The sequence below is a fragment of the Pseudoduganella sp. OTU4001 genome, assembly GCF_038440195.1.
GTDB lineage: Bacteria > Pseudomonadota > Gammaproteobacteria > Burkholderiales > Burkholderiaceae_D > Rugamonas.
On the sequence record NZ_JASATG010000010.1, the window covers coordinates 1 to 112,006 of the forward strand.

At 63.3% G+C, this 112,006-nt stretch carries 107 protein-coding genes, 1 tRNA gene and 1 pseudogene (1 of these 109 cut by a window edge); 43 read left to right on the forward strand and 66 right to left on the reverse strand.

From position 1 onward, the window contains the following. The coding region (locus tag AAHE99_RS11195; RefSeq protein WP_342117523.1) for a hypothetical protein at positions 1–190 on the forward strand (190 nt) is incomplete at its 5' end. Positions 191–355: 165 nt separating this feature from the next. On the opposite strand, the pseudogene AAHE99_RS11200 reads toward AAHE99_RS11195, so the two are convergent. Further along, positions 356–436, reverse strand: a pseudogene (locus AAHE99_RS11200) (helix-turn-helix domain-containing protein); the annotation flags it as partial. A 21-nt stretch (positions 437–457) separates the two neighbouring features. Between AAHE99_RS11200 and tnpA the strand changes: the two are divergent. Further along, the gene (tnpA, locus tag AAHE99_RS11205) at positions 458–874 is read left to right on the forward strand and encodes an IS200/IS605 family transposase (RefSeq protein WP_342117271.1); all 417 of its coding nucleotides are present in this window, start codon (positions 458–460) and stop codon (positions 872–874) included. 71 nt (positions 875–945) lie between these two features. Here tnpA and AAHE99_RS11210 read toward each other — a convergent pair whose 3' ends face one another. The 4 genes from AAHE99_RS11210 to AAHE99_RS11225 form a co-directional block, all read right to left on the reverse strand. After that, positions 946–1,464: a hypothetical protein gene (locus tag AAHE99_RS11210; RefSeq protein WP_342117273.1), complete on the reverse strand. Its 519-nt coding sequence runs from the start codon at positions 1,462–1,464 to the stop codon at positions 946–948. A gap of 44 nt (positions 1,465–1,508) precedes the next feature. Beyond that, complete coding sequence (locus AAHE99_RS11215; RefSeq protein WP_342117518.1) at positions 1,509–2,963, reverse strand: Ppx/GppA phosphatase family protein; 1,455 nt, start codon at positions 2,961–2,963, stop codon at positions 1,509–1,511. 65 nt (positions 2,964–3,028) lie between these two features. Further along, positions 3,029–4,198: a GGDEF domain-containing protein gene (locus tag AAHE99_RS11220; protein WP_342117274.1), complete on the reverse strand. Its 1,170-nt coding sequence runs from the start codon at positions 4,196–4,198 to the stop codon at positions 3,029–3,031. 21 nt (positions 4,199–4,219) lie between these two features. Next, positions 4,220–4,495: a hypothetical protein gene (locus AAHE99_RS11225; protein WP_342117276.1), complete on the reverse strand. Its 276-nt coding sequence runs from the start codon at positions 4,493–4,495 to the stop codon at positions 4,220–4,222. 150 nt (positions 4,496–4,645) lie between these two features. Here AAHE99_RS11225 and AAHE99_RS11230 point away from each other — a divergent pair, with 150 nt between their 5' ends. The 3 genes from AAHE99_RS11230 to AAHE99_RS11240 all read left to right on the forward strand — a co-directional run bounded on the left by AAHE99_RS11230 (position 4,646) and on the right by AAHE99_RS11240 (position 8,550). Beyond that, positions 4,646–5,407 (forward strand): fused MFS/spermidine synthase, encoded by a 762-nt coding sequence (locus tag AAHE99_RS11230; RefSeq protein WP_342117277.1) that lies wholly within the window; start codon positions 4,646–4,648, stop codon positions 5,405–5,407. Positions 5,408–5,477: 70 nt separating this feature from the next. After that, positions 5,478–8,345 (forward strand): bifunctional diguanylate cyclase/phosphodiesterase, encoded by a 2,868-nt coding sequence (locus AAHE99_RS11235; RefSeq protein ID WP_342117279.1) that lies wholly within the window; start codon positions 5,478–5,480, stop codon positions 8,343–8,345. Positions 8,346–8,355: 10 nt separating this feature from the next. Then, positions 8,356–8,550 carry a hypothetical protein gene (locus AAHE99_RS11240; RefSeq protein WP_342117280.1) on the forward strand — a complete coding sequence of 65 codons (195 nt, stop codon included), beginning with the start codon at positions 8,356–8,358 and terminating at the stop codon, positions 8,548–8,550. Here AAHE99_RS11240 and AAHE99_RS11245 read toward each other — a convergent pair. Both AAHE99_RS11245 and AAHE99_RS11250 read right to left on the reverse strand, forming a co-directional pair. After that, positions 8,547–9,017: an acyl-CoA thioesterase gene (locus AAHE99_RS11245; RefSeq protein WP_342117282.1), complete on the reverse strand. Its 471-nt coding sequence runs from the start codon at positions 9,015–9,017 to the stop codon at positions 8,547–8,549. The two genes, AAHE99_RS11240 and AAHE99_RS11245, sit on opposite strands and share 4 nt — an antisense overlap. 38 nt (positions 9,018–9,055) lie before the next feature. Then, a complete protein-coding gene (locus tag AAHE99_RS11250; protein WP_342117283.1) occupies positions 9,056–11,806 on the reverse strand; it encodes a CheR family methyltransferase in 2,751 nt (916 codons plus the stop codon). Positions 11,807–11,909: 103 nt separating this feature from the next. On the opposite strand from AAHE99_RS11250, the gene AAHE99_RS11255 reads away from it, so the two are divergent. Both AAHE99_RS11255 and AAHE99_RS11260 read left to right on the forward strand, forming a co-directional pair. After that, on the forward strand, positions 11,910–13,226 hold the full coding sequence (locus AAHE99_RS11255; RefSeq protein WP_342117284.1) for a M16 family metallopeptidase: 1,317 nt from the start codon (positions 11,910–11,912) through the stop codon (positions 13,224–13,226). A 3-nt stretch (positions 13,227–13,229) separates the two neighbouring features. Continuing rightward, entirely contained in the window at positions 13,230–14,612 is a 1,383-nt protein-coding gene (locus AAHE99_RS11260; protein ID WP_342117285.1) for a M16 family metallopeptidase, read from the forward strand. 113 nt (positions 14,613–14,725) lie between these two features. Here the strand turns inward: AAHE99_RS11260 and AAHE99_RS11265 are convergent, their stop codons facing one another. From AAHE99_RS11265 to AAHE99_RS11315, 11 genes are all read right to left on the reverse strand, one after another. Next, complete coding sequence (locus AAHE99_RS11265; RefSeq protein ID WP_342117286.1) at positions 14,726–15,085, reverse strand: hypothetical protein; 360 nt, start codon at positions 15,083–15,085, stop codon at positions 14,726–14,728. A gap of 40 nt (positions 15,086–15,125) precedes the next feature. Further along, on the reverse strand, positions 15,126–15,263 hold the full coding sequence (locus AAHE99_RS11270; RefSeq protein WP_342117288.1) for a hypothetical protein: 138 nt from the start codon (positions 15,261–15,263) through the stop codon (positions 15,126–15,128). 301 nt (positions 15,264–15,564) lie between these two features. After that, on the reverse strand, positions 15,565–15,702 hold the full coding sequence (locus AAHE99_RS11275) for a hypothetical protein (RefSeq protein WP_342117289.1): 138 nt from the start codon (positions 15,700–15,702) through the stop codon (positions 15,565–15,567). 58 nt (positions 15,703–15,760) lie between these two features. Then, entirely contained in the window at positions 15,761–17,614 is a 1,854-nt protein-coding gene (locus AAHE99_RS11280) for a hybrid sensor histidine kinase/response regulator (RefSeq protein ID WP_342117290.1), read from the reverse strand. Between the two features lie 23 nt (positions 17,615–17,637). Continuing rightward, positions 17,638–18,129 (reverse strand): YfiR family protein, encoded by a 492-nt coding sequence (locus AAHE99_RS11285; protein WP_342117291.1) that lies wholly within the window; start codon positions 18,127–18,129, stop codon positions 17,638–17,640. 109 nt (positions 18,130–18,238) lie between these two features. Further along, on the reverse strand, positions 18,239–20,161 hold the full coding sequence (locus AAHE99_RS11290; protein ID WP_342117293.1) for a TonB-dependent receptor plug domain-containing protein: 1,923 nt from the start codon (positions 20,159–20,161) through the stop codon (positions 18,239–18,241). A 146-nt stretch (positions 20,162–20,307) separates the two neighbouring features. Further along, complete coding sequence (locus tag AAHE99_RS11295) at positions 20,308–21,399, reverse strand: SMP-30/gluconolactonase/LRE family protein (RefSeq protein ID WP_342117295.1); 1,092 nt, start codon at positions 21,397–21,399, stop codon at positions 20,308–20,310. 50 nt (positions 21,400–21,449) lie between these two features. Then, complete coding sequence (locus tag AAHE99_RS11300) at positions 21,450–23,165, reverse strand: DUF5060 domain-containing protein (RefSeq protein ID WP_342117296.1); 1,716 nt, start codon at positions 23,163–23,165, stop codon at positions 21,450–21,452. Continuing rightward, positions 23,162–24,988: a glycoside hydrolase family 28 protein gene (locus tag AAHE99_RS11305; RefSeq protein ID WP_342117297.1), complete on the reverse strand. Its 1,827-nt coding sequence runs from the start codon at positions 24,986–24,988 to the stop codon at positions 23,162–23,164. Before AAHE99_RS11305 ends, AAHE99_RS11300 begins: the two co-directional genes overlap by 4 nt. Then, positions 24,985–27,507: a pectinesterase family protein gene (locus AAHE99_RS11310; protein ID WP_342117298.1), complete on the reverse strand. Its 2,523-nt coding sequence runs from the start codon at positions 27,505–27,507 to the stop codon at positions 24,985–24,987. Before AAHE99_RS11310 ends, AAHE99_RS11305 begins: the two co-directional genes overlap by 4 nt. Before the next feature lies 1 nt (position 27,508). Then, positions 27,509–30,415, reverse strand: coding sequence for a TonB-dependent receptor domain-containing protein (locus AAHE99_RS11315; RefSeq protein WP_342117299.1), 2,907 nt, complete (start codon positions 30,413–30,415; stop codon positions 27,509–27,511). Positions 30,416–30,589: 174 nt separating this feature from the next. On the opposite strand from AAHE99_RS11315, the gene AAHE99_RS11320 reads away from it, so the two are divergent. From AAHE99_RS11320 to AAHE99_RS11330, 3 genes are read left to right on the forward strand one after another with little or no spacing between them, the layout of a single operon-like run. Then, positions 30,590–31,249 carry a FadR/GntR family transcriptional regulator gene (locus tag AAHE99_RS11320; RefSeq protein ID WP_342117300.1) on the forward strand — a complete coding sequence of 220 codons (660 nt, stop codon included), beginning with the start codon at positions 30,590–30,592 and terminating at the stop codon, positions 31,247–31,249. A gap of 10 nt (positions 31,250–31,259) precedes the next feature. After that, on the forward strand, positions 31,260–33,149 hold the full coding sequence (locus tag AAHE99_RS11325) for a glycoside hydrolase family 28 protein (RefSeq protein WP_342117301.1): 1,890 nt from the start codon (positions 31,260–31,262) through the stop codon (positions 33,147–33,149). Between the two features lie 25 nt (positions 33,150–33,174). Continuing rightward, positions 33,175–33,435, forward strand: coding sequence for a hypothetical protein (locus tag AAHE99_RS11330; protein WP_342117302.1), 261 nt, complete (start codon positions 33,175–33,177; stop codon positions 33,433–33,435). Here the strand turns inward: AAHE99_RS11330 and AAHE99_RS11335 are convergent. Beyond that, positions 33,432–33,962, reverse strand: coding sequence for a DUF4256 domain-containing protein (locus AAHE99_RS11335; RefSeq protein WP_342117304.1), 531 nt, complete (start codon positions 33,960–33,962; stop codon positions 33,432–33,434). The two genes, AAHE99_RS11330 and AAHE99_RS11335, sit on opposite strands and share 4 nt — an antisense overlap. 72 nt (positions 33,963–34,034) lie before the next feature. Here AAHE99_RS11335 and AAHE99_RS11340 point away from each other — a divergent pair, with 72 nt between their 5' ends. Together AAHE99_RS11340 and AAHE99_RS11345 are read left to right on the forward strand one after the other, a co-directional pair. Then, a complete protein-coding gene (locus tag AAHE99_RS11340) occupies positions 34,035–34,196 on the forward strand; it encodes a hypothetical protein (protein WP_342117305.1) in 162 nt (53 codons plus the stop codon). 3 nt (positions 34,197–34,199) lie between these two features. After that, entirely contained in the window at positions 34,200–36,350 is a 2,151-nt protein-coding gene (locus tag AAHE99_RS11345) for a hybrid sensor histidine kinase/response regulator (RefSeq protein ID WP_342117307.1), read from the forward strand. Here AAHE99_RS11345 and AAHE99_RS11350 read toward each other — a convergent pair. From AAHE99_RS11350 to AAHE99_RS11365, 4 genes are read right to left on the reverse strand one after another with little or no spacing between them, the layout of a single operon-like run. Next, positions 36,347–36,805 carry a thermonuclease family protein gene (locus AAHE99_RS11350; protein WP_342117309.1) on the reverse strand — a complete coding sequence of 153 codons (459 nt, stop codon included), beginning with the start codon at positions 36,803–36,805 and terminating at the stop codon, positions 36,347–36,349. The genes AAHE99_RS11345 and AAHE99_RS11350 overlap by 4 nt on opposite strands. Then, positions 36,802–38,265 carry a glucose-6-phosphate dehydrogenase gene (gene zwf / locus AAHE99_RS11355; protein ID WP_342117310.1) on the reverse strand — a complete coding sequence of 488 codons (1,464 nt, stop codon included), beginning with the start codon at positions 38,263–38,265 and terminating at the stop codon, positions 36,802–36,804. Before zwf ends, AAHE99_RS11350 begins: the two co-directional genes overlap by 4 nt. Before the next feature lie 56 nt (positions 38,266–38,321). Further along, a complete protein-coding gene (locus AAHE99_RS11360; protein WP_342117311.1) occupies positions 38,322–39,122 on the reverse strand; it encodes an alpha/beta fold hydrolase in 801 nt (266 codons plus the stop codon). Position 39,123: 1 nt separating this feature from the next. Then, on the reverse strand, positions 39,124–40,449 hold the full coding sequence (locus tag AAHE99_RS11365; protein ID WP_342117312.1) for an autotransporter outer membrane beta-barrel domain-containing protein: 1,326 nt from the start codon (positions 40,447–40,449) through the stop codon (positions 39,124–39,126). A 212-nt stretch (positions 40,450–40,661) separates the two neighbouring features. Between AAHE99_RS11365 and AAHE99_RS11370 the strand changes: the two genes are divergently transcribed. The 3 genes from AAHE99_RS11370 (at position 40,662) to AAHE99_RS11380 (ending at position 43,388) form a co-directional block, all read left to right on the forward strand. Then, positions 40,662–42,548: a caspase family protein gene (locus AAHE99_RS11370; protein ID WP_342117313.1), complete on the forward strand. Its 1,887-nt coding sequence runs from the start codon at positions 40,662–40,664 to the stop codon at positions 42,546–42,548. Between the two features lie 82 nt (positions 42,549–42,630). After that, entirely contained in the window at positions 42,631–43,065 is a 435-nt protein-coding gene (locus AAHE99_RS11375; RefSeq protein WP_342117315.1) for a hypothetical protein, read from the forward strand. A gap of 11 nt (positions 43,066–43,076) precedes the next feature. Continuing rightward, positions 43,077–43,388, forward strand: a complete 312-nt coding sequence (locus AAHE99_RS11380) for a hypothetical protein (protein ID WP_342117316.1) — start codon at positions 43,077–43,079, stop codon at positions 43,386–43,388. 63 nt (positions 43,389–43,451) lie between these two features. Here AAHE99_RS11380 and AAHE99_RS11385 read toward each other — a convergent pair whose 3' ends face one another. The 10 genes from AAHE99_RS11385 to AAHE99_RS11430 form a co-directional block, all read right to left on the reverse strand. Further along, on the reverse strand, positions 43,452–44,198 hold the full coding sequence (locus AAHE99_RS11385) for a lecithin retinol acyltransferase family protein (RefSeq protein ID WP_342117318.1): 747 nt from the start codon (positions 44,196–44,198) through the stop codon (positions 43,452–43,454). An 82-nt stretch (positions 44,199–44,280) separates the two neighbouring features. Beyond that, positions 44,281–44,371 (reverse strand) — tRNA-Ser (locus tag AAHE99_RS11390). Between the two features lie 83 nt (positions 44,372–44,454). Beyond that, positions 44,455–45,744, reverse strand: a complete 1,290-nt coding sequence (gene serS / locus AAHE99_RS11395) for a serine--tRNA ligase (protein ID WP_342117320.1) — start codon at positions 45,742–45,744, stop codon at positions 44,455–44,457. 95 nt (positions 45,745–45,839) lie between these two features. Further along, positions 45,840–46,037 (reverse strand): hypothetical protein, encoded by a 198-nt coding sequence (locus AAHE99_RS11400; RefSeq protein WP_342117321.1) that lies wholly within the window; start codon positions 46,035–46,037, stop codon positions 45,840–45,842. A gap of 123 nt (positions 46,038–46,160) precedes the next feature. After that, on the reverse strand, positions 46,161–46,889 hold the full coding sequence (locus AAHE99_RS11405; RefSeq protein ID WP_342117322.1) for an alpha/beta fold hydrolase: 729 nt from the start codon (positions 46,887–46,889) through the stop codon (positions 46,161–46,163). Positions 46,890–46,968: 79 nt separating this feature from the next. Next, positions 46,969–47,259: a YciI family protein gene (locus AAHE99_RS11410; protein WP_342117323.1), complete on the reverse strand. Its 291-nt coding sequence runs from the start codon at positions 47,257–47,259 to the stop codon at positions 46,969–46,971. Next, a complete protein-coding gene (locus tag AAHE99_RS11415) occupies positions 47,241–47,828 on the reverse strand; it encodes a TetR/AcrR family transcriptional regulator (RefSeq protein WP_342117325.1) in 588 nt (195 codons plus the stop codon). Before AAHE99_RS11415 ends, AAHE99_RS11410 begins: the two co-directional genes overlap by 19 nt. A gap of 40 nt (positions 47,829–47,868) precedes the next feature. After that, entirely contained in the window at positions 47,869–49,179 is a 1,311-nt protein-coding gene (locus AAHE99_RS11420) for a replication-associated recombination protein A (protein WP_342117326.1), read from the reverse strand. A 6-nt stretch (positions 49,180–49,185) separates the two neighbouring features. Further along, positions 49,186–49,806 (reverse strand): outer membrane lipoprotein chaperone LolA, encoded by a 621-nt coding sequence (lolA, locus tag AAHE99_RS11425; protein ID WP_342117328.1) that lies wholly within the window; start codon positions 49,804–49,806, stop codon positions 49,186–49,188. An 8-nt stretch (positions 49,807–49,814) separates the two neighbouring features. Then, the gene (locus tag AAHE99_RS11430; protein WP_342117330.1) at positions 49,815–52,199 is read right to left on the reverse strand and encodes a DNA translocase FtsK; all 2,385 of its coding nucleotides are present in this window, start codon (positions 52,197–52,199) and stop codon (positions 49,815–49,817) included. A 164-nt stretch (positions 52,200–52,363) separates the two neighbouring features. Between AAHE99_RS11430 and trxB the strand changes: the two genes are divergently transcribed. After that, positions 52,364–53,314, forward strand: a complete 951-nt coding sequence (trxB, locus tag AAHE99_RS11435; RefSeq protein WP_342117332.1) for a thioredoxin-disulfide reductase — start codon at positions 52,364–52,366, stop codon at positions 53,312–53,314. Continuing rightward, complete coding sequence (locus AAHE99_RS11440) at positions 53,311–53,997, forward strand: Smr/MutS family protein (protein WP_342117334.1); 687 nt, start codon at positions 53,311–53,313, stop codon at positions 53,995–53,997. Before trxB ends, AAHE99_RS11440 begins: the two co-directional genes overlap by 4 nt. Here the strand turns inward: AAHE99_RS11440 and AAHE99_RS11445 are convergent. Beyond that, positions 53,965–54,804: a hypothetical protein gene (locus AAHE99_RS11445; protein ID WP_342117336.1), complete on the reverse strand. Its 840-nt coding sequence runs from the start codon at positions 54,802–54,804 to the stop codon at positions 53,965–53,967. The two genes, AAHE99_RS11440 and AAHE99_RS11445, sit on opposite strands and share 33 nt — an antisense overlap. Positions 54,805–54,911: 107 nt before the next feature. Between AAHE99_RS11445 and AAHE99_RS11450 the strand changes: the two genes are divergently transcribed. The 3 genes from AAHE99_RS11450 (at position 54,912) to AAHE99_RS11460 (ending at position 58,064) form a co-directional block, all read left to right on the forward strand. Next, positions 54,912–55,538: a trimeric intracellular cation channel family protein gene (locus AAHE99_RS11450; protein ID WP_342117338.1), complete on the forward strand. Its 627-nt coding sequence runs from the start codon at positions 54,912–54,914 to the stop codon at positions 55,536–55,538. Positions 55,539–55,629: 91 nt separating this feature from the next. Then, positions 55,630–56,853, forward strand: a complete 1,224-nt coding sequence (locus AAHE99_RS11455; protein WP_342117340.1) for a GGDEF domain-containing protein — start codon at positions 55,630–55,632, stop codon at positions 56,851–56,853. Further along, a complete protein-coding gene (locus AAHE99_RS11460; protein WP_342117341.1) occupies positions 56,850–58,064 on the forward strand; it encodes a GGDEF domain-containing protein in 1,215 nt (404 codons plus the stop codon). The genes AAHE99_RS11455 and AAHE99_RS11460 overlap by 4 nt, the downstream gene beginning before the upstream one ends. Position 58,065: 1 nt before the next feature. On the opposite strand, the gene AAHE99_RS11465 is transcribed toward AAHE99_RS11460, so the two are convergent. Together AAHE99_RS11465 and AAHE99_RS11470 are read right to left on the reverse strand one after the other, a co-directional pair. Beyond that, positions 58,066–58,404, reverse strand: coding sequence for a P-II family nitrogen regulator (locus tag AAHE99_RS11465; RefSeq protein WP_028103924.1), 339 nt, complete (start codon positions 58,402–58,404; stop codon positions 58,066–58,068). A 19-nt stretch (positions 58,405–58,423) separates the two neighbouring features. Further along, complete coding sequence (locus AAHE99_RS11470; protein ID WP_342117343.1) at positions 58,424–60,478, reverse strand: NAD(+) synthase; 2,055 nt, start codon at positions 60,476–60,478, stop codon at positions 58,424–58,426. Positions 60,479–60,625: 147 nt separating this feature from the next. Here AAHE99_RS11470 and AAHE99_RS11475 point away from each other — a divergent pair, with 147 nt between their 5' ends. After that, positions 60,626–61,747 (forward strand): GNAT family N-acetyltransferase, encoded by a 1,122-nt coding sequence (locus AAHE99_RS11475; RefSeq protein ID WP_342117344.1) that lies wholly within the window; start codon positions 60,626–60,628, stop codon positions 61,745–61,747. Between the two features lie 66 nt (positions 61,748–61,813). Beyond that, complete coding sequence (locus AAHE99_RS11480; protein WP_342117346.1) at positions 61,814–62,269, forward strand: hypothetical protein; 456 nt, start codon at positions 61,814–61,816, stop codon at positions 62,267–62,269. 32 nt (positions 62,270–62,301) lie between these two features. On the opposite strand, the gene ppa is transcribed toward AAHE99_RS11480, so the two are convergent. The 5 genes from ppa to hemC all read right to left on the reverse strand — a co-directional run bounded on the left by ppa (position 62,302) and on the right by hemC (position 67,110). After that, positions 62,302–62,832: an inorganic diphosphatase gene (ppa, locus tag AAHE99_RS11485; protein WP_342117347.1), complete on the reverse strand. Its 531-nt coding sequence runs from the start codon at positions 62,830–62,832 to the stop codon at positions 62,302–62,304. A gap of 87 nt (positions 62,833–62,919) precedes the next feature. Next, the gene (locus AAHE99_RS11490) at positions 62,920–64,116 is read right to left on the reverse strand and encodes a heme biosynthesis protein HemY (RefSeq protein WP_342117349.1); all 1,197 of its coding nucleotides are present in this window, start codon (positions 64,114–64,116) and stop codon (positions 62,920–62,922) included. Beyond that, a complete protein-coding gene (locus AAHE99_RS11495; RefSeq protein ID WP_446728914.1) occupies positions 64,116–65,288 on the reverse strand; it encodes a uroporphyrinogen-III C-methyltransferase in 1,173 nt (390 codons plus the stop codon). The genes AAHE99_RS11490 and AAHE99_RS11495 overlap by 1 nt, the downstream gene beginning before the upstream one ends. Then, positions 65,285–66,049 (reverse strand): uroporphyrinogen-III synthase, encoded by a 765-nt coding sequence (locus tag AAHE99_RS11500; RefSeq protein ID WP_342117350.1) that lies wholly within the window; start codon positions 66,047–66,049, stop codon positions 65,285–65,287. Before AAHE99_RS11500 ends, AAHE99_RS11495 begins: the two co-directional genes overlap by 4 nt. A gap of 77 nt (positions 66,050–66,126) precedes the next feature. Then, the gene (hemC, locus tag AAHE99_RS11505) at positions 66,127–67,110 is read right to left on the reverse strand and encodes a hydroxymethylbilane synthase (RefSeq protein ID WP_342117352.1); all 984 of its coding nucleotides are present in this window, start codon (positions 67,108–67,110) and stop codon (positions 66,127–66,129) included. A 164-nt stretch (positions 67,111–67,274) separates the two neighbouring features. On the opposite strand from hemC, the gene ppc reads away from it, so the two are divergent. Together ppc and AAHE99_RS11515 are read left to right on the forward strand one after the other, a co-directional pair. Beyond that, the gene (gene ppc / locus AAHE99_RS11510; protein ID WP_342117354.1) at positions 67,275–70,094 is read left to right on the forward strand and encodes a phosphoenolpyruvate carboxylase; all 2,820 of its coding nucleotides are present in this window, start codon (positions 67,275–67,277) and stop codon (positions 70,092–70,094) included. A 56-nt stretch (positions 70,095–70,150) separates the two neighbouring features. Next, a complete protein-coding gene (locus AAHE99_RS11515) occupies positions 70,151–70,777 on the forward strand; it encodes a GIN domain-containing protein (RefSeq protein WP_342117356.1) in 627 nt (208 codons plus the stop codon). On the opposite strand, the gene AAHE99_RS11520 is transcribed toward AAHE99_RS11515, so the two are convergent. Further along, positions 70,761–71,444 (reverse strand): GNAT family N-acetyltransferase, encoded by a 684-nt coding sequence (locus tag AAHE99_RS11520; protein ID WP_342117358.1) that lies wholly within the window; start codon positions 71,442–71,444, stop codon positions 70,761–70,763. The genes AAHE99_RS11515 and AAHE99_RS11520 overlap by 17 nt on opposite strands. 10 nt (positions 71,445–71,454) lie before the next feature. Between AAHE99_RS11520 and AAHE99_RS11525 the strand changes: the two genes are divergently transcribed. From AAHE99_RS11525 to AAHE99_RS11540, 4 genes are all read left to right on the forward strand, one after another. Then, a complete protein-coding gene (locus tag AAHE99_RS11525) occupies positions 71,455–71,796 on the forward strand; it encodes a zinc ribbon domain-containing protein YjdM (RefSeq protein WP_342117359.1) in 342 nt (113 codons plus the stop codon). A gap of 92 nt (positions 71,797–71,888) precedes the next feature. Next, positions 71,889–72,995, forward strand: coding sequence for an HAF repeat-containing protein (locus AAHE99_RS11530; RefSeq protein ID WP_342117360.1), 1,107 nt, complete (start codon positions 71,889–71,891; stop codon positions 72,993–72,995). Then, a complete protein-coding gene (locus tag AAHE99_RS11535) occupies positions 72,992–74,098 on the forward strand; it encodes an HAF repeat-containing protein (RefSeq protein ID WP_342117361.1) in 1,107 nt (368 codons plus the stop codon). Before AAHE99_RS11530 ends, AAHE99_RS11535 begins: the two co-directional genes overlap by 4 nt. Positions 74,099–74,186: 88 nt before the next feature. Beyond that, positions 74,187–75,722 (forward strand): S10 family peptidase, encoded by a 1,536-nt coding sequence (locus AAHE99_RS11540; protein ID WP_342117362.1) that lies wholly within the window; start codon positions 74,187–74,189, stop codon positions 75,720–75,722. Between the two features lie 36 nt (positions 75,723–75,758). Here AAHE99_RS11540 and rpoD read toward each other — a convergent pair whose 3' ends face one another. Further along, a complete protein-coding gene (gene rpoD, locus AAHE99_RS11545) occupies positions 75,759–78,236 on the reverse strand; it encodes an RNA polymerase sigma factor RpoD (protein ID WP_342117363.1) in 2,478 nt (825 codons plus the stop codon). 352 nt (positions 78,237–78,588) lie between these two features. On the opposite strand from rpoD, the gene AAHE99_RS11550 reads away from it, so the two are divergent. Both AAHE99_RS11550 and AAHE99_RS11555 read left to right on the forward strand, forming a co-directional pair. Then, positions 78,589–79,059 carry a ProQ/FinO family protein gene (locus AAHE99_RS11550; RefSeq protein ID WP_342117364.1) on the forward strand — a complete coding sequence of 157 codons (471 nt, stop codon included), beginning with the start codon at positions 78,589–78,591 and terminating at the stop codon, positions 79,057–79,059. Next, the gene (locus AAHE99_RS11555) at positions 79,059–79,724 is read left to right on the forward strand and encodes a 3'-5' exonuclease (RefSeq protein ID WP_342117366.1); all 666 of its coding nucleotides are present in this window, start codon (positions 79,059–79,061) and stop codon (positions 79,722–79,724) included. The genes AAHE99_RS11550 and AAHE99_RS11555 overlap by 1 nt, the downstream gene beginning before the upstream one ends. On the opposite strand, the gene AAHE99_RS11560 is transcribed toward AAHE99_RS11555, so the two are convergent. Next, positions 79,690–81,102, reverse strand: coding sequence for an aminotransferase-like domain-containing protein (locus AAHE99_RS11560; protein ID WP_342117367.1), 1,413 nt, complete (start codon positions 81,100–81,102; stop codon positions 79,690–79,692). The two genes, AAHE99_RS11555 and AAHE99_RS11560, sit on opposite strands and share 35 nt — an antisense overlap. Before the next feature lie 91 nt (positions 81,103–81,193). On the opposite strand from AAHE99_RS11560, the gene AAHE99_RS11565 reads away from it, so the two are divergent. Beyond that, the gene (locus tag AAHE99_RS11565) at positions 81,194–81,877 is read left to right on the forward strand and encodes a c-type cytochrome (RefSeq protein ID WP_342117368.1); all 684 of its coding nucleotides are present in this window, start codon (positions 81,194–81,196) and stop codon (positions 81,875–81,877) included. A gap of 12 nt (positions 81,878–81,889) precedes the next feature. Continuing rightward, positions 81,890–83,173 (forward strand): c-type cytochrome, encoded by a 1,284-nt coding sequence (locus tag AAHE99_RS11570; protein WP_342117370.1) that lies wholly within the window; start codon positions 81,890–81,892, stop codon positions 83,171–83,173. A 121-nt stretch (positions 83,174–83,294) separates the two neighbouring features. Here the strand turns inward: AAHE99_RS11570 and AAHE99_RS11575 are convergent, their stop codons facing one another. Both AAHE99_RS11575 and AAHE99_RS11580 read right to left on the reverse strand, forming a co-directional pair. Then, the gene (locus tag AAHE99_RS11575) at positions 83,295–84,407 is read right to left on the reverse strand and encodes a type IV pilus twitching motility protein PilT (RefSeq protein ID WP_342117372.1); all 1,113 of its coding nucleotides are present in this window, start codon (positions 84,405–84,407) and stop codon (positions 83,295–83,297) included. A gap of 78 nt (positions 84,408–84,485) precedes the next feature. Then, positions 84,486–85,121 (reverse strand): SAM-dependent methyltransferase, encoded by a 636-nt coding sequence (locus AAHE99_RS11580; RefSeq protein WP_342117374.1) that lies wholly within the window; start codon positions 85,119–85,121, stop codon positions 84,486–84,488. Between the two features lie 147 nt (positions 85,122–85,268). Here AAHE99_RS11580 and AAHE99_RS11585 point away from each other — a divergent pair, with 147 nt between their 5' ends. Further along, a complete protein-coding gene (locus AAHE99_RS11585) occupies positions 85,269–86,036 on the forward strand; it encodes a head GIN domain-containing protein (protein WP_342117376.1) in 768 nt (255 codons plus the stop codon). 38 nt (positions 86,037–86,074) lie between these two features. Here AAHE99_RS11585 and AAHE99_RS11590 read toward each other — a convergent pair whose 3' ends face one another. The 8 genes from AAHE99_RS11590 to purU form a co-directional block, all read right to left on the reverse strand. Next, complete coding sequence (locus tag AAHE99_RS11590; protein ID WP_342117378.1) at positions 86,075–87,067, reverse strand: Rpn family recombination-promoting nuclease/putative transposase; 993 nt, start codon at positions 87,065–87,067, stop codon at positions 86,075–86,077. A gap of 87 nt (positions 87,068–87,154) precedes the next feature. Continuing rightward, complete coding sequence (locus tag AAHE99_RS11595; RefSeq protein ID WP_342117379.1) at positions 87,155–89,398, reverse strand: TonB-dependent receptor; 2,244 nt, start codon at positions 89,396–89,398, stop codon at positions 87,155–87,157. Positions 89,399–89,406: 8 nt separating this feature from the next. Beyond that, positions 89,407–89,793 carry a YcnI family protein gene (locus AAHE99_RS11600; RefSeq protein ID WP_342117380.1) on the reverse strand — a complete coding sequence of 129 codons (387 nt, stop codon included), beginning with the start codon at positions 89,791–89,793 and terminating at the stop codon, positions 89,407–89,409. A gap of 12 nt (positions 89,794–89,805) precedes the next feature. After that, positions 89,806–90,255 carry a copper chaperone PCu(A)C gene (locus AAHE99_RS11605; RefSeq protein ID WP_342117383.1) on the reverse strand — a complete coding sequence of 150 codons (450 nt, stop codon included), beginning with the start codon at positions 90,253–90,255 and terminating at the stop codon, positions 89,806–89,808. A 34-nt stretch (positions 90,256–90,289) separates the two neighbouring features. Next, a complete protein-coding gene (locus AAHE99_RS11610) occupies positions 90,290–90,691 on the reverse strand; it encodes a DUF2946 domain-containing protein (RefSeq protein ID WP_342117384.1) in 402 nt (133 codons plus the stop codon). 21 nt (positions 90,692–90,712) lie between these two features. Next, positions 90,713–91,465 carry a M48 family metalloprotease gene (locus tag AAHE99_RS11615; RefSeq protein ID WP_342117386.1) on the reverse strand — a complete coding sequence of 251 codons (753 nt, stop codon included), beginning with the start codon at positions 91,463–91,465 and terminating at the stop codon, positions 90,713–90,715. A 1-nt stretch (position 91,466) separates the two neighbouring features. Then, positions 91,467–92,003 carry a YaeQ family protein gene (locus AAHE99_RS11620; RefSeq protein ID WP_342117389.1) on the reverse strand — a complete coding sequence of 179 codons (537 nt, stop codon included), beginning with the start codon at positions 92,001–92,003 and terminating at the stop codon, positions 91,467–91,469. Positions 92,004–92,009: 6 nt separating this feature from the next. Further along, positions 92,010–92,879, reverse strand: a complete 870-nt coding sequence (purU, locus tag AAHE99_RS11625; protein ID WP_342117390.1) for a formyltetrahydrofolate deformylase — start codon at positions 92,877–92,879, stop codon at positions 92,010–92,012. Positions 92,880–92,982: 103 nt separating this feature from the next. Between purU and AAHE99_RS11630 the strand changes: the two genes are divergently transcribed. The 3 genes from AAHE99_RS11630 (at position 92,983) to AAHE99_RS11640 (ending at position 95,003) form a co-directional block, all read left to right on the forward strand. Continuing rightward, positions 92,983–93,993, forward strand: coding sequence for an NADP-dependent oxidoreductase (locus tag AAHE99_RS11630; protein WP_342117392.1), 1,011 nt, complete (start codon positions 92,983–92,985; stop codon positions 93,991–93,993). Positions 93,994–94,049: 56 nt separating this feature from the next. Continuing rightward, entirely contained in the window at positions 94,050–94,595 is a 546-nt protein-coding gene (locus tag AAHE99_RS11635) for a hemerythrin domain-containing protein (RefSeq protein WP_342117393.1), read from the forward strand. Positions 94,596–94,712: 117 nt separating this feature from the next. Further along, positions 94,713–95,003 carry a KGG domain-containing protein gene (locus AAHE99_RS11640; protein ID WP_342117394.1) on the forward strand — a complete coding sequence of 97 codons (291 nt, stop codon included), beginning with the start codon at positions 94,713–94,715 and terminating at the stop codon, positions 95,001–95,003. Between the two features lie 2 nt (positions 95,004–95,005). On the opposite strand, the gene AAHE99_RS11645 is transcribed toward AAHE99_RS11640, so the two are convergent. From AAHE99_RS11645 to modA, 4 genes are read right to left on the reverse strand one after another with little or no spacing between them, the layout of a single operon-like run. Next, positions 95,006–95,806 (reverse strand): TOBE domain-containing protein, encoded by an 801-nt coding sequence (locus tag AAHE99_RS11645; RefSeq protein ID WP_342117395.1) that lies wholly within the window; start codon positions 95,804–95,806, stop codon positions 95,006–95,008. Then, positions 95,803–96,480, reverse strand: coding sequence for an ATP-binding cassette domain-containing protein (locus tag AAHE99_RS11650; RefSeq protein WP_342117397.1), 678 nt, complete (start codon positions 96,478–96,480; stop codon positions 95,803–95,805). Before AAHE99_RS11650 ends, AAHE99_RS11645 begins: the two co-directional genes overlap by 4 nt. Further along, positions 96,477–97,148 carry a molybdate ABC transporter permease subunit gene (modB, locus tag AAHE99_RS11655; protein ID WP_342117398.1) on the reverse strand — a complete coding sequence of 224 codons (672 nt, stop codon included), beginning with the start codon at positions 97,146–97,148 and terminating at the stop codon, positions 96,477–96,479. The genes AAHE99_RS11650 and modB overlap by 4 nt, the downstream gene beginning before the upstream one ends. Before the next feature lie 11 nt (positions 97,149–97,159). After that, a complete protein-coding gene (modA, locus tag AAHE99_RS11660) occupies positions 97,160–97,897 on the reverse strand; it encodes a molybdate ABC transporter substrate-binding protein (protein ID WP_446728915.1) in 738 nt (245 codons plus the stop codon). Positions 97,898–98,013: 116 nt separating this feature from the next. Here modA and AAHE99_RS11665 point away from each other — a divergent pair, with 116 nt between their 5' ends. Genes AAHE99_RS11665 through cydX form a run of 5 tightly spaced genes read left to right on the forward strand, consistent with a single transcriptional unit; the run spans position 98,014 to position 101,654 of the window. Then, entirely contained in the window at positions 98,014–98,598 is a 585-nt protein-coding gene (locus AAHE99_RS11665) for a GbsR/MarR family transcriptional regulator (protein WP_342117403.1), read from the forward strand. After that, positions 98,595–98,810, forward strand: a complete 216-nt coding sequence (cydP, locus tag AAHE99_RS11670; protein ID WP_342117404.1) for a cytochrome oxidase putative small subunit CydP — start codon at positions 98,595–98,597, stop codon at positions 98,808–98,810. Before AAHE99_RS11665 ends, cydP begins: the two co-directional genes overlap by 4 nt. After that, positions 98,794–100,350 carry a cytochrome ubiquinol oxidase subunit I gene (locus AAHE99_RS11675; RefSeq protein WP_342117406.1) on the forward strand — a complete coding sequence of 519 codons (1,557 nt, stop codon included), beginning with the start codon at positions 98,794–98,796 and terminating at the stop codon, positions 100,348–100,350. The genes cydP and AAHE99_RS11675 overlap by 17 nt, the downstream gene beginning before the upstream one ends. Further along, entirely contained in the window at positions 100,347–101,489 is a 1,143-nt protein-coding gene (gene cydB / locus AAHE99_RS11680; RefSeq protein WP_342117408.1) for a cytochrome d ubiquinol oxidase subunit II, read from the forward strand. Before AAHE99_RS11675 ends, cydB begins: the two co-directional genes overlap by 4 nt. Positions 101,490–101,501: 12 nt before the next feature. Beyond that, positions 101,502–101,654, forward strand: a complete 153-nt coding sequence (cydX, locus tag AAHE99_RS11685) for a cytochrome bd-I oxidase subunit CydX (protein ID WP_342117409.1) — start codon at positions 101,502–101,504, stop codon at positions 101,652–101,654. A 15-nt stretch (positions 101,655–101,669) separates the two neighbouring features. Here the strand turns inward: cydX and AAHE99_RS11690 are convergent, their stop codons facing one another. After that, positions 101,670–102,734 (reverse strand): Kelch repeat-containing protein, encoded by a 1,065-nt coding sequence (locus AAHE99_RS11690; protein WP_342117410.1) that lies wholly within the window; start codon positions 102,732–102,734, stop codon positions 101,670–101,672. Between the two features lie 89 nt (positions 102,735–102,823). Continuing rightward, positions 102,824–103,702, reverse strand: a complete 879-nt coding sequence (locus AAHE99_RS11695; RefSeq protein ID WP_342117411.1) for an endonuclease — start codon at positions 103,700–103,702, stop codon at positions 102,824–102,826. 26 nt (positions 103,703–103,728) lie between these two features. On the opposite strand from AAHE99_RS11695, the gene AAHE99_RS11700 reads away from it, so the two are divergent. Further along, positions 103,729–104,226, forward strand: a complete 498-nt coding sequence (locus AAHE99_RS11700; RefSeq protein ID WP_342117413.1) for a YgjP-like metallopeptidase domain-containing protein — start codon at positions 103,729–103,731, stop codon at positions 104,224–104,226. On the opposite strand, the gene AAHE99_RS11705 is transcribed toward AAHE99_RS11700, so the two are convergent. The 5 genes from AAHE99_RS11705 to AAHE99_RS11725 are packed head-to-tail and all read right to left on the reverse strand — an operon-like array spanning position 104,182 to position 106,548. Continuing rightward, positions 104,182–104,574 (reverse strand): hypothetical protein, encoded by a 393-nt coding sequence (locus tag AAHE99_RS11705; RefSeq protein ID WP_342117414.1) that lies wholly within the window; start codon positions 104,572–104,574, stop codon positions 104,182–104,184. The two genes, AAHE99_RS11700 and AAHE99_RS11705, sit on opposite strands and share 45 nt — an antisense overlap. Then, a complete protein-coding gene (locus AAHE99_RS11710; protein WP_342117416.1) occupies positions 104,571–104,948 on the reverse strand; it encodes a hypothetical protein in 378 nt (125 codons plus the stop codon). The genes AAHE99_RS11705 and AAHE99_RS11710 overlap by 4 nt, the downstream gene beginning before the upstream one ends. After that, positions 104,945–105,478, reverse strand: coding sequence for an LOG family protein (locus tag AAHE99_RS11715; protein WP_342117417.1), 534 nt, complete (start codon positions 105,476–105,478; stop codon positions 104,945–104,947). The genes AAHE99_RS11710 and AAHE99_RS11715 overlap by 4 nt, the downstream gene beginning before the upstream one ends. Continuing rightward, a complete protein-coding gene (locus tag AAHE99_RS11720; protein WP_161025081.1) occupies positions 105,475–106,140 on the reverse strand; it encodes a TetR/AcrR family transcriptional regulator in 666 nt (221 codons plus the stop codon). Before AAHE99_RS11720 ends, AAHE99_RS11715 begins: the two co-directional genes overlap by 4 nt. A gap of 60 nt (positions 106,141–106,200) precedes the next feature. Continuing rightward, positions 106,201–106,548, reverse strand: coding sequence for a phasin family protein (locus AAHE99_RS11725; RefSeq protein WP_342117418.1), 348 nt, complete (start codon positions 106,546–106,548; stop codon positions 106,201–106,203). A gap of 83 nt (positions 106,549–106,631) precedes the next feature. Here AAHE99_RS11725 and AAHE99_RS11730 point away from each other — a divergent pair, with 83 nt between their 5' ends. Beyond that, entirely contained in the window at positions 106,632–108,521 is a 1,890-nt protein-coding gene (locus AAHE99_RS11730; protein ID WP_342117419.1) for a SagB/ThcOx family dehydrogenase, read from the forward strand. Here AAHE99_RS11730 and AAHE99_RS11735 read toward each other — a convergent pair. Continuing rightward, positions 108,518–112,006, reverse strand: the 3' portion of a protein-coding gene (locus AAHE99_RS11735) for an EAL domain-containing protein (RefSeq protein WP_342117420.1). Its footprint extends 132 nt past the window's final position; the window shows 3,489 of its 3,621 coding nt (coding positions 133–3,621); the start codon falls outside the window, past its right edge; the stop codon is at positions 108,518–108,520. The two genes, AAHE99_RS11730 and AAHE99_RS11735, sit on opposite strands and share 4 nt — an antisense overlap.

Sequence of the window (112,006 nt, forward strand, 5' to 3'; positions counted from 1 at the left end):
GCACAGTACGGCTTTTCCGGTAACGCATCCAACCAAGTTTTGGCAGGAAGATTCTGCAATTGCCCTGATCAAGCTTGATCTGCTTCGCATCCGGGAAACGGAATGCATCACTGCATCCTTTGCGCTTATATCGGGGATATGCGGTACGGCCTGCGAAGAAATTCTTGAATGCCTGGTCCAGATGCCTTAACGCATGCTGCAACGCGTGGCATGGTGCCTCCCGCAGCCAGGGGGTCTCCTGGCTATGACGCCATAGCGTCAAGTTCTTCGCCATCGCCTCATAGCGGATATAAGGCTTTCCAGCGGCATGATTCTCCTTGAGCAATGTCAAAGCTCGATTAAAAACGTGACGGCAAGCACCAGCAAAGCGACACATTGCGCGCTGTTGCCGGCCATCTGGAACCAGCTCGAATCGGAAGGCTTGAAGGCGTACCATACCTTCAGTATAGTTTGGTCCATGACCAGTTCAAGCGAGCTCCGCCATGGTAGACATTGCATCTTTATGATGCATGTCCATTTGGTCTTTGTCACCAAATACCGCCGCAATGTCTTCAACAGCGAAATGCTGGAGGATTTGCGCCAGGTCTTCGCGCGCGTCTGCATCGACTTCGAGGCGGAGCTGATTGAATTTAATGGGGAGGATGACCACGTTCACCTGCTGGTGAATTATCCGCCCAAGGTGGCCATTTCGCGTCTGGTGAATAGCTTGAAAGGCGCATCCAGCAGGGTAATCCGGAAGAAGAACTACCCAAGCATCAGGCAGAAACTGTGGGGTGGAGCATTGTGGTCGCCCTCCTATTTCGCAGGCAGTTGCGGCGGCGCTCCGATTGCCATGATCCGGCAGTACATTGAACAGCAGCAAGCGCCACATTAGGCAGTAAAAGACGGCTACGCCGTCCGCGCTCTTGACCCCGCCCTAAACGGCGGGGTTTGCCGCGCCCTCGATCAGGCTTTTTTCGGGCGGCCGGTCTTCAGTTGTGGCAGGGTCGCCAGCACTTGCTTCAGGGTCGCCATGTCCAGGCGGCTGATCAGGGCGACGCCGATGCGCAGCAGCTCGGATTTCTTCACTTCGATGCCGTTCTTCAGGCAGGCTTTCTTCACCTGGCCCAGCACGGCGTATTCGGTTTCGGGCATGGTGAAGCTGTCGCGCACCAGCTTTTCCTTATGTGGCTTGGCGGCCTTCTCGGCTTTGTCCACTTTTGCCGGCTTGGCTGCCGGGGCTGGGGCGGGCTTGGCGGCTGCGCTGCGCTTGACGGCGGGCTTGGAAGCGGGCTTTGCCGCAGCGGCCGCCTTGGCAGTGGCTGCGCGCTTGACGGCCGGCTTGGTGGCGGCTGCGGCGCGCGTGGCGGCGGCTGGCTTGGCGGGCGCTGCAGGCTTGGCGGCCTTGGCGGGGGCAGCACGCTTGGCAGCGGGTTTGGCCGCGCCAGGCTTGGCGGCGGTGGTTTTGGCTCTCGTTGCGCTCATGGATGCTCCATTACTGAATAATATAAACAGTATATACGATTTTCTTACGCAACAGTGCGAACGCTGAAGTCCACGCCAACCTCGTCCCAGAACTCCTGCTCCTTCTCCATCCAGTAGGACAAGGTCGGGTGGCTGGTGACGCAGTCGCGTTTCAACTCCAGGTCGATGCGGTTCTTCATGCGCAAGCGCACCGCGCGGTCATCGACCTCGATACGGCAATGCATGAACAGGATCGCCAGCCGCAGCGCCACCACAGCCTTGGCGAAGTCGCTGTCGGACAGATGTTCACTGACTTTGCGCAGATTGCCTTTCTGCGCCAGGATCAGGCGCCCCATCAGCTTCTGCTCACGGGTGGTAAAGCCCGGCAGGTCGGCATTTTCCACCATATAGGCAGCGTGCTTGTGGTAGCCGGTCTGCGACACCACCAGCCCCACTTCGTGCAGCTGCGCGCTCCACGCCAGGTGGCGCGGCAAGGTATCGCTGCCCGGCTTCATCTGCCCGAACAGGACATTGGCGGCATCGGCCACCTTGCCGCCGCGCGCCGCATCGATATGGAAACGCGCCAGGAAGCTGCGCACCGAATCATCACGCCGGTCGCGCCGCGTGGAGCGCAGGTACAAGTCCCACATCACGCCCATGCGCAAGCCGGCATCGATCGGCTCCAGGCGTTCGATGCCCAGCTCCTGCACCACCCCGATCAGGATGGCCAGGCCGCCGATCACCGTGCTGGCGCGGTCGGGGCGCAGGCCCGGCATATCGATCTTGCCGACCTGGCCGAGCTCGATGAAACGCTTGCGCACCGCATTCAAGGCCGCCAGCGTAATGCCGTCGCCCAGCTTGTTCTTCTCAATGATTTCGCCGATGGCGCGGATGGTGCCGGACGAGCCGTAAGCCCGCTTCCAGTACTCCGGATGGTAAGGCGGCGCCCCATCCTCAAAATGCGAACGCGCCGACAGCACGGCCGCTTCGAAAGAACGCGCATCAACCCGCCCGCCGACAAAGAACGACAGGCTTTGCTTGACGCTGCCCACGCTGAACGACTCGACCCGCTCAATGTCGAGACCGCGTCCCAGGATCAGCTCCGTCGAGCCGCCGCCGATATCGACCACCAGCCGGCTCTCATTCGGCTGGCCGAGCGCATTGGCCACGCCCATATAAATCAGGCGCCCCTCCTCCTCGCCGGAGATGATCTCGATCGGGTAGCCGATGGCCTGCTCCAGCTGCGGCAGGAAGTCGGCCGCATTGCGCGCCTGGCGCAGTATGGCGGTAGCGACCACGCGCACGCCATCGAACTGGTAGGCCGCCAGGGCAATACGGAAATTCTTCAGGCACAGCAGCGCACGCTGCAAGGCTTCGTCGGTGAGACTGCCGGCGGCATCCAGGCCGGCTGCGAGGCGGATCGGTTCGCGCATGCTGTTAAGCACGCGGATCGTCTCTCCATCGTGATGGCCGATGGAAAGTCTAAAACTATTGGAGCCCAGGTCCACTGCGGCGTACATCGAGGAATCCATTTATATCGTTTATAACGAAAATGGTAGCACAGTACGCCCACAGTGTTACGCTGTCATGACAAGGCCTCCATGGACATTGGCTCCGGCGGCTGCGCCACCTGGTTTTCGCCGCGCACCTTGGCCGCTTGCAACGCCTCGTCGGCGCGCTTGAACAGGCTGACCGTGCTGTCGTCGGCACGGATGGTCGTCACGCCCATGCTGGCGGTCAGCTTGATCACGGCGCGCTCGGTCTTGACCGGCATGGCCTCGATCGCGCAGCGGATACGCTCGGCCACCATCAGCGCGTCTTCCAGCGAAGTGCGCGGCAGCTGGATGGCGAATTCGGCGCCGCCCAGGCGGCCCATCAGGTCGGAATCGCGCAACTGCTTCTTGCAGGTCTCGACCATGGTTTTCAGGGCCGCATCGCCGGCCGCATGGCCGTAGCTGTCGTTGACGCGCTTGAACTGGTCCAGCGCCAGGATGATCATGGCGGTCGGCTGCCCCGGGCGGCGCGCCAGCGCCATCCACGGCGCCAGCGCCTGGTAGAAGCCGCGCCGGTTCGGCACATCGGTCAGGGGATCGCTGACTTCCAGGCGCGCCAGCTCGGACTGCAGCTTCTCACGCGACAGCAGCAGGTAGCCGAAGGCATTGGTCAGCATCATCAGGTAGAAGCCGCCGAAACCGAACAGCTGCATCAGGTTCGGGCTGACCCAGGACAGGCCGTCCGGGAAGGCCGCCGTCAGCAGGCCGCGCCCCACCACCACCAGCGTCAGCGCAAACATGGTCACCACCAGGAAGCGCCGCAGCATGCTGCCGTCGCGCCAGGCGCGCGCCAGCGCCATGACACCGGCCAGGAAGAAGAAGCCCACCATCAGCGAGCCGATGGCGATGCGCAGCGCAGGATCGGTATCGAGCACCTGCATCGCCAGCAGCACGCCGCCGGCCACCGCCAGCGCGGGATACAGGTATTTTTGCCAGGCCATGCGGCCATAGCCCTCCCACAGCGCGCCGGCGTCGAACGCCAGGCCGACCATGAGCAAGCCATTGGCGATCGGGCCGGACAGCAGCTCCGGCACCACGCCGCGGAAATACAACAGGAACCAGGCCACCGCCTGGCATTGCTTGGCAATGGCCCAGGTGGACAGGGTCAGCGACTTCTTGCTCTCGTACTCGAAGAAAAACAGCGCCGCGCACAAGCTGAGGTTGCCCAGTGCGAGGGCAAGAACCAGGGTCTTGATATCCATGTTTCAGCGGCAGGGCCGCGCTCAGACTTCGTGTTCTACGTTGCTGCTGCCGTCGCCGATCTTGCTGGCCCAGGCTTTACTGAAAAATTCTTTTTCATCTTCGGTCGGCATATCGTGCCAGAACACGATCAGGGTGCCTTTATGGTCATGCAGCTGGCTGACCTTTTCGATGAATTGCTGCTTGCCGGCGTGGTCCGCCAGTGCGGCAACATAACCATACACGCGGGTCAGGCGCTCGATACGGTCCGGTTCCGTGAAGCTGTTGGTCGCGGTGATGGTTGGATGGTCTAAGAACATATCTATCTTCTCCAAGCTGCCTATGTTGGCAATGTACCTATAAAAGTTGCCGATGTAAACGCGAGCGCCCCACAGCGCGGCTCATCCGGTACACTGGAACCGGAGCCCGGCAGCTTATCAGATGATCATGCTTCATAACAAGTTGACAAAATGACTTCCGTCCCTGACAACCGGCCTCTGGTGCGTCACCGGCGCGGCCGCCTGTCGCTGGAGTTCACTCCCGGTGAAATCCAGAGCCAGATGGACCCGGCCGACCCGGACGCACTGGTGCTGGCCTACGCCCGCGCCATGATGTGCTTTGTCCTGTTCAAACCCAGGCCGGAGCATATCGTCATGGTGGGACTGGGCGGCGGCTCGCTGGCCAAATTCTGCTACCGCTACCTGCCCCACACCCGCATCACGGTGTTGGAATTGCGCGCCGACGTGATCGCCCTGCGCGAGCGCTTTGCCATCCCCGCCGACAATGAGCGCTTCCGCGTGATCCACTGCGACGCCGCAGCCTACATGAAGGAGTTGAAGGACAGCGCCGACGTGCTGCTGGTGGACGGTTTCGACGCCAACGGCCTGCCCAACGCCCTGGCCACCGAGCACTTTTACGCCGACTGCCGGCGCGCCCTGCGCCCGGACGGCGTGATGGCGGCCAATGTGTTCAGCTACGACCCCAAATACCGCAGCGTGCTGGTGCGCCTGGCCAATGCCTTCCAGGACCGGATCTGCCAGTTCACCGGCATCGCCGGCAACAACCACATCCTGTTCGGCATCCGCCCCGACCGCACGCCTGGCGGGCCGGCCAGCATCATGCAGCGCAAGGTAGCGGCCTGGGGCAGCCCTACCCCGGGGCTGGGATTCGGCCTCGCCAATCGACTGTTGGCAATTTACACCGTTGCGCGCCTGCGCAAGGGTCTTTTGTGAAAAATCCAAGGGTTATTTCCCTAAGGCTAGGGGTTTTGTGACAAACTACATTTTTTAAGCAAAGGACACTATGGCAGGTCGGCGCAGGAGACTATCGCACTACGGTGCAGCCGCACTGACGCTGGGCGCAGGCCTGGCGGCGACCGCCGTCCTTTTCGTTTCCGTCAGTGCGCTGGAATTCAGCAAGATGGAGCTGAGCTTCCAGCAGCGCGCCACCGTCAGGGTTTCCGCCATCGAGCGCGGCCTGAACGATGCGGTGGAAGTTGTCAATGTGATCAACCAGCTGTTCCGCTCGGTGCAGCCGGTCAGCCGCGAGCAGTTCCACAGCTTCACCACGCCACTGCTGCAGCGCTACCCCTTCATCCAGGCTTTCAACTACCATCGCGTGTTGTCGCACGCCGAACGCAAGCCGTTCGAAACGGCGATGCAAGCGCGCTATCCCGGCTTCGTCATCAAGGAACTGACGCCTGAGGGCCTGGTGCCGGCGCCGGAGCGCCCGTACTACAACGTGGTCGAATACCTGGAGCCTTTGAAAGGCAACGAAGCCGCCCTGGGCCTGAACTCCGGCCGCAACGTGCAGGTGCGCGCCGCCATCGACCGCATCCTGCACACGGGACGCCCGGCCGCGACCGAGCAGCTGCAGCTGGCGCAGGACCCGGCCCAGCGCAATAGCTTCATCATGATCATGCCGCTGTACCAGCCCGGCATGCCGACCGGCACCCGCGCCGAGCGCCATGCGGTATGGGCCGGCGATACCGCCGCCGTGATCCGCACGCCGCACCTGGTGCACACCATCCTGCAGCAGCACGGCCTGCTGGACGACCAGAGCCTGAGCCTGAGCGTGTACGCCGGCGATCCTTCGGAGGCCGGCAGCCTGGCCTACCGGCGCAATGGCGTGCCGGGCGCCACGCACGAACACTGGCTGCACCGCTGGCTGGACTTCGATTACCACAGCAGCGACATGCGCAGCTTCAATGTGCTGGGCCGCACCTGGCATATCCGCAGCGACGACCTGCCGCGCCCTTTCCTGGCCGACCATCTGGGCTCGCTGGGCACCCTGCTCGGCGGCCTGCTGTTCAGCGCCCTGGCGGCGGCTTTCGTGCACACCCTGGTGCAGCGCTCGCGCCGCGTGCAGCTGCTGGTCGATGCGCGCACTTCCGACCTGCAGCGCTCCAACCAGCGCCTGGCCGAAGACGTGGCCTCGCGCAAGCGCACCGAACGCGCGCTGCAGGAATCCGAGCACCGCTTCCGCCGCCTGCTGGCCCTGTCGTCCGACTGGTACTGGGAGCAGGACACACAATTCCGCTTCACCCACATTACCGGCGGCTTCTTCGAAAAAGGCCATGTGGCGAAGGAGAACTTCCTCGGCCGCACGCGCTGGGAATGCACGCCAGAGCTGTACACCAGCAGCACGGGCCGCGACCATATCAACAAGGTGCAGGCGCGCCTGCCGTTCTCCAACTTTGAATACGCCATCGTCGGCCATGACGGCGTGACGCGCTGGTTCAACACCAGCGGTGAACCGGTCTACGACGCCCAGGGCGAATTCAAGGGCTACCGCGGCACCGGCAGCGAGATCACCGAGCGCAAGCTGGCCGAGCAGCGCATCCAGCACATCGCCCACCACGACGTGCTGACCGGCCTGCCCAACCGCGTGCTGCTGCAGGACCGCCTGCAGCAAGCCATCGCCTACGCCAACCGCAGCGGCCTGCCGATGTGGGTGGTGCTGATCGACCTGGACCGCTTCAAGTTCGTCAACGACAGCCTGGGCCACAAGGCCGGCGACCAGCTGCTGCAAACCGTGGCCGAACGCTTGCAGGCCAGCGTGCGCGAAAGCGATACCGTGGCGCGCCTGTCGGGCGACGAATTCGTGGCCATCCTGAGCCAGTACCCGGACGAGCAGCTGACCCCGGCTATCATCGAACGCGTGATGAAGGCGCTGGCGCAGCCGGTGCTGCTGGAGGGGAAGGAATTCTTCGTCACCTGCTCCATCGGCGTGGCCGTGTACGACGCCGACGGCACGCCGGCGCAGCACCTGATAGAACATGCCGACATCGCCATGTACTCGGCCAAGAAGCTGGGCCGCAACACCTTCCAGTTCTACCAGCCGGAAATGAACGACGAGGCGCAGGAACGCCTGCGCATCGAAAGCGCCCTGCGCAACGCGCTGGAGCGCGACGAATTCGTGCTGCACTACCAGCCGCAGGTGGACCTGGAGACGGGCCAGATCGTCGGTATGGAAGCGCTGCTGCGCTGGCAGCATCCGGAACTGGGCATGGTGCCGCCGGCGCGCTTCATCAGTCTGGCCGAGGAGACCGGCCTGATCGTCCCGATCGGCGCCTGGGTCCTGCACACCGCCTGCCAGCAGGCGCGCGCCTTGCACGATGCCGGCTTCACAGGGCTGCGCATGGCGGTCAACCTGTCGGCGCGCCAGTTCGCGCAGCCGGAACTGGTGTCCACCATCGCCGCCGTGCTGGCCGACAGCGGCCTGCCGCCTTCACTGCTGGAACTGGAACTGACCGAAAGCCTGTTCATGCACGACGTGGCGCAGGGCGTGAACCTGCTGCACGAACTGAAGTCGCTGGGCGTGGCGCTGTCGATCGATGATTTCGGCACCGGCTATTCCAGCCTGTCTTACCTGCGCAACTTCCCGATCGACGTATTGAAGATCGACCGCTCCTTCGTCAACGACATCGCCACCGATGCCGACGATGCGGCCATCGTGGTGTCGGTGATCGCCCTGGCCCATAACCTGGAGTTGCGCGTGATTGCGGAAGGGGTAGAATCGGAAGAGCAACTGGAGTTCCTGCGCCGCCATGGCTGCGACGAGATCCAGGGCTACTATTTCAGCCGCCCGGTGGATGCCGTGGCGCTTCGACAGATGTTGCATGAGGGAAAGCATTTAACCAGCGCGGCCCCACGCCGGCTGCGCGCCTGAGGAGAGCGAAATGAACAGCGTCGACCTGCATCGCCAGCAAGTGCGTAGCGACCACCGCACGCGCGACATCGTCAACCAGGCCATCGCCGCGCTGCCGGAAGTGGGCTTGCGCCGCGCCGCCGAATTCCTGTTCGCCATGGGCGTGCCGCACCCGATCGCGCTGCGCACCCTGGTCTACCCAGAGCAGCGCCGCCCTTATCCTTAACGCTTTTTAGCCGCTTCCGCCACCTGCTGGCGCGCGGCCTTGCGCAGCTTGGCCTGTTCCCAGCGCGCCACTTGCTCCGGGGTTTCCGGCACCAGGGCCGGCACCTTCTGCGGCTTGCGGTCCTTGTCCACCGCCACCATGGTGAAGTAGCAGCTGTTCGCGTGGCGCACCAGGCGCTGCTGGATATTCTCCGCCACCACCCGAATCCCCACTTCCATTGAACTGCTGCCGGTGTAGTTGACCGAGGCCAGGAAGGTCACCAGCTCGCCCACGTGGATAGGCTGCAGGAACATCACCTGGTCCACCGACAGCGTCACCACGTAGCTGCCCGAATAGCGGCTGGCGCAGGCATAGGCCACGCCGTCCAGCAGTTTCAGGATCGCGCCGCCGTGCACATTGCCGGAGAAATTGGCCATGTCGGGGGTCATCAGGACCGTCATGGTCAGCTCGTGGGCCGACCAGTGCATTGTGTTTTCCATCGCCGTGCCGCAAGTAGTTGCAATCGCTATATGCTACCCGATGCCAGCGGCGGCTGCTCGGCGCCGTCGATGATGCAGCCTGTCCATTTGAGGATATCGCCCTGCCCGTCGAAAGTGGGCGTGGCCAGCATGCTGGCCTGGCGCCAAACACCGGCCGCATTGCGCAGCCGGATCTGCTCATCGAGTTCGCCGCCGCTGCGCACGGCGCGGCGCCAGCTTTCCAGGATAGCCGCGCGGTCGTCCGGATACACGCTATCGAGCAGGTTGTCGGCCAACGGCTGGCCACTGGCGTCAGTTTCCCAATAGGCGCGGGCAAAGCCGCGCAGCAGGCCGCGCAGGCGGTTCTCGCTGGCCAGCAAGGATAGCTGGGCGCGGGCGCGCTCGAATTTGACACCGATGCACAGTGTCGCTGCGTCGAACAGCGCCACCTGCGCCAAAGTCCAGACGCGCTGCGCCGGCTGGCTGGCGATGAAAAAACCGCGCCAGTGCCGCCCCTGGCGATGCACCGCCGCCAGCATGGCGCCGCTGCCGGGCGCCAGCGCCCGCAGGCCGTCCATGGGTGCGGCTTCGTTCACGTCATAGACTGCCACATGGCCGGCGCGCCAGCTGGCCAGTACCGCCTCTCCGAGTGCCGCCAGCGGGCCTTCACCCGGCATATGCGCCGCGCCATCCGTGGTGCAGTCCTGCATGCAGTAGCGGCCATCGTCGATGCAGGCATAGGCCAGTTGCGGCACGCCCAGTTGCTCACCCAGCATGCGGCAGCCCAGCGCCAGCAATTGCGCCGGGTCGGTCAACAGGCGCAGGCTGTCGCTAAGCTTGAGCAGGAATGCCTGGTCGCTCGCCAGTTGCCGCTCCTGTACCTGGGCCACGCGCCGCTCGCTGATATCGAAAAAGGTCAGCACCGCGCCCAGAATCGCGTCGCCGCCTGTGCGGTATGGGCGCACGCGCACGATGTAATGACCGCCGGCGCTGGCCTCCACTTCGCGCTCCAGCGGCTGCAAGGTCTCGAAGGTCTGCGCCACATCGGCGGCCAGTTCGGGGTAGTCCAGCCGGTTGGTGATATCGAGCAGGTGGCGGCCGATATCGCGCGGCTTCAGGTTGAAGATGCGCGCCGCGTGCGGCGTGTAGCGCTTCAGGATCAGCGCCGGATCGACAAACACCGTGGCCAGATCGACCGACGCGATCAGGTTGGCCAGGTCGTCGCGGGCGGTGTCGGCGTCCTCCAGCCGTGCGGTGAGTTCGGCATTGTGCACGGACAGCTCGTCGTTATTCGATTGCAGTTCCTCGCGACCAAACTCGGATGCGGCGAGGCGCTCGCTCATTTCATCCATCGAGGCGGCTGGCCGCGCCGCCGTGGCCGAGCCGCTGCCTGGCAGTGCGCGGTAGATCCGGTGCGGCCGGCCAACCCGCTCAAACAGCTCGGGCTCAAATTCGGCCGACTCGGCGCTGCCGAGGAACAAATAGCCTGCTGGGCGCAAGCTGCCATGCAAGCGCTGCAGGACCAGACACTGCATGGCACGGTCCAGGTAGATCATGACATTGCGGCATGAGACCAGATCCAGTGCGCGGAAAGGCGGATCGTGCAGCAAGTCGTGATTGGCGAATGTCACCACGTCGCGCAGCGACTGCCGGACCCGGTACTGTTTGCCGGCCCGTACGAAATAGCGTTCCAGGCTGGCCTCGGGAATCTCATCGCGGATCGATTCTGGATAATGCCCGGCCCGCGCCACCGCCAGCGCCTGCTCGTCGATGTCGGAGGCGATGATGTGGATGCGCGGAGGCTGCGGCATGCGGCGCGCCAGGTCGACCAGCACCATGGCCAGGCTATAGGCTTCCTGGCCGGTCGAGCAGGCCGGCACCCAGACCCGCAGCTCAGCGCCGCTGCGCGCCTCCAGCAGTTCCGGCAGCACGGTCTGGCGCAATTGCGTGAAAGCGTCGCCATCGCGGAAAAAGCCGGTGACGCCGATCAGCAATTCCTTCAACAGGCGCGCCGGCTCGTCGCCATCGTGCGCCAGCATGCTGCGGTAATCCGCCACGCTGGCTGTGCCCCGCGACTGCATGCGGTTCTCCAGCCGGCGCCGGATGCCGGGACGCTTGTAATGCTGGAAGTCGTGGCCGGTGCAGGAATGCAGCAAGGCCAGCACTTCCTGCAAGCCTTGCGCGTCAAGCTGTTCGTCGCTCTCAGGCTGCGGCACGTCCAGCGGCGAACCGGCCAGCGCCAGCAGTTGCGCCGCGATCGCGTCCGCCGGCAGCACAAAGTCGGCCAGCCCGGCGTCGAGCGCAGACTGCGGCAGCACACCGAACTGCGCATCGAGCGGCGTTTGGGCAATGGCGCTGCCGCCCTGCTGGCGTATGGCGGCCAGCCCCTGGCAGCCATCGTCATTCATGCCCGACAGGAGCACGCCGATGGCCAGTTTGCCGTGGGATTCAGCCAGGGAATGAAAAAAGTGATCGATGGCGCCGTTGCTGCCTGCTGCCGCCTCGGGCACGAGGCGGCAGCCGTCGATCGTCAAAAAGGTGCCGGGCGCAATGACATAGATGTGGTTCGGCTGGATTTCGCTCGCTGCTTCCGTCACCTGGGTCACGGGCAGTTTGGTCCATTGCTGCAGCGTGCCGGCCATGAAGCTGGGCTGACCGGGCGCCAGGTGCAAAATCACCACCAGCGAAAAGCCCGGTTCGGGCGGCAATCCCGGCAGCAGCCGCTTGAGGGCGTCCAACGCGCCCGCAGACGCGCCGATGCCGACCAGGGGAAACCCGAGCTCTTTTATTGGATTCATTTTGCGCCTCTCAACCTCGCATTGTACGCGCCTGGCCGAAATTGGCCTTTTCGCCATGGATCAAGTATTCTTCATGCAACTTCTTTCATGGAAAGGAAAACCAATGAAGTTGAAAGTTCTGGCAGCGCTGCTGGCCTATACGGCCGCCACGTATGCCCAGGCCGCGCTGACGGCCGACCAGGTCAAGACCTTCACGCTAAACAACGGCATGAAGTTCATCGTGCTGGAAAGCACGGCCATCCCGAATGCGAACATGTACACCTTCTGGAAGGTCGGTTCGCGCAATGAGGCGCCGGGCACCACCGGCCTGTCGCACTTCTTCGAACACATGATGTTCAACGGCTCCAAAAACTACGGTCCGAAACAGTTCGACCGAACCATGGAAGCCAACGGCGGCGCCAACAACGCCTACACCAACAGCGACGTGACGGTGTACCAGGACTGGTTCCCGGCCTCCTCGCTGGAGACGGTGTTCAAGCTGGAAGGCGACCGCATCGCCCACCTGTCGATCGACCCGAAAATGGTACAGAGCGAGCGCGGTGTGGTGCTGTCCGAGCGCAGCACCGGCCTGGAAAACTCCAATGTGCGCATGCTGATGCAGGAGCTGAACAGCGTAGCCTTTGTGGCCCACCCTTACGCCATCCCGACCATTGGCTGGGAATCGGATATCAAGGCCTGGACCCAGCAGGACCTGGAAAACTACTTCCGCACCTATTACGCGCCGAACAACGCGGTGTCGGTGATCGTGGGCGACGTCAAGGTCGACGAGGTGAAGAAGCTGGCCACCAAGTATTTCGGCAGCATCCCGAAACGCGCCGCGCCGCCGGCCGTGCGCACCGTGGAGCCGGAACAGAAAGGCGAGCGCCGCCTGTTCGTGGCCAAGCCGTCCGCCACCGCCGCCAACCTGATGGTGGCGTACAAGGTGCCGCAAGCCGGTTCCGACGAATACTATGCGCTGGACGTGCTGCAGTCCCTGCTCACCGACGGCAAGACTTCGCGCCTGTACAAGGCCCTGGTCGAGCAGCAGCTGGCCACCAGCGTCGGCTCCTACAATACCGACGGTTTCGATCCGGGCCTGCTGTACATGTTCACCGTCGCCGCTGCCGGCGTGGAACCGGCCAAGGTCGAGAAAGCGATGATCGAGGCGATCGAGAAAGTGGCCAAGGATGGCGTCAGCGACGAGGAACTGCAGAAGGTGAAGAATGCCAAGCTGCTCGGCCTTTACCGCGCGCAGGAAACCATCAACGGCAAGGCGCAAATGCTGGGCAACTACGATGTGTTCTTCGGCGACTACAAGAAGGCTTTCGATGCGCCTGCCGCCTACGAGAAGCTGACCGGCGCCGAAATCCAGGCTGTCGCCGCCAAATACCTGAAGAAATCGCTGCGCACCGTGGGCGTGCTGGCGGCGAAGGAGGACTAATTAATGAAGAAACTGTTTGCTATCGCCATGACCGGCGCTGTCGCAGCCTCGGCGCAAGCGGCTGAATTCAAGCTGCCCGCCTTTGAAACCGCCAAGCTGCCGAACGGCCTGACCGTCTACATGATGGAGCGCCATGACGTGCCGCTGGTGGCGGTGCGCGCGGTGGTGAAAGCCGGCGCGGTCAATGACGGCGCGCAAGCCGGTCTGGCCAACCTGACCGGCGACGGCGTGCTGCTCGGCTCCGCCAAGCATAACAAGGCCCATATCGACCAGGCTTTCGACTTCCGCGGCGCCGTGCTGGCGGGCGGCGGCAGCGTGGAGCAATCGACCGTGGCGGCCAACTTCGCACGCAAGGATACCGACGTGCTGCTGCCGCTGTTCGCGGAGCTGGTGCAGGAACCGAGCTTCGATGCGGCGGAGCTGGATAAGCTGCGCACCCGCAAAGTCAATGGCCTGAAGCAGGCCAAGGAAAGCCCGCGCCAGGTCGTGAGCACCTATTACCGCGCCATGCTGTTCGGCAATGCGGCTTATGCCAACCCGCCAAGCGGCACCGTGAACAGCCTGTCGGGCCTGAAGCAGGACGACGTGAAGGCTTTCCACAAGCGCTACTTCCGTCCGGATAATGCGGCGCTGATCGTGGTCGGCGATTTCGATCCGGCCGAGATGCGTAAAAAAGTGGAAGCCCTGTTCGGCCAGTGGAAGGCGGAAGGTCCGGCGCCGCAGCGCGCCAATTACGGCAAGGTGCAGGCCGACAAGGCGCGCGTGTGGGTGGTGAACAAGTCCGACGCGATCGAGACCACCTTCCTGATTGGCGGTGCAGGTATTGCGCGCAACGATCCGGATTATGTGCCGCTGCAGGTGCTGAATACTGTGCTGGGCGGGCGTTTCACTTCGTGGCTGAACGATGAGCTGCGGGTGAATTCGGGCCTGACGTATGGCGCGAATTCGAGCTTCGGTACCTTGTCGCAGACGGGCACGTTCTCGATTTCGAGCTTTACCGCGCTGCCAAAAACGGAGGCTGCACTGGATCTGGCGCTGAAGACCTACGACCGCTTGTGGAGCAAGGGGATCGATAAGAAGACGCTCGATTCGGCCAAGGCTTATGTGAAGGGGCAGTTCCCGCCGCGCTATGAGACCAGCGAACAACTGGCTTCGCTGCTGGGGGATATGTATGCCAATGATGTCAGCCGCAGCCAGATCGACAACTTCATGAAGGATGTCGACAGCTTGACGCCGGAACGGGCCAAGCAGCTGGTGGAGAAGCATTTCCCGCGCAAGAATTTGCAGATGGTGCTGGTGGGGAAAGCTTCTGAAATTGAGAAGGTTGCTGCCAAGTATGGCGAGGTGACCAAGCTGGAGATTACGGCGGACGGGTTCCAGCCTTAAACCGGTAACCCGGTGTCTGACCCACAGGGTCAGACACCAGTCCGCGGCGGTCGCGGGCCAAGTGTCAGACCCTACGGGTCTGACGGGTACGGCCATCCGGCTGGTTTACGGTTTCAAATGCCGTGCGCCTCAATATCGGCCAGCGACTCGCGGCCTTTGTCAGTAATCGTCACCACCCCATCCACCTCAACGATGTGCGACTTCTTACCCAAAAACATCGCCACATCCGCCTCAATCGCAGCCCCAGGCTGATCCACCAGCGCCTTCAGCGCCAGCACGCAGCGGCGCAGGAACAAGCGCTCCTTGCCCGCATCCGTCAGGATGATGCGGCCAGTGCGTTCAAATTTGATCAGCTTGATGCCCGACAGGCGTTTGCTGTTGCGGCCGACGCAAGCGCTTGGCTTACCCTGAATGCCGCGGGCAATTTCCAGCAGCGCGTTAAATTCGTCCGTACTCAGTTTCTCGTTTTTCATTGCTTATTTTCCATGATGGGCCGTGCAACCCATCATGGTACTACTTGAGCACGCGTAGCGCCAGCCAGGCCAGGCCCACAACGGTCACGGCACTCGCGCACATCAGCGCCTGGATACGGCGGCTGTGCAGGTCGATACGGCGTCCGAGATAGATTTTGTTGTGCAGGGAATTGCCCATGATGGCCTCCGACTTAAAAAGCGTTTGTCGATGACCTATTATAAAAAGGCGCTAGTGACCGCCATGTGACAGCGAGCACAAAACACCACAAATATTTAGATTTAGCAACGCTGCTTGCCTTTTAGCAAGCAAGCGACGCCGTGCGCCCTGCGCTGGTAGGATCGTGCCGAAGGAGGATCCAGCATGGAACAGTACTTCTTGGATGAGCCGGATATCGGCAGTGGCGAGAAAACCGCTGGCGAGCTGGAAACGGAGGAGCAGATCCGCAAGATTCCGCCCCTGCCGGAACCGGCGCCCGACACTAAGCCTGCATCGGCGGCGGCTTCGGCACCGGCTCCTCGATAGGCGGCTCGCTTGGCAGCGGCGAATCGTCGGGCGGCGGATCTTTTTCCGGTTCGGGTGGCGGGACTTCAGGATCGGGGGTGATATGCGCTCGCATGGTGTTACTCCTCGAATAACATTGCCTATTCAAGCAGATCGGGCGCTTTCCCCAATTATCAAGCCCTGCCGCCAGCGAGAATTTCCTGGAACTGGTCAATGCTGACCGGCTTCACCAGGTGATGGTGGAAGCCGGCTTCGAACGCTTGCTGGCGGTCCTTCTGCTGGCCCCAGCCGGTGACCGCCACCAGCACCGTATGCCGCAGCGCCGGCAGGCGGAGCAGCGCCCGCGCCAGGTCGTAGCCGTTGAGCTGCGGCAGGCCGATATCAAGGAAAGCGAACTCGGGTGCGAATACTTCGGCCGCCGCCAGCGCCTGCTGGCCATCGTGGCAAATCTGCACCTGGTGCCCCAGCGAGCGCAGCAAACCGCCGATGCCGTTGACAAAGTCGACGTTGTCGTCCGCCAGCAAGATGCGGTGCAGGCGGCCATCGGCCGGCGCCGCCACCGGCTCGGCCACGCGGCTGCTGGCCGTCTCCAGCAACGGCAAGCTGACGATGAAGGTGCTGCCCTGCCCCGCGCCTGCGCTCACGGCGCGGATGCTGCCGCCATGCAGCTCGACCAGCTTGCGCGCCAGCGACAGGCCGACGCCCAGGCCCGCCGTGCTGCGCTCCAGCGAAGAATCGGCCTGGATGAACATTTCGAAAATCTCATCCAGCAGCGCCGGTGCGATGCCGATGCCGTTGTCGCGTACGCTCAGCTGCAGCTGCCCGCCTTCGGCCTGCGCCGTCAGCGTGATGAGGCCGCCGCGCGCCGTGTACTTGGCGGCATTGTGCAGCAGGTTGGACAGCACCTGCGCCAGCCGGGTGGTGTCGCCCAACAGGTATAGCGGCTGTTCCGGCACCTGCAGGTCCAGCTGGTGGCCCTGGGCGGCGATGAAGGGGCGCGACAATTCCAGAGCGTCGTTGACCACGTCCTGCAACCGCACCTGCTCGCGGCGGATGGTCAGCTTGCCGGTATTGATGCGGGACACATCGAGCAGGTCGTCCACCAGCCGCACCATCTGCTTCAGCTGGCGCTCCATGATGGCGCGCGCCCGCTCGCCGGCGGCCTGGTCGTTGGCGTTGACGCGCATGATGTCGAGCCCGGTGCGGATCGGCGCCAGCGGATTGCGCAGCTCGTGCGCCAGCGTGGCCAGGAATTCATCCTTGCGGCGGTCGGCCAGCAGCAAGGCGCGCTCGGCGCCCTGACGCACCGTCATCTCATGTTCCAGCGTGCGGTTGGCTTCCTGCAGCGCATTGGCGCGCCGCCCGATTTCGGCCAGCATATCGTTGAAGGCATCGATCAGGGTGCCGACCTCGCCGCTGGCGCGTTCTTCCACCCGCAGCGAATAATCGCGCCGCTGCATCACATTGCGCGCCACGTCGGTGACCGCCAGCAGCGGGCGCGTGATGCCGGCCTGCAGACGCTGCGCCACGAAAGCCGCCAGCAGCAGGCTGAACAGCATCACGCCCAGCAGGATCAGGGCATAGCTTTGCAGGCGGTCCAGCAGGCGGTAGGACGCGGCCAGGTAGACCGTGCCGACGCGCTCGCCCGCCTCGACAATGGGATGGTTTACTACCATTTGCCCGCCTTCGATCGCATAGCCGACCGCGCCGGGCTGACGCGGCAAGGCCGGCATATCGACCGGCGTATGCGCATAAGAAGCGAACAGCTGGCCATTGGCGGTGTAAATGGCGCCGGCCAGGATTTGCGGCCGCACGCGCAGCAAGCCCAGGTTCTGCCGCGCGGTGCGCGGGTCGTTGAAGGAGATGGCGGGCGCCGAGATGGTGGCAATCAGCTCGGCTTGCGTGGTCAGGTCGTCCACCCAGCCCTGCTGGAAACTTTTCAGGTCGTAATACAGCATGGCCACCGTGGTGACCACCAGCGCGACAAATGTGGTTGCCAGTGCCGTCAGGATCAGTTTGAACCGCACTGATCCTGCCGCCGTGCCTAACATCACTGCCCGCCTTTCTGCACATGGTAGGCGACGGACAGCAGCCGCGAACTCAGCCGCACGTTACAGCGCTCGGCGGCCGGCAGCGACACTTCGAATCGTACGCGCTGGTCGACCACCCGGAAATTGATGACGCTGCCCGTTTGCAGGCCATCGTCCTGCTCGGTGACGGTGACAGTGCCGTTCTTCTCCGCCGCACGCAGCGCTGAGCCTGGCTGAGCGGCGTCTGCGCCGACGAACAACACGTGCAGGCCGGCCAGCGAATCGCCGTCGCGCAGGTTGCGCACGCTGATCGCGCGGTTGCCGACGTTGCGGCCGCTGGTGATCTGGACCAGTTCCGCCGCCAGCTCGTCCGCGCCCAGCACACCCACCACCAGGGTCGGGCCGGGATCGGACGGAAACTCCATGTAACCGAGGAATTTATACAGGAAGGCCGCCTTGACGCTGCGCTCCAGCACGGGCGTTGGGCCGCCGAGCTGGGAGCCGGTCGCCATACAGCTAAGGGCGAACAGAAGCATCGCCAACAGCAGGAGGCGAGTCTTCCAGCCCTTGGCAAACCCTGGCACAAGGGCGAATGATGTAAGGCTGGCGCTTACCATCCTGTTAGTATCGCATGGTCAGCTTAAGGACCGCGCGCCGCTCGAATTCACTGCGCCCGGGCAGTGCGCCGTGCTCGGTGTGGCGCGCATGCAGCAGGTTCTGCCCGGCCAGCGCCACTTCGATATTGGGGCGCACTTTCCACACCCAGTTGACGTCCAGCTCATGGTAGGACGGCACATAGGGCTTGGGCAGGCTGCCGCTGTAGCGCAAGGTCCAGTCCAGCTGCATGCGGTCGCTCAGCTCGTGCGAGGAGCGCAGCTGCCAGTAGCTGCTGGGGTCGTTAATCACCAGGCCGCCGGAAGAGACATCCTTGCTGGCCGGGTCGCGCTTGATGTCGATATCCTGCACCACCAGGCCGGCGTTCAGGCGCCAACGCAGGGCCGGTTGCCAGCGCGCCCAGAATTCGATGCCGCGAGTGCGGCCCTCGGCCAGGTTGCGGAATTCAATGTTGCCGCGATACGGCCCCGCGATGGAATTCGGCTCCAGCGTGCGCAGCTTGTTGTAGTCGGCAAACCAGGCGGTGACGGAATAGGACCAGTTCTGCGCCGGCTGGGCGCGGTAACCCAGCTCCAGCACATTGGCCACCTCGGATTCGAAGTCCGGGCTGGTGCCGATGACGAAGCGCGGCACGCCGGCAATGACGATGGGCTTGGGCGGCGCCACGAAGTCGCGGTCGGTGCGCGCCGGTGCGCGAACCGTGCGCGACATCGCGCTCCACAGGGTTTGCCGGCTGTCCGGACTCCACGCCACACGCAGCGTTGGCAGCAGCTCGGACCCGGTGTAGGTATTGTGCTCGACCTTCAGGCCGCCGGTCGCGCGCAGCCCCGGCGCCAGCGTGATTTCATCCTGCGCGAACAGGCTGCCCCAATGCATATTGCGCCGGTAGGGCCAGAAGCCGAAGCTCGGGCCGGGCGTATTGTCGTCGCGCGAGTAGCGGTAGCCGCCGCCCCACGACAGCTTGTGGCTGCCAAGGCGGATGTCGTGCTGGCCTTCCAGTTCCACCGTGTCCAGGCGGTCCACGTAATTCATTGGCTGGTTGCGTTCGGTGTGGTCCAGGTTCAGCTGCAGGCGCAGGCCCATGTCGTCGGACAGCTGGCGCGTATAGCGCGTCACCAGGTTGGCGCCGGAGATGCGGATGTCGCGCGTATTGGTTTGTCCCATATCGCCCTGGTACACATCGCCCGATACGGTCAGGCCACCGCGCAGTGCGTCCCAGTCGGCACGGAAGCCGGCCTGGCGGCGCTGCATGCCGGTGAAGGTGTTGGCGCCGGAGGCGGCGTCGGTATCTTCCAAGGCCATGGCCTGGGCATACACACGGTAGGTGCCGCCCTGCGGCAGGCGGCCGCCGAAACGCACGCTGGCATCGCCCTCGCGGTGCGAGCCGGCTATCGACAGCAGCGTGCCCTGGCTGTCCTTGGCATGCCGCGTGATGATGTTGATCACGCCGTTCACCGCGTTCACGCCCCACAAGGTGGAACCGGGGCCGCTGATGACTTCGATGCGCTCGATATCTTCCATCACCACGCCCTGGGCGTCCCAGAACACGGCGGAGAAGAACGGCGAATAGACGCTGCGGCCGTCGATCAGCACCAGCAGCTTGTTGGCAAACGGGCTGTTGAAGCCGCGCGCGGTGATGGCGTAGTTGCGCGCATCGACGCGCGCAATTTCCAGGTTGGGCGCCAGGCGCAGCGCTTCGGGCAGGCTGCGCACGCCGCTGCGGCGGATATCGATGGCGCTGATGATGAAAACCGAGGCGGCGGCATTACTCAGTTTTTCCTCATGCCTTGAGACTGAGGTGATGACGATTTCGTTGAGCTGCTCCAGCGAGAGGTCGGCGATATCGCCGTCCGCCATAGCTGAAGCACGCGTGGCAGGCGCGAGTGACAGTGCGGCCAGCAACAACAAGGGCGAGGAGGTCTTGTTCATGGCTTGTAGGCGAATTGTCGTAGGGAATTATAAACACAACTCTTCCCTGTGCGGCTTACGGTTGTGTAATTTGGCAACGACATAGGAGTTGTCCTACACATCCCGCCCCGCGCCCCGCACTAGGCAATCGCCATGCAAGCTTCGCCTTAAGGCCGATTCATCCACCCGATGAAGCCTGCATGCAAACTCTGGATGTAAAGCCGGTCCGGGGTTTCCAGCACGGCCGTGGTTTCCGGGTAGGCGCCCGACGGGTCCTGCAGGTCGGCCACCACCTTGCCGTCTTCGCTGAAGGCAAATACGTGGCCGTAGGCTTTCGGCACCGGCCACAGTGCGCGCGGCAGGCGCAGGGTCAGCTTGCGCATGAAGGGCTTTTCCGCCAGCTTGTCGATGGTGGGATTGCGCGGCTTGACCAGGCCGACCCAGATCTTGCCATCGCGGCCGCGCATCAGGTTATCGGGATAGCCCGGCAGGTTGTCGAACAGGATTTCGCGCTTACCGCTGCGGGCATCGATCTTCCAGATGCGGTAGCGGCCAGTCTCGTTGACGAACAGCGTCTGGCCGTCGGACGATAGGGCGATGCCGTTGGCGAAAGACAGGCCGCTGGCCAGCACGCGCGTCTTGCCGCTGGCCGGGTCATAGGCCAGCACACGGCCAGTGGCCGACTGTTCCAGGATATCGAGCACGCTGGCTTCGAACGTGCCGCCCCATTGCGCGGGTGCGAAGCGGGTCGAGGCGTCGGTGAAGTAGATCGTGCCGTCCTGCGCTACCACCACACCGTCCGCGTACAGGATTGGATCGCCCTGCCCCACCTGTGCAGCGAGTACAGTGGTCTTGCCGTCCGGCGCGATGGCCAGCAGGCCTTTCATCGCATCGGCGGCGATCAGGCGTCCGCTGGCGTCGAAATCGAAGCCCAGTACACGGCCGCCGGTGCTGGCAAAGACTTCACGCTGGCTGCCATCTGGCGCCATGCGCAGGATCTTGCCACCGGTGACGGCGGCATACAGCTTGCCATCCGGGCCCATGGCCAGGTGCTCGGGACCATGCTCGGCGCCGATGTCGATCTTCTGCAAGCCGGCCAGCCGGGTGTTGGGCTGGTGGGGACCGACGTAGCCTGGTGCGGCTTGCGGCGTCCAAGCTACCGGTTCGGCCGGTACCGGCCATAAGAGCAGGTAGCCGACGACGGCGGCCAGGGTCAGGCCGAAACCTGCCGTCACTTTATATCCAATGGAACTGTCCAATCACACCTCCCGCAATGAAGACAGCCGCCATTTTTATTCAAAAGCCAACTTTAGTCGAGAACCTTTGTGATACGCAGGGCCATATAGGGGCGCGCGGGCAGCGCGATGCTGCGGCCATCCTTGTCGGCGAAGCTGTAGTTGTCGCGCTTGCGGATTTCGAAAACGCCATCGACCGGGGTGATGGTCATGTTCCAGGTGTCGATCGCTTCGGCCTTGAATTTCATGCCGTCGGCCAGGCCTGGCTTGGCGAGGACGAAAGGCCAGCTGGCGGGCGCCTGGCGGCCAAAGTAGCCGAGGTAGTAATGGCCCGGCTTGCCGGCGAAGGGATGCTCTTGCCATTTGTCGATCGGTTCCAATCCTTCTTGTGGGCTGGCTTGCAGGATCTTGCGGAAGAAGGCCAGGCGTGGCGGGCTGTCGCCGCGCAGGGTGCCGCCCTTGCCCAGCCAGGACATATCGCCGGGGTCCTTGAAGATTTCGCTGTGGCCGACATAGGTTCCGGCGATGGCGCCCATCCAGAAGCGCAGCACCATCTCCTGCCCTGACAGCTGGCCCCAGCGGCGCTCTATATTGCCTTCGTATTTCACTTCATCGTAGACCACGGGCTTCATATAGACGTCGCGGAACAGGACGGCGCGCTCGAAGTCTTCGGTGATGGCGCCGCTTTGTACGCTGACGTGGGTGACCCAGGGCTTGGTGTGGTTGTACAGCACCATGGCGTTGTGGATGGAGCGCAGGTGCTGGTAGGGGTCGCGCGCTTGCACAATCTCGAAGTAGCGGTCCCATTCGGGCATCTGCTTTTTCGTGAGGTAGTCGAATTCGTTGGCCATCGACCACCAGACGTTGCGGTAGGCGGCCAGGCGGGCGACCACGTAGCGCAGGTAGCGTTCGTTCACCATGGGCGGCATCTGGTCGAAGCCCCAGTAGCCTTTGTCGTAAGGGTGGAACAGGATCAGGTCAGCCTCGATGCCGAGCGCGCGCAGGTCTGCCACGCGCTGTTCGAGGTGGCGGAAGAATTCCGGGTTAAATCGGGTGAAGTCCCAGCCCTTGGGGGGCGTGCCCGCGAACGGGAAGCGCGGTGGCTGGTGCTTGACGTCCTGGTTGGGGAATACCAGCATGCGCAGCTTGTTGAATGGGCCGGCGGTCAGCGTGGCGAGTGTTTGGCGTTCGGTGGCTTCGGGCTGGTGGGTCCAGCCGTAGCTGGTGGTGCCGACTTGCCAGAACGGCGTGCCGTCGGCGTAGGCGAAGTGGTGGATGCCCTTTACTTGCACGGGGCCGTGGTTGCCTTCCCGCGCTGCCGTGACGGTGAACTTGCCGCGCTTGCCGTTCAACGCGGCGCGGTTGCTGCGGGTTTCGTATTCCCATTCGCCGATGGCGTCGGGCATGAAGCGTAACTTGTACTGGCCTTCGCCGTCGTAGAAGCCGTCCACCACAACCGCCCGCGCGCCCTGGCGGAAGGTGGCTGACAGCTCCACCTCCATGAAGGGATTGCCCCCGCGCGGCCCGGCCAGCGCCACCTCCATCGTACCCCAGCGCTCGACCACGCTGCCGCCCAGCGTCGCCGCCCCCGCCGCGCCCGCCGCCTGTTCCCCCGCCTGCGCCTGTGTCGGCGCGCCCGCCCGCGTCAGTGCTGGCAGTTGCGTCCATGGTGCCGCCTGGCCCGCTGAGGGCACCGTCGCTGCAGCCGCCGGCGTTTGGCCGTGTGCATCGGCCGCGAGGGCCAGCGTGGCTAACTGCGCTGCGAACAGTGCGGCCAGCGCGCGCATCATGCGTTGAGCTCCGTGTTGATCGTCTTCCCGGCGATGCGCACGTTAGTCAGCTTGAGGCGCTTCACGTTATAGACAAACCACGGCTCCTCCGCATTGCGCGGCGTGCCGAAATCCGCGTCCGTGATGGAGATATCGGACAAAGGCAGCACCGGCGTGCCGGCAACACCGTTGAAAGCCGCCGCCACCGGCCCCAAGACCACCATGATCTGGTTGCACGAAAACGCGCCATCCGGCCCATTGACATTACTGGCCCGCACACGCGAAATGTGCACATTCGACACCTCCGGCGGCCGCGTACGCACGCTATCATCCGACGGCGCATAGTCGCAGTCGATGGTCAGCACCGCACCGCCACCTGTCGATGGCGCCTTGGCCCCCGCCGGCATGGTGCCTGGCAGCGGCTTATAAGGCCGCGGCGTGGTCTGCACGCCATTCGGCAGCGTGATATCGCGCACATAAAGATGCCGCAAATAGCCGCCACGATTCATATTGCTCTTCAAGCGAATCGCCGTCCATAGCGGATCGCTGGCCCAGTGCGCATTACGGAACTCGATATTCTGCGCGTAGACATGTTCGATACCACCCGACATCTCGCTACCCAGCGTAATGCCGCCATGACCGCTGTTCATGACGCAGTTCTGGATCAGCATATCGCGGGTCGGACCGTATTGCGTGTCGCGGTTCTTGCCGGACTTGATGGCGATGCAGTCATCGCCGGTATTGAACTCGCAGCCATTCACCAGCACCATGTCGCAGGATTCCGGATCAACGCCATCCGAGTTCGGTCCAATGCTATCCATGCGCACTTTGTTGATATGCACATTGCGCGAATTGACCGGATGGTGGATCCACATCGGCGTGTTGATGACCAGGTAGCCCTGCATCAGCACATCGGTGCAGTCGACGAATTCCACCATGCATGGCCGCAGCGTGTGGCCCAGGCCGAAGATACGCTTCTCCGGCGGGATGCCCGCTTCGGACAGCGCTGGCAAGTAACGCTCGTCGCTGCGCCAGCGTTCGCCCTCACCCTGGATGCGTGCGCGCGTGGCGGCGTCCAGCTGCGGCGCCACTTCCGCCAGCGAAGCTGGATTGGCAGGGTTGGGCACGCCCTGGTGCACGGCGCCGGGCAAGGCGGCTTTCGGATTCATGCCCCACCAGCAGCTGCCGCCGCCGTCTTCAAACGGCACGCCGGCCTGGCCGTTCAGGATACTGGTCCAGTCCTCGCCGGTGATGGCGATGTTCTTCTGGCCGCGCGCATAGACCAGGGGGCTGAAGTTCAGGCAGTCGTTGCCCTGCCAGCGCGACAGCACCAGTTTGCCGCTCTTGCCGCAATCGTAATCGCCGTCGCGGGCGTAGTCGTTCGGGTTGGCGCTGAACAGGACCTGCGCGCCAGCCTGCAAATGCACATGGACGTTGGACAGCAGCGTGATCGGGCCTTTCAGGTACCAGTTACCGGCCGGGATGACGACGCGGCCGCCGCCGGCCTTGTGGGCGGCCTCGATCGCGGCGCGCAAGGCGGGATGGCTGTCGTGCGAGCCGGGGGCCTGCGTTTCCAGTTCACCTTTCTTGCGGATGGTCGGGTAGCCTTGCACTTTCACCAGCTTGCATGGCTTGGCGCCAAATGCGGTGATCGGGAAGTCGCGCTTCGGGAAGGCGAGCGGCGTAGCGAAGCGGCGCTGGATTTCCTGCGCGCGCGCCCAAGGGTCGGCTACGCCGGCGGCGGCCGCGAACGCGGGAGCGCCAGCGGCGGCCAATGCGCCCATGGAGGCGGCGCCTTTCAACAGCGTACGGCGGCGTGGGGAGTGCTTGAATTCTTTATTCATGGCTGCGGATTCCATCCTTTTCCATTGTCATACTGCGAGAATACTTTGGCGCGGCTATCGTAGCGCGCTGCTTCGGCGGCGGGAAGCACACGGCCGCCGCGCCGTGCGGACAGCTCAATGGGTTCGCCGGACAGGCCGGTGCTGCCCGCCTCCTCCCAGCCCTTGCCGCCGCGCGGCTGCTCGCTCCAGCCTTTGGGGTTGATGTGCGGGCCGATGCGGCAATTGATGTAGCGGACATTGTCCCAGGCCGTCACCACGCCGGGGCGCGCCAGGTAAGTCGCGCCGGCTGGGACGTCGTTGCCGGCCGGGCCGGGTCCGTGGGTCAGATGGCTGTTCAGGAACACAAAGCCGGGGTCGTCCTCCGCCACGGTGCGGGCCTGAACCAGGTAGCCGCCGCTGGCTGGATTGGCGCTGTCGCCGACGGAGCGGATTTCGGATTCCTCGAACAGGGCGGCGCGGTTGTAGCCCCAGATGAAGTCGACATTGCCTGCTACCAGGCTGCGATAGAACCAGGCGTAGCCTTTGACCTGGATGGTGTCCTGCTCGCTGAAGAAGTCGACCTGGCTGGCGATCAGGCGTCCTTCGCTGTTGAAGTACAGCGCTTCGGCCTGGGCGCCGATGGTCTTGCTGCGCATGGTGGTGTTGACGAGGGTCAGCGTGTCGAGGCGCAGCAGGTCGGCGTCTTCCACCAGGAACACGGAGCGGCCACCGCCGGCGCCGGGAGCCAGCGGGCTTTGTCCGGCGCCGCTGCCGGGGTTCACGCCGTCGCTGTTTTCGGCAGCGATGACGGCGCCACTGCGTGATTCTCCGCGCAGGGTCAAGTTATCTTTGCCGCGCAGGTAAAGCAGGCCTTCGTGGCGGCCGTTGGCCAGCGTGACCGTGACCGGCTGCGCGCGCGGAATCCGCTGCATCACGTGGTTCAGGGCGCCTTGCACGGTGCGGAAGTCGGCCTTGCCGGCCGGGGCGACGCGCAGCGATGTGGCTTGCGGAGCGCGGTCGCGCGTGCGGAAGGTCCAGCCGGCACGCTTGCCGATGCCGTCGAACTGTTGGCCTGCCAGCTTGGCGCCGCTGAAGATGTTACCGTCGAGCAGGATGTAGTAATCCGTGCCGTAGGCTAGTTTGCCGTCATGCGGGCGGATGGTGACGGTGGCGCCGTCGGCGGTGATGGCCTGGTAGCGCACCACCCGCTTGATGCCGTCTGGCGTGGCGCCGATTTCGTCGAGCTCCATGCCGGGGCGGATGATGTCGACGGTCTTGCCGTCGGCGGCGCGCACGATGCGGATGGAACCGTTGGCGCTGATGGTGGGCGCGCTGTCGAAGTGGACTTGCAGACGGGTGTCTGGCGGGACGTCGCGTTCGCGCGGGCCCGGCTGCAAAGCGGCATGCGCCGGCGGGTCGCGGCGAGCGGAGGCAGTGGTGGCGGCGGATGCGGGGCCGGCGCGGGTTGTCGCCTGCACAGCGCTGGCAGCGGGGGGGGCTGCCGGGTCCATGGTGCGCGCCAGCGGGTCGCTGAGTGTGGAGGCGGCGGGCGCGGGGGCGGCGGGGGCTGCGGGCTGCGCGGTGGGGCGTGGCAGCGGGTAGCGGCGCGTGGAGGTGGCGAATGCTGGGCCGACGCGGACGGCCAGCGTGACGGCGATATTAGGGTCGTCGGCGGCGGTGAGGGTGACTGCGGATGTGCCCTCGGCGCGCGGCGCCAGCACAAGCGCGTGGCCCTCCACGCTGACGGCGGCCACGCCAGGGTCGCTGGCGGCTGCGCTGAAACGCAGGGTGCTCAGGCCGACGCGGGACATGGCGCGCACTTCATAGCGCTGCGCGGCCTCGCCGGCTTGAAGGGTGAGCTGGCGGTGACGGTGCACCAGGCCGATGCTGGTTGGCGGTTGCGTGATGTCGCCGGCGCGCAGGCCGTCGATTTCAAACGTGCCGCCTTGCGCGAGGACGCCGATGCGCGGCGGGAGCGGATTGGGTTCGTTGACGCCGATCAGGCGGGCGCCATTCAGGTAAGCGGTCAACGCTGCGCCGTCCACGTCGAGGCGGATGGTGTAGAAGGCGTTGCCCTGGGATGGTTCGGTGCGGACTTGTTTCAGGAATTTGGGTTGGCCGTCGACCATGCGCACGATGTTGACCGCGACCCGGCCACCGCCTGAAACGACGTCCAGACCGAAGCCGAGCCAGTTGCGGTCATCGGCGTAGCGCACGATGGCATAGCCCTGCCCCACCGCGCCAGGCATGGGGCGAAAGCGCGCTTCGACAAAATAGGCGCCTGCTGTGGCGGTTGCGGCTTCCGCCGCCGATACCAGCGCCACGCTGCCGCTGGGGGCGCCGGTCGCCGGAATGGCGCCGCCGGGGACGTCCTCGCCGTGGGCCGTCTGGCGCGGCTCGCCGGCGACAGCTTGCGCTGCCGGCGGCGTGACGATCCAGGGCTGTCCACGACACCAGGCCGCGCCGCCGGCGCAGGCACCCGCTTGCGCCGCTGCCGGCAACAGCAGGACGCAAGCCAGCAGCAGCCGATGCAGCAACATCTTAGAACTTATACTCCACCTGGAAGCGATACACACGGCCCATCATATCTGCCAGCGAAGTCAGGTAGCCACCACTGTAGATCGTGTTGGCGGTCAGTGGTGGCCATTCCTCGGTCAGGTTGTTCACGCCGAAACTGATGGTCGCACCCTTGATGCCGGTGTAGCGCACGTTCAGGTTGTACTGCTTGTAGGCTTCCACCTCGGTCAGGGTGGAACCGGCACGCGGGGTCAGGTCCTTGAAGCCGGTGTTATAGCGCTGCGACAGCGTGGCAGCCCAGACGCCGTTGGTGTAGGTGACCGCGGCAGTGTGCTTCCAGCGCGGGTTCACCTGCGGCATGCCGGCCAGGCCGGAGTTCGGACCTGCACCGCCGTAGCGGCCATCGTTGGTGATGATGCCGACGTTCTTCAGCCATGCGCCATCCTTCTCGGACTGGAACTCGTACTTGTCCATGTAGGTGCCGTCCAGCTTCGCGTCGAAGGTGCCGATAGCGGTCTTCGGGAAGCGGTAGCTGGCCGACAGGTCCAGGCCGCGGATACGGGTCTGCCCGCGGTTCGCCTGGCTGGCCACGATGTGGTCGATGGTGCCGTCCGCCTTGCGCACGAAGTTCACTTCGTACTTGGCCGGATTCTGCTGGATTTCCGCAATGGTCACGGCGCCCAGCACGTCACGCAGTTTCAGGCCCCAATAATCGACCGTGAACGACAGGTCCTTGAGCGGTTCCAGCGCGAAGCCGAAGGAGAAGCCGCGCGACTTTTCCGGCTTCAGGAAGTCGTTGTTCGGCGACTTGGTCCAGTAGGCGGTGGTCACGTTGCAGACCTGGTCGTATGCAAAGCCGGTCTTTGGCGTGCCGGTTGCCGGCACCAGCGGCTGCGAGCTTGGGCACAGTACCGGGTCGTCCATCAGCTGGGTACGCACTTCCGGGGTCGAGTTCTGGATGTCCATGATCGACGGCGCGCGGAAGCCGGTGTTCACGTTGCCGCGCACCACCAGCTGAGGCATCGGCTGCCAGCGGGCGGCCAGCTTAGGATTGATGGTGGTTTCCTTCAGGTCGCCATAGCGGTCGGCACGTACCGCACCGTTCAACAGGAAGGTGTCGGTGATCGGCGCTTCCGCTTCCATCAGCAGCGATGCGATGGTGCGGTGGATCTTCTTCGCTACGCCCTGCGGGGTTTCGCCCACCAGGTCGGTCTGCACCACGTTGCCGGAGGCATCGATGTTGTAGCTGCCGTCAGCTTTCTTCAGCACGTAGTCCAGCGGCGCGTTGAAAGTCTGGGCGCCATCGCGGCGCAGTTCAGCTGCGAACGCCAGGGTGAGCGGGCCGCCCGGCAGTTCCCACAGGCCTTTCGACACGGTCACGTCCACGCTCTGGTTGAAGGCCTTGTTCAGGCGGTAAGTGTAGTCCTCGGCCTGGATGCTCTTCAGATATTCGACGCCGGCCGCGTCCTGCAGGCCGAACGGGTTCAGGATGCCCTTGTCGAAGCCTTCCTGCACCTTGGTGTACAACACGTAGCCTTCGCCGGCGCGGGTATCGCGCTTGGATTCGCCGTAGTTCAAGCCGGCACGGTAATCCCAGCCCATTACCTCGCCTTCTGCGGTCAGCACGATGCGGTCGTTGGTCTGTTCGTCGTTACGGTAAGCCGGGCCAAGTTCGGCAGGCCCCCACTGGAAGTAGACGGTCCGGTTGTTCATATTCAGGTCGCTGACCGTGCCCGGGGTCTTGGTCGGGTCGATGTACATGGTCGGCGTGTTGCTGCCGGTATTGCTGCCCACTACCTTGACGGCCGGGGTGATGCCCTTGCCTGGATAGTATTTGGAAGTCGATGCCAGCGAATAAGTGGTGAACGGGTTGGCGGTACCAGGCACCTGCATGCCGCGCGGCTTGACCACGGTGAAGTTGCTATGCAGGACGTCCAGGTCCAGCTTATGGCCGCCGGACAGGTTCATGCTGGCGCGGCCGCTGACGGTGGTGATCTCGCTGCCATCGGAAACCTGGGTCCAGAACAGAGGGTTGCGCGCGCAGCCAGGGGCATAGACCGGGGTGGCGGCGGTACTGTTGTTGCCCAGGGTCGGCATCGAGTACGGCGCCGCGCAGCCCGTGGCAAAGGCCGGGTTGTAGTTCGAGTTGGCGTTGCGGGCGAAGCCGAAATTGGCGATCGGGTTCGGGTTGCGCGCATCAGGCGTGATGCCCAGGCCCAGGGTGCGCAGGACGGCCGGATCGTGCTGCTCCGGACGGTCGCTCTGGTACAGCGCATTCTTCTTCTGGTGGTCGATGGCGATGTAGGCGTTCCATCCGTCTTCTTTCAGGTTGCCGGCGCCGAAGATGGCGCCAATGCTCTTGGAATCGCCGCCGCCGTCTTCGGTCGGCGCGTACTCCACTTTCACAGCCGCGCCCTGGTAGCCGCGCTTGGTCAGGAAGTTCTGCACGCCGCCGATCGCGTCGGCGCCGTAAGTGGAAGCGGCGCCGCCGTTCAGGGTTTCCACACGGTCCAGCGCCATGCGCGGGATCACGTTCACGGAGACATACTGGTCCTGCAGCGGCTCATTGGCCATGCGGCGGCCGTTCAGCAGGGTCAGGGTACGCATAGGACCGAGACCGCGCAGGTTGACCATTGGGCCGGCCGCGCCGGAGTTGGTGCCAAGGCCCAGCGATTGCGGCATCTCCAGCACCAGGTCTTTCAGTTCGGTGTGGCCGCGCGCTTCGAGTTCGGCGGCCTTCATGGTCACCAGCGGGGTGGCGCCTTCATTCGCCACACGGCGGATCAGGGAGCCGGTCACCACGACCGATGACATGGGCTCGGCGGCCGGTGCGGTTTGGGCGGCGGCCTGGTTTGCCATTTGCAGCACAGCCAGTGCCACGGAAGTAGCCAGCACGGCGCGCTTGGTTTGGGGGCCTGCGACGTAATTCATGAGTCTCCTCCATATGTGCGATCAAATTGGTTTGATCGATTTTCGATTTTGGTATAACCACAGACTAAAGTGGTTAGGCCAATTTCACAAGCGAAAAATGGACTTTGCGGCAAAAAAGCTACTTCTGGCCAGTCCAGATTGTTGTTTTGGCCTGACCACTTTAGAATTGCACACATGGAGACAAGGCTATATAAACAGGTGGCGGAGAAGATCCAGGCGATGATCGCCGCCGACGGCTATGTTAGCGGCGACCGCCTGCCGTCGGAACGCGAACTTTCAACTAGGCTGGAAGTGAGCCGGGCTTCCCTGCGCGAGGGATTGATTGCACTGGAACTGACCGGAGTGGTGGAGGTGCGCAGCAATTCGGGCGTCTATATCAGCGAGCGTCCCGCCGCATCGCATGCCCTGCCCGAAGCTGGGCCCGGCCCGTTCGAAGTGCTGTCGGCGCGCCGCGTAATCGAATGCGAGATCGCGGCCATTGCGGCGCAGGTGGCGACCGACCGCGCGATCGACGCTATCCTGGTCGCGGTGGAGGCCATGGAACGCGACCATGACGACGTAGCCACCAACGAGCAGGCCGACCGCAACTTCCACATGGCCATCGCCAATGCCACCGGCAACAGCGCACTGGTGGGAGTGATGAATTTTCTTTGGGACCAGCGCGGACATCTCTGGCACCGTCTGAAGGAGCATTTCCAGACCGAGGAGCTGCGCAAGGAAACCCTCAGCGACCACCGTGCCATATTGCAGGCGATTGCCAGCCACGATGCGCCAGCGGCGCGCAAGGCCATGCGCACGCACCTGGGGCGCGTGACACGAACTTTCTCGTCATAGGAGACACTGTTTGAATAAGCCACTTCTGCGCCGCCGCAGCCTGCTGCAAGCCGGCGCCGCCGCCCTTCTCGCCCCGCAATGGCTCGCAGCCGCCGCGCATGCCGCGGCCGGCAGCAGCCGCACCGCATCCGCCAGCCAGGCCGCAGCTGCCCGGCGCGCTGCCTGGCGCCGCGCCGACGCCATCGTCGCCAAACTGCGCGCCCCGGTCAGCTTCCCCAAACGCGACTTCCTGGTGACGGATTTCGGTGCGCAGCCCTGCGGGACTAAGCAAGTCAAAGCCTGGGTCACCCACGACGACCAGGAGCTGGTCCCAACCCAAGCCGACAACGCACACGACTGCTATGGCGCCTTCCGCGCCGCGATCGAAGCCTGCGCCGCAGCGGGCGGCGGCCGCGTGGTGATCCCGAAAGGCCACTGGTACTGCGCCGGACCGATTGTGCTGCGCTCCAACGTCCACGTGCACCTGAAAGCCGGCGCCCACATCCTGTTCTCGCAATACCCCGACGACTACGCCCGCCGCGGCGACTTCGATTGCGGCGCCAAGGGCAAGCTCACGCTCTCGCGCTGGCAAAGCAACGACTGCCTGAACTACTCGCCGATGGTCTACGCCCTCAACGCCCGCAATATTGCGCTGACCGGCGAAGACTGGAGCAGCAAACTCGATGGCCAGGGCGGCGTCGCCTTCAACGAAGCCGGCGACTGCTGGTGGTCGTGGAAAGGCCGCAACCGCACCATGAACGCCGTGTCGCAAACCACCGCACCCGGCTACAAGGAAGGCCAGCCGACGCAGGTCGTGCCGAACCCGCTGAACAAACCGCTCAGCGAAATGGCGCCCGGCCTCAGCGCTGCCCAGCGCAAACTGATCGAAGGCGAAGGCGATAAGTGGCGCGCCGACGAACGCTACTTGCCGGCCCTGTCCGAGGCCGGCGTGCCGGTGGAGCAGCGCGTCTTCGGCAAGGGCCACTACCTGCGTCCGCCGATGATCCATTTCATCAACTGCAGCAATGTGCTGCTGCAGGGCTACCACGTGCAGAACACCCCATTCTGGCAGCACCACCCGGTCAACTGCCGCAACCTGGTGATCCGCAAGGTACACGCCGAGAGCCGGGGCCCGAACAGCGACGGCTTTGACCCGGAAGCCTGCGACCACGTGCTGGTGGAGGACTGCGTGTTCGACTCCGGCGACGACTGCATCGCCATCAAGGCCGGCAAGAACCGCGACATCCAGTACGGCCCGACGCGCAATATCGTGATCCAGGGCTGCACCATGCACAGCGGCCATGGCGCCGTCACGCTTGGCTCCGAAATGGCGGGCGGCATTGAACACGTCTATGCGCGCAACCTGGTGTTCGAGAACGCGCACTGGGCCACCGATCCGCTGAATATCGCGATCCGCCTGAAAACCAATATGAACCGTGGCGGCTTCCTGCGCCACTTCTACGTGAAGGACGTGAAAGTGCCGAACGGCGTCCAGCTCACGCCTTCGCACTATGCCCTGCTGCCCGGCTCCCCTATCGAGACCAAGGGCCTGGCCACGGCAGCCGGTGCGGTCATATCGTTCGATTGCGATTACGCGCCCACTGCCGACAGCGTGCGTACCCGGCCGCCGGAAGTTTCCGATGTCCACATCGAGAATGTCACGGTGGGCAATGTGAACAAGGACGGCGACGTCGGCTCCTGCTACCAGGCCATCGCCATCCTCGGCCCGGTGGCGAGCGACTACAACGGCCCGCAGCCTGCGCCGCCGATCCTGCCGGTGCGCCGGGTAACCGTCAGTAACTGCGATTTCGGCACCCCGCTCAATGCTGTCCAGCCCATCTGGCTGCATAGTGTGGCGGATTTGACACTTCAAAATGTAATAGTTGCTGGCCGGCGGTTGGATGCGATAATGAAGTCCTAACTATAGGGATTGAAGGAGGGACACCGTGAAGGAATTAGTCCCGGCAGATCCGGAGGCGGATAGCGTCGCCTCCGTGGACGGCTACACGTATAAGGTAAGGGTAGTCAACCATGGCACCGGTTTCCGTGCCCACCTCTCCTGGCAGCGTTTCGGCGCGGCAAAGCCGTCCAACTGCGAGGCAGAGCAAATGACGCCGCTGTTTTCCAACCCACGCTCGGCCATGATCGAAGGCCACTCACTTGCCGAGGAGTTCATCCTCGCCTGGCGCGGCACTGTAGCGCCTTAAACCCTCAACAGGCCGCGAAAGCCGCGCGCCGCGTAATACGATTCTGCCCCGTTGTGGTAGACAAATACCTGGCCGTAGCGGCGGTCGCAAAACAATGCGCCGCCCAGTTTGCGGATCGCGGCCGGCGTCAGGACCCAGCTTGAAGTTTTCCGGTCGAATTCACCCAGCGTTTGCAAGTAGCGGTACTGTTCCTCGCTGAGCAGCTCCACGCCCATTGCCGCCGCCATTGCTGCCGCGCTGCCGGCTGGTTTGTTTTCCCTGCGCGCATCGAGCGCCGCCTGGTCGAAGCACAGGCTGCGGCGGCCAGTTGGGCTCTCCGGTGCGCAGTCGCAGAAAATGATCTCGCCGCTGGCGGCATCGACGCCGACCACATCGGGCTCGCCACCGGTTCGCTCCATTTCCTCCAGCACGGCCAGCTTGCCGCCGTGTGCCACTAGCCGCGCCTGGACCTGCGCCCAGTCCACGCCGGCATGCCGCTGCATATTGTCCCCAAAACGCTGCCTGAGTACTTCGACGATTTTCTCCATCCGGCGATGGTAGCACCGCTGAAGGAACATTTCTGCTAGATTGTGAAACGGGGCATGCAATCGGAGAAACAATTGGGATCAGAACAAAATTACACCCCGCATTTCCTCGCCGGCGGCGGCGAAATGGGGGAACTGATCCGACATCACGACTGGCGGGGGACTCCGCTTGGCCAGGCTGAACACTGGCCATCCGCACTGAAGATCGCCATGCGTCTGATGCTGACTTCGCGCTAGGCGATGTTCATCTGGTGGGGACCGCATCTGCTGCAGTTTTACAACGATGCGTTCCGGAAATCCCACGGCCCAGGCTGCGACCCGCAGGCACTCGGGCAGCCGGGTTTTGGCTGCTGGGGAGGACCGCCGGAGGTCATCGGGCCGGAAATCGCGGAAGTCATGCTGGGCCACGGCGCCGTGTGGCATGAAGATTACAGCCTGAGCCCCATTGAAGACGAACAGAAGGTCCATGGCGTGCTCGCAATTTGCAGCGACATCACAGTCCAGCAGACCTACCACGCCTTGTTCAGCTCGACCGACCAGGCATTCAGCGTGCTCGAACCGATGCGTGCCGCCGACGGCTCGATTATCGATTTCCGCTATCTTGAAGCCAATCCTGCATTCGAGCGCCATATGGGCGTCACGGACCCGACCGGCCGCAGTGTGCGCGCAGTCTTTCCACCCGTGGAAGAAGAATGGATCGAGGACATCAGCGAGGTTGCCAAATCCGGCCAGGCGCTGCATCGCCAGCGCAAGCTTAGCTGCGTAGGCCGCTGGTTCGACCACGACCTGTTCCCGATCGGGGCACCGGGCACGCTGATTGGCATGCTGTCGCGCGATATTACTGCGCAAAAGGAGAATGAAGCGCTGCTAAACACCATCCTCGAGGTGGCGCCGGTAGCGATCGGCGTGGCCGACCAGGACGGCGCCATCACCCGTGTCAACGAGGAGATCCGCCGCATTTGGGGCCGCGTCCTGCCCATGTCGAAGACGGTTGAGGAATACGGCGAGTGGAAAGGCTGGTTTGCGCGCGGCACGCCACGCGCGGGCCAATTGCTGGCGCCGGAGGAATGGCCGCTGGCGCGCGCCGTGCGCGGCGAGGAACTGGCGCGCGAACTGGTCGAGATCGAGACGTTCGACGATCCGCCGCAACGCAAATCCATCCTGACCTCGGCCGCCCCCATCCGCGACGAAGCCGGCAAGCCACGCGGCGCGGTGGTGGCGCTGATGGATGTCAGCGACCGCGTCGCTGCGGAAGAGGAACTGCGCCAGGCGCACAAGCGCAAGGACGACTTCCTGACCGTGCTGGCGCACGAAATGCGCAACCCGCTGGCGCCAATTTCGGCGGCGGCCGAATTATTGCGCATCGCATTCGCCGACAATCAAGCAATCCAGCACACCAGCGCTGTCCTGGCCCGCCAGGTCGCCCATATGACCGAACTGCTCGACGACCTGCTCGACATATCGCGCGTGAGCCGCGGCCTGGTCACGCTCGAACTGGCCGAACTGGACGCGAAGCATTACGTGGCCATGGCGGCGGAACAGGCGCATCCCTTGCTCGAAGCGCGCCACCATACGCTCACCGTGCAGTGCAGCCCGGAGCCGGCCATCGTGAAGGCGGATAAACGGCGGCTGCTGCAAATCCTGGCGAACCTGTTGAACAACGCCGCAAAATACACGCCCGAGCATGGCCGCATCGAGGTGCGCATAGATGTGCTGGAGGAGGAAATCAGGATCACGGTCAGCGACAACGGCATCGGCATGACGCCAGAATTCCTGGAGCAGGCTTTCGACATGTTTTCGCAAGCTGGCCACCAGCTGCTGCCAGCCCAATCCGGCGTGGGCATTGGCCTCGCCCTGGTCAGGAAGCTGACCGAGCTCCAGGGCGGCACCGTCCACGCGGCGAGCGATGGTCTGGATAAAGGCTGCGCCCTGACTTTGAGCCTGCCGCGCGTCAAAGCCGGTGGCGCCCCGCCATCCCCGCGACCACCCGTCGCCAACGCGCCCTGCATCCCAGCCGCCAGGTCCCTGCTACTGGCGGATGACAATACCGACGCCGCGGAAATGCTGGCAACCCTGCTGCGCACCGCAGGACACGAGGTGGCGGTGGTCCATACCGCACGCGACGCAATCGCCTATTCCGCGCACCACCAGCCGGATGCCTGGCTGCTTAACATCGGCCTGCCCGACATGGACGGTTACGAACTCGCGCGGCGCCTGCGCGCATCCGGCGAGCGGCGCATGCTGATCGCCATTACCGGTTTCGGCCAGACCTCCGAAGTGAGCCAGGCTTTCCAAGCCGGTTTCGACTACCATTTCGTGAAGCCGATACCCATCGAGCGCCTGTGCGAGCTGCTGGCTTACGGCCACTTGCGCGTGGAACACAGCGCCTAGGAATTTCTGGACTTGCGCTCTTTCCTGAACAGCCACGGCTCCTGCGGGCGCCGCTCGGACCACAGGCCCACCCGCGCAAAGCGCGCCATCGCCTCGATGGCCGGCAAAGCGGCGTCGTGGTTGTACTGCGTGTAGACCCAGGCCATGCCATTGCGCACCTGCGCCACATTGGCGTTGATGGCGTCGCAATGCACTACCGCCACGGTGCGGCCGTAGCGGTCCTTCTTTGCGCCATCCAGGGTGGCGTTGCGGCCAAAGCATAACTCGGAGAGCGCTTGCTTCGACCGTGCGCCGTAAGGCTGCGCCTTCTCCGGCGCATCGATGTTGGCCAGGCGGACTTTGAGCGGACGGCCCTTGTTCAGCACCGTCAGCGTGTCGCCATCAGAAACCCCAATTACCGTTGCCGCAGACGCGTTGGTGCAGGCCAGCGCCAGGGCCAAGACCAATTTCTTCATTCAACCCAGCTGAATCCATCCCGCGCCAGCAGCGCAAACGACTCCGACGGGCCCCAGGTGCCGGCCGCGTAGGTATTCGGTTTCTCAGCCAGTTCTTCCCAGCCATTGATGATCGGCTCGGCCCACTCCCATGCCGCTTCCAGCTCGTCGCGGCGCATGAAGTGCGTCAGGCGGCCGCGCACCACGTCGATCAGCAGGCGCTCGTACGCTTCGGCGCGGCGCTGCGGGAAGGCGGACTGCAGGTCGAGGTTTAGCGCCACCTGCTGCATCTGCATGCCGCTGCCTGGCTGCTTGGCCATCAGCTGCAGCTTGATGGCTTCTTCCGGCTGCAGCTCGATCACCAGGCGGTTGGCCACGCCGGCCGGATTTTCCGGGAACAGCGGGAACGGCGGATTGGCGAACTCGATCACGATCTTGGACGAGCGGCGCTGCATGCGCTTGCCGGTGCGCAGGTAGAACGGCACCTTGGACCAGCGCCAGGTGTCGACATAGGTGCGCAGCGCCACGAAGGTTTCGGTGCTGCTGTCGGCCGGTACATTCTTTTCTTCCAGATAGCCTGGTACTTCCTGGTTGCCGCTGACGCCGCGTACGTACTGGCCGCGCACGGTGTCGCGCGCGATGCTGGCCAGGCTGAAACGGCGCAGCGAGCGCAGCACCTTAAGCTTTTCGTCGCGCACCGCGTCCGGCGCCAGCGAGGCCGGCGGCTCCATCGCCACGATGCACAGCAATTGCAGCAGGTGGTTCTGCACCATGTCGCGCATGGCGCCGGCGCTGTCGTAGAAACCGGCGCGGCTGCCGACGCCCACTTCTTCCGCCACGGTGATCTGCACGCTGGTGATATTCGGCGCACGCCACAGCGGTTCCAGGATCGAATTACCGAAGCGCAGCACCATCAGGTTCTGCACGGTTTCCTTGCCCAGGTAATGGTCGATACGGTAGATCTGCGATTCCTCGAAATGCTTGCCGACCGCTTCGTTGATTTCCACCGCCGACGCCAGGTCGCGGCCCAGCGGCTTTTCCAGCACCACGCGTGCATTGCGGTCAACCAGGCCGGCGGCGGCCAGCTTGTCGCAGATGGTGGTAAACAGCGACGGCGCGGTGGCCAGGTAGAACACGCGCTCGGCACCCGGGCGGGATACTTTTGCCAGCGCTTCCGCGCTGTCCTGCTGCACGTCGATCCGCACGAATTCCAGCAGCTGCAGGAAGCTGTTCCAGGCTTCGGTGGTGAAGTTGGCGGCGGCGATGAAGTCGCGCGAGTGCTCCTCGACAAAGGCCAGGTAGGCTGCGCGGTCGAATTCCTGGCGGCCGGTGGAAATGATGCGGGTCGCAGGCGGCAGGTTGCCGTGCAGGTGCGCCATATACAGCGCCGGCAGCAGCTTGCGCATGGCCAGGTCGCCCACCCCGCCAAAGATGATCATGTCGAGTGGGAGACCGGTTTCGGCTTGGGTATTGGATGTCATGTCGAGGCTAAGTGCAGTCAGGGTAGCAAGTCAGAACCCTAATAATACCCAAAGTCTCATTTTTCGGCAGGAAGCAGCCCGGGCCAGCGTTCGAGCCAGCAGCAGGTGTGGTCGAATTCGGCAATTTCGACCACGCTGGCGCGCGGGTGGCGCAGCGCGAACGAGCGCAAAACGGCCGGCGGCACGTTGGCATCGCGCCCGCCCGCGTAATGGCGCTGGGCGACGCCTGGCGGCAGCGCCGGCGCAGTTGCCGGGTTGAGCGAGCCGGCCAGGGCGCTGTAGCCATGCAGCCGCGTCCAGCTATCGATATCGAGGTTGGCGGCGATGGTCACGACACCTGTCGCCTCCGGCATCTGTGCCGCCATCAGCCACGCCAGGGTGCCGCCGCCGCTGTAGCCGACCAGGACGACATGGCGATGCGGCTGCGCTGCCAGGTAGCGGCGCAGCGCTGCCACCATGCTGCCCACCACTTGCGGCGAATAGCGTTCATGGGTCCATTGCAGCGGCCCGCACTCCGGCGCCGTTTGCAGCTGGAAGTAGCATGGCCGCCCAAGGAACAGGCGCGGCCCCGAGTCCTTCGCCATCAGCTCGAGGGCATAGGCCGTGCGCGGCGTCGGGTCGGCGGCGACGCGGTCGATGCTGGACCACGGTGTGCCGTCATGTTCGACGTAGACATGCAGGGTGCCGCCTGCCCTGCCCGCCTGCGCGGCATAGGCGCGGTGCTCGAAGCCCTGCCCTTGCAGCTGCATCGACGCAAACCCCAGCGCCGCCGCGCGCCGCTCAAAGCGTTCGGCCGGCGTGGCACAGGCGGCCAGTGCGGCCGCCAGCGCCAAACCGGCCAGGCGCCCTATGCGCACCTCAGAACTGCATGCGCAGGCCGGCCGTGACGGCGTATCCCGTCTCGTCCTTCAAGCCGGCCGCAGTGCTGAACTGGGCAAACCCGGAGACGTAGTTCGGCATTGTCATGCTGGTGCCGATCGCCAGGATGGCGAAGTTGCGGGTCGGGTTGGCAGTCGCAATCGTAAAGCGGATGCCGTTCGGGTCATTGACATAGCGCGAAGTGAGCGCCGGGCTGCCGTCCTTGAACTCATGCATCCACTGCGCGCTGAAGTAAGGCGCCAGCACGGCCGACGAAGTATTGACCGTGGTGCCTATCTTCGCGCCCAGCGCCGACTGCAACGACTCGATTGTGCGCGCGTTGACGACCAGCCCCAGGCCCGCCACCGGCTCGCTTTCCGAGAACGCCTTGTTGCGCACGTGGATGTAATTGAGGCGCGCGCTGGGCGTGATGGTGTAGCTGTCCGAGCGGATATCCTTGCCCATCCCGAGTGCGGCCGACCATTGGTCGCCCTTCGGGCTGGAGGTCGCCACGGTGAAGATGCCCGGCACTACCGCCGTGTTGTTCGACGGGATATTGATATTGCGCCGGGAATCGTAATCAACGTCGCTGTACGAAACCAGGCCGTCAACATACCAGTCGTCGCGATAATAGGTGGCGTAGCCGATTGCGCCGGTCGTCTTGGCTTCCACGCGGCCCAGTCCAAGCTCGTATTTCGCGGACGTGTCGCTATAGCTGATAGCGCCGCCAACCACGAAGGAATCGCTGGTGCGGTAGTCGGCGCCGGCCAGGATGTTGTAGCTGTGCTGCTTATAACCATCCTGCAGCGTGGTCTTGTCGATGGTGCCCCAGTTGTAGGAGACGTTGATAAAGCCACCCGTCTTGCCGCCTAACACGTCGTCGGCAGCCGCGCCGCCGCCGGTGACGCTCTGCCCGTTCATGCCAAGCACCAGGCCGCGCGCTCCGCCGCGCAGGCTAAGCATGCGGGCGCCGATGGCGTTCATCTTGACCGACTCGGTACCGATCTGCTTTTGCGCATTGGCCTGCACCGGCGCCAGCGCCTGGATGGCAGTGGCCAACTGGCCTTCGCTCAGCTTGAGGTCCAGGAAGCCCGCCCCCGGCGGTGCACCCGCCGTCGCCGTGCTGACCATCTTGCTGCATGAGAGGGCCAGCCGCTGCACCGGCGTGCCATCGGGATTCGGCTGGATGCCGAGGGTGCCGACTAGGTTGGCGCAGACCTTGAGGATGCCGTCCGCAACCGGCCGCTGCAGTTCGTTGAATTTACCGGGCAATGGTCCGGGATCGAATATCTGCTGGGCCGAAACGTTCGTTGTGAAGGCAGCCATCACAGCACACGCACAACATGTCATTCGATAGGCATTCATCGGAATTCCCTCCTTGTAATCAGTACATCTTTTGACATTTAGTGCTGACAGTCAATGTGATAACTCAACGCTGGCGTAAAGAATTGCGATATTTGCGATTTCCCGACAGAAGCATTTTAGAAGCCACCATGCGAAGCCTCGAAGCGTCTAAAGTATCTGCATGGAGGATGCCTATGAGCCGAAGCAAAACATGGTGGCTGGCGGCAGCACTACTTCTTTTTTGCACAACGAGTCCGGCTGACACCGCGCGCGATGCGGATGCGCTGCTGATCGTCGATTGCGCACTCCCCGCGCAAGTACGCCAGCTTGGAACTGGCATTACCTACCTGGCACCGCGCCGTCCCACCAAGACCACTGCTTCCGACTGCGCCATCCGCGGCGGCGAATACGTGGCCTACGACCGCGCCAACCTCGCCACCGCGCTCAAGGTCTGGTTGCCGCAGGCGGAGGCCGGCGACCAGGTGGCGCGCACCAACGTCGGCGAGATTTATGAGAAGGGCATCGGCGCCGCGCCCGACTACGCCAATGCCGCCAAGTGGTACCGCCTGGCGGCAGACCAGGGCTATGGCCGCGCGTTGACCAATCTTGGCTTCCTCTACGAGCGCGGGCTTGGCGTCGCCAAGGACCCGGTGATGGCGTTGCAGCTGTATCGCAAGGCCACAGGCATTGCGGGAACCATCAACCTGGACGCAGAAGGCTCCGACGACATCGAGTCCCTGCGCAAGGAGCTCGAACGTACCAAGCAACAACTGGAAGACTCGCGCCGCCAGCTCGATGAGCAGCGCTTGAAGTCGAACCGCGAGATCGGGCGCCTGCTCGAACAAAAGCAGAAAGCCACCAGCGCCGATGAAAAGCAGCGACTGGAAACTCTGCTCAAGGCACGCGAGGCCGAACTGGCGCGGCAGAAGGACAGTATCGACCGGCTGGAGAGCAAAGTCGCCAAGCTTGAAACCGCAGGCCCGCCGCGCAAATCCGCCGGCGGCGCGGGCGCACCCACCATCCAGATCATCGACCCGAAGGTTGTGGTCACGCGCGATGTCATGACCGTCAAGGTCCGCAGCGGCGTGCGGATATGGGAAATCACCGGGCGCGTGAATGCGCCGGCGGGCCTGATCGCGCTGACTGCCAACAATGTCGCTCAAACGGTCGACAACAATGGCATGTTCAAGACCATGGTCGAACTGGGAAGCGGCAAGACCAAGGTTGCGCTGCTGGCCATCGACGGCAACGGCAAGGTCTCGCAACTCCAGTTTTTCCTCGAACCGGACGCCAACAGCACGACGCCCACTGCCGTCGCACCGACAAAAATGAGCGGTGTGAACTCAGGCAGCTACTACGCGCTGGTCATCGGCAACCAGCAGTACAGCAAGATGCCGCCGCTGGATACGCCGGAAGCGGACGTCAAGGACCTGGCGCCCATCCTGCGCGACAACTACGGTTTCAAGGTCACGCTGCTGCTGAACGCCACGCGCTACCAGATCCTCACCGAGATGAATAAGCTGCGCGGCGTGCTGACGGAGGAGGACAACTTGCTGATCTACTACGCCGGCCACGGTGAGCTCGACCAGGTCAACGGCCTGGCCAACTGGCTACCGATCGACGCGGAGCCCTCCAGCAACGCCAACTGGATCTCCAGCTCCAGCCTGACGGAAATGCTGAACGCCATGGCGGCCAAACATATCCTGGTGGTGGCCGATTCCTGCTACTCCGGCGCATTGACCCGTTCCTCCATCGGCCAGCTCGAATCAGGGCTGAGCGACGAGGCGCGGCTGGACTGGCTGAAGCAGATCGGCGCATCGCGCTCGCGCACCGCCCTGACCAGCGGCGGCCTGGCGCCCGTCATGGATGGCGGCGGCGGAAAATACTCCATCTTCGCTTCGGTCCTGATCGACGTGCTATCGCAGAACAAGGACGTACTGGAAGGCATGCGCCTGTATCGCGAAGTATCCGCGCGCGTCGTCAACATCGCGCGGCGCCAGAAATTCGAGCAACGCCCCACCTACGGCGCCATCCGCTTCGCCGGCGGCGACGCCGGCGATTTCCTGTTCGTGCCCAAGTGAGCTCAACCGCGCGCTGCCCTTAGCGCTAAAGTCTTATCATGTGGCTACCCTTCTTTCCGTTGTGATGCCATGGGGAGATCACATGACTGATTCGAAAATGAGGGATTTGCTGGGGCTGTACCGATCGATCGAGGCGCTTGAGTGCAAATCCGCAGAGCTCTATGCGAGCCTGCTCAATACCCAAAAAGGAACCCTGCCCGGGAAATTCTCCGTCGAAGGCCGCAAATTGTTGGTGGACGTTTTTGGCCACCGCCTGGAAGCGGCGCCGCGCGTCATACGGGCTCCGTATGGTGAGTTCTCCGTGGAGTTCGTGTTCCGGGCCCCGGCGTTGCAGCTCAACGAGGTTTGGCGCTTCTACCTTAACCTCGATGGCTCGCTGACCCTGAACGAAGACCGGCACGGCAGCCCAACGCCGGTAAGCCATCTCGGAAACGAATACACCTGGAAGCATCTACTCGAGAGGCTTTTTGACGCGGTGCTGCGTTCCGCGCTATTCTCTCCCACGCCGCCTCCCTGAAGGAGAACATCATGATGATCGCACGCTGGCATATCGACGCCCGCTTCGGGCACAAACAGACCGTCATCGACTCGCTCAAAGCATGGCATCGCGATATCGGTTCACAGATTGGCTGGACACTCGACAAAGTGCGCATCACAACCGGATCGGTTGGCGCGCTGGAATCGAGCATTGAAGTAGAAATTCAGATTGAAGACTTGGCGGCCCTCGACCGATCCTGGAAACAGCTGGCCACCATCGAAGCGCACCGGCAATGGAGCAAAGAACTTGAACCCAACGTGGTTTCAGCTACGCCGCGCTGGGAGATCTATCGCGTCGTCTGAAAAAGAAAAAACCTCGATCAACGACAGATGCTGCGGGATCTCGACAAGCAAATGCTTGTCGAGTTACTCAGTTATGCGTACTTCGCCCGCACGCAGTCGGATGATCCAGCCCTTCAATTGGCCGGTCAAAGCATTCAACTTGGCCTCGCGTTCCAGGAGTTCATCCACACTGACAGCGATATCGCCAGTGACGCGACCAGCCTCAATATCAGTCCGATAGGCGGCGACTTTTTCGAGCGCGGCGTGAACAGATGCGAGCTTGGTCTCAAGCCGTTCAACATGAGCGGCTGCGGCAAACCGGTTTTCTTCGCGCTTTTGGTCAAACATCCAGTGCGCCCACCTGGTTGTACCTAATACGCGCGTCGCTTCATCCTTGAGCATCCACATGAAGTTTGTAGCGTTCTCAAAATTGCCGGTCAGGCAGCCCGCGGAGAATTGGTGGCAATTATCCATCAGCAGCCCATAATCACGGCGTTTGCCGATCATCGATCGGGCGCGCTCTGCAACCACCACAGATCCTACAGCGCCCGTCCCATTTGATGAAACGTAAATCGCCAGGCCAGTCGACAGTCCCCCTAGCCGATTCATGAACGTCTGTGCGGACACGGATTCAATTTCCCCATCACCATTCAAATGCACGATCTGACCGTCACCTATAAAGACGCCAGAATGCTCGGCAACGCCTGTGACGATGGATGAATAGAGGATAGACCCAGGGACAGGCTCATCGATGATGCCGCCCGAAAAGCTATCGTAAGCCACTTTGGAGCCCCAAAGCCCCAGCAAGTAATACGCCGCAACAGGAAACATAGTGCTCCGACTTTGATTTAGACATCACCTGCGTTAGGACGAAAAAAAACGGCCTCGTTTCCGAGGCCGTTTTTTCGTATTCTGGCGGAGAGGGTGGGATTCGAACCCACGGTAGGGGGACACCCTACGCCTGATTTCGAGTCAGGTACATTCGACCACTCTGCCACCTCTCCAGGTACTGCAACTTAACGGTGGTCGCCGTTGAGAGCCAAGATTATAGCAGCCCTTTCGAAAAATGGAAGGGCTATTTTCAACTTTATGCTACGAGCTTGGTCAGGCCACCCATATAAGGCTGCAGGACGGCAGGAATCTCCACCGAACCGTCAGCCTGCTGGAAGTTTTCCAGCACGGCGACCAGGGTGCGGCCCACTGCCAGGCCGGAGCCGTTCAGGGTGTGCAGCAGTTCCGGCTTGCCTTGCGCGTTGCGGAAGCGGGCCTGCATGCGGCGCGCCTGGAAGGCTTCGCAGTTCGACAACGAGGAGATTTCACGGTAGGTGTTCTGCGCCGGCAGCCACACTTCCAGGTCGTAGGTCTTGGCGGCGCCAAAGCCCATGTCGCCGGTGCACAGCTGCATCACGCGGTATGGCAGGCCCAGGGACTGCAGGATGAATTCAGCCTGGCCCACCATTTCTTCCAGCGCTTCGTACGACTTCTCAGGATGCACCACCTGGACCAGTTCAACCTTGTCGAACTGGTGCTGGCGGATCATGCCTTTGGTGTCGCGGCCGGCGGAACCGGCTTCGGAACGGAAGCATGGGGTGTGGGCGGTCACCTTGATCGGCAGCGTTTCAACCGCCACGATCTCGTCGCGCACCATATTGGTCAGCGAGACTTCGGAAGTCGGGATCAGGTAGAAGTTCTGGCCTTCACCTTCCGCGCCGCCCTTTTTCACCGAGAACAGGTCGGCTTCGAACTTAGGCAGCTGGCCAGTGCCCATCAGCGATTCGGCATTGACCATGTAAGGGGTGTAGCACTCGGTGTAGCCGTGCTTGTCGGTGTGGGTGTCCAGCATGAACTGCGCCAGTGCGCGGTGCAGGCGTGCGATGCCGCCCTTCATGACGCTGAAGCGGGAACCGGTGAGTTTGGTAGCGGTTTCGAAATCCAGACCCAGCGCGACGCCTACGTCTGCATGGTCTTTGACTTCGAAGTCGAAGCTGCGTGGGGTGCCGACTTTGCGGACTTCCACGTTGGCCGTTTCATTGGTGCCGGTCGGCACGGACTCGTGCGGCAAGTTCGGCACGGCCTGCAGGAAGGTGCTCATTTTCTCCTGCACGACAGCCAGTGCGGCTTCGTTATTTTTCAGCTCATCGCCGAGACCGGCCACTTCGGCCATCACGGCGGAGGTATCTTCCCCTTTGCCCTTCAACATACCGATCTGCTTGGACAGCGAGTTGCGCTTGCTTTGCAGTTCTTCGGTACGCATCTGGATGGCTTTACGCTCGCCTTCCAGGGCATTGAAGCCAGCTACGTCCAGCTGGAACTTGCGGGTCGCCAGTTTGGCGGCGACAGTATCAATGTCTTTACGGAGAAGTTGGATGTCAATCATGTTTTGGGTGCCGCTACGATCAAATTATCGAAAGGGGCAATTGTACCAAGTTGACAGCACAACGACTGAGTTTTGCGCCCTCCGGCGTTGTACTGTCAGATCAGGGCGGCTTTTTCAGCTGCGGTCAAGCGCTTGGCGGCGACGACCACGGTCGGGATGCTGGTATCGGCCTTGGCGACTACCGGGTCAGCAGCGACGTACAGCACTGGGGTGGTAGCGGTTGCGTAGCTGGTGACGATGCCCAGGGCGGCTGCGACAACGAAGATCGCTTCAAAGTTTTTCAGGACGTTCATGATGTTCTCCTTCAGGTCAGTGTTAAGTTGCTTCCGTGCTTCCATGGTTACACTGTACCTAAAGGCTCCCTGCCCTGCCTTGGGCTTGCGACGAAACGCAAAAATGACGGAATGAACGGCGTTTTATGCGCCCTGCAGCCAGCCCATGACCGCATTGTTGAACGCTTCCGGCTGCTCGCGCATGACCCAATGGCCGCTGCGGAAGGCGATCACCCTGCTGTCCGGCTTGGACTGGATGGCCTGCTCGAAGCTGCGGGTGTGGAAGGGAAACGGCTTGCGCTTGCCGTAGATATAAAGCATGGGCCAGCGCAGCTTGAACGGCAAGGCGCCCTGGGTGGGACTGGCGGCGCGCAGCCAGGTAACTGCATGGGGTAGCTGCAGGCGGGAGCAGGCTTCACGCGCAGCACGGCTGTTCTTGGCGGCTGCATTCAGCCGGTGATGGGCCCAGGCCAGCCGCAAGCGGGTTTTCCAGTTCAGCGAGGAGCGGTAAGTCAGCTGGCTGGAGCCCCCAATGCCGACGGCAATCACGCGGCTGACCAGTTCGGGGTAGCGCAGTGCAAATTGATAGCCAAAGATGCAGCCCCAGTCGCTGAGCATCAGGATCACCGGGCGGCCGCCATTGACGGCCAGCACGGTATCGGCGAAGAGCTTGGTGACCTCGTCCAGGGTATGGCTACCCTTCGCCCTCTGGCTCGGGAAGCTGAACCTGACGCAACGGTAGGTGGAGGAAAACTCCTCCACCTGGGCGTCCCACAGGCTGCGGTCATATGGCCAGCCGTGAATCATCATGATGACGTTCTCACCGGCGCCATCCACATGGATGGTTACACCATCAACAATGAGCTCAGCCATTCCTGCCCCCATTAGAACAATAACAACATCGTAACGGGCAGAAATTTAAATGTAAATACTTGACGCAGCAGCTTTTATTTCAGGCTACGCGCAGAAATTCCAATCGCGAATCAGTCTTTGCCGGGGTGAAACCAATTACCGACACATCCACCAGCGCATTGGCCACAAACGGGTCCTGCGCCAGGCGTTCCTGCAGTGCCGCCTCGTCGATGCCCCGGACCAGGATGCCGCCGCCCGGATGGCCCTGCAGGTTGCCGGCAGCGAGGAAAATGCCGTCGTCGAAGCCGGCTTGCAGCCATTCCTTATGGGCTGGCAGGTGCGGTGCGAGCAGATCTTTGCTTCCAGTTATCTTTAGCGAAACAACAAACATGATTCCTCCCTGGCTTTCAGCCATTGGTGTAGTTGCGAAACCTCGTGTTGGATAAATGCCGCATCGTCAAAGGCGTTGGCCAGCGTGGCGATGCCCTGGCTGCGGGCCAGCAGGTGCATGGCCAGGCTGTCGGCGTCGGCTGCGCCAAGCTGCTGGAACTGCTCGCAGAGCCAGGCGCGGAACAGGGAAAACAGCGTATTGGCCTGCGGCCGGGCCGGGTGCTCGAGCTTGGCCAGTTCGGTGCACAGGGTGCCGACGGGGCAGCCGTTGCGGCGGATGGCGGGGGCGTTCATGACCATCATGTTAATGAAGCGGCCGATCCGTTCGATGGGCGTGGCGCCACTGGCGGCCCAGGCGTCGAGCATGGCTTGCGTCTTCTCCCGGCGCAGTTCGATGACTGCGGCCAGGATGTCATCCTTGGTTTTGAAGTGATAGTAAAAATTGCCGCGCGATAGTTCGACTGCGGCGGCAATGTCGGTAAAGCTGGTGTGGCCATAGCCGCGCTCGTAGAACAGGCGGTCGGCGGTTTCGACGATGCGGGCGCGCGTAGCGGTGGTCGGCTTATTCATGCCGACAAGCATAGGACAACCGTCCTACGATGTCAAGAAATTAAGATTTTCGGGCTTCTTCGTCCAGCTTGCGCAAGTAGGCCAGCTTGTCGGCGATCTTGGTTTCCAGGCCGCGCGGGACAGGCTGGTACCAGCCTGGTTCGGCCATGCCATCCGGCAGGTAGGTTTCGCCGGCGGCGTAGGCGTCCGGCTCGTCGTGGGCGTAACGGTATTCGTGACCGTAGCCCAGCTCTTTCATCAGCTTGGTCGGCGCGTTGCGCAGGTGGACCGGGACCTCGCGCGATTTGTCACGGCGGACGAAAGCCATGGCGGCGTTGTAGGCGTTGTAGCCGGCATTGCTCTTGGCGGCGACGGCCAGGTAGATCACAGCCTGGGCCAGCGCCAGCTCGCCTTCCGGGGAGCCGAGGCGTTCGTAGGTGGCGGCGGCATCGTTGGCCATGGTCAGGGCGCGCGGGTCGGCCAGGCCGATGTCTTCCCAGGCCATGCGCACGATACGGCGCGACAGGTAGCGCGGGTCGGCGCCGCCGTCGATCATGCGGCAGAACCAGTACAGGGCGCCGTCCGGGTTCGAGCCGCGCACCGATTTGTGCAGGGCCGAGATCTGATCGTAGAAATTGTCACCGCCCTTGTCGAAGCGGCGCGCGTTCAGGGTCAGCGCATTCTGCACGAAGTCGCCGGTGACCTTGTTGGTGCGTGCGGTGGCGGCGGCGGTCTTGGTCTGTTCCAGCAGGTTGAGGAAACGGCGCGCGTCGCCGTCGGCGTAGCCGATCAGGGTGTCGATGGCCAGTTCGTCGAACTCCAGGTCCGGCATGGAGCGTTCGCGGGCGCGCGCCAGCAACTGGCGCATCTCGTCTTCGGTGAGCGCCTTCAGCACATAGACCTGTGCGCGCGACAGCAGCGCGGAATTGACCTCGAACGATGGGTTCTCGGTGGTGGCGCCGATCAGGGTTACCAGGCCGGATTCCACGTACGGCAGCAGCGCATCCTGCTGCGCCTTGTTGAAGCGGTGGATCTCGTCGATGAACAGGATGGTCTGCTTGCCATTGGCGACAAACTGCTCCGCCTGTTCAATGGCGGCGCGGATGTCCTTCACCCCGCCCAGCACCGCCGAAATGGCGATGAACTCGCAGTCGAAGGCGCGCGCCGACAGGCGGGCCAGCGTGGTCTTGCCCACGCCGGGCGGGCCCCACAGGATCATGGAGTGCGGCTTGCCGGACTTGAACAGCAGGTTCAGTGGCTTGCCTTCGCCCAGCAGGTGGCTCTGGCCGATCACGTCCGCAACGGTGTGCGGACGCAGCGCTTCGGCCAGCGGCGGGGTGGGCTCAGGGGCGAACAGGTCTTGCGTCATCATGATTCCTTAATTGTTGATGACGTCCGCACCCTTTGGCATGACAAATTTAAAGCTTGCTGCATTCAGCGCTGGATTTTTTTCAAACTTCTTGAACGACAGGATGGAAGTCTGGCCGAAGCTGTCCTTCAGTTCCATCGCCTCTGGCGTGCCGTTTTTCAGGCCGATCAGGATTTGCTCGAAGCTGGAATCCTTGGCTTTCGGGGTGGCTTTCAGCCATTCCAGGCCATCGCGGGTGCCGGCTTCGGACAGGGTGAAGTTCTTTTCCAGGTCGTTGGAGCCGAACAGGATGGCGGCCGGCGACGAGCCCAGGGCATCGCCCAGCTTGCGCACGGTGACCTGGTTCAGGTCCTTGTCGTAGATGAACAGCTGCTCGCCATCGGCCTGCAGCACCTGCTCGTACGGCTTGGCATACGACCAGATGAATTTGCCCGGGCGGGCGAAGGAAAAGCTGCCGGACGACTGCTTATCCTTGCTGCCCTGCGCCACAACCTTCTGCGTAAATTCGCCCTTGGCGGCCTTGGTGCTGCCGACAAATGCCTTGAACTGGTCCAGGGCCGAGGCGCCGGCTGCGCCTGCAAACAGCAGGCCGGCGGCCAGCAGGGCCGCCATCGTTTTGGTGTGCTTCATATGAATCCTTATTCCGCCGAGGCGGTAGGCGCGATGATCTCGCGGTTGCCGTTCGACTGCATGGCCGATACAACGCCGCTGTTTTCCATCTGTTCCAGCAGGCGTGCGGCACGGTTGTAGCCAATGCGCAGGTGGCGCTGTACCAGCGAGATCGAGGCTTTGCGGTGCTTCAGCACGACCTGCACGGCCTGGTCGTACATTGGGTCGGCTTCGCCGCCGCCCTCGCCGCCACCGCCAGCCACGGCGCCGTCGCCGCCCTCTTCCAGCGTGCCGCCTTCCAGGATGCCTTCGATGTAATTCGGCTCGCCTTGTGCTTTCAGGTGGTTCACCACGCGATGCACTTCGTCATCCGAGACAAAGGCGCCGTGTACGCGGATCGGCAGGCCGGTACCGGGCGGCATATACAGCATGTCGCCCATACCAAGCAGCGTTTCCGCACCCATCTGGTCAAGGATGGTGCGCGAGTCGATCTTGGACGATACCTGGAACGCAATACGGGTCGGGATGTTCGCCTTGATCAGGCCAGTAATCACGTCCACAGATGGGCGCTGGGTCGCCAAAATCAAGTGCAGGCCTGCCGCACGTGCTTTCTGGGCGATACGCGCGATCAGTTCTTCCACCTTCTTGCCGACCACCATCATCAGGTCGGCCAGTTCGTCGATGATGATGACGATGGTTGGCAGTTTTTCCAGCGGTTCCGGCGCGTCAGGCGTGATCGAGAACGGGTTCGGGATCTTTTCTTCGCGCTTGGCCGCTTCGGCGATCTTGGCGTTGTAGCCGGCCAGGTTACGCACGCCCAGCTTGGACATCAGCTTGTAGCGGCGCTCCATCTCGTTCACCGCCCAATTCAGGGCGTGGCCGGCCTGGCGCATATCGGTAACGACCGGCGCCAGCAGGTGCGGGATGCCTTCGTAGACCGACATTTCCAGCATCTTCGGGTCGATCAGGATCATGCGCACGTCATGCGGGTCGGCCTTGTACAGCAGCGACAGGATGGTGGCGTTAATACCAACGGACTTACCGGAGCCGGTGGTACCCGCCACCAGCAGGTGCGGCATCTTGGCCAGGTCGGCTACCACCGGCTTGCCGGCGATGTCCTTGCCCAGCGCCACGGTCAGCGGCGAGTGGTTGTCGTTATAGACTTTGGAGCCGAGGATCTCGGTCAGGCGCACGATCTGGCGCTTTGGATTAGGCAGCTCCAGCGCCATGTAGTTCTTGCCTGGGATGGTCTCGACCACGCGGATCGACGTCAGCGACAGCGAACGCGCCAGGTCGCGCGCCAGGTTGACGATCTGGCTACCCTTCACGCCGGTCGCCGGCTCGATCTCGTAGCGGGTCACGACCGGGCCCGGATAGGCGGCAACGACCTTGGCTTCCACGCCGAAGTCGGACAGCTTCTTCTCGATCAGGCGGCTGGTGAACTCCAGCGTTTCCACGGCCACGGTTTCCTGCTGCGGCGGCGCGTCGTCCAGCAGCGACAGCGGCGGCAGGTCGGTATTTTCGATTTCCTGGAACAGGGCGCCCTGCTTTTCCTTGATGGCGCGTTCGGATTGCACCACCTGGGTAACCTGCGGCTCGATCTTGACGATAGGCGGAGGCGGCGCTTCCGGCGGCATATCGAGCGGCTTCGGATGCTTTTCTTCGTGCTTGACGCGTTCCTTGACGACTTTCTCCTCGCGCTGCACCACGGCCACGTCGCCCTGGCGGCGGTCTTCGCGCATTTCCATGCGGGCGCGGAACCAGTCGATGCCCAGCTCAATCCATTCACCGATCTTCTCGGCCACCGACATCCACGACACGTGGAAGAACAGGCTGAAACCAATGCCGAACAGGAGCAGCAGCACCAGGGTAGCGCCGGTAAAGCCCAGGCCCACGTGGGCGCCATGGCCAATCAGCTCGCCCAGCACGCCGCCCGGTGCGCGCGGCAGCTGCACTTTCAGCGTGTACATGCGCAGGAATTCCAGTCCCATGGAGCCGACCAGCATCAGGCCGAAACCGATCACGCGGATGATGCCGACCTGGTGGTGCTCGGGGTCTTCTTCCTTCTCCAGCACGAATTTGCTGGTCAGGCGGCGATAGCCCTGCCACACCACGCGCAGCATATAAATGCACCACCACCAGGCGGAAAAACCGAAGATGAACAGCATCAGGTCGGACAGCCAGGCGCCGCCACGGCCGCCCAGGTTATACACCTGGCTCACCACATTATTGTGCGACCAGCCCGGATCATGCCGGTTGTAGCTGGCCAAAATCAGGACGAAATACAGGCAAACGACGAAAAGCGCGAAAAATCGCGCTTCGGACAGCAGGCGGACCAGCCGGTTCGGTAAGGGCTGGCGTTCGGTGACATTGCGAGTGTAACCAGAAGTTGTCTCTTGACTCTTCTTACTCATTTACTCGTTGCTTAGAGGCAAAAATTCCATATTGCGCTTATTCTAAGCTATTAGTGGCCCAATGGGTGTTCGCTTATAATCTCGGTTTGCCCGGGGAGGCAGACTTGTAGCATCCATGCGCCACCCCATATAGAGACATACACTAACTAAGTAAAGAATCCGCCATGACTACTACCAAACACGCCAAAGTCCTGATTCTTGGCTCCGGTCCTGCAGGCTACAGCGCCGCAATCTACGCCGCCCGCGCCAACCTGAACCCGATGCTGGTGACCGGCGTCGAACAAGGCGGCCAGCTGATGACCACCACCGACGTGGAAAACTGGCCAGCCGACCCGATGGGCGTCCAGGGTCCGGACCTGATGCAGCGCTTCCTGCAGCACGCGGAGCGCTTCAAGACCGAGATCGTGTTTGACCACATCCACACCACCCACCTGAACGAAAAACCGATCCGCCTGATCGGCGACAGCAATGTCTACACCTGCGACACGCTGATCATCTCCACCGGCGCGTCGGCCCAGTATCTGGGCCTGCCATCGGAGCAGGAGTTCATGGGCCGTGGCGTGTCCGCCTGCGCCACCTGCGACGGTTTCTTCTACCGTGGCCAGGAAGTGGCCGTGGTTGGCGGCGGCAACACCGCCGTGGAGGAAGCGCTGTACCTGTCGAACATCGCCACCAAGGTCACCCTGGTGCACCGCCGCGACAAGTTCCGCGCCGAGCCTATCCTGGTGGACCGCCTGATGGCCAAGGTCGCCGAGGGCAAGATCGTGCTGAAGCTGAACGCCAACCTGCATGAAGTGAAGGGCGAGCAGTCCGGCGTGACCGGCATCGAAATCAAGCATAACAACGGTGAGCTGGAACAGATCGCCGTGCACGGCCTGTTCATCGCCATCGGCCACAAGCCGAACACCGGCATCTTCGAAGGCCAGCTGGAAATGAAGGACGGCTACATCAAGACCCGTACCGGCACCGAAGGCATGGCGACCGCCACCTCCGTACCGGGCGTGTTTGCCGCCGGCGACGTGCAGGACCACATCTACCGCCAGGCCATCACCAGCGCCGGTACCGGCTGCATGGCCGCACTGGACGCGCAACGCTATCTGGAAGCGCAAGAGTGAAAAGTTTCGCCGACCTGAAAGGCCTGGGCAAGCAGCTCAAGGAACAGCAAGAGCAGCGCGAGGTTGAGGAGAGGGAGCGCGCCAAGCAAGCCAAGGCCGCTGCCGCCGCAGCCAATGTGTTCCAGTCCTCGATGGCCGGCGTGCAGAAAATGAAGCCGTCCGACCGCTATGTGCCGCCTGTGAAGGCGCCGGTCGTGGCGGGCCGCCCTGCCCCTTCCGCCAAGCGCGGTCCGCTGACGGCGGAAGAACAGGCGGCAGACGATGCGAAAGTGCTGCAGGAATCCATGCTGTCGGACCTGTTCGACGTCGAGCACTATATGGAGGAAGACCCGGCGCTGAACTACAGCGCGCCCGGCATCGGTCCGGACGTGATGAAGAAGATGCGCAAGGGCCACTGGCCGGTGCAGGATGAACTGGACCTGCATGGCAAGCGCCGCGACGAGGCGCGCCAGGCGGTCGACGACTTCCTGCTGAAAGCCATGCGCCGCAATTACCGCTGCGTGTGCGTGATCTACGGCCGCGGCTTCGGCTCGCGCGGCGGCGAGCCGGTACTGAAGTCCATGGTCCACTCCTGGCTGGTGCAGACCGACGGCGTAATCGCCTTCTGCCAGGCCCGCGCCGAAGAAGGCGGCGAAGGCGCCATCATGGTGCTACTGCGCGCCGCCCTGGTTCCCCAGCGCTGATTTACCCTCGCGGGCGGGCGGCGAGGCAGTAATGCCGCCCAGCCGCACCTCACGGTCAAAGCCGCCCACATCGATACCGCCGCTCACGCCGCTCATCTTCGTCTCGCCGCACTGCAGTTTTCCATCCACTACGCCCATGCATACCCATGCCGAGCCGCCGCTATGTGCAAGGCCCAATGAAAAGGCCGGCATCTGCTGCGACAACAGATATCCCATTGGCGGGTAGGACAGCTTCGTCTGTTTGGTGGCGTGCAGGTTGCCGGTCAGGCTGAGCACCACCGCATCCGGATTACTGCGCGCCAGCGCTGCCACATTCTCGGCCATGATGCGGTCACGCGTGGCTGGGTTCCATTTCTCGCCAGGCGGCACGGCAAACTGGCTGCGGCGCATGTCCATCGCGGCCAGAATGAGAGGCGCGCCCGCCTTGCGCAGCACGCGCGCCTGTTCAATCACTGCCATCATGGCCTCGCTGCCGCGTCCATCCTTCATCTTGCCGAAAGCGCTGGCCAACAGGGGGTGGCGCACCGTCTCGCCCCCATCTGAAACCAGATAGTCGTCAAGCTCCGGCTGTGCATCGCTCGAAATTTCCAGCGCCAGCACCACCTTGCGTCCCTGTGACAGCAAGCTGCAGGCAAGGCCGGACACAAAGGCAGGCATCTCATTGGTGCCATGCAGTTCGCCCACCAGGATCACGCGTTCCCGGATTGTGGCAGGGTCCAGCAGGGTCTGTGGCTGGCATGGCAGCGGCGCAGCGTGGGCGCCGGCGGTGGCCGCCTGGGCGGTGGCGGCCAGGAGTAGTTTAAGCATATTGCGGATTTTACAACCCCATAAAGAGGCTGCCAAGCTGCGGTCGACTTGCAGTTTTTGCTAGTGCAATGCTAACCTTTGGCCTCCCTCTCGCCACCCAGAAGAACATGAAAATTGTCCCCGCCGTCTCCCTCATCACCATCATCGAGGTCGTGGCAATCCTGGTTGGGGCCTTTTCCGGCTTTATCGAAGCGCGCCGCAAGCGCATGGATATTGTGGGCGTGTTCATCGTGGCGTTCATCACCGCGTTCGGCGGCGGCACCATCCGCGACATCCTGCTCGACCGCCGCCCCCTGTTCTGGGTCGCGCACCAGGAATACACTATCCTGCTGTTCGTGGTGGCGCTGGTGGCAGCGCCTTTCGTCAAGCAGATCCGCCACATCGTTTCCGAGCGACTGATCGTGATTGCCGACGCGGTCGGCCTGGGCCTGTTCGCCGTGGCTAGCGTATCGACCGCGCTGGCGGCGGACATGCCGATCTTCGTGGCGGTGATGATGGGCGTTATCACCGGCATTTTCGGCGGCGTGCTGCGCGACATTATCTGTAACGAAGTGCCGATGGTCTTCCGCGACGGCAAACCATACGCGCTGTGCGCCTTCTTCGGCTGCTGGTTCTACATCGCGCTGCAATACACCACCGTATCGGACGACGTGGCCCTGTGGTCCAGCGCTGCCCTGATCACCGTGATGCGCCTGGTGGCCTGGCGCTTCGACCTGAAACTGGGCCGCCCATAGTGTGGACAATTCGCGAATGTTCGAATAGTTGAACTTAAGTTACGCCGCCTGCTGCCTATAATCGGCAAAAAACACTACAGCCGGCCCACCATTGTTTACCTTTGACGTTGCAACCGCGACTTTCCTGATCGGCTTCCTCTCCCTGCTGATTGCATGCGCCTTCCGCGGCCCCGGCACGCACTTCCTGGACGGCAGCGCCAGCGGGCAATGGGCCCTGTCGGCCCTGCTGGGTGCAGCGGCAGCCTTCCTGACCACATTCGGGGCCGGCCTGCCGCCGCTGTTCACGACCGTGGCCGACAATGTGCTGTCGATTGCCTGCCTGGTCTTCGTCCATCGCGGCATGGCCATCTTTATCGGCGTGCCGCCGCCGGACCGCGCCTACTGCGCCGCCCTGGCGGTAAGCACACTGGCCTTCGCCTGGTTTGGCCTGATCCAGCCCCAATTGGAGATCCGCATCGCCATCGTCGCGCTGGCACGCGCCGGCTTCTGCTGCGCCACGCTACTGCTGCTGGCCCGTCCCGACCTGCCCTTCGGTGCCCGCTACCTGGCAGCCATCCTGGCAATGGCCTGCGCCTGGAACATCATGCGTCTGGCGGTGGCCATGGCGACCGACGCCGATAGCACGCAGTTCCTGCGCGCCGGCACCTCGTTCGCCGTCATGGCAGCAATTGGCGGCATCCTGAACGTTTTGATCAATGCCTTCCAGTTCCGGCTTGCCAGCGAACGGATTTGCGACGAACTGGCCGGACGCGCCAGCCGCCTCACCGCACAGCGCGACGAGCTGCACGCCATCGTGCTCGAACGCACGGCCGAACAAAGCCGCCTGGCCAATACCGACAGCCTGACCGGGCTGGCCAACCGCCGCCACTTCATGGAACACGGCAGCCGGGAAGTCAGCCGCGCGCGCCGCTATCGGCAGCCGCTGGCCATGCTGCTGCTCGATATCGACCACTTCAAGGAAATCAACGACAACTTCGGCCACCCTGCTGGCGACAAAGTGATCGCGGCAGTGGCCAATGCCTGCCGCACCTCGGGGCGCGGCAGCGACCTGGCCGGCCGCATTGGCGGCGAAGAATTCGCAGTACTGCTACCAGAAACCAACGCCATAGCCGCACAGCTGGCAGCCGAGCGTTTGCGCCGCAAGATCGCGGACCTCGACCTGGCCGCGCACGGCATCACGCGCGCCATCACCGCCAGCATTGGCGTTGCCGTCCTGCAAGGCAGCGAGACCGCACTGGAAGCCCTGCTGGCGCGCGCCGACCAGGCGCTCTACCTGGCAAAGCAGACGGGCCGCAACCGCGTGGTGAGCACATGATTACGCTGCACGTTAGCACCTGCGCGCTGACCATGGGCATTGGCTGCCTGGCGATCGGACTGGCTTATCTCGGCCTGCGCACGGTACGCGATGGCCGCTCCGCTGGTTCCAACTGGAGCATGGCGGCGGCCGCCCAGGGACTGGCCTGGATCTTGGTCGGCCTGCGCGGCCAGATACCGGATGTGCTGTCCATCTTGCTGGTCAGTGTCCTGGCGACCGTCTCCGCCATCCTCCTCTACCTCGGTACGGAAGGCTTTACCGGAACACGCCGCGCGGTGCATCCACTGGCCTGGCTGGTGCTGCTCCTGCTGCAGCTGCTGCCGGTCGCCTGGTTCACCTACTGGCAACCCGACATCAGCGCGCGCCTCATCCTCACATCCCTGGTGCGCACCGCCCTGCTGATTCCCGCCATTGTCCTGCTTTGGCGTACGCCCGCACTGGAAGGCCGCCGCGCGCTGATCGCCCTGCTCGTCACCGATGCGGCCTGGCACCTGCTACGCGCGGCAAGCCTGGCTGGCGACGTACCCATCGCGAACTTCTTCCAGCAAGGGCCGGAACAGGTTCTGACCTTGATGCTGCGCGGCGCCAGCGCCATTTTGATTATCGGCGTCCAGTTCAGCGTAGAAAGCGATAACAGCCGCCGCGCCTTGCAGGCCTGGGCCTGCGGGCTGGAAAGGGAAAGCCAGCAGCTGGAGCAGACCATCCGCCAACGCAACGAGGAATTGCGCAAGCTGGCCACTACCGACTTCCTGACCGGGATGCCGAACCGCCGCGAGTTCCTGGCCCGCGCCGAACAGGAAATCTCACGCGCGCGCCGCCATGGCACGCCGCTGGCTTTGCTGATGCTTGATGTCGACCGCTTCAAGGCGATCAACGACCGTCATGGCCACGCGGCAGGCGACCAGGCCATCGTCGCGATGGCCCGGCATTGTATGAAAGCCTGCCGCGCCAGCGATGTCGCCGGCCGCCTGGGTGGGGAAGAATTCGGACTGCTGCTGCCGCACAGCAGCATGGAGGAAGCGCAGCTGATCGCCGAACGGCTGCGGGAAGGCGCCAGCCAGCTGCCGCTGCCACATGGACGCCTCACCATCAGCGTGGGTGTGGCCAGCCTGGAAGACAGCGACACCGGCTCGGAGTCGCTGCTGCTGCGTGCCGACCGCGCGCTGTACGGCGCCAAAAACGAAGGGCGCGACTGCGTTCGGTGCGGTTGACTTAGACCGCGTCGGCGCCGGTTTCGCCGGTGCGGATGCGGATCACCTGCTCAATGTTCTGCACGAAGATCTTGCCGTCGCCGATCTTGCCGGTGCGGGCGGCCTTGATGATCGCGTCCACGGCGGTATCGACCACGCTGTCATCCACCACCACTTCCACCTTCACCTTCGGCAGGAAATCGACCACGTATTCCGCGCCGCGATACAGCTCGGTATGGCCCTTCTGGCGGCCAAAGCCCTTCACTTCAGTCACGGTCAGGCCGGTCACATTGACTTCGGCCAGCGATTCGCGCACTTCGTCCAGCTTGAATGGCTTGATGATGGCGGTAATTTGCTTCATTGCGTTCTCCTTATAGTGGTTAGGCGTCGGGCACAGTCTTCAGGTTTTCCAGCCAGGCAGCGGCCTCCGAATCGCTCGGGGCACGCCAGTCGCCACGCGGCGACAGCGAACCACCGCCGCCGACCTTCGGCGCATTCGGCACGCAAGTACGCTTGAACTGCGAAGTCTGGAAGAAACGCTTCAGGAAAATGCCCAGGTTATGCTTGATATCTTTCAGTTCGTACTGGTTACGCGCGACATGCTCGTCTTCCGGCCACAGGCCGACGTCGCGGTCCTTCCAGGCATGGTGCGCAAGGAAAGCCACCTTGGCCGGCGCAAAGCCGAAACGCAGCGTGTAGTAAAGGTTAAAGTCCTGCAGCTCGTACGGACCGATCACGTTCTGCGTGATTTGCGCTGGCGCTTCGTCGCCCGCCTTGCCCGGCACCAGCTCGGGGCTGATTTCCGTGTTCACCACCGCCAGCAGCACGCTGGAATTGACGTCGCCGAACTGCTTGCTCTCGGCCACCCAACGCACCAGGTGCGTGATCAGGGTCTTCGGCACGCTGGCGTTCACGTTGTAGTGGGACATGTGGTCGCCCACGCCGTAAGTGCACCAGCCCAGCGCCAGCTCGCTCAAATCGCCGGTGCCGATCACGATGCCGTTGTGGTGGTTCGCCATGCGGAACAGGTGGTTGGTGCGCTCGCCCGCCTGCACGTTTTCGAAAGTGATGTCGTATTCTTCCTTGCCTTCGCTGTACGGGTGGCCGATATCCTTCATCATCTGGATGCAGCTTGGGCGGATATCGATCTCCAGCGCCGTGCAGCCGACGAACTGCATCAGCGCCCGCGCCTGGTCCAGCGTGCGGGTGCTGGTCGCGAAGCCCGGCATGGTGGCGGCGATGATATTCGCGCGCGGCAGGCCGAGACGGTCCATCGCCTTAGCGCAGACCAGCAACGCATGGGTCGAATCCAGGCCGCCCGAGACGCCGATCACCACCTTCTTGATGCCCGACGAGGACAGGCGCTGCACCAGCGCGCTGACCTGGATGTTGTATACCTCCATGCAGCGCTTGTCGCGCAGCGCCGGGTTGGATGGCACGTAAGGGAAGCGCGCCACATTGCGCTCCAACGGCAGCACGCGGTGCGTTGGCAGATCGACCGGGAAGCGTACGGTGCGGAACTGGCTCGCTTCGTTCTTGTGGCGGCGCATGGAGTGGCCGAAAGTCGTGGTGCGCATGCGCTCGCGCGACATGCGCTCCAGGTCCACATCCGCAAAGATCATGTGCGATTCATCGGCAAAGCGCTCGGACTCGGCTAGCATTTCGCCGTTTTCGTATATGAGGGCCTGACCATCCCAGGCCAGGTCGGTGGTCGATTCGCCGCGGCCGGCCGAAGAATACAGGTAAGCCGCGATGCAGCGCGCCGACTGCTGGCCCACCAGCTGGTGGCGGTAATCGGACTTGCCGACCAGGACATTGGAAGCGGACAGGTTCACCAGCACCGTCGCCCCGGCCAGGGCGGCGAAGGACGACGGCGGGATCGGCACCCACACGTCCTCGCAGATCTCGACATGGAATTTAAACAGCGGCAGGTTTTCCAGCTCAAACAGCTGGTTGGCGCCGAACGGCACCTGTTGGCCCAGCAGCGTGACCTCGGTGGACACCGCCTCATCGGCCGCGCTGAACTGGCGCGCCTCATAGAACTCGCTATAGTTCGGCAGATAGGACTTGGGCACTGCGCCGCGGATCGCGCCGCCCGCCACCACAATGGCGCAATTAAACAGCTGATGGTCCACGCGCAGCGGCGCCCCCACCACCATCGCCGCCGGAATCCGGCGCGACGCCTCAACCACCGCCGCCAGCCCCTGTAGCACGGTATCCAACAGCGCCCGCTGGTGGAACAAGTCATCGCAGCAATAGGCCGACAGCCCCAGCTCCGGGAACGCCACTAGCAGCGCCCCCTTCGCCGCCGCCTGCTCCGCCAGCGCAATAGTCTGCGCCGCATTAAACAGCGGATCAGCCACCCGGCAGCGCGGCACGCCAACCGCCACCCGGGCAAAATCATGGTGGTACAAATTATGGAACGAGTGCGTCATAGCTGAGCCAAGCCAATAGTGATGGCGAAGATTTTAACATTGCCAGAAATGTCCATTGTGGGGTCAGGAACAAATATGGACATTTCTTCCGCCACAGCAAAATTTGTCCACTTTCGTTCCTGACCCCAATGTCGCTAGAATGGCCGGATGGAATACCGTACCAGCGTCATATCGTCGCTTTCAGATGTCGCGCCGGCCGAGTGGGATCGGCTGGCGGAGGGCAACCCCTTCCTGTCGCATGCTTTCCTGCACGCCCTGCACGAATCCGGCAGCGCGGCGGCGGAAACCGGCTGGCAGCCGCAGTTTTTGGCCGTCCATGCCGGCGGGGAGCTGGTGGCCGCCATGCCGCTCTACGTCAAATCGCATTCGTACGGCGAGTATGTGTTCGACTGGGCCTGGGCCGATGCCTACCACCGCAACGGCATCGAGTACTACCCCAAGCTGCTATCGGCCATCCCTTTCACGCCGGTCACCGGCACCCGCCTGATGGCGCGCGATCCGCAAGCGCGTGCGGCCTTGCTGGCCTTCCTGTGCGAGCAGCAGCTGGCGGCCGCCATGTCCTCCACCCACATCCTGTATCCGCCGCAGGAGGAAGCCGAGCAACTGGCGGCTGCCGGCTTCATGCTGCGCAGTGGCGTGCAATTCCATTGGCTGAATCAGGGCTATCAGAACTTCGATCAGTTCCTGCAAACGCTGGAACACAAAAAACGCAAAAACATCCGCGCCGAACGCCGCAAGGTGCAGGAGGCCGGCATCACCATGCGCCAGCTGCGTGGCAGCGAGGCGACCGAGGCGGACTGGCGCTTCTTCCACCGCTGCTACAGCAACACCTACGCCGAGCACCGCTCCTCGCCCTACCTGAACCTGGATTTCTGGCTGCGCCTGGCCCGCAGCATGCCGCAGCACCTGCTGCTGGTCCTGGCCGAACGCAATGGCCAGCCGGTCGCTTCCTCGCTGGTGGTCTATACCAGCGACACGCTCTATGGCCGCTATTGGGGCGCAATGGAACACATCCCCTGCCTGCACTTCGAGACCGCCTATTACCAGCCGCTTGAATTCTGCATCGCCAACGGCATCGGCACGTTTGAAGGCGGCGCCCAGGGCGAGCACAAGATGGCGCGCGGTTTCCTGCCGCAGAAGACCTGGTCAGCACACTGGCTGGCCCACCCTGCCTTCAGCGATGCGGTCGAGCGCTTCCTGGAGCGCGAAGCGGGCGGTATCGACGCCTACCTCGACGAACTAAACGAGCGCACGCCATTCCGCAGTTAATGTTTGCTGCGGCGGCGCTAGTGTACACTTAGGCGAGGCCCCATGGCCGCCACAAGGAGCTGCATCATGTGCGCCCACCGCAACACGACGGAACTCGAACGCAGCCGCTTCAGGCAGCACGGCAACGCTGATGTCACTTTCGACGGACGGAGCATGCGTGCCGAATCCACCGGCCCATTCAATGCCGAACATATTGAGGCCTCCGAGCTGACCATTCGCGACCTGCTCGCAGCCTGCCCGCCCAATGGCCCTTACGTGCAACTGATACGCGTCCACGAAAGCGCCCTGTTCAGCATGGATCTCGAAGCGGCGCTCAGGCGCATGATCGAGAACCTGCGCGCAGACGGGATACTCAGCGCTGCCGTCGCCGCAGTGGACGAAGAAGGATGCGATGGCTTTGGCCTGATGTTTCCGCGCTATGCGGCGATCTATGCGTCCTACGGCATCCCGGTGCGGGACTTCACCAGCTATGCCGCCGCAGAAGCCTGGCTGGAAAGCGTGCTGGCGGCAGCGGGAAAATAAAAAGGCGCCTGGGCGCCTTTTTTGTATCGCGATTACTGCTTCTTGGCTTGCTCTACGCCGTGCAGGATTTCCTTCTTGGCTTCTTCCGGGCCGTACCAGCCGTCCACTTTCACCCACTTGCCTGGCTCCAGGTCTTTGTAGTGCTCGAAGAAGTGCTGGATCTGCTGCAGGCGCAGGTCCTGCAGGTCTTCCGGCTTCTGCCAGTGCTTGTAGATCGGCAGGATCTTGTCGACCGGTACCGCCAGCACTTTCGCGTCTTCGCCGGATTCGTCGGTCATCTTCAGCACGCCGATAGCGCGGCAACGCACCACCACGCCCGGGATCAGCGGGAATGGGGTGATCACCAGCACGTCAACCGGATCGCCGTCGTTGGACAGGGTGTTCGGGATGTAGCCGTAGTTGCATGGGTAGTGCATGGCAGTACCCATGAAGCGGTCGACGAAGATGGCGCCGGATTCTTTGTCCACTTCGTACTTGATCGGATCCGCGTTCATCGGGATCTCGATAATGACGTTGAAATCGTTCGGCAGGTCTTTACCAGCCGGTACTTTGTTCAGGCTCATGTTTTTCCTCGGATTATTGCAATTTGGAACAGTCTAACCTTGCAATTATAACGAAGTGCGCGCCGCTTGTGCGGCGCAGCACCCGTTTTACAGGATAGTCGCCAATGCGCACTGGCGATAGTGGTTCGCCGCTTCTTCCGGCTGGGACAGCGCTTCATGCATCTGCGCCAGCTTGAGGTGGGATTCGCGCACCATGCGCGGTTCGGAGGCGTCGGACAGGGCTTGCTCCAGGTAGCGCTGGGCCTTGCCCCACAATTTCTGCTTCAGGCACAGGGAACCCAGGGTCAGCGTCAGTTCGGCGTCGTTCGGGCGCTCGCGTACCCAGCCTTCACAGTGTTCGATTTGCACCAGCAGTGCAGCGGAACCACTCGGCGCGGCGGCTTCGCGGTAGGCGCGCACCACACGGTCGTCCCAATTGGCGGCCAGCGCTTCTTCGCACACCACGCGGGCGTCGTCGTGCAGGCCGCGTGCGTTGAGGGCGGTGGCGGCACGGCAGGCGACAAATGGCTTCAGGCGGTCAGCCGTCGGGATGGTGGCCCAGACGCGCTGCAGCGACTCGGCATCGTGCGCGTTATCGTTCAGCAGGTCGTCATAGGCCAGTTCGCGCAGGCGGGCGGACAGTGCCGGATGCAGCGCCTTATGCTTGTCCAGCAGGCGCACCAGGCGCAGTACTTCCGGCCAGTTCTTGGCCTGCTGCTCGGCCTTCAGCGACCATTGCAGGGCGTGGATATGGCGGGTGCCGCTGGCATTCAGCTCCCGCACCGCTTCCAGCGCCGCTTCCGGCTGGTGGTCGTCGACCAGCAGTTCGGTGACGGTCATCAGGCGCGCGGTTTTCATGCTGTTGTCGCTGGCGATGCGGGCCAGCCACTGGTCGCGGCGGGCCTGCTGGCGCATGCGGTGGGCAGCGCGGGCGCCGATCAGGGCGGCGACACCGGCGTTCTCCGGCAGTTCGGCGGCGCGCAGGGCTGCCTTTTCGGCGTGGCCGAAGCGGCCTTCGAACAGGGCTTTCAGCGCATCGCGCAGGCCTTTATTGCCATCGCGCTCGCGCTTATGCTGGCGGTAGGCGGCGACTTTGCGCGGCATATCCACGGTAGCGTTGAACGCGCGCACCAGGAAATACACCACCATGAAGGCCGCCACCAGCAGCACCATGAAGAAATTGAGCGACAGGTCGACGCGGTACGGCGGGTAGAACAGCACCACATTGCCCGGGTTGAAGCGGGCAGTCACGGCGATACCGATGGCGGCTGCCATCATCAAAACGAGCCAAATGAAGAATCGCATTATGGCTTCGCCTTGTAGTTACGCACGGCGTTCAGGCTGTCGGCCAGGGTCGGCATTTCGATCGACAGGTTGCTGCCCTGCAGCTGGCGTAGCAGCTGCTGCGCGGTCTTGGTCTGCGCCGCCTTGGTGTCGAAATAGCGGGCCAGCGATTCCTGGGCGGCCAGCAGGTCGGCGCGGAAGGCGGCTTCGTTGCGCGACAACAGGGCCATGCGGGCGTTCAGCAGGCGCAGTTTCAGGTTCTCGCGCAGGAAGTAGGCTTCTTCCGGCGCCATCATGATGGCGTCCGGGTTGTCGACGCGGCGCACGCGGATCAGGGTCGTGAACTCGGTCCACATATCGCTGCTCCACTCTTGCCAGACCGCCTTGGCGCGGCTGCCCCAGCCCTCTTCCTCGGCGGCCGGCGCGGAGGCGGCATCCTTGGCTTTGACTTTGCCGTGCGCTGGCACATGGGCCTTGCGCACCGGCGGCGCGGCGGGAGTTGGCTTGGCGTCGGACATCATCGGCAGGCCGTCGACCTGGGCGATCACGTTATCCAGGCGCACCGCCAGGCCGACCGAATCGACGTTCGGCAGCGCCTTCAGGCGTTCGATATCCTTCGCGATGGCGCGGCGGATCGTGATGAATTGCGGCTTGTCGGAACGCGACAGGCTGCGGTCGGCGTTCTGCAGCGCGATCAGCGCGCCCGGCACGTTGCCGGCCAGTTGCAGCTGCTGGCTGGCGGTGGACAGCACTTGCTCGATTTCGGCCAGCGCCCACTCGTCGCGGTTCTTCGACATGTCCTGGTACAGCTGCTCCAGCGCCATCTGCTGCGCCTGGGCTTCCTGCTGGCGGTTTTCCAGCACGCCCAATTTGAGCTGGAGCTCCTTGGTGGTTTCCTGCACGCCCTTGGCCAGCTGGCTGGTCTGGCCGTTCAGCGAATCGCCCTGCTGCAGGCGGCGCGCCATCTCCTCACGCAGGCGGAACACCTGGTTCTTGGAATAGAAGGCTTGCGCGGCCAGCAGGATGCCAAGCACCACCACCGCAATCGTCAGCGGCTGGCGCAGCGCGTCACGCTCCGCGGCCGGCGGGGTCGCTGGCGCGGCAGGAGCGGCTGGGGAAGGTTCGACGGCCGGCGCGTTCTGCGGAGTTGGCGGGACGTCTTTATTGTCAGTTTGATTAGGCAAATCGTTCATGGACGTGATTGTAACGCGGCGAGCACCCGTTCGTCGCCTGAACCTGTCAGGGTCACATTCTGGCATCCCAATTCGCGTGCGGTGTCGGCAATGCGCGAATGGGGGACGATCAGGTGCTGATGTTGCAATGATGCAACGATTTTCACATTATTTAATTGTTGTAGCAAGCCGATAAGGCCGCGCAGGGCTTCGGAGCTGGTGATGATCCATTCGGCGTCGGCGTCGATCAGGGCTCGCAGGCGGGCGGCCAGTTCGGGCGTCAGCTGCGGCACGGCGCGGCGGTAGGCGGGCAGCACGGTCACTGCGGCGCCGGCGGCGCGGAAGGAGTCGGCCATCAGCTCGCGGCCGGATTCGCCACGCACGATCAGGACTCTGGCGCCGCGCAGGGCGCTCAGGTCGAGCGCTTGCAGCAGGTGTTCGGTGTCGCTGTGCGCGGGATCAGCGGGGCAGTCGATCTGGCTCGCGGGGACGCCGCGTGCGATCAACGCCTGGCGGCTGCCCTCGCCCACCACGGCGGCGCGCAAGCCTTCCGGCCAGCCAGGAATATGCGCGAAGGCCGCATCCACAGCGTTTGGCGACACGAAGGCGACCAACTGGTAGTCCGCCAGCCCGGCCAAGGCGGCGCGCAGGGGCGCCTGGTCCGGCAACGGCGTAATTTCCAGCAGCGGCAGCACCTCCACCGCACGCCCAAGCGCGCGGATACGCCCAGCCAGCGGCTCGGCCTGCGCGATCGGACGGGTAAGAACGACTGGCCGCGACATCAGCACATCAGGGTCAGACCCTTGGGTCTGACCCTGGTTTACCGGTTTTAATGGGTTAGCCGGCACAAACGCGGCACTTACGCCGACGGCGCAGCGTTCGGATTCATACCGTCAGCCTGCTCGGTCAGGCAGACAGCGAGAATGGCCTCCGCATCCTGCGCGCGCAGCTGCTCGGCGACTGCCGCACCCAGCGACTCCGCATCGGCAGCGGCGCCATTAATCTCAGCGCGCGCAACACGGGTGCCGTCAGGGGTGGCAACCATGGCGCGCAGATGCATCTGCCCGCCATCGACGGTCGCGAAGGCCGCCAGCGGCACCTGGCACGACCCGCCAAACACCTTGGACACCTTGCGCTCGGCGGCAACTGCCTGCGCGGTCGGCAAGTCATTCAGCGGCGCCAGGATCGCCTTCAAATCCAGGCCATCGTTACGCTCGGCGATCTCGATCGCCATCGCACCCTGCCCTGCAGCCGGCAGCGAATCCTCCGGCGACAGCAGCGATTTGATGCGCTGCGGCAGACCAAGGCGCTTCAGGCCGGCGGCAGCCAGGATAATGGCCGCATACTCACCGCGATCCAGCTTGCCCAAACGGGTATCCAGATTGCCGCGCAGCGGCTTGATCACCAGATGCGGGTAACGCGCCGCGATCAGCGCCTGGCGACGCAGGCTGCTGGTGCCGACAATCGCGCCAGCCGGCAGCTCCGCCAGCGAACCGAAATCGTTGGAAACGAAGGCATCACGCGGGTCTTCGCGCTCCAGCACCGCCGCCAGGGCGAAACCTTGCGGCAGCTCCATCGGCACGTCTTTCAGCGAATGGACAGCCAAATCAGCCCGGCCCTCCTCCATCGCCACTTCCAGTTCCTTCACAAAAAGGCCCTTGCCGCCGACCTTGGACAGCGCGCGATCCAGGATCTGGTCACCCCGGGTTGTCATGCCCAGGATCTCAATGCTGCACTGCGGATATAATAAAGACAAGCGCGCACGGACATGCTCCGCCTGCCACATGGCGAGGCGGCTTTCGCGCGATGCGATCACCAATTTGGAAGGGAGCTGTTGGGCCATTTCAGGAGTATTCAAAACCAGTTCTTTCGCTGTTGCTAGCGCCAAACCGGCGTTCACCAGTTTATTGCGCATGATTAGGACCACAAATTTTAGCATGCGCGCCCTATGCAGACCGTGGCCACAAGCCTTTTGCACGACCATTCTTATCTTTTGACTGATTAACTATGGCAAATCAAGTAAGTGCAACAGACGAACACCAGAGCGCCGATAAAGACGCGCCGTTGAAAGAAGATATCCGCCTGCTGGGCCGCCTCTTGGGCGAAGTCCTGCGGGAGCAGGAAGGCGAAGAAGTATTCGCCGTCGTAGAGACCATCCGCCAGACCGCAGTCCGCTTCCGCCGCGAAGCCGACGCCGGCGCGGCCAAGGAACTGGACGGCATGCTGAAAATCCTGACACGCGAGCAAACCATTACGGTGGTGCGTGCTTTCTCCTATTTCTCACACCTGGCCAATATTGCGGAAGACCAGCACCACATCCGCCGCCGCCGCGCGCACCTGATCGCCGGCTCGGCTCCGCAAAAGGGCAGCATCAGCTTTGCGCTCGACAAGCTGAAAGAATCCGGCGTCGAACTCGACACCGTGACCAGCTTCTTTAAAGAAGCCCTGATTAGCCCCGTCCTGACCGCGCACCCGACCGAGGTGCAGCGCAAGTCCATCCTGGACGCGGAACACGATATCGCCCGCCTGTTGGCCCAGCGCGACCTGCCGCTGACGCCGAAGGAGCGCGCCACCAACCTGCACATGCTGCGCGCCCGCATCGCGACGCTGTGGCAGACCCGCATGCTGCGCTACTCCAAGCTGACCGTGGCGGACGAAATCGACAACGCCCTGTCCTATTACCGCATCACCTTCCTGCGCGAGCTGCCGGCCCTGTACGACGATATCGAATCCGAGATCGCCGAGCACTATGGCCAGGCCGCGCCGGCCGCCATCGACGCGTCCTACGTGCAGATGGGCAGCTGGATCGGCGGTGACCGCGACGGCAACCCGAACGTCAACGCAAGCACCATGCAGCACGCGCTGGAACGCCAGGCCACCACCATCCTCGACTTCTACCTCGACGAAGCCCACGCCCTGGGCGCCGAGCTGTCGGTGTCGACCCTGATGATTGGCTGCTCGCCGGAGCTGCAAGCCCTGTCCGACGCTTCCACCGATACGTCGGACCACCGTTCGGACGAGCCATACCGCCGCGCCCTGATCGGCATCTACGCCCGCCTGGCCAGCACCGCGCGCGCACTGGGCGCCACCAACATCCTGCGCAAGGAAGTGGGGCACGCCGAGCCTTACGAGTGCCCGGCCGACTTCTCGGCTGACCTGCAGGTGCTGATCGACTCGCTGGACGCCAATTACGGCTCCGTGCTGGCGCGCCCACGCCTGACCACCCTGAAGCGTGCCGCCGACATCTTCGGCTTCCACCTCGCGTCGCTGGACATGCGCCAGTCGTCCGACATCCACGAGCGTGTGCTGGCCGAACTGTTCGCCAAAGCTGGCGCGCAGGCCGACTACGCGGCGCTCGACGAAGCGGCAAAGGTCAAGCTTTTGCTGGCCGAGTTAGCGCAACCACGACTGCTTTACTCGCCGTATATCGAGTATTCGGACGAAACCACGTCCGAACTGACCATCCTGCGCACGGCGCGCGATATCCGCCAGCGCTATGGCAAGCGCGCCATCCGCAACTACATCATCTCGCACACCGAGACCGTGTCCGACCTGCTGGAAGTGTTCGTGCTGCAGCAGGAAACCGGCCTGCTGCGCGTGAATGCGGACGGCGAGCGCACCTCGGACCTGATGGTGATCCCGCTGTTCGAAACCATCCCTGACCTGCAGCGCGCAGCCGGCATCATGGAAGAATTGATGGCCGTGCCGCTGGTGAAGTCTCTGATCGCCAAACAAGGCCAGATCCAGGAAGTCATGCTGGGCTACTCCGACTCCAACAAGGACGGCGGCTTCCTGACCTCGAACTGGGAACTGTACAAGGCTGAACTGGGCCTGGTCGAGATCTTCGCCAAGGCCGGCGTCACGCTGCGCCTGTTCCATGGCCGCGGCGGCACCGTCGGCCGCGGCGGCGGCCCAAGCCACGAAGCGATCCTGGCGCAGCCGAAAGGCACCGTCAACGGCCAGTTGCGCCTGACCGAGCAAGGCGAAATCATCGCCTCCAAGTTCTCCAATGCCGAAATCGGCCGCCGTAACCTGGAACTGCTGGTTTCCGCCACGCTGGAAGCGAGCCTGATGCCGCCGCCGGCCGATGCCTGCCACGGCCCGCGCCTGGCCGGTTTCGAAGCCGTGATGGCCGAGATTTCCGAGCTGGCCTACAAGGCTTACCGCAACCTGGTGTACGAGACTCCTGGTTTCACCGACTACTTCTTCTCGGCCACCCCGATTGCGGAAATCGCTGAACTGAACCTCGGTTCGCGCCCTGCTTCGCGCAAATCGACGCGCCGCATCGAAGATTTGCGCGCCATTCCGTGGGGCTTCAGCTGGGGCCAGTGCCGCCTGCTGCTGCCGGGCTGGTACGGTTTCGGCTCCGCCATCGGTTCCTGGATCGCCGGCGGTCCACGCGACGAGCGTGTAGCGCAACTGCGCGACATGTTCCAGCACTGGCCGTTCTTCGCCACCTTGCTGTCGAATATGGACATGGTGCTGGCCAAGACCGACCTGGCGATTGCTTCCCGTTACGCGGAGCTGGTAACCGATAAGGAACTGCGCGAACGTATTTTCAAGCGCATCACCGAGGAGTACCATCACACCCTGGAATGCCTGGAGTCGATCACCGGCACGCAAGACCGCCTGGCTGGCAACCCGTTGCTGGCGCGATCGATCACCAACCGCTTCCCTTACCTCGACCCGCTCAACCACTTGCAGGTAGAGCTGATCAAGCGCCGCCGCGCGCTGGGTAATGAACAGGACAAGGCGGACCCGCGCGTCAACCGCGGCATCCACCTGTCCATCAATGGTGTCGCCGCCGGCTTGCGCAATACCGGCTGATGCCCGTAGCACGGCCCGGCCGCACGCCGGGTCGTGTGCCACTAACAGGAGTTTGTATGTTTCGCTCGATGCTGCTTGCTGCCCTGATGCTCCCCGCCATCGCCTTCGCTGAGGACCAGGTGCGCAAGCTCGATACCTTCTACGGCATCAACGTAAAAGGCCCGGTCAACATTTTCGTCGAAGTCGGCAAGCCGCAAGGTGTCACCATCAGCGGCGACGCGGAGTTCATCCGCTGCGTCAACACCGTGGTGGACGGCGGCGTACTGCGCCTGGTGTACGAATCGGAGAAGGAAAAAGGCGTCACCATCAAGGACAGCCAGAAGATCACCATCACCGTGCCGGCACTGACCAGCTTCCGGGTGTTGGGCGCGGGCGTGGCGCGCGTCAACAACATCGCCGGTGAACGCATCGACATGAGCTTTGAAGGCGCTGGGGCCTTGTTCGCCAGCGGTAAAGTAAAGCTGCTGCGCCTGAAGGGCCAGGGCGTGGGCGAGGTCAACACCAAGGACTTGGTGACCGAACGCGCCGACGTGAACTTCAACGGCATGGGCGACGTCCATGTGCATGCCACCGATACCCTGAACCTGGTGGTCCAGGGCATGGGCAACTTCAAGTACTACGGCAACCCGAAACACGTCAACAAATCGGTTTCGGGCCTGGGCAGCGTCAGCGCTGGCAAATAAGCCTTGCGTGTGGCAGCTCGCGGGTTGCCACGTATCCCATCGAGCGGTACAGCGCCTGCGCACGGGCGTTGGCCGCGCCAACGTGCAGCATGGGATTTACCCCCTGCTGCTGCATCCCGTACATAATGTATTCCACCAGCCGCCGCGCATAGCCGCGCCCTGTGAATTCGGGGTGCGTGCAGACGGCGCTCACTTCGCGCATGTGGCCCAGGTCCATGCGCTCCCCGCTCAACGCGACCAGACGGCCGCCTTCATCGTGGATGCCGGCGTACTTGCCCATTGCGCCGGTGCGCTTGCGGAAGTATCCGGGGAAAGCGAGGTCGGTCAGCTCCACCATGGCCGGATCGTCGGCGGCCAGCACGCGGATCGCGGCAAGCGCCTCGGCGTCAGGCGCAGCGACAGGGCCGCCCTGGTAGACCATCTGCAGCACGCCGGACAGCGGCTGCAGCGTCCAGCCCTCCGGCAGTGCCGGCATGGCGCCGAGGAAGTAGTAGCTAGCGTCGGCGATGCCGGCCAGATCCTCCGCGCGCAGCGGCACGCCCTGCTCCGCCACCGCGCAGAACGGCGCCACATCGGCCGGATAACGCCGGGCCACGCCGGTCGGAATGCTAAAATGCTGCTGCGCCGAATTCAGCGCAGCCCAGATCGGGTTTTCCAATTCCTGCATGTCTCATCCAATGTCTAATTTACCTACCTGCCCAAAATGCCAGTCCGAGTATACCTACGAAGACGGTGAAAACTACGTTTGCCCTGAATGCGCCTTCGAATGGCCGAAGCAGGCCGCCGAAGCAGCCGGCGAGGTGGCGCGCGTCTACCGCGACGCCGTCGGCGCAATCCTGCAAGACGGCGATACCGTCACGGTGATCAAGGACCTGAAACCAAAAGGCTCCGGCGGCGTGATCAAGCAAGGCACCAAGGTAAAGAACATCCGCCTGGTCGACAGCGACCACGATATCGACTGCAAGATCGAAGGTTTCGGCGCCATGAGCCTTAAATCGGAATTCGTGCGCAAAGTCTGACCGGGCGCTCGGTGACAATTTATGTATATTTTTTAGTAAGCTTCAAGTTATAGTCTCGGAATAATTCTCATTTAATTCCGGAGACGCCACCGATGAAGCTTGCCCCACTGGCCTTTACCCTCTTGCTCACCCTGACGGGGACAAGCCATGCCGCCGGCCCAATGGGAGAAAGCAAGACCGAATCCAGCACGATGACCGGGGTGAATGCGGCAGGCGAATGGGTTGGCGAGATCAAGGAGGAGGACGGCCGACGCCGCGCCGTCCTGATGTCGCAAGGCCGCCGCATCGAGATCGGCACGCTGGGCGGCAGCGACAGCACCGCCAACGCCATCAACAACCAGGGCACCGTCACCGGCGGCGCCCTCACCGCCGGCAATGCCTGGCACGCCTTCCGCTACGACGAAGCACGCGGCATGCGCGACCTCGGCACACTGGGCGGCAGCAGCAGTGTCGGTACCGCGATCAGCGAGGCAGGCCACATCGTCGGCTATGCCGATACCGAAGACGGCAACTACCACGCCTTCGTCGACAACGGCATCGCCATGCTGGACCTGGGCACCTTCGGCGGCAAGAACAGCTACGCCACCGCCGTCAACTCCAATGGCTACGTGGTCGGCGCCGCGCAGCTGCCGAATGGCTACCGCCGTGCCTTCCTGTATAAGCCGGGCAGCGGCATGATCGAGCTGCCGACGCTGGGCGGCCGCATCAGCGTCGCCACCGCCATCAACGAGGCCGGCATCGTGGTCGGCGCCTCGGAGACTGCCGACCAGGGCTGGCACGCCTTCATGTACGACGGCAAGCGCATGATCGACCTGGGCGCGATGCTATCGCGCGGCTCCAGCTTCGCAAACGGCATCAACGCCAATGGCGACGTGGTTGGCACGGTCAAGATCAAGGGTCACGACGCACCCCACACCTTTATCTACCGCAACGGGCGCATGCAGCTGCGCTTTGGCCCGGACAGCCTGTATGTCACGCGCGATATCACCGATGACGGCAATGTGATCGGCGCCACCTACACCGGCCACGTGCTGAAGTCCGGCACGGTCAATGCCGACCGCCTGAGGCACCGCCTTGGATGGGACGCCTGGATTACATTGCTGGCATTGGGTAGCCTGATCGTGTATGCCGGCTTCAAAGCGCATGCCCGCATCCGCAAGGGCATCGATTTCAAACTTATGTTCCTGTCGGTGGCATGATGCGCGCGCTGCTCCTGTGCGCTGCCCTGCTGGCAGCAGGCCCCGTAGCGGCTGGTCCGTTTGGCGGTTCGATCTCAGAGTCGGTGGTCGCCAAAGACATGAACGGCAAAGGCGAATCGGTATTCGAATCGGTCACCGATATCGGCTACCGCACTGCTTTTCTTCGTTCCGGAGGCCTGCGCTACGACATTGGCACTTTCGGCGGCCGTGAAAGCATCGCCGCCGCCATCAACGACGCAGGCTGGGTCACCGGCTCTGCGCAGACCGCCAGCAACCAGTGGCGCGCCTACCGCTTCCACAAGAACAGCGGCCTGCGCCAGCTCGACACGCTGGGCGGCCAAAGCAGCACCGGCACCGCCATCAATGAACACGGCCACGTGGTCGGCCATGCCGACACTTACGGCGGCAATTACCACGCCTTCTTCGACAATGGCGACGGTATGCTGGACCTGGGCACCTTCGGCGGCAAGAACAGCTACGCCCTCGGCATCAACAAGCACGGCGCGGTAGTGGGCGCCGCCGACCGCGCCAACGGCTTCCGCCTGGCCTTCGTGTACAAGCCCGGCATCGGCAAGATCGAGATCCCTGACGTGGGCGAGCGCCACAGCATCGCCACCGGCATCAACGACCATGGCGTGGTGGTCGGCACCATGCAGATGAAGAACCACACCTGGCACGCCTTCAGCTACGACGGCGTGCGCACGGTGGACCTGGGCGCCATGACCGGCAACGGCTCCAGCATGGCGACCGCCATCAACAACCGGGGCGACATCGTCGGTAATGTGCGCTATCCGGACAAGGACAATCCGCTGACCTTCATCTACAGCAATGGCAAGATGCAGGTGCGCGATACCTACGGCAAGCTGGACCTGGCGCGCCGCATCACCGACGACGGCCAGGTGATCGGCGCCAACATGATCCGCCACCAGATGCAGGCCGCCCGCGTAGCGCGCGACAAGGCCCGCTCGCTCGACCCGCTGTCACTGGCCGACCAGCTGACCTATGCGTTCTACGCCGTGCTGGCGACCTTTGTCCTGTATAAGCTGCGCCAGCACTTCCGCGACGGCATAAGGTTCGGCGTGAAGTTTCTTTCGTTTGCCTGAGGCGTGTAACGTTATGTTTCCCGGCCGCCGCTAGCGCCTTTGGCCGTGGAATACTGATGCCTCTTAAACCTACAATTAGAGACTCGGAATGAAGAAATACCTGCTCCCAGCCCTGCTGCTGGCGGCCAGCAGCGCCGTGGCCCAGGACAAGCCGGCCGCCGACGCGGCCAAGCCTGCAGGCGACCGCCCTGCCGACACCAAAGCCTACGACCGCGTCCTGAAGGCCGAATCTGCCGTCACCAAGACCAGCACCGTCACCATCAAGGGCAAGCAAGTGCCCTACAAGGTCACCGCCGGCACCCAACCGGTCTGGGACAAGGATGGAAAAGTCGTTGCGTCCCTGTTTTACACCTACTACCAGCGCACCGATGCCGGCGACAAATCGCGCCGCCCGCTGGTGCTGTCGTTTAACGGTGGTCCAGGCTCGGCCTCGGTGTGGATGCACATCGCCTACACCGGTCCAAAAGTGCTGAACGTCGATTCCGAAGGCTATCCGGTGCAGCCCTACGGCGTGAAGGATAATCCGCACTCCATCCTGGACGTGGCGGACATTCTCTACATCGATCCGGTCAACACCGGCTTCTCGCGCGTGCTGGACCCGAAAGCCGACCGCGCCCTTTTCTTCGGCGTGAATGCCGACATCAAATACCTGGCCGACTGGCTGCAAGCCTTCGTCTCGCGTGAAGGCCGCTGGACCTCGCCCAAGTTCCTGATCGGCGAAAGCTATGGCACCGCGCGCGTCTCCGGCCTGGCGCTGGAGCTGCAGAATGCCCATTGGATGTATTTGAACGGCGTGGTGCTGGTGTCCCCGACCGGCCTTGGCCTGAAGCGCGAAGGCCCGGTCGGCCAGGCGCTGTCCCTGCCCTACTACACCGCAGCGGCCTGGTACCAGAAAGCCCTGCCGGCCGACCTGCAGCAGAAGGATTTGAAAGACGTGCTGCCCGAGGCCGAAGCCTTCGCGGTCAACGAATTGATGCCGGCGCTGGCGCAAGGCGGCTTCCTGCCACCGCAGCAGCGCAGCGCGGTGGCCGCCAAGGTTGCGCGCTACGCCGGCCTGTCGGAAAAAATCGTCATGCAGCACAACCTGAGCGTCCCGGTCGGCACCTACTGGAAAGAGCTGATGCGCGACAAGGGCTACACCATCGGCCGCCTCGATTCGCGCTATCTGGGCATCGATAAGAAGGATGCCGGCGACAAGGTCGATTACAACGCCGAGCTGACCTCCTGGCTGCACTCCTTCACCCCGGCCATCAACTACTACCTGCGCGATGTGCTGGGCTACAAGACCGACCTGACCTACAACATGTTCGGCAACGTCCACCCGTGGGACAACAAGGACGACAACACCGGCGAGAACCTGCGCCAGGCCATGGCCGCCAACCCTTACCTCAAGCTGCTGGTGCAAGCGGGCTACTTCGACGGCGCCACCACCTACTTCGACGCCAAGTACACCATGTGGCAGCTCGACCCGAGCGGCCGCATGAAGGACCGCATGCGCTTTGAAGGCTACCGCAGCGGGCACATGATGTACCTGCGCGCGGAAGACCTGGTGAAATCCAACGACGACCTGCGCGACTTCATCCAGAAGGCGCTGCCGGCCGCCGGCGTCCCCGCCAAGTACTGACGAAAAAAAAGGGAGGCATCTGCCTCCCTTTTTATTTTATTTCTCCGTCAGGAACGTCTTCAGCTTGTCCGAACGCGAAGGCTGGCGCAGTTTGCTCATTGCCTTGGCTTCGATCTGGCGGATACGTTCGCGAGTCACGTCGAACTGCTTGCCCACTTCTTCCAGGGTGTGGTCGTTCGACATCTCAACGCCGTAACGCATACGCAGCACCTTGGCTTCGCGCGGAGTCAGGGAGTCCAGCACTTCCTTGATCACGTTGCGCATCGAAGCGTGCAGCGCGGCGTCCAGCGGCGCCAGCGTGGTGTTGTCTTCGATGAAGTCGCCCAGCTGGGAATCGCCGTCCTCGCCCATCGGGGTTTCCATGGAAATCGGCTCCTTGGCGATCTTCATGATCTCGCGCACTTTGGATTCCGGCATTTCCATCTTCACCGCCAGGGTAGCCATATCCGGCTCGGAACCGGTTTCCTGCATGATCTGGCGCGAGATGCGGTTCATCTTGTTGATGGTCTCGATCATGTGCACCGGCACACGGATGGTACGGGCCATGTCCGCGATGGAGCGGGTGATCGCCTGGCGAATCCACCAGGTCGCGTAGGTCGAGAACTTGTAGCCGCGGCGGTATTCGAACTTGTCGACCGCCTTCAGCAGACCGATATTGCCTTCCTGGATCAGGTCCAGGAACTGCAGGCCGCGGTTGATGTACTTCTTCGCGATCGAGATCACCAGACGCAGGTTGGCCACGGTCATTTCGCGCTTCGCGGTACGCGCACGCTTTTCGCCGGCAGCCATCTGCTTGTTGATCTTGCGCAGGTCGGCCAGCGGCAGCGCCACGCGCTCCTGCAGGTCGATCATCTTGTTCTGCAGTTCCTTGATGGCCGGCACGTTACGACCCAGCACAGCGCTGTAAGGCAGGCCGCCCGACACTTCGCCGTCCACCCAATCCAGGTTGGTTTCATTGCCAGGGAAGACCTTGATGAAGTGCGCGCGCGGCATACCGCAGCGGTTCACGCACAGCTCCAGCACGGAACGCTCGATCGAACGCACCTGCTCCATCTGGCCGCGCAGGGTGTCGCACAGCTTTTCCACCACCTTGGCAGTGAATCGGATGCCCAGCAGCTCGTTGGAGATGATGTCCTGCGCCTTCACATAAGCAGCATTGCCGTAAGCGGCCTTGCGCATCTTGTCGAACTGGGTCGAGATCAGGGCGAACTTGGCCAGCGCGTCTTCTTTCAGCTGCGCCAGCTGTTCGGTCGAGTAGCCGGCGGCGCCGCCATTGACGTCGCCGTCTTCTTCCTCTTCCTCCAGCTCTTCGTCGTCTTCCTCATCATCGGAAGCGGCAGCAGGAGCCTTCACCGGCGCTGGGGTCGGTGCGTCTTCGTTCAGGTCGACGAAACCGTCCACCACGTCGTCCACCTTCATCTCGTCCTTTTCGATCTTCTCGGCCAGGGCCAGGATCTCGGAGATGGTGGTCGGGCAAGCGGAAATCGCCTGGATCATGTCGCGCAGGCCGCCTTCGATACGCTTGGCGATCTCGATCTCGCCTTCGCGGGTCAGCAGCGCCACAGCGCCCATTTCACGCATATACATGCGGACCGGGTCGGTGGTACGGCCGAAATCGGAATCGACGGTCGACAGCGCGGTGGCGGCAGCGGCTTCCACTTCATCGTCGCTGGCGGCGGTCGGCACGTTATCGGACAGCAGCAGCGCTTCCGCATCCGGCGCGCGCTCGTACACGGCGATGCCCATGTCGTTGAAGGTCGCGATGATGCCTTCGATCGCTTCCGGATCGACGATGTTTTCCGGCAGGTGGTCGTTGATTTCTGCGTAAGTCAGGTAGCCGCGGTCCTTGCCCAGGTTGATCAGGTTCTTGAACTGGGTGCGGCGCTTTTCCAGCTCCTCCGCGTTGGCGCCATCGTTCATGCCGAAAGCGTCCAGGCCCTTGGCCTTGCGCTCGCGCGCCTTGGACGCGGCCTTCAGTTCGGCGCGTTCCACGGCGTTCAGTGCCGCCACTTCATCGTTTTCCGGGGTGAATTCGCTTGGCTTGCGGCCACGGCGGCCCGGCACCTTCACTTGCGGCAGCAGGTAGCCGGAGGTGTCGATGGCGGCCAGCACGGCCGCGTCGCGCACTTCGGTCACGGCGGCTGGGCCGGTGGTCACGGTCACCGGCGCAGGATCAGCTGCAGCAGCGGCCTTCGGCTTGCGGCCGCGCGGCTTCGGCGCGACGACCGGTGCTTCTTCAGCAACGACGGCCAGCGACACCGGCTTGGCTTCCGCAGTCTTGCGGGCGCGGGTCTTGACGACCGGTTCGGCCGCAGCTGCCACCGGCGCTTCCGCAGCCGGCACGGCGGCCAGACGGGAACGGGTTTTCTTTACAACGGTGACTTTGCCTGCTTCCTCTTGAGCGTTGTCGATCACATACGAAAGGCTGGTCTTCGGCACGGCCAGCGGAGCGCTGGTGGTGGCAGAACCAGTGGATTTCTTGGCGGACAACGTCAGGGTCTTAGGTTTCGTCATTCAATATCTCTCTGCGCATGCCCGGGGGCACGCTTAGTCAAAGGCTCGGTTGTTCAGGGATAATCGGGAAAAGAAAAAGCCCGCTTGACCGGGCTTGCTTCCGATGATTCAGTGATTAGAGAGGGCACATGCCCTGGAACTGGTCTACACAGGGCAGCGCGGCCCCGGCCGAAAACTCTTTACCAATCTGAATTCGCACTGTCCTGCAATTAGTGCGTCTGTCATTATACAAGCTTTTGGGTCCGGCCGCACGCGATAAATCGATAGCAAAACAACATCAATATGGGAAACACAATGCCCTGAGGGGGCGCGTCGTGGTATGCTGGCGGCTCTTGCTTAACCAACGAAGTCGATGAACACTAGCCTCACCCCTCAGCAGCCGGCCGAAGAAACCACTGCCGCCGCCTCTGCCGCCCCAAATTCCGCACGTGCCCTGCTCAAGCAATTGCAGCAACAGTTTGCCCCCTTCCGCGACAGCCTGCCGCTGTCGATCGGTATCGACAAGCAGCTGATCGCCGCACAGCCGGAAATCAACCGCAAGCTGATGCGCGCTGCCCTGGGCATCCACACTTCCTCGCAGCGCTACCTGCGCGCCATGGAAAAAGCCACCGTGCGCTACAACCTGGATGGCAGCACCGGCGCCGAGGTGACCGACGAACACCGCAAGCACGCCAGGGAAACCCTGGCCGAGCGCCATAAGAAAGAAATGGAACGCCGCAAGGCCGAACGCGCCGCCGAGCGCGAAGCTGCAGCCGCCGAGGAAGCAACCCGCCGCCGCGCGGAAAAGCTGCAGGCGCTGACCGCCAAGTTCTCCAAGAAGTAATGAGCGGCGACGCACCAGAAGCCGCACCCGAGTTGCCGCCGTACGAAGGCATCCGGCTGGCCAATGTGCGTCTCGTGAAAACCGCCGCCGATGCGGAGGCTGCGCAAGCGGCCCTGCTGGCGGCGGATGCCATCGGCTTCGACACCGAATCCAAACCCACCTTTGTCAAGGGCGAAAGCTCGGACGGCCCGCACCTGATCCAGTTCGCGGACGACCGCCAGGCCTGGCTGTTCCAGGTCGGCGACGGCTTTGCGCACACCGCCACGGTGAAAGCCATCCTGGAATCGGATATGACGCTGAAGATCGGCTTCGGCCTGTCGGACGACGTCAAGCGCGTGCGCGCCAAACTGGGCATCGAACCGCTCAAGGTAGTCGACCTGGGCGTGGTACTGCGCGTGCCGGGCCAGAAGAACGACCTGGGCGCCAAGAGCGCCGTCGCCAAATACTTCGGCCAGTCGCTCACCAAGTCCAAGAAGATTTCGACCACCAACTGGGCCGCGCCGCGCCTGAACGAAAAGCAGATCCTTTACGCGGCTGACGACGCGCAAGTGGCCCTGCGTGTGTTCCGCCACTGGATCGCCCAGGGCAATGTGCTGCCGCCGATCAAACCACCCAAGCCACCGCGCGCCCCTAAGCCGCAGCGCGCGCCAGCGCCCCGAGCGTAGCCACAGCGGCAGCCTGCCGCTCATCCCAGATATGTCCGTAGTTCAGGCGGATGCAGTTCCTGAACGCGCGCTTGGCGCTGAACATCGGCCCCGGCGCGATGCTGATGCCTTGCGCCAGTGCCTGCCGGTGCAGCTCCAGCGCATCCACTGACTCCGGCAGCACCACCCACAGAAAATAGCCGCCCTGCGGCTGGGTAACGCGCGTGCCCGACGGGAAGTGCGCCTCGATCGCCGCCAGCATTTTCTGCTGCTGGCCCGCGAGCGCGCTGCGCAGCTGGCGCAAATGGCGCTCATAGCCACCCTGCCCCAGGTACTCCGCCAGCGCCAGCTGCGATGGCATGGCTGCCGCCAGGCTGGTGGTCAGTTTGAGCCGCTCGACCTGCCGCGCAAAGCGCCCCGCCGCCGCCCAGCCCACGCGGAAGCCCGGCGCCAGGCACTTCGAAAATGAGCTGCAATGCATGACGATGCCCTTGCTGTCGAAGCGCTTGGCCAGCGCCGGACGCTGCGCACCGAAATACAGCTCGCCGTACACGTCATCCTCAATCAGCGGCACGTCGTGTGCCGCCAGCAGTTCGACCAGCGCCTGCTTTTTCTCGGGCGGCATCAGGCTGCCCAACGGATTCTGGAAACTGGTCATCAGCCAGCAGGCACGCGGCTTGTGCTGCTCCAAAGCCGCAGCAAGCGCGCCCAGATCGATGCCCTCGCGCGGATGCGTCGCCACCTCCACCGCCTTCAACCCAATACGCTCCAGCGCCTGCAAAGCGGCGTAGAAGCTGGGCGACTCCACCAGCACCGTATCGCCCGGCCGCGTCACCGCCTGCAGGCACAGGTTCAGCGCCTCCAGCGCGCCGTTGGTGATCACGATGTCCTCCGGCGAGACCTGAACGCCATCGAGCTGGTAGCGCAAGGCGATCTGGCGCCGCAATTCCGCATTCCCCGGCGGCAGGTCGGCCACCGTGCTCCATGGGTCGATATGGCGCATGCTGTTGGCGACCGCCCGGCCCAGCTTATCGAGCGGGAACAGCAAAGGGCTGGGAAAGGCCGAGCCAAAGGGCACATTGCCCGGCGCGCGGCTGGTCTCCAGCACCTGGAATACCAGCTCGCTGACATCGACCAGGGTGGATGCCGCGTCGGGCCGAGACACCTCCGGCTCCGGCGTCGCAGCAAAACGCCGCGCAGCCACGTAATAGCCCGAGCGAGGGCGGGACTCGATCAGGCCGCGCGCCTCCAGCTGGTAATAGGCCTCGAATACCGTCGACGGACTGACGCCGCGGCGCTCCTGCTGCTGGCGCACCGATGGCAGTTTCTCGCCCGGCCGCAGCACCCCGCTCGCCATCAACTCCGCCAATTCGTCCGCCAGCGCCTCGTACAGCTTCAAACTGATATCCTCTTTCTCCGGCTAAACTGAGCCTGTTATTCCGCGCCATGCAGGCGTATCCTTGATGCATCACAAGAAAAACGGATTCATCATGCGCATTTTCTCATGCATTTTCGCCGCGCTCCTAGCCGGCCCCGCCCTGGCGGCACCGGCCAGCCTGCCCGACACAGTGGAGCAGCGCGTCGCTGCCTGCATCGCCTGCCACAAGGCCAATGAGCAAGGCGACGCCTTCTTCCCGCGCATCGCCGGCAAGCCCGCCACCTACCTGTACAACCAGCTGCTCAATTTCAAGCAGGGCCGCCGCAACTACCCGATGATGACCTACATGGTCGAACAGCTGCCGGACGCCTACCTGCGCGAGATCGCGCAGTACTTCTCCGAACAGCACGCACCCTACCCGCCGCCGGCCGCCAGCAGCGCCACGCCGCAGATGATCGAACGAGGCCGCGTGCTGGTACACCAGGGCGACCCGTCGCGCAAGGTGCCCGCCTGCGTGGCCTGCCACGGCGAGACGATGACCGGCGTCGCCCCCGCCATTCCCGGCCTGATCGGCCTGCCGCGCGACTACATCAACGCCCAATTCGGCGCCTGGCGCAACCAGAAGCGCAGGGCCCATGCGCCCGACTGCATGGCCGACGTGGCCAACCGCCTGAGCGAAGCCGACGTCGCCGCCGTATCCGGCTGGCTGGCCGCGCAACCGGCCGACCCGAACATGCGCCCAGCCACCTCGCTGCCCAAGCCCCTGCCGATGGAATGCGGCGGTCTCCCCAAATAAAAACAGCACATCATGAACCGCAACACAAAAATTGCCATCGCCGCCCCACTGCTGCTGGTCATCGCAGCAGTAGGCTTCATCTGGCCCAAACACGACTCTGGGCCCGCGCCAAGCGCCGCCTCGCAGAACATGCCGCAAGCCGAGAAAGTCGCACGCGGCGCCTATCTCGCCAAGGCCGCCGACTGCATGGCCTGCCACACGACGCGCGACGGCGCCGCCTATGCCGGCGGGCGCGCCCTGCAAACGCCGTTCGGCAGCGTAGTGTCGCCCAATATCACGCCCGACAAGGAAACCGGCATCGGCAACTGGAGCGCCGACGACTTCTGGAACGCCCTCCACAACGGCAAGGCCAAAGACGGCCGCCTGCTCTATCCCGCCTTCCCGTACACGAACTACACCGCGATGACGCGCGACGATTCGGACGCGATGTACGCCTACTTCCAGACCATCGCACCGGTGAAGCAGGCCAGCCGCCCGCACGAACTGCGCTTCCCCTACAACCAGCAAGCCTTGCTGGCCGTATGGCGCGCGCTGTACTTCAAACCCGCCGTGTACACACCTGACGCCAGCAAGTCCGCAGAATGGAACCGCGGCGCCTACCTGGTGCAGGGTCCCGGCCACTGCATCGCCTGCCACAGCGAACGCAATGCACTCGGCGCCAGCGACAAAGGCCTGTCGGGCGGCCTGATTCCCGTTCTGGGCTGGTACGCGCCCTCCCTCACATCCGACCGCGAGGCCGGCCTGGGCGACTGGGAGATCAAGGATATAACCGACCTGCTGAAAACCGGCATCTCGCAGCGCGCCACCGTATTCGGTCCGATGGCTGAAGTGGTGCGTGAAAGCCTGCAACACCTGAGCGACGAAGATGCACGCGCCATGGCGGTGTATTTGAAGTCATTACCGAATGAGGCCGGTACCCGCGAGCCATACGAACCATCAAAAGAGCCGGAAGCCAAAGCCTTCCTCGCCGCGGGCCAGGAGATCTACCGCAAGCAATGCATGGACTGCCACGGCGAAAAAGGCGAAGGCATCGCCCCGCACTACCCGCCCCTGGCCGGCAACCGCGCATTGACGATGGATGAAGCGGTCAACCCGATCCGCATCGTATTGAACGGCGGCTTCGCCCCCGGCACCGCAGGCAACCCGCGCCCTTACGGCATGCCTCCGTTCAGCCACTCATTGAATGATGTGGAAGTGGCCCAGGTAGTCTCCTACCTCCGCGCCTCCTGGGGCAACAACGCCCCACCGGTAGACAGCACCACCGTCAACCGCTACCGCAACGTCCCCCTCGAATAACAGCCGAGCCCGTGTCCCACCATGGGGTCACACCCCAAGTGAGACACGGGCTCTACTGTGTATCGGCAGAGTTCGTGTCCCGGTTAGGGTGTGACCCCAAGGTGGGACACGAAGTCAGCCGTTAATGGGTGTCGGCGAAGCCGAGGCGGTCGGTGGTGGCGTGGCGGGCGTCTTCGAGGCTGACCTTCTTTTCGGCCAGCAGCTTGCGCAGGCATTCGTTCATGGTGTGGCAGCCTGGTGCCGCCTTGTGTTCCATGATGTTGCGCAGGTCGGCGACATTGCCGCTTTCGATCACAGCTGCTACTTCCGGATTGACGGTCAGGCTTTCGGTAGCCAAATAGTAACGGTCGCCATCCAGCGCCGGCATCAGCGCCTGGCACAGCACGCCGCGCAGGGCGTGCGCCAGGGCCTGGCGCTGGGGTTCGGTATTGCCCAGCAGGCGGATCATCTTTTGCAGGCCCAGCTCGGTCGAGCGGGCGTGCAGGGACGCCAGTACCAGCGGGCCGGATTCGGCCAGCGCCAGCGCTTCGTGGGCGGTTTCGGCATCGCGGATCTCACCAATCACGATCACGTCCGGCCGCTCACGCAGCGCATCCTTGGCGCCCAGGTCGAAGGATTCGACGTCGCCGTCATAGCCAACTTCGCGCTGGGTAATCACACATTTGCGCTGCGGGATCAGGGTCTCCACCGGGTCTTCAATGGTGATGATGTGGCCGGAGCGGTTCTTGTTGATCTCGTCCAGCATGGAGGCGATGGTGGTCGACTTGCCCTGGCAAGTGTCGCCAATGATCAGCACCAGGCCGCTCGACAGCTGGGCGAACTTTTCTTCCGCCGGGCGCAGGCCCAGGGTCGACAGCACCAGCGGCTCCTTCGGGAAGCGGCGGATCACGCAGCCCAGGCGTTTCTTGCCCTGGAAGCTGAAGCAGTTGGCGCGGATACGGGCGGTGTGCAGGTCGATCGCGCGATCGAAAGCGCGGTCCTGGATGCGTTCGCGCCAGTTCGGCTCCACCACCTCAAAGAACTCTTCCAGCTCTTCGCGGGTAATCGGGGAATCGGTGACAGCCACCAGGCCTTTTGGCTGACGCAGCAGCAAGGGGCTGTTCTGGTGGATCAAAATATCGGAGAAAACCAGTTTGGAGTTCAGCAGGTGCAGGATTTGCTCGACGAGGGTGCCGAAAACCGGGTGGTCTTCGTTCTCGATGTAGGAAAGGGTGCGAATTTGCGAGTGTTCCATGTGCCTGTGCTCTCCAGATAGGTTCGCACGATTCTATTGCATTTGCCTCAAGGAAGGTAAGTGGCTGATGTACAACATTTATTTCGGATACTCAAAGCCGGTGCGGATGTCATAGGGAAAACTGCGGCCGCGCTCGGTGACCGTCAGGCGCGGCGGAGGTTCTTCGCCAGCCAGGGCGCGCGACTTTACATGCAAGCCCTCGCCTTCACGGATCAGTTTGTCGGCGCGTTCATAGACGTTTTGGCAACCGGTTTCCGCAATCAACGCCTGCACGATGCCGATTTTCCAGGCCTCTACGGCAGCGGACTGGAACTGGCACACCAAGTAGCCTTCCTTGCCGCCATAGCTCTGCACCAGCAGGCCGGACAAGCCGTCTTCGTCGCCCAGCACGATCGGCACCAGCTCGTCCGGACGGGCGGATTGCAAAGAATGCATGCGGCGGGAAATGGCTGCGCGCACGCGGCGCTTGACCATGGCGTGATCAACCGGCTCATCCTCGCGCAGGGTCCAGACGCGTGCCGCAATCTGCGACTTGGCGTTGTAGGCCGCGCGGGCCAGGAATTTGCGCGAGGAAGTCACGACGGTCGCCGTGGCGCCGGGCTTGTTCTTCTCGGCAGGACGTCCGTCCACACGTTCGATGGCGGACAGGTAAATATAGGGGTCGCCGGCAAGAATCGACTTCTCCTTGCCTTGTTTGATGATGATGGTAAGCATGGGCGAAATGATACAGGAGCGGCGTCCCATCCCCGGGAAATGCATTCTATTCCCGGCTGTATGCACCCTGTCGCATTGGACAGGCGCCTTGCAAGCGGCTCGGGTACGATTCAACCATCGAAAATTCGTAACACAGAGGAGAACAAGATGAAATTGTCTGCTGCAGTGCGCAATGCGCTGATTGCCGCTTCCGTTTTCGCGGCCGCCGCCCCAGTCGCCACCGTTTCCGCCGGCCCGCTGGGCTGGTTTGCCGGTGAGCGGGTCCAGGGCAATGGCAATATCGCCAAGCAGACCCGCGAAGTCTCTAACTTCGACGCCCTCGGCCTGGGCCTGCCTGGCAATGTGGAAGTTCGCATGGGCAATGCCGAAAGCGTAACCATTGAGTCGGACGACAATATCCTGCCGCTGATTGAAACCGTGGTGGAAGACGGCACCCTGAAAATCCGTCCTGTCCGCCGCAATCTGCAACTCGATACACGCAACCTGAAAGTGGTTGTGACAGCCCGCAAGATCGAGCGCATCTCGGTCGGCGGTTCGGGTTCGGTTGATGCGGAAGGCATCCGTGGCGGCAAACTGTCGTTTGATGTGGGCGGCTCGGGCTCTATGAGCTTGCGCAATATCGAAGGCGATTCCATCACCGTTTCGCTGGGCGGCAGCGGCAACCTAAAGGCTTCCGGCTCGGCCGAAAAGCTGAAGGTGTCGATCGGCGGCTCGGGCAAGGTCAGCACTGGCCAGCTGGCGACCAAGGATGCCACGGTGAGTATCGGCGGCTCGGGCCAGGCGGTGGTGTGGGCGAAGCAATCGCTGACCGTCAGCGTGGCGGGCTCGGGTGATGTGAGCTATTACGGCGAACCGCAGGTCACCAAGAGCGTGATGGGCTCCGGCAGCGTCAAGCGCCTGGCTGGCACTCCTTAACTGATTTCAAGTCTCCCTCGGCCCGTGTCGCTCTGGCTTCACGGGCCACTCTCCCCCAATATCACTTTCAAGTCCTCACCCTTCACTAGCTGTTCAGTCCAATGAGCCAATTGCGTTTCATCCGCGTTGGCAATCGCTTCAGATGCGCCGCTGAGTCCTTGGTGGACAAATGCAGCCGCGAGCAGTTCACGCTGCATTTCCGCGCGCCCCTCTTGCCGTCCCTCTTGCCGTCCCTCTTGCCGCCCCTCTTGCGAACCTTCGCGTCGAGCTTCGGCTCTCGCCTCAAGGAAGCGCCGAACTTCGGGAACATCCTTCCACACCCTCCATATCCCAAGAATCATGTCAGTCAAAAGATCCCTCTCTTCATCAGTAAGCTCCCGCGTCATTACTGCATGATTTCCTTTACTCATGATTTCCTCCTGTTTAACGCCAAGAAAAGCAATACGTTCAACTGCGATTTCCCCCACCTCTTGCAATAGTCCCTCACTTGCCATCGGCCACTTTTGCAACGCATTATGGGCTTGCAGCACATCCGCAAGGCTATCGGCACGCACCAATCGGATGACATCGCCAATGATGGAATCACCAGCCGACTCCTCGTCAATCAGGATGAACACCTGCCCCTCCCGCAAAGGTTTAAGCCAAGGCAAGCCACCCTCGACAGCGAAACGCCATTTCCGCCGTCCCGAATAGACTACGACCGGCAAGAGGTTTAAAGGTTCCTTCGCTTTATGCTGGGCATGGAGGTCTTGGGAGAAGAGCCCCGCATATACGCGCATTCGCTGCTCCATTAGGCGCTCAATTGTCGATTGGAACTCCAAAAGCAGATAAAACGTGTCACCTCCGCAATAGACCCGCCAAACCATATCCCCCATTCGCTGCCTCGCGGAATTACTGACAAAGTCGCAATTCATGCGGGCGAAGCCGCTGGCGTTCTCGGCGGGACAATCGGGCACAAGCGCAAGCAACGCCCGCACCAGCTCCGGGTGGGCAAACAGGCGCCTGCAGGCAGTATCGTGTTGGAAGGGCATGCTCCGATTGTAGGAAGCTGCCGGATTAACACTTTGGCGCAGCGCAAAGAAAGACGCCCCGGCGGGGGACGTCAGCGCTGGCGCGCTTTAGAGGTCGAATTTCAGGTCGGCGCTCACGGTGCGTTGAGCGTAGGGATGAAAGGCCCAGTACTTCTCGCCGTTCAGGTTGTCAATGCCGACCGAGGCTGTCCACTGCCGGTTGAAGCGGTAGCGCACGCGCACATCAGCGACCAGATAGTCCGACACACCCATATACGTCGCGCCATTCGGGTCGCTGTTATCCAGCGTGCCAAACTGCTTGCCGCTATAGCGTACGCCAAGCGTGCCGGTCCAATGTTCGCCAACGTGGTAGGACGCCAGCGCATTGGCGCGCCACTTCGGCACGCGCGGCTGCTGCTTGCCGATGCTGGCCGGCATGGCGGCATTCGCCAGGATCTCGGAGTCCGCATAAGTCAGACTGCTTTGCAGCGTCAGCCCGCGCAGGAAAGCGTCGTCCTGCTGATGCGAGAGTTCCAGTCCGCGCGTGCGGATCTTGCCGACGTTTTGCACCGTGTTGACGGTGGCCGTCAGCGGCTGGGAATACAGCGCGTCGCGTGTCATCTCACCGAACAGCGTGGCGCGCAGGCTGCCTTGCGAGGTGGTGCGTTCGGCGCTCAGCTCGCTGGTCCACGATTTTTCCGCGCGCAGGTTTGGATCGGTGTTGACGATCTTGTCGTCAACAATCGAGCCCTGGAACAGCTCCGCCGCCGTCGGATTGCGTACTGCGCGGCCGGCGGAAGCCTTCAGCGTCCAGAGATCGTCGACGCGCCAGGCCAGCGCGGCTTTCGGCGACCACGCGCGCTCGCGGCGCTCGACGAATGGCAGCAGCTTTCCCGCGGAGCCGGAAATCTCGCCGCCATACGCTTGCCAGGTTTCGTGGCGCATACCGAGCGTCGCCTTCCATTCCGGTGCGAAGCGCCAGGTATCCTGCGCGTACAGGCTTTCCAGGCGCGTGTTGCCATTGAAGGTGGAGACGTGCTTGCCGCCCTCGCCTGCCATCCAGTCGGCCACGCTGGTGACGTGCGTGCGCAGCTTGGCGTTGTCGCGCTGGGCGCCAAAATCCACTTGGTGTGCAGAGCCTGCGCGCCAGTTCCCGCGCAGGGACAAAGTGTTCCAGCCGCTGCCGCCCATGTTGGTGACATTACCCGGCCCAGCCGACTGCGCGGTGGTCGGCACGCGGGCCAGGTCGCGCGCGTAATCGTACGCGCTGGCGGCGATCTCCCAGTTGAAGCTTCCGCGCCCATGCGTCTTCAGCGACAGGCCATGCATCAGATGCTCCAGGTCGGCGCGCGCGCCGGCGAAATCGGAGGGGGACAGCGTAAAGCGCTTGCCGCCAATATTGACCGCGCCGCTGGTGACCGGTGCGCCTGCCGCGTCGCGCAGGTAGGACTCGACGCTGCGCACGACATCGTTCTGCCACCATCCCAGCGTATAGCTGGCGCGCAGCGCTGGCGAAAAATCGTAGGCCAGCTTGACCTTGGCGTGGTCCTGCACCGTATTCACCTGACCCGTGCTGCCAAGGATGTACCACTCCTTGCCCGCAGGGTTGCGGTCGGAAACAGCGCCGGCCACCGGCACGCCGCCCGCCTCGCCCGGCTTCGGCGCTACGCCTGCCGAAAGCAGCTTGTTGGCGAAACCGATCGGCTGGCCGTCGCTATCAAGGCGCGACAGGTTCACCCACCACGACAGCGCGCCGGTTCGGTCGCCCAGCGAGGCGCTGGCCTGGCGGCCGGTGTGGCGCGAGTCGGTCGAGTATTGCTGGAAATCCTGGCCCTCCCAGGACAGCTTGGCGTGCGCCTCCAGCCTGCTTGGCATGCGGGTCTGGAAGTCCACCACGGCGCCAACCGAGTTACCGGCGTAGGCAGCCGAGAACGGGCCGTACAGCACGTCGACCCGTTCAATTTCCTCCGGCGTCACCAGGCCCCAGCGCGGCGTATAGGTCGCGCCGTTGCCAAGCAGGTTGGATAGCTGGATGCCGTCGGCGAACACCATCGAACGGGCGCTGTTGCCGGTGCCAGAGGCGCGGCTGGCCAGCACCGCATGGTCGTAGTCGCCGATGAAGCGTTTGCGCACATTCAGGCTTGGCAGGTATTTCAGCGCATCCTCACTGTCGAAAGCGTTGATGCGGTCCTCAATCTGCGCGCCGGTGATGCCTTCAATCGTGGTCGGGATTTGCGTCGGCAGCGAGGTCGGACGGCCGCCGTTGATTGTCACAGTATGGTCCGCCTGCGCCGTGCAGGCGAAGCCCATCGCCGCCAGCGCCACCGCCAGCGGTTTACATTGCATATTCATTTCAGTCCTTAGCGCGTTTCGAGGGTCGATTCCCAGTTGGCGCTGCCGGCCTGGCAGGACTGGATGATCTTGAAGGTATGGCTGCCCGCCGCCGGCAATTTGCCGAACATGACGAATTCCTCGTAGAAGTCGTCAGGCAAGGGGCCGCCGCGCCAAATCAGACTGCCGGCACTGCGTTCGACTTGCCAGCCGTTCTTGGGCATCGGACGCATCGCCGCGAAGCCTTCCGGCAGGCGAACAGAAACTGCGGTGGTGGCACTGCCGCTGCAGCCATGGCCAACGCGGAACACCAGCTTCTGGTAACTGCCAGCCGCGAATTCTCGCTGCTCAAGCGAGATATGGGCATGTGCGGACGTCGCCGCCAGCAGCGCTGCGGCAATCATGATTTTCTTCATTGCTTCTGCTCCTTAGTGCTGCTTGGGAGCGGTGTAGGACAGCGGTTTGACCGGCACTTTTACTTCCACCGTCTCGCGCTTCTTGTCCTTCTTCTCAAACACCAGGGTCATAGGGACGGACTCGCCCTCTTTCATCTGGCGCTTCAGATCCATCATCATGATGTGGTAGCCGCCGGAGGCCAGCGCCACGGGTTTACCGGCCGGGAGGTCGATGTAGTCGACGGCCGACATCATCATGCGGTCGCCCTGCATGGCCATCTTGTGGATCTCAACGATGCCCGCCACCGGCGTGCGCACCTCGACCAGGCGCACGTCCTGGGCGGATTGCAATTGCATGAAGGCGCCGGTAGCCTGGCCAGCGGGCACCGTTGCGCGGATCCAGGGCTCGCGCACCGAAACTTGTGCCGCAGCAGATGCGGCAACTGCGAAGGACATGGCCAACGCGAAGAACTGCTTTTTCATTTTTCACTCCTTGATTCGTTAAATGGGGTCGGAATCAGGCGTGTGCGGGCGGTCCTCGCGGATTGGAAGCAGACCACACCGGCAGCGGATGTGGCGACTGGTAGAACAGGTATGGCCGCAGGGCTGCGCCATCCAGCGGAAGCGGCAAGGCCAGCGCGGCTGGCGGCAGTCCGAACCAGCCCGCGTGCGGCAAGCAGTAGGAACAATCCTCCATGTCGGCATGCGCGACAGGCTGCGGTTTGCTGCGGTCGGTCACAGCGACGAAGGTGGCGTAATCCAGCTCTCCGACACCGCTGACGCGGGTGCCGTCGTTCAGGCAAATCTCCCAGGTGCGGGGCTTGCCGTTGACGGCGTGCGAAATCGCCGGGGCGAGCGCGTTCATCAGGATGGCGAAGCACGCAATCCAGATCCAGCGCAGGCGGGTAGACGATTTCATTTGCATGGGCGGCATTATAGCCTAGCGGGCACCTTCCAGCTCGCGGGCCAGGTCAAGCGCAGCCCGGGCGCGCAGTGCCGGCGCGGGGTGGTAAATGCTGCGGAAATTGGGCGAATGGCTGCTGCGCGCCAGCTTACGGAAGAAACCAGCCAGCTCCAACGGCTTCCAGCCAGCGCGCGCGGCAAGGCGCATGCCCTCGCGGTCAGCTTCCTCCTCTTGCAGGGAATTGGAAGGCGCCAGCTTGCGCATCAGCGCGAAATCATGGTCGGTGGCGTATTCCAGCTCTTCGTAGGGACGCTCTGCCCAATGCGGCTCGAGCCGCATGGCTTCCTGATGCTCGCGCAGATTGTGCAGCAGGACTGCGTGGCAGATTTCATGCGCCAGCAGCATGGCGATTTCGGCCTCATTCAGCGTCAGCCGATCCACAAAGGCGGAGCTGACCAGCAGCTTACCGCCCGCCATGGCGAACGCATTTTCCTCTTCGTCAGAGGTGGTGTGCAGCTCCCAGGCCCAGGCAGCCGACTCCGGGTAATCGCGCCTGGCCTGTTCGATCAGCCGCCCGGCGATGGCCGTCACGCGTGCATTGAAGCGCGGGTTGTCGTCAAGCCGCTGCGATGCGCGCAGCCGCGTTAACTGCTCTTCGTAAAGCTTGGCGGCACCGGCCATGACCTGCTCTTGCGTCACGCGGCGCCCCTCGGCCTGCGCTGCCCCTGCACCGCACAGCAACGATGCTGCTAGCGCGATGGCGGAGGCAGTCGCGGCGGACGCGCCCATATCAGGCCTTCCAGACCTCGCGCGGGATTTCGACGGTGGTTTCGCCGTCGGTCAGCCAGATCTGGCCGTCCTGGATGGTGCATTGCAGCTGCATGGAGCGCTGCGCCATCTTTTCCAGCTGGGCGCTGGCTTCGGCATCGATGTTCACCACGGTCAGGTTCTTGGCGCGGTCAACCTTGCTGGCCAGCTGCTTCCACCACACGTGGGAAGCGGAGCTGTACGAGTACACCATCACTTTTTCCGAACGGCCGGCCGCCTTCAGCAGGCGGCGCTCGTCCGGCTGGCCGACTTCGATCCACAGCTGGATCGCGCCGGTCAGGTCCATCTGCCATAGGTCCGGTTCTTCGGTGTCGGAGATGCCTTTGGCGTTCACCAGCGCCTCGTCGGCGTGGATGGCAAAGGCCACGATGCGGATCATCAGGCGTTCATCGGTCTCGGACGGATGGCGCGCCAGCGTCAGCGAATGGGTTGCGTAGTAGTTGCGGTCCATGTCCGCGATGGACAGTTCCGCTTTGTAGATCGTAGATTTAAGAGCCATTACTAATTACTTGAAAATTACAGTTCGGTGCCCGTTCAACAGGATGCGATGCTCGGTGAACCACTTCACCGCACGCGCCAGCACCACGCACTCGACGTCGCGGCCGATAGCGGTCAGCGCATCCGAATCCATGGCGTGGTCCACGCGTTCCACGTCCTGCTCGATGATCGGGCCTTCATCCAGGTCGCCGGTCACGAAGTGGGCGGTGGCGCCGATCAGCTTTACGCCGCGCTTATGGGCCTGGGCATACGGCTTGGCACCCTTGAAGCTTGGCAGGAAGGAGTGGTGGATATTGATCGCCTTCCCTTTCAGGCGCTCGCACATCGACGGCGACAGGATTTGCATATAGCGCGCCAGCACCACCAGGTCCACATTATGGGTTTCAATCAGCTCCGCGACGCGCGCTTCCTGGGCCAGTTTGGCCGATTCCGGCGCGCCGGTTGCCAGCGGCAGGTGGTGGAAGGGGATATTGTAACTGGCCGCCAGCTGGTAGAAGTCCATATGGTTGGACACGATGGCCGGAATCTCGACCGGCAGCAGCCCGCTCTTATAGCGGAACAGCAGGTCGTTCAGGCAGTGGCCGATCTTGGACACCATCAGCATGACGCGCGGCTTGACGTGCGCATCGTGCAGCGCCCAGTCCATGCCCATGGCGGCGGCAATTGCGGCAAAGTCCTCGCGCAGCAATGCATCGCTGAACGCCTCGTCTTCGCGCGCAAAGTGCACGCGCATGAAGAAACGTTGCGTTTCCGCGTCACCAAACTGGGCGGAATCGATGATATTGCAACCATGCTCAGCCAGGAATCCGGATACGCGATGGACGATGCCGCGCTGGTCGTGGCAGGAGAGCGTGAGGATGTATTCTGGGTGATTCATGGCACTTTCAGGTCATGGGCGGGTCAATATTGTCGCATGAACATTGCCACGTCTGGGAAAATACGGAATAGAATGACCGTACTATTTTAAAAAAGGAGTCGTTATGGAGAACACCCAGTTCCGCCTCGCCGCCCGTCCGGTCGGCATGACCAAGGATAGCGATTGGCAAATCACCACCGAAACCGTGCGCGAGCTGGCCGACGGTGAAGTGCTGGTCAAGACCCTCTACCTGTCGCTCGACCCCGCCATGCGCGGCTGGATGAATGACGCCAAGTCCTACATCCGCCCGGTGGCGATCGGCGAAGTGATGCGCGCCGGCGGCCTGGGTGAAGTGGTGGCCTCCAAGTCGCCGCGCTTTGCCGTGGGCGACCATGTGGCCGGCGGCCTCGGCGTGCAGCGATACTGGATCGGCGCCGCCGATGACCGCAGCGCCGCCCTGGTCAAGGTGGACACCCGGTTGGCTCCCGCCACCACCTGGCTCAACACGCTCGGCATGCCCGGCATGACCGCCTACTTCGGCCTGCTGGAAGTGGGCCAGCCGCAAGCCGGCGAAACCGTGGTCGTGTCCGGCGCGGCCGGCGCGGTCGGCCAGACTGTCGGCCAGGTCGCCAAGCAGCTCGGCTGCCGCGTGGTCGGCATTGCCGGCGGCAAGGACAAGTGCGACTTCGTGGTAAACGAGCTCGGCTTCGACGCCTGCATCGACTACAAGGGCGGCGACGTGCGCGCCGGCCTGAAGGAACACTGCCCAAATGGCGTTGACGTATACTTCGACAACGTTGGTGGCGATATCCTCGACACCGTTCTCACGCGCATCAACCTGAAGGCCCGTATCGTCATTTGTGGCGCGATCTCGCAATACAACAACACGACGCCGGTCAAGGGACCTGCCAATTACCTGGCCCTGCTGGTCAACCGCGCGCGCATGGAAGGCATGGTCGTCTTCGACTACGCCGACCGCTACCACGTTGCCGTTGCCGCGCTCGGCAAATGGCTGCAGGAAGGCAAGATCAAGAGCCGGGAAGACGTGGTGCGCGGCATCGAGAATTTCCCGCAGGCGCTGAACATGCTGTTCGAAGGCAAGAACTTCGGCAAGCTGGTCCTGCAAGTCGCCTGATCCCCTCCCCTTGCGGCTCCTGTTGCGCGGCCTAACCGACGCAATTAGGAGCCAGCATGAGCCAGCAAAATCCCAACGCCACGGCCAACGACGCCGTGGCACTACTCACCTCCGATCACGACAAGGTCAAAAGCCTGTTCCGTGAATTCGAGAAATGCGATGCCGCGCACCAGGGCTTGAAGCATGACCTGGCGCAGCAGATCTGCATGGACCTGACCATCCACGCCACCATCGAAGAAGAAATCTTCTACCCCGCCGTCCGTGCCGAAACGGGCGACGAGCAGCAAGTCGACGAAGCGCTGGAAGAACACGGCACCATCAAGGAGCTGGTCGGACGCATCCGCGGCATGGCCACAGGCGACGGCGAACTGGCCGGCACGGTGCAGAAATTGCGTGAGTGCGTCGAGCACCACGTCACGGAAGAAGAGCAGGAAATGTTCCCGAAAGTGCGGCAAAGCGATGCCGACCTGGCGGAGCTGTGCGCCCAGCTCAAGGACCGCAAGGAGGAACTGGAGCACGACTTCGGGGCCGCCCCGGTGCGTGGCAACAATACACCCGAAGCGGAAGGCGAGCGCTCCGCCACCGGCCAGGCCGGTTCGTAACGGGCCAAAAAAATAGTTTGAACTTTACCGCCGACCGCTCCTCAAAGCCTAAGAAGCAGCCACGGCGCTGCTTCCGGCCCGGGCCCGTGCCCGGTTTTGGGCTTTTGAGGGAGGACGATGATGGCTACACAAGACGAGCAGGCCAGGACCGGCAGCGGCAAGCGCGGCTTCGCGGCGATGGACAAGGAAACCCAGCGCATGATCGCCAGCAAAGGCGGCCAGGCGGCCCACCAGAAAGGCACGGCGCACGAATTCACATCGGAAGAAGCGCGCCGGGCCGGACAGAAAGGCGGCGAGGTCGTCAGCCGTAACCGCGAACACATGGCGGAAATCGGGCGCAAAGGCGGCGAAAGCCGCCAGACCGCACGCAACGGCAACGCCCAGGGCGGCAAGGAGGAACCGAGCTGACCTTACTCGGGCACGCCGATGATGACGCTGGACGCCTTGAACAGCGCCGTTGCCTCCATGCCCACGTCCAGTTCCATCGACTGCTCACTGTCGCGCGTGACGGTGGCGGCAATGGTGCCGCCGCCAGGCAAGGCGATAGTGACTTCCGAGTTCACTGCGCCCGGCTGCACGCGGCAGATCGTGCCGCGCAGCTGGTTGCGTGCCGACACGCGCCCACCCTCGCCCGTCGCCAGGATGATCGAGGAAGCTTTCACCAGTGCAAACGCATCGCCGCCTTCGCGCAGGCCAAGCGCTGCCGTACTCTCATGGGTGATGATGGCAACGATCTCCTGCCCGCCGACAATGCGCAGCAGGATTTCGTCATTGACGGCGCCGGGCTTGATGGACGCCACGGTACCGGCGAACTGGTTGCGTGCACTGGTTTTCATCTTCATCGTCTGCAGCAGGAGGAAATCGTCGGCCAGAGCTTGCGCCTGGCGGCTCAAATGTTGCATGAACATGCTGTGTTCGTGTTCAATGCGGCGGAAGTTCGACACCAGCTGCGCGCCGCGCTGGGTCAGCCGCGTGCCGCCGCCACCTTTGCCGCCGGCAGATCGCTCCAGCAGCGGCTCGCCGGCCAGGTTGTTCATGGCGTCGATGGCATCCCAGGCTGCCTTGTAGCTCATGCCGATGGCTTTGGCGCCCTGCGTGATCGAACCATGTTCGGCGATGCTGGCCAGCAAGGCCACGCGCTGGTGGCCGCCGAAGCTTTGCCCGTCCAGCGTGATCCAGACTTCGCCTTGCAATGCTACGGCTTTGCTCACTGGCTTTCCTCCCCTGTCACGCGGCCGTCGGCCATCGTCAATACATGGCCGCCGAAAGTCGCCGCATCGTCCGGGTCGTGCGTGATCAGCAGCATCGGGATATCCAGCCGGCGCTGCAGCGCATCGAGCTCGCTGCGCATGCGCACGCGCAATGCCGGGTCGAGCGCGGCAAACGGCTCGTCCAGCAAGAGGGCCGCCGGCTCGGACACCACGGCGCGCGCCAGCGCCACCCGCTGCCGCTGGCCGCCGGAAAGTTCCGCCGGCCGCTGGTGCGCCACTTCAGCCAGGCCGAAGGCCTCCAGCCAGTAGCGCACCGCTTCCGGCTCGCCACGCGGCGATGGATTGAACCAGCCGCGCTGCAGGCCGAAGCTGATGTTCTGCCTCACATTCAGGTGCGGGAACAGCGCGTAGTCCTGGAACAAGTAGCCCACGCGCCGCCGTTGCGCCGGTACGTTGACGCCCGCGCCGCTGTCGAACAAACGCCGTCCATCGAGCTCGATCACGCCGCTGTCGGGCCGCGACAGGCCGGCAATGGCCTTCAGCATCTGGCTCTTGCCCGCGCCAGACGCGCCGTAGATCACCACGCGCTTGCTCGCCGACTGGAACTGGGCATCCAGCTGGAAGCAGCGCGCGCCGGCCCGCAGGGTCTTGCGGATGTCCACGCGGATCGTCATAGCGCCGGCTCCCGGGCAGGCGTCAGACGGTTGGCCGCCACCAGCACAATAATGCAGGTAACCGAAGTAATCAGCACCAGCAGGTTGGCGGTATCGTCCTGGCCCGCCTGCACCGCTTCGTAGACCGCTATCGACAGCGTTTGCGTCTTGCCGGGAATGCTGCCAGCCACCATCAGCGTGGCGCCAAACTCGCCCATCGAGCGTGCGAAAGCCAGCAGGGTGCCGGCCAGCACGCCGCGCCAAGCCAGCGGCAGGCTCACACGCAGGAACACGCCGGCCGGCGACACGCCGAGCACGCGCGCGGCCTGCTCCAGTTGCACGTCCACCGCCTCGAACGCCGAGCGCGCGCCCTTCAGTACCAGCGGGAATGCCACCACCGCCGCTGCGATAACCGCGCCCTGCCAGGTGAAAATCAGGTTGATGCCGAATGTCTGCTGCAGCCAGTGCCCGATTGGGCCGTTGCGGCCGATCAGCACCAGCAAGTAGTAGCCCAACACCGTCGGCGGCATCACCATCGGCAGCGTCAGCAATGCGTCCAGCACATCGCGCCCTACAAAGCGGCCGCGCGCAAGCAGGTAGCCCAAGCCGACGCCCAGCACAAGGTCGATGGCCGTCGCCCACAGGGCGACCTTCAGCGACAGGCCCAGCGCGACCAGTGCGGCGTCCATGCGCAACCCCCTTACGGTTTGCCGAAGCCGTGACGGGCCAGGATCGCCTGGCCGCCGGCGGACATGATGAACTCCGCAAACGCGCGCGCGCCGGCTGCATTTGGCGCGTCCTTCATCACCGCCACCGGGTAAGTGATCGGCGTCGCGGTGGGCACAGCCAGCACCGACCGCACCTTGTCGACCTGCGCAGCCACGTCGGTCTGGTAGACAAAGCCCGCCTCCGCTTCGCCGCGCGCCACGTAATCCAGGGCCTGGCGCACATTGGAGGCGAAGACGAATTTGGCCTGCAGCGCGGGCCATTGGCCAGCCTTCTCAAGCGCGGCCTTGGCGTAGCGGCCCGCCGGAACGCTGGCGGGATTGCCTGTGGTCAGGCGCTTGACGCCCGCCTGTCCCAGGTCGGCAAGAGTGCGGAATTGCAGGGTGCTGGAGGCGGGCACGGCGACCACCAGCCGGTTGCTGGCGAAATCGCGGCGCGTTCCTTGCGCCAAAAAGGGCTCGGCCTTATCCATCGCCTCCTGGTCGGCGGAGGCGAACACGTCGACCGGCGCGCCCTTGGAAATTTGCGCTACCAGTGCATCGGATGCGCCAAAATTCAAACGCACCTTGTCGCCTGGGCGGCCCGCCTCATAGGCGGCGGCGGCCTCGCGGAAGGCGTTGCTCAGGCTGGCAGCGGCGGAAACCGTGATATCGGCAGCCACAGCCGGGCCTGCCGCAGCCAGGGACAGCAAGACAGCAGTGATACGTTTCACCAGCATTCCTTTCCAAAAGCGCAATATACGGAATTATATAGCGCAAACTTTTTTGATTCATCCTATAATTTCAGGAAATCCTGAAAATTCAAAAACTCAAGGAACTGGATCAAAAAATGGTAAACCTGAGCCCCCTGGCGCAGAAATTCATCCTTCACTTCGGCGAAATGGGCAGCCGCTGGGGAATCAACCGCACTGTCGGCCAAATCTACGCCCTGCTCTACGTGAGCAACCGCCCGCTGAATGCCGACGAAATCGCTGAGCATCTGGAGTTCTCGCGCTCCAATGTCTCCATGGGCCTGAAGGAGCTGCAATCCTGGCGCCTGGTCAAACTGCTGCACCAGCCGAACGACCGCCGCGAATACTTCGAGCCGCCCAAAGACGTGTGGGACATCTTCAAAGCCCTGCTGGAGGAACGCCGCCGCCGCGAAGTGGAGCCTACCCTGTCGATGCTGCGCGACGCCCTGCTGGAATCCGCCGCCACCGAGGAAGACCGCTACGCCCAGCAGCGCATGCGCGAAATGTATGAGCTGATCGAAATGTCCAGCTCCTGGTTCGACGACGTGCAGCGCCTGTCGCCCGACACCCTGGCCTCGCTGATGAAGATGGGCTCCACCGTCAAGAAACTGCTCGACGTGGGCGGCGCGGTGCGCGGCAAGTTCCGCTCCAGCCGCAGCGAAACCGAAGAGGACGCGCAGTGAAGATCCCCAGCCGCCGCTCGCTCGCGCTCTCCATCGCGATAGCGCTGGCGGTCAAGGTGCTGATTTTGTTCGGCCTGAAAACGGCCTTCTTCTCCCAACCCCAAACCAAGAAAATGCGGATGCCGACCGCGCTGGTGGAACGACAGCTGCTCGCCACTCCGCTCCCCGTACCAACCCCTACCGAAAAGGTGAAAGATGGCACCCGTCGATGAAGTTGTTGCCCTGTCCCGGCTGCAGTTCGGGCTCACGGCGCTTTACCATTTCCTGTTTGTCCCGCTGACACTGGGACTGTCCTGGATCCTGGTCATCATGGAGTCGGTCTACGTCATGACCGGCCGCGAGATCTATCGCGACATGACCAAGTTCTGGGGCAAGCTGTTCGGCATTAACTTCGCCATGGGCGTCACCACCGGCATCACGCTGGAATTCCAGTTCGGCACCAACTGGGCCTACTACTCGCACTATGTGGGCGATATCTTCGGCACGCCGCTGGCAATCGAAGGCATGATGGCCTTCTTCCTCGAATCCACTTTTGTCGGCCTGTTCTTCTTCGGCTGGAACAAGCTGTCCAAGCGCCAGCACCTGTTCGTCACCTTCCTCGTCGCGCTGGGCTCCAGCCTGTCCGCGCTGTGGATCCTGATCGCCAACGGCTGGATGAACAATCCGGTCGGCGCGGAATTCAATTACGAGACCATGCGCATGGAGCTGACCAGCATCAGCGACGTGATCTTCAACCCGGTCGCGCAGGTCAAATTCGTGCATACCGTGGCGGCGGGCTATGTCACCGCCTCCATGTTCGTGCTGGGGGTCTCCGCCTGGTACCTGCTGAAGGCGCGCGACGTGGCCTTCGCCCTGCGTTCCTTCGCGATTGCTGCCGGCTTTGGCCTGGCCTCCACGCTGTCGGTCATCGTGCTCGGCGACGAATCCGGCTACACCGCTGGCGAAGTCAATAAAGTAAAGCTGGCGGCCATTGAAGCCGAATGGCACACGGCTCCCGCGCCGGCAGGCATCACAGTATTCGGCATGCCGAACCAGAAGGAAGAACGAACCGATTATGCGGTGAAGATCCCCTACGTACTGGGCCTGATCGCCACCCGCTCGGTCGACAAGCAGGTCACCGGCATCCAGGACCTGAAGAAGGAGCACGAAGCGCGCATCCGCAACGGCATGAAGGCCTACGCCGCGCTGACGCGCCTGAAGTCGGGCGACAAATCGCCGGAGGCGGTGGCGGCCTTCAAAGCGTTGCAAGTGGATCTTGGCTACGGCCTGCTGCTGAAAAAGTACACCCCAAACGTGGTCGATGCCAGCGAGGCGCAAATCCAGATGGCGGTAGATGACACCATCCCCAACGTCGCCCCATTGTTCTGGGCCTTCCGCGGCATGGTGGGGCTGGGCATCAGCTTCCTGTTCATCTTCAGCGCATCGTTCTACTTCCTGATCCGCAAACGCCTGGCGCCGCAGCGCTGGCTGCTCAAGCTGGCCGTGTTCGCAATCCCGCTGCCGTGGATCGCAGCGGAACTGGGCTGGATTGTCGCTGAATACGGCCGCCAGCCGTGGACCATAGCAGGCATCCTGCCGACCCACCTGTCGGCCTCCAACGTGCCGCCATCCAGCCTGTATTTCAGCCTGGCCGGCTTCGCCTTGTTCTACACCGTGCTGCTGGTCGTCGAGATGGCGCTGATGTTCAAGTACGCCCGCCTCGGCCCGAGCGCCCTGCACACTGGCAAATATCACTGGGAGCAGCAAGCATGATCTTCGACTACGCAACCTATAAAGTGATCTGGTGGTGCTTCGTCGCCGTGCTGCTGCTCGGCTTTGCACTGACCGACGGCTTCGACTTCGGCGTCGGCATGTCGCTGCCCTTCCTCGGCAAGGACGACACCGAGCGGCGCGTCATCATCAACACCATCGGCCCTACCTGGGAAGGCAACCAGACCTGGTTCATCGCCGCCGGCGGCACCTTGTTTGCCGCCTGGCCGCTGGTGTACGCCGCAGCCTTCTCAGGATTCTACCTGGCGCTGATGCTGGCCCTGTTTGCGCTGTTCTTCCGCCCGGTCGGCTTCGACTACCGCAGCAAGATCGCCGACCCGCGCTGGCGCAGCACCTGGGACTGGGGGCTGTTCATCGGCGGCTTTGTGCCACCGCTGATCTTCGGCATCGCCATGGGCAATGTGCTGCAGGGCGTACCGTTCCGCTATGACGACTTGCTGCGGCTGGAATACACCGGCACCTTCTTCCAGCTGCTGAACCCATTCGGGCTGCTGTCCGGCGTGCTGGCGGTGGCCATGCTGGCCATGCACGGCGCCACCTTCCTGCACCAGAAAACGGAAGGCGTAATCGCAGAACGCGCGCGCCGCATGGCGATTGGCGCTGCCGTGCTGACCATCGTCCTGTTCGCGCTGGCGGGCGCCTGGGTCGCCACATCCCTGCCCGGCTACCGCATCACCGCCATGCCGGATACCGGCAGCGCATTCATGCCGCCCGCCAAGACGGTTGCCGTCGCCGCCGGCGCATGGATGGACAATTACGTGCGCTGGCCGCTGACAATGGCCTTCCCGGCCGCAGCCTTTGTCGGCGCGCTGCTGGTGCTCGCCCTCAGCGCCGCACGCCGTACGGTGGCGGCCTTCCTCGCCAGCGGCATGAGCGTGGCCGGCATCCTGCTCACGGCAGGCGGCGCCATGTTCCCCTTCGTGCTACCGTCGTCACTGGTGCCTGCGCACAGCCTGACTGCATGGGATTCGGCCTCCAGCCACAAGACGCTGGCCGTCATGTTCTGGGTGGTGGTGGTCATGCTGCCGATTATCGTGATGTACACCAGCTGGGTGTACCGCGTGGTACGCGGCAAGGTCACCGCCGCGCACATCGAAGAAAACCAGCACACCGCCTACTGAAAGGATAGAGACATGTGGTATTTCACCTGGATTCTCGGCATCTGCGTCGCCGTGTTCGCCGCCATCATCAACGTCATGTGGCTGGAGGCGAATTACGCGTTCGGTGAACGCGACGAAGACATCACGCGCGCCCGCTTCGAGTCCGCGCGCGACGCCGACGCGTAAAACGTTGAAAGCCCGCTACTGGCGGCGCACCAGCCAGGCCTTGCGCGTTGGCGTAATGGCCTGGTCGTAGCCGCCCAGCACCAGCACTTCGCCCGACGGCAGTGCCGTCGCCGTCCCGAACTGCCAGGCGGCGCCCAGCGAACCGGCCGCACGTTCGAAGCCGCGCGCACCCGGCCGCCACACTTCCACATCGCCCGCACCACCGGCAATCATCACCGAGCCATCCGCCAGCACTACCGCTGACGAGGGAATCTTGTAGCGCGCTTCCAGCAGCTGCGGTCCCGGCGAGAACGTATTCGTCTTCGGGTCGAACAATTCGGTGCTGGCCAGTTGCTGACGTTCGTCGCCGCCGGCAGAACCGCCGATCACCAGCACACGGCCATCGCGCAGCAGCACCGCTGCATGCTTGTAGCGAGCGCTGGACATCCCTGCCACCGCAGTGAACCTGCCGCTGCGCGGATCGAACACTTCTGCCGAGGCGATTGGCGTGCCCTTCGCGCGCAGGCCGCCAGCCAGCAGCACACGGCCATCCGCCAGGCGCACCGCTGCAAAGCTGTTGCGCGGCACCGTCAGCGGCGCGGCAGGCGCAAAGCGCTTCGCCGCCACGTCGTAAATTTCCGCGCTGGCCACCGGCTGGTTCAGGGCGGACGCACCGCCTGCGACCAGAACACGGCCACTCCCGAGCGCAACCACCGCAGCATCGAGCCGCGGCACGGCCATCGCCGGGCCGGCGACGAAAGCCGATGCGCGGGCATCGAAAATTTCAGTCGACGCCGTCGCGCCACGGCCGCTCCAGCCGCCCACCACGAGCAAGCCGCCATCAGGCAGCGGCGCAATTGAATGGCTGACGCGCGCAATGCGCATCGCCGGTCCAGGCCGGAAGCGCCGCTGCGCGATATCGTAAAACTCGTTGGAAGATTGCAGGGAATCGCAGCTATTGGCCGCGCAGCCGCCGATCACTAGCAGCCGGCCGTCGCCGACCAGCGCCGCCTGGTGCACGGCCCGCGCTATCGCCATCGGCTGTATCGGCTCCACCACCCACTGCGCGGCCAGTGCGGCCAACACCAAGGCGGCGCCCATCTCACGCCACCCTGACTACTTCAGGATGGCTGGGCCGCGCCTCCAGGGCGCCCACGCGCGTGCCGAACACATTGAACTTGAAAGCCATTTCATAGCTCCTCGATGCGTAAGGCGCCCGACGCCAGCGGGCGCACGAGGATATTGTACACATCGATATCGAAGCGGACCTGCGCCGCCGTGCGCGCCTTCGCGCCGCGCCTTGCCGGTGCAGGCGCCCCAGCGCCGCCAAGGTAGCACCAGCGGTCGACGATGGCGCGCTGGCGCAGCCCAGAGGATTCTTCGACAATCGCCACCGCGCCGGCGAACGGCCAGCACGTCACCCGCAGAGGCTCCAGCGCCAGCCGCACCCGCGCCGCGTGGTCGGCGGCAGATTCCTCGCCGGTGCAGGCGCCCTTGCAGCGCGCCACCTGCCGCGCGAAGCATGGCCGTCCCGGTGCGCCCCTCTCCAGCCCCGTCGCCACCGTGCACAAGCCGCGCACATGGGCGACATCGCGCAGAGTCTCAATGGCGGCCTTCTTGCTGCCAAACAGGCCATACAACTGCTGCGCGCGCGCGAAATCGACATCGCGCGCAAACACGATTTCCGGCACGTCGCCTGCCATGCTGATCGAGCACATCTCGCGCTGGCGGCGCAGCTTGGAGTTGAAGACCGGCTGGTGCAGTTTGACCAGCTCCGACTCGCGCAGCAAGGCACCGATCTCGCCGCCGGTGCGCTCAAAGTCGATGGTCGCCGCGCGCGCCAGCATCTGCATCTCTTCCGCCGTGCGCATATGCGACAGCACGCGGGTGCGGATATTCACGCTCTTGCCGATATAAACCGGCGTGCCATCAGCGTCGCGGAAAATGTAAATGCCCGGAAGCGAAGGCAAGGCATCGATGCATTCTCGGGGGATGTGGGCGGGATAGCTGAAGTTCAATACGGGGTCGCTGACCACCAGCAGTCCCACCGAATTGACGTGGGTGCGCATGCGCTCATGATACCATTCGGCCCGTCATGAAATACCTCAGCGCTTACTCAGAACAGACACTTTCCCAGGTCCGCCAGGTGATGGAACAGGGCCGCCTTGGCGAGGTGCTGGCGAAACGTTATCCAAAAGCTCACGATATCCGCACCGACCGTGCACTGTACGACTACGTCCAGGAGCTGCGCGCCGAACACCTGCGCAACGCCGCGCCGATCGACAAGGTGGCGTTCGACAGCAAGATCCACGTGATCAACCATGCGCTTGGCCTGCATACGGCCATTTCACGCGTCCAGGGCGGCAAGCTGAAGGCCAAGCATGAAATCCGCGTGGCCACGATGTTCAGGGAAGTGCCGCTGGAATTCCTGCGCATGATCGCGGTGCACGAGCTGGCCCACGTAAAAGAGAAACAGCACGATAAGGCGTTCTACAAGCTGTGCACGTACATGGAGCCGAACTACCACCAGTACGAGTTCGACCTGCGCCTATACCTCACCCACCTCGACGCCAGCGGCCAGAAGCTCTGGTAAGCGTTCGGCGCATAGCGCCTTGACTTCACGGCGCACCCGCCAGATGTCATACCCCATCCATAGGAGCATGACGGGCACAAACCAAGCCAATTGGGCAAGATTGCCGGTCGCCAGTCTGCCGGCCAGGACTCCCACCGCTACTCCGATCAACGTGCCATACCTGCTCGCGACAACGCGGTTGGCTGCGCGCACGATGGCAAACGCCTCCAGATGACTGAACTGTTTGAGTTCCGGACAAATGCGGTAGTACAGGGGCATGAGGTTTATCGGCGGATTATTGCGGCGCAACTGGGCGCGCGCATCACGCACGATGTCATCTCCTTTTGCTTCGGCTCGTTGGCGATTCATGCATGTTCTCCATTAGCCAGAAGCCCTGGCAAGCGGGCTTTCAGGATGCGCACCGCCAGCCACCGCTTTACCACCGAATTCAGGATGGCCGGCACCACACACCAGGCCAAGCTGGCCTCCAGCAAAAACACCATGACCAATATCGACAGCAACCCAACCAGCGCTGTGAATTTGAACGCCCGGGTCGGAACCGCATCCATCATTGCCGCGCCAACGGCATCGTGCATCTGCTGCGTTTCCAGCTTCCCAAGCTCTGGGACCAGGCGCAGCCACAGCCACTGCGGGGCACGGGCTGTCATGTGCCGCGGGCGCGCGGCGCGGACCGACTGCAGCAGCTCGTCGCCGGCTGCGATGGCCTTTTCCTTATCGCTCACTTCAGGCTGCGTACCAGCTCCGCCGGCACGGCGTTCACGCGCACCAGGGCCGCGTGCTGCGGCTTGATGAAGCCTTCGTCCCGGGCGTGATCGATAAAGCCGATCAGCTTATCGTAAAAGCCGTCCACGTTCAGCAGGCCGACTGGCTTGCTGTGGATGCCCAGCTGCGACCAGGTCAGCATCTCGAACAATTCTTCCAGCGTGCCCATGCCGCCCGGCATGGCGATAAAGCCATCCGACAGCTGCGCCATCATGGCCTTGCGCTCGTGCATATCCTTGACGATGAACTGGCGCGTCAGGCCGGTGTGGCCGACCTCGCGTTCGACCAGGGCGGTCGGGATCACGCCCGTCACTTCGCCGCCCAGGCGCAGCACTTCATCGGCGATGATGCCCATCAGCCCCACATTGCCGCCGCCGTAGACCAGCGCCAGGTTCTGCTCCACCAGCGCCGCGGCGAGCGCACGCGCCTGTTCGGCGTAACGGGGCGAGACGCCGGCGTTGGCGCCGCAATATACGCAAATCGATTTCATTTGAGCTTCTTCAGATATTCTTCGGACAGTTTCTGGAACAGCAGGCTGGTTTCGCCGCGCAGGTAAGGACCCACCTGGGACAGCACCTGGTAGCAGCCGCGCGCCAGCGCATCGGCCATCGACTGCTGCTCGGAGTATTTGCGCGGGTTGCGCACGTACTCGTAGGACAGCCAGTACGTCGCCACCACCACCATATTCACCGACATGGCGTCGATCGCCATATCGTGCGCCTCCAGCGAGCCTTCGCTGCGCAGGTCCAGGCACAGGTTGCGCGCCACTTTGATCTTGTGGGCCAGCAGTTCCTTGAATTCCAGTTCCAGCTTGCGGTTGCGCGACAGCAGGTCGTTCAGGTCGCGGTAGAAGAAGCGATAGCGCCAGATCAGTTCAAACATCAGGTGCAGGTACAGCCACACGTCCTCGATATTCGAGCGGCGGCCGCTCGGCACCTGCAGCATGCGTTCCGCTTCGGCCTTGAACTGGACGAAGATGGAATTGACGATATCGTCCTTGTTCCGGAAATGGTAATAGAGGTTCCCCGGGGAGATATTCATCTCCTCGGCGATAACAGTGGTCGTGATATTGGGCTCGCCGAACTCGTTGAACAAGCGCAGCGAGAGTTCCAGGATGCGTTCGCGAGTTCGTCTTGGCGCTTTTTGTAGCATAAAAGGGGAAGCTCTATTGATTCCCCTGCAAGGATATCACTATTAGAAGTTTTCCAGAAGTTACGCTTTTTTCGTTGTAGCCTTTTTGACGGGCTTTTTGGCCCCGGCCTGCAATTCCTGCACCTGGCGGCTTAACTCCTCTACCCGGTCGATCAGGGCGTTGATGTCCTGCCGCATGGGGACGCCGATCGAGTGCAGCGCCCGGGTTACCCGTTCTTCAAACACCTTTTCCAGCGTATCGACCGTTTCGCGCACATGGCCGGCGCGGTCGCCTTCCATGGCGCGGGCGCGTTTTTGCAGGTCGGTGAAGGCGCCCAGTCCGGCTTTCCAGATTTCCTGCGCCGATTCGCGTACTGCCTTGGTCAGCTTTTCCTCGCTCTCCTCAAACGATTTGCTCTTCTTACCCATGGCGGCGGCTCCGATAATTGTTTTAATGTCATTGTAGGCGCGCACTCTAGAACTGGGCTTCTAATGCGATCTACAATGGCCGCATGGGGCCGAAAATCCTGTGGGTGCTGCTGCCGTTGGCGGTGTATGCCGCCCTGCTCGCGCTGGTGTGGCGCGGGAAGGCGCCGTCGCGCCTGGCCTTGAATGTCCACAGCAGCCTGCTGTTGATGGCTTATCTGCTCACTACTGCGGGGTTGGGGCTGTTCTGGGTGGCCAACCAGCAGTTGCCGGTGTTTGACTGGCACTATCTGTTTGGCTATACAACGCTGCTGCTGGTGTGCTTGCACCTGTTTTTCAACCTGCCTGTTGCCTGGCGCTGGCTGCGGCAGCGTCATCCCGCCGCCACGCCGCCCGGTGCGCTACCTGGCGCTGGACGCAAGCCGGGCCGCGCGCGCCAAGTTGTGCGGGCGGCGGCGGCGGTGGGCGTGGTGCTGCTGGCCTTTGCTGTAGGGACGCATTGGGGCGGGCGCAGCGCGGGACCTGCGCTGCCTGCTGCGGCCGGGCCTGACGCCGGGCCGGCGGGGGATATCGCGACGGTCTTGCGCTACCATGCCGCGTCCTCCTCTTCCCGCAGTGCGGTGTTTGGGCGTGCGCCGGTGGTGGATTGGGGCGACCAGCCAGCGCCGTTCAAGACTTATCCCGCTGCCCCGCAAGTTGAATTGCCACGCGCTGTAGCGGGCGACGGGGAGGCGCGCAGTGTGGGTGCCATGCTGTCTGGGCCGTCCGCACCGGCTGCGCTTGACCTGGCTGCCGTGGGGCGCTTGCTGCATTTAACGGCTGGCGTTACCGCGCGGCGCGGCGGCCTGTCGCTACGCGCGGCGCCCTCTTCCGGCGCTCTCTTTCCCGCAGAGCTTTACCTTGTTGCGCGGCGGGTGGAGGGTCTGCAGGCCGGCCTGTACCATTTTGACGCTGAACGGCATCGCCTGGCGCGTTTGGGGGAGTTGCCGGCTGCGCATGGCGCGGGCGATGGGGCCGACTTGTCTCTTGTCGTTGCGGCGGTGTTTCAGCGTACTGGCTACAAATACCGTAATCGCGCTTATCGCTATGTGGCGGCGGATCTTGGGCATCTGCTTGAAAATGCGCGGCTTGCGGGACATTACGTTGGGGCCCGGAGTGTTCTGCTCGACGAGTTCGATGAGATGGCGCTGGCGCGGGACTTCGGGCTGGATGGCGGGCAGGAAGGTGTGCTGGCGGTCGTGGCATATTCGCGCGCTTCCGACACGCCGCCGACTCCTGCGGCCCACGCCGGTAGCAGCGGCCTTGGCGTCACCGGTGAAGTCCACGCAGCCACGTCGCGCGGACGCGTGGCGGGCGGCGGCAAGGCTGGCGATGGTGCGGCGGGGCGCGGCGCCCAATCGGGCGGCGGCGGCGGGCTGGTTGTGCTGCCGCGAGGCGAGGCGGCGGCGATGGACCTGGCGCGCGCGATTCTGCAGCGTCGCAGCCAGCGGCGGTTCACGGCGCAGCCGGTGCCGCTGCAGCAATTGGCATCGTTACTGGCCGAAATGGCGCAACCGCCCCTGCTCTCCGGCGCATTGCACGCCGACCTGGTGATTAGTCGCGTGGACGGCGTACGAGCGGGCGTCTACCGCTACCTCCCCGCCCAGCACGCGCTGCAGCCGGTCGCACTAGGCGACTTCGCCACCAACGCACGCAATGCCGCGCTGGACCAGGACGTCATCGGCGATGCCGCTGTGGTACTGATCCTATCGGCCGACAGCGGCCAGGCGCTGAGAAACGGCGCGCGCGGCTACCGCATGGCCTTCCTGGAAGCGGGTTTAATGGGCGAACGCTGGCTACTGGGCGCAGTGGCACGCGGACTGGGCGCCTGCCCCGTCGGCGCCTTCTACGACGAAGAAGCCGCCCAGCTGGTCAAGGCGCCCGAGGGACGCTGGGTGCTGCATTTCGCCGCCCTTGGCCAGCTCGCACCGGACTAATGCAACTGCGGCGCCCGCAGCTGCGAATGCAAGCGGAAGCCCTCGCGGATATTCTCCCGCAGCACCGCCCCCTTCCACGGCTTGGTATAGAAGCGGTCAATCGCCCCATGGTTGATGGCCGCCATGATCGGCGTCAGGTCCGCATAGGCCGACAGCATGATACGGAAGGTATCCGGCGCCAGGTTCTTGACCCGCTCCATGAACTCCGTGCCCGTCATCATCGGCATGCACTGGTCGCACAGGATGACCTGCACCCGGTGCCGCGCCAGCACGTCAAAGCCCTCCGCCGCCGTCTGCGCAGTGAGGATCCGGTAGCCATCCTGCGCCAGGAAATCGCTCAGCACATCCAGCATGAAGGCGTCATCGTCGACAATCAGCAAGGTTTGCTGGTCGACGATATTGTCGTCGGATGGCGCCTGCAGGTGCCGCCCTTCGCGCAGCATCTGCACGAAATCGATCTCCTGCAGCGGACGGCTGAAATAATAGCCCTGCATCTCATCGCAATCATGGCGGCGCAGGTAGGACAGCTGCGCATCCTTCTCCACCCCTTCCGCAATCACCTTCAGCTTCAGGCTGTGCGCCATATTGATAATGGCCAGCACAATCGCCGCATCGTCCGGATTGCTGGTCACCTCGCGCACGAAGGCGATATCGATCTTCAGCTTATCGATCGGGAAGCGCTTCAGGTAAGCCAGCGAAGAATAGCCGGTGCCGAAATCATCGATCGAAATCTTCACCCCCAGCGCCTTCAGGTTCTGCAGCACGGTGATGGTTTCCTCCGCATTCGACATCAGCGAGCTCTCGGTCAGCTCCAGCTCCAGCAGCTCCGGCGCAATATCGTTCTCCTTGATCGCCTTCAGCACCTCTTCTTCAAGGCCGCCGACAAAGAACTGGATACCCGACACGTTGACCGAAAGGTGCACCGCCCCAACCTGGCTCTTGCCCCATTCCGAAATCTTGCGGCACGACTCCTGCAGCACCCAGGTGCCGACCCGCACGATCAAGCCGGTTTCCTCCAGCAGCGGGATGAACAGCGCCGGCGACACCATGCCATGCCCCGGACGGTTCCAGCGCAGCAGCACTTCGGCGCCGCTGATGCGGCCCGTCGCGATATGCACCTTGGGCTGGTAGAACAGCACGAACTCGTTGTTGTCGATAGCACGCCGCAGCGCATTTTCCATATCCAGCCGCGCCAAAGATTGCGCATTCATCTCCGCTGTGAAGAAACGGAAGGCATCGCGCCCCGCCTCCTTGGCGCGGTACATCGCCGTATCGGCATACTGGATCAGCGTATCCGGGTCATTGCCATCGTCCGGGAAAACGGAAATGCCGATACTGGCCGTCACCGTCACCTCGTGCCCCTTCAAATCGAACGGCTGGCGCATCGCCTCGCGGATCTTGTCCACCACCGCAATGGCATTCTGCGCGCCCTCCTGCAGCATCAGGATCGCCGCAAACTCGTCGCCGCCGAAACGGCCGATGGTATCGCGCACGCGCAGGCACTCCACCAGGCGGCTGGAGAACTGGCGCAGCAGCTCGTCGCCGATGGTGTGGCCCAGCGTGTCGTTGATGTTCTTGAAGCGGTCCATATCGAGGAACAGCACCGCCAGCGCCCAGCCATGCTCGCTGGCCTGCTTCAGCGACAAGGTCAGCGAATCGTAGAACTGGCTGCGGTTCGGCAGGTTGGTCAGCGTGTCGAAGTGGGCCAGCTTAAGCAGGCGCCGCTCCGCCTCTTTGCGCTCGGTAATGTCGCGCGCCACCGCCACCAGTATCCAGTTCTGGCCTGAACGCAGCGTGCGGCGCTGCACTTCCACCGACAGGTTGCTGCCGTCCTTACATTGCAGCAGCAGCTCCGCCATTGCCCCGCTCTGGTCGCCCGCCAGCAGTTTGTCGTACAGGTCCTGCAAGGGCTGCAAGCCGTGGTCGCGTTCGCGGTCCGGCCCCACCTTCAGGAAATCCTCGCGCGCAAAGCCCAACATGCGGCACGCCGTCACGTTCACGTCGATGAAGCAGCTGTTGGCGCGGTCGACCAGGAAGATGGCGTCGGCCGTGGCATCCATCGCCAGGCGGAAGCGGCGAAGATCCTCGTCCAGCCGGATGCGCGCGTTCATATCCAGTTGGAGCTGCGCATGGTGGCGCCGGATTTCCTCATACAGCAGCAGGTTTTCGTAAGCGACCGAAATCTGCGCCGCCACCGTCACCGCCACGCGCTCGTCGACCTCGTTGAATTCCTCCGAGCCGAGCTTATCGACCAGGTACAGCCAGCCGTGCACGCGTTCGCGCGAGGCGATCGGCACGCCCAGGAACGAATGGATAGGCGGATGCCCGGCCGGCAGCCCGATCTCGCGCGGGTCGCCGCTCAAACGGCTCATGCGCACCGGCTGCCGCTGTTTCAGCAGGCTGTCGAGGATGCCGGCGCGCGGCTCGGAAGCCGCCACCTGCGCCTGTTCACCCACGCCGCAGGACGCGAAATAGCTGGCCTCCTGCGCCTCCTGTTCCAGCACGCCGATGCAGGCAAAGCGCGATACGCAAATATTCTGCGCCACGCGCACGCCGATCTCCACCAGCGCCTGCGGGTCGCGTTCCGCACCTAGTTCGATGCCAAGCTCGATCAGCGCGGTCAGGCGCAGGCTCACCGCCTGCAGGCTGGAGAGGGAGCGCGACAGGCGTTCGGTCATCTGGTTCAGGTGTTCCGGCTCGCCCTCTTCCGACTCGCCGTTATTGGCAATGCGGGTGATCAGCTGGCTGCTCGACTCCACCTCGTCGATATACTCGGCCACCTTATGCTCGATATCGAACAGGCGGCCCTGGCTGGGCGGTTCCGGCGCAAACGCTGGCAGCGCCTCTTCCTGGCCCGACTTGCCCAGCGCCTGGTGCACCGTTTTCAGGATCACGTCCGGGTCGGAAGGCTTGGGCAGCACCCAGCGCACGCCGCAGGCTTCCGCCACGGCCATCGCCTCACGCTCGCGGTAGGTGGCGGTGTAAAAAATGATCGGCACGCTGGCCAGCTCCGGCTGGCTGCGCATGCGGTTGACGAACTCATAGCCGTCCATGTTCGGCATCAGGATGTCCGAGATCACCAGGTCCGGCTTCTCGCTCTCCATCACTTTCAGGCCCTCGACGCCGCTGGAAGCTTCCAGCAGGCGGTGGCCGCTGTAACCGAGGAGCGTCATCAGGAACTCCCGGTTTAATACATGGTCATCGACGATCAGGATCGTCGCGATGTCGTTCTCATCGCGGGGCGACATCTCCCCGGGCAAAAAAGACTCGATCTGGGTGACGAAGGTGTCGGGTTCGATCGGTTTGCCGATATAGCCGTCAAAGCCCGCAGCCAGCAGCTTTTCGCGGTCGCCGACCATGGCCAGCGCCGTCACGGCCAGCGTCGGGATGTCTTTCAGCGCCGGATCCTGCTTCAGCTGCGCCACCACGCCATAGCCATCCAGCTTTGGCAGGTGCACGTCGCAGATGATAAGGTCGGGTACTTC

Excerpts from the sequence above, each read along its gene's own strand:
- AAHE99_RS11610 (WP_342117384.1), bottom strand. The coding sequence starts at position 90,691 with ATGAAATCGTCTACCCGCCTGCGCTGGATCTGGATTGCGTGCTTCGCC.
- AAHE99_RS11635 (WP_342117393.1), top strand. The coding sequence starts at position 94,050 with ATGAGCCAGCAAAATCCCAACGCCACGGCCAACGACGCCGTGGCACTA.
- AAHE99_RS11310 (WP_342117298.1), bottom strand. The coding sequence starts at position 27,507 with ATGTTGCTGCATCGGCTGCTGCTGGCTTGCGTCCTGCTGTTGCCGGCA.
- AAHE99_RS11285 (WP_342117291.1), bottom strand. The coding sequence starts at position 18,129 with ATGGCGACCGGCTCCCAGCTCGGCGGCCCAACGCCCGTGCTGGAGCGC.
- AAHE99_RS11240 (WP_342117280.1), top strand. The coding sequence starts at position 8,356 with ATGAACAGCGTCGACCTGCATCGCCAGCAAGTGCGTAGCGACCACCGC.
- ppc (WP_342117354.1), top strand. The coding sequence starts at position 67,275 with ATGGCAAATCAAGTAAGTGCAACAGACGAACACCAGAGCGCCGATAAA.
- AAHE99_RS11690 (WP_342117410.1), bottom strand. The coding sequence starts at position 102,734 with ATGGGCGCCGCCTTGGTGTTGGCCGCACTGGCCGCGCAGTGGGTGGTG.
- AAHE99_RS11720 (WP_161025081.1), bottom strand. The coding sequence starts at position 106,140 with ATGCTACAAAAAGCGCCAAGACGAACTCGCGAACGCATCCTGGAACTC.
- AAHE99_RS11555 (WP_342117366.1), top strand. The coding sequence starts at position 79,059 with ATGAGCGGCGACGCACCAGAAGCCGCACCCGAGTTGCCGCCGTACGAA.
- cydB (WP_342117408.1), top strand. The coding sequence starts at position 100,347 with ATGATCTTCGACTACGCAACCTATAAAGTGATCTGGTGGTGCTTCGTC.
- AAHE99_RS11495 (WP_446728914.1), bottom strand. The coding sequence starts at position 65,288 with ATGAACGATTTGCCTAATCAAACTGACAATAAAGACGTCCCGCCAACT.
- AAHE99_RS11600 (WP_342117380.1), bottom strand. The coding sequence starts at position 89,793 with ATGAAGAAAATCATGATTGCCGCAGCGCTGCTGGCGGCGACGTCCGCA.
- AAHE99_RS11215 (WP_342117518.1), bottom strand. The coding sequence starts at position 2,963 with ATGTACGCCGCAGTGGACCTGGGCTCCAATAGTTTTAGACTTTCCATC.
- AAHE99_RS11530 (WP_342117360.1), top strand. The coding sequence starts at position 71,889 with ATGAAGCTTGCCCCACTGGCCTTTACCCTCTTGCTCACCCTGACGGGG.
- AAHE99_RS11570 (WP_342117370.1), top strand. The coding sequence starts at position 81,890 with ATGAACCGCAACACAAAAATTGCCATCGCCGCCCCACTGCTGCTGGTC.
- AAHE99_RS11405 (WP_342117322.1), bottom strand. The coding sequence starts at position 46,889 with ATGGCTGAGCTCATTGTTGATGGTGTAACCATCCATGTGGATGGCGCC.
- AAHE99_RS11525 (WP_342117359.1), top strand. The coding sequence starts at position 71,455 with ATGTCTAATTTACCTACCTGCCCAAAATGCCAGTCCGAGTATACCTAC.
- AAHE99_RS11535 (WP_342117361.1), top strand. The coding sequence starts at position 72,992 with ATGATGCGCGCGCTGCTCCTGTGCGCTGCCCTGCTGGCAGCAGGCCCC.
- AAHE99_RS11470 (WP_342117343.1), bottom strand. The coding sequence starts at position 60,478 with ATGACGCACTCGTTCCATAATTTGTACCACCATGATTTTGCCCGGGTG.
- modB (WP_342117398.1), bottom strand. The coding sequence starts at position 97,148 with ATGGACGCCGCACTGGTCGCGCTGGGCCTGTCGCTGAAGGTCGCCCTG.
- AAHE99_RS11270 (WP_342117288.1), bottom strand. The coding sequence starts at position 15,263 with ATGGGCAATTCCCTGCACAACAAAATCTATCTCGGACGCCGTATCGAC.
- AAHE99_RS11550 (WP_342117364.1), top strand. The coding sequence starts at position 78,589 with ATGAACACTAGCCTCACCCCTCAGCAGCCGGCCGAAGAAACCACTGCC.
- AAHE99_RS11415 (WP_342117325.1), bottom strand. The coding sequence starts at position 47,828 with ATGAATAAGCCGACCACCGCTACGCGCGCCCGCATCGTCGAAACCGCC.
- AAHE99_RS11650 (WP_342117397.1), bottom strand. The coding sequence starts at position 96,480 with ATGACGATCCGCGTGGACATCCGCAAGACCCTGCGGGCCGGCGCGCGC.
- hemC (WP_342117352.1), bottom strand. The coding sequence starts at position 67,110 with ATGGCCCAACAGCTCCCTTCCAAATTGGTGATCGCATCGCGCGAAAGC.
- AAHE99_RS11380 (WP_342117316.1), top strand. The coding sequence starts at position 43,077 with ATGATGATCGCACGCTGGCATATCGACGCCCGCTTCGGGCACAAACAG.
- AAHE99_RS11450 (WP_342117338.1), top strand. The coding sequence starts at position 54,912 with ATGAAAATTGTCCCCGCCGTCTCCCTCATCACCATCATCGAGGTCGTG.
- AAHE99_RS11225 (WP_342117276.1), bottom strand. The coding sequence starts at position 4,495 with ATGTTCTTAGACCATCCAACCATCACCGCGACCAACAGCTTCACGGAA.
- AAHE99_RS11375 (WP_342117315.1), top strand. The coding sequence starts at position 42,631 with ATGACTGATTCGAAAATGAGGGATTTGCTGGGGCTGTACCGATCGATC.
- trxB (WP_342117332.1), top strand. The coding sequence starts at position 52,364 with ATGACTACTACCAAACACGCCAAAGTCCTGATTCTTGGCTCCGGTCCT.
- AAHE99_RS11350 (WP_342117309.1), bottom strand. The coding sequence starts at position 36,805 with ATGAAGAAATTGGTCTTGGCCCTGGCGCTGGCCTGCACCAACGCGTCT.
- AAHE99_RS11515 (WP_342117356.1), top strand. The coding sequence starts at position 70,151 with ATGTTTCGCTCGATGCTGCTTGCTGCCCTGATGCTCCCCGCCATCGCC.
- zwf (WP_342117310.1), bottom strand. The coding sequence starts at position 38,265 with ATGACATCCAATACCCAAGCCGAAACCGGTCTCCCACTCGACATGATC.
- AAHE99_RS11565 (WP_342117368.1), top strand. The coding sequence starts at position 81,194 with ATGCGCATTTTCTCATGCATTTTCGCCGCGCTCCTAGCCGGCCCCGCC.
- lolA (WP_342117328.1), bottom strand. The coding sequence starts at position 49,806 with ATGAAGCACACCAAAACGATGGCGGCCCTGCTGGCCGCCGGCCTGCTG.
- AAHE99_RS11410 (WP_342117323.1), bottom strand. The coding sequence starts at position 47,259 with ATGTTTGTTGTTTCGCTAAAGATAACTGGAAGCAAAGATCTGCTCGCA.
- AAHE99_RS11630 (WP_342117392.1), top strand. The coding sequence starts at position 92,983 with ATGGAGAACACCCAGTTCCGCCTCGCCGCCCGTCCGGTCGGCATGACC.
- AAHE99_RS11255 (WP_342117284.1), top strand. The coding sequence starts at position 11,910 with ATGAAGTTGAAAGTTCTGGCAGCGCTGCTGGCCTATACGGCCGCCACG.
- AAHE99_RS11595 (WP_342117379.1), bottom strand. The coding sequence starts at position 89,398 with ATGAATATGCAATGTAAACCGCTGGCGGTGGCGCTGGCGGCGATGGGC.
- AAHE99_RS11540 (WP_342117362.1), top strand. The coding sequence starts at position 74,187 with ATGAAGAAATACCTGCTCCCAGCCCTGCTGCTGGCGGCCAGCAGCGCC.
- AAHE99_RS11700 (WP_342117413.1), top strand. The coding sequence starts at position 103,729 with ATGAAATACCTCAGCGCTTACTCAGAACAGACACTTTCCCAGGTCCGC.
- AAHE99_RS11665 (WP_342117403.1), top strand. The coding sequence starts at position 98,014 with ATGGTAAACCTGAGCCCCCTGGCGCAGAAATTCATCCTTCACTTCGGC.
- AAHE99_RS11300 (WP_342117296.1), bottom strand. The coding sequence starts at position 23,165 with ATGATGCGCGCGCTGGCCGCACTGTTCGCAGCGCAGTTAGCCACGCTG.
- AAHE99_RS11210 (WP_342117273.1), bottom strand. The coding sequence starts at position 1,464 with ATGAGCGCAACGAGAGCCAAAACCACCGCCGCCAAGCCTGGCGCGGCC.
- AAHE99_RS11480 (WP_342117346.1), top strand. The coding sequence starts at position 61,814 with ATGTGCGCCCACCGCAACACGACGGAACTCGAACGCAGCCGCTTCAGG.
- AAHE99_RS11420 (WP_342117326.1), bottom strand. The coding sequence starts at position 49,179 with ATGATGACGCAAGACCTGTTCGCCCCTGAGCCCACCCCGCCGCTGGCC.
- AAHE99_RS11675 (WP_342117406.1), top strand. The coding sequence starts at position 98,794 with ATGGCACCCGTCGATGAAGTTGTTGCCCTGTCCCGGCTGCAGTTCGGG.
- AAHE99_RS11605 (WP_342117383.1), bottom strand. The coding sequence starts at position 90,255 with ATGAAAAAGCAGTTCTTCGCGTTGGCCATGTCCTTCGCAGTTGCCGCA.
- AAHE99_RS11370 (WP_342117313.1), top strand. The coding sequence starts at position 40,662 with ATGAGCCGAAGCAAAACATGGTGGCTGGCGGCAGCACTACTTCTTTTT.
- AAHE99_RS11580 (WP_342117374.1), bottom strand. The coding sequence starts at position 85,121 with ATGCTTACCATCATCATCAAACAAGGCAAGGAGAAGTCGATTCTTGCC.
- AAHE99_RS11445 (WP_342117336.1), bottom strand. The coding sequence starts at position 54,804 with ATGCTTAAACTACTCCTGGCCGCCACCGCCCAGGCGGCCACCGCCGGC.
- AAHE99_RS11640 (WP_342117394.1), top strand. The coding sequence starts at position 94,713 with ATGATGGCTACACAAGACGAGCAGGCCAGGACCGGCAGCGGCAAGCGC.
- AAHE99_RS11725 (WP_342117418.1), bottom strand. The coding sequence starts at position 106,548 with ATGGGTAAGAAGAGCAAATCGTTTGAGGAGAGCGAGGAAAAGCTGACC.
- AAHE99_RS11220 (WP_342117274.1), bottom strand. The coding sequence starts at position 4,198 with ATGGATATCAAGACCCTGGTTCTTGCCCTCGCACTGGGCAACCTCAGC.
- AAHE99_RS11345 (WP_342117307.1), top strand. The coding sequence starts at position 34,200 with ATGTTCATCTGGTGGGGACCGCATCTGCTGCAGTTTTACAACGATGCG.
- AAHE99_RS11305 (WP_342117297.1), bottom strand. The coding sequence starts at position 24,988 with ATGAATAAAGAATTCAAGCACTCCCCACGCCGCCGTACGCTGTTGAAA.
- AAHE99_RS11465 (WP_028103924.1), bottom strand. The coding sequence starts at position 58,404 with ATGAAGCAAATTACCGCCATCATCAAGCCATTCAAGCTGGACGAAGTG.
- AAHE99_RS11715 (WP_342117417.1), bottom strand. The coding sequence starts at position 105,478 with ATGAAATCGATTTGCGTATATTGCGGCGCCAACGCCGGCGTCTCGCCC.
- AAHE99_RS11585 (WP_342117376.1), top strand. The coding sequence starts at position 85,269 with ATGAAATTGTCTGCTGCAGTGCGCAATGCGCTGATTGCCGCTTCCGTT.
- AAHE99_RS11230 (WP_342117277.1), top strand. The coding sequence starts at position 4,646 with ATGACTTCCGTCCCTGACAACCGGCCTCTGGTGCGTCACCGGCGCGGC.
- AAHE99_RS11275 (WP_342117289.1), bottom strand. The coding sequence starts at position 15,702 with ATGCGAGCGCATATCACCCCCGATCCTGAAGTCCCGCCACCCGAACCG.
- AAHE99_RS11265 (WP_342117286.1), bottom strand. The coding sequence starts at position 15,085 with ATGAAAAACGAGAAACTGAGTACGGACGAATTTAACGCGCTGCTGGAA.
- AAHE99_RS11385 (WP_342117318.1), bottom strand. The coding sequence starts at position 44,198 with ATGTTTCCTGTTGCGGCGTATTACTTGCTGGGGCTTTGGGGCTCCAAA.
- purU (WP_342117390.1), bottom strand. The coding sequence starts at position 92,879 with ATGAATCACCCAGAATACATCCTCACGCTCTCCTGCCACGACCAGCGC.
- AAHE99_RS11520 (WP_342117358.1), bottom strand. The coding sequence starts at position 71,444 with ATGCAGGAATTGGAAAACCCGATCTGGGCTGCGCTGAATTCGGCGCAG.
- AAHE99_RS11620 (WP_342117389.1), bottom strand. The coding sequence starts at position 92,003 with ATGGCTCTTAAATCTACGATCTACAAAGCGGAACTGTCCATCGCGGAC.
- AAHE99_RS11730 (WP_342117419.1), top strand. The coding sequence starts at position 106,632 with ATGGGGCCGAAAATCCTGTGGGTGCTGCTGCCGTTGGCGGTGTATGCC.
- cydX (WP_342117409.1), top strand. The coding sequence starts at position 101,502 with ATGTGGTATTTCACCTGGATTCTCGGCATCTGCGTCGCCGTGTTCGCC.
- AAHE99_RS11250 (WP_342117283.1), bottom strand. The coding sequence starts at position 11,806 with ATGAATCCAATAAAAGAGCTCGGGTTTCCCCTGGTCGGCATCGGCGCG.
- AAHE99_RS11320 (WP_342117300.1), top strand. The coding sequence starts at position 30,590 with ATGGAGACAAGGCTATATAAACAGGTGGCGGAGAAGATCCAGGCGATG.
- AAHE99_RS11260 (WP_342117285.1), top strand. The coding sequence starts at position 13,230 with ATGAAGAAACTGTTTGCTATCGCCATGACCGGCGCTGTCGCAGCCTCG.
- AAHE99_RS11475 (WP_342117344.1), top strand. The coding sequence starts at position 60,626 with ATGGAATACCGTACCAGCGTCATATCGTCGCTTTCAGATGTCGCGCCG.
- AAHE99_RS11615 (WP_342117386.1), bottom strand. The coding sequence starts at position 91,465 with ATGGGCGCGTCCGCCGCGACTGCCTCCGCCATCGCGCTAGCAGCATCG.
- AAHE99_RS11315 (WP_342117299.1), bottom strand. The coding sequence starts at position 30,415 with ATGAATTACGTCGCAGGCCCCCAAACCAAGCGCGCCGTGCTGGCTACT.
- tnpA (WP_342117271.1), top strand. The coding sequence starts at position 458 with ATGACCAGTTCAAGCGAGCTCCGCCATGGTAGACATTGCATCTTTATG.
- ppa (WP_342117347.1), bottom strand. The coding sequence starts at position 62,832 with ATGAGCCTGAACAAAGTACCGGCTGGTAAAGACCTGCCGAACGATTTC.
- AAHE99_RS11365 (WP_342117312.1), bottom strand. The coding sequence starts at position 40,449 with ATGGCTGCCTTCACAACGAACGTTTCGGCCCAGCAGATATTCGATCCC.
- AAHE99_RS11400 (WP_342117321.1), bottom strand. The coding sequence starts at position 46,037 with ATGAACGTCCTGAAAAACTTTGAAGCGATCTTCGTTGTCGCAGCCGCC.
- rpoD (WP_342117363.1), bottom strand. The coding sequence starts at position 78,236 with ATGACGAAACCTAAGACCCTGACGTTGTCCGCCAAGAAATCCACTGGT.
- AAHE99_RS11695 (WP_342117411.1), bottom strand. The coding sequence starts at position 103,702 with ATGCGCACCCACGTCAATTCGGTGGGACTGCTGGTGGTCAGCGACCCC.
- AAHE99_RS11460 (WP_342117341.1), top strand. The coding sequence starts at position 56,850 with ATGATTACGCTGCACGTTAGCACCTGCGCGCTGACCATGGGCATTGGC.
- AAHE99_RS11335 (WP_342117304.1), bottom strand. The coding sequence starts at position 33,962 with ATGGAGAAAATCGTCGAAGTACTCAGGCAGCGTTTTGGGGACAATATG.
- AAHE99_RS11245 (WP_342117282.1), bottom strand. The coding sequence starts at position 9,017 with ATGCACTGGTCGGCCCACGAGCTGACCATGACGGTCCTGATGACCCCC.
- AAHE99_RS11430 (WP_342117330.1), bottom strand. The coding sequence starts at position 52,199 with ATGAGTAAGAAGAGTCAAGAGACAACTTCTGGTTACACTCGCAATGTC.
- AAHE99_RS11575 (WP_342117372.1), bottom strand. The coding sequence starts at position 84,407 with ATGGAACACTCGCAAATTCGCACCCTTTCCTACATCGAGAACGAAGAC.
- AAHE99_RS11490 (WP_342117349.1), bottom strand. The coding sequence starts at position 64,116 with ATGCGATTCTTCATTTGGCTCGTTTTGATGATGGCAGCCGCCATCGGT.
- AAHE99_RS11500 (WP_342117350.1), bottom strand. The coding sequence starts at position 66,049 with ATGTCGCGGCCAGTCGTTCTTACCCGTCCGATCGCGCAGGCCGAGCCG.
- AAHE99_RS11590 (WP_342117378.1), bottom strand. The coding sequence starts at position 87,067 with ATGCCCTTCCAACACGATACTGCCTGCAGGCGCCTGTTTGCCCACCCG.
- serS (WP_342117320.1), bottom strand. The coding sequence starts at position 45,744 with ATGATTGACATCCAACTTCTCCGTAAAGACATTGATACTGTCGCCGCC.
- AAHE99_RS11235 (WP_342117279.1), top strand. The coding sequence starts at position 5,478 with ATGGCAGGTCGGCGCAGGAGACTATCGCACTACGGTGCAGCCGCACTG.
- AAHE99_RS11705 (WP_342117414.1), bottom strand. The coding sequence starts at position 104,574 with ATGAATCGCCAACGAGCCGAAGCAAAAGGAGATGACATCGTGCGTGAT.
- AAHE99_RS11290 (WP_342117293.1), bottom strand. The coding sequence starts at position 20,161 with ATGAACAAGACCTCCTCGCCCTTGTTGTTGCTGGCCGCACTGTCACTC.